This is a genomic window from Nocardia sp. NPDC049526, assembly GCF_044465765.1.
Taxonomy (GTDB): Bacteria; Actinomycetota; Actinomycetes; order Mycobacteriales; family Mycobacteriaceae; genus Nocardia.
Map to the genome: position 1 here is coordinate 1 of NZ_JBITMA010000010.1, position 112,937 is coordinate 112,937.

116 protein-coding genes (1 of these 116 running past the window's edge) are annotated in these 112,937 nt (G+C 65.4%); 64 read left to right on the forward strand and 52 right to left on the reverse strand.

Annotated features, from left to right (window positions below; genetic code table 11):
• Positions 1–457 precede the first annotated feature (457 nt).
• The 3 genes from ACIBW7_RS28930 (at position 458) to ACIBW7_RS28940 (ending at position 2,811) form a co-directional block, all read left to right on the forward strand.
• Complete coding sequence (locus tag ACIBW7_RS28930; RefSeq protein WP_397051693.1) at positions 458–580, forward strand: hypothetical protein; 123 nt, start codon at positions 458–460, stop codon at positions 578–580.
• A gap of 120 nt (positions 581–700) precedes the next feature.
• The gene (locus ACIBW7_RS28935; RefSeq protein WP_397051695.1) at positions 701–1,417 is read left to right on the forward strand and encodes an MBL fold metallo-hydrolase; all 717 of its coding nucleotides are present in this window, start codon (positions 701–703) and stop codon (positions 1,415–1,417) included.
• Between the two features lie 200 nt (positions 1,418–1,617).
• A complete protein-coding gene (locus ACIBW7_RS28940) occupies positions 1,618–2,811 on the forward strand; it encodes a DUF3558 family protein (RefSeq protein WP_397051697.1) in 1,194 nt (397 codons plus the stop codon).
• Here ACIBW7_RS28940 and ACIBW7_RS28945 read toward each other — a convergent pair.
• Positions 2,718–3,566 (reverse strand): LuxR C-terminal-related transcriptional regulator, encoded by an 849-nt coding sequence (locus ACIBW7_RS28945; RefSeq protein ID WP_397051699.1) that lies wholly within the window; start codon positions 3,564–3,566, stop codon positions 2,718–2,720. The genes ACIBW7_RS28940 and ACIBW7_RS28945 overlap by 94 nt on opposite strands.
• Before the next feature lie 191 nt (positions 3,567–3,757).
• Between ACIBW7_RS28945 and ACIBW7_RS28950 the strand changes: the two genes are divergently transcribed.
• From ACIBW7_RS28950 to ACIBW7_RS28960, 3 genes are all read left to right on the forward strand, one after another.
• On the forward strand, positions 3,758–4,348 hold the full coding sequence (locus tag ACIBW7_RS28950; protein WP_397051701.1) for a hypothetical protein: 591 nt from the start codon (positions 3,758–3,760) through the stop codon (positions 4,346–4,348).
• A gap of 15 nt (positions 4,349–4,363) precedes the next feature.
• Positions 4,364–4,888 carry a hypothetical protein gene (locus ACIBW7_RS28955; protein WP_397051703.1) on the forward strand — a complete coding sequence of 175 codons (525 nt, stop codon included), beginning with the start codon at positions 4,364–4,366 and terminating at the stop codon, positions 4,886–4,888.
• Positions 4,889–4,982: 94 nt separating this feature from the next.
• Positions 4,983–5,465 carry a hypothetical protein gene (locus ACIBW7_RS28960; protein ID WP_397051705.1) on the forward strand — a complete coding sequence of 161 codons (483 nt, stop codon included), beginning with the start codon at positions 4,983–4,985 and terminating at the stop codon, positions 5,463–5,465.
• Positions 5,466–5,562: 97 nt separating this feature from the next.
• On the opposite strand, the gene ACIBW7_RS28965 is transcribed toward ACIBW7_RS28960, so the two are convergent.
• Complete coding sequence (locus tag ACIBW7_RS28965) at positions 5,563–6,132, reverse strand: TetR/AcrR family transcriptional regulator (RefSeq protein WP_397051707.1); 570 nt, start codon at positions 6,130–6,132, stop codon at positions 5,563–5,565.
• An 85-nt stretch (positions 6,133–6,217) separates the two neighbouring features.
• Here ACIBW7_RS28965 and ACIBW7_RS28970 point away from each other — a divergent pair, with 85 nt between their 5' ends.
• On the forward strand, positions 6,218–6,748 hold the full coding sequence (locus ACIBW7_RS28970; RefSeq protein WP_397051709.1) for an anthrone oxygenase family protein: 531 nt from the start codon (positions 6,218–6,220) through the stop codon (positions 6,746–6,748).
• Positions 6,749–6,868: 120 nt separating this feature from the next.
• Here ACIBW7_RS28970 and helR read toward each other — a convergent pair whose 3' ends face one another.
• Positions 6,869–9,079 (reverse strand): RNA polymerase recycling motor ATPase HelR, encoded by a 2,211-nt coding sequence (gene helR, locus ACIBW7_RS28975; protein ID WP_397052371.1) that lies wholly within the window; start codon positions 9,077–9,079, stop codon positions 6,869–6,871.
• Positions 9,080–9,771: 692 nt separating this feature from the next.
• Positions 9,772–10,338 carry a hypothetical protein gene (locus tag ACIBW7_RS28980; RefSeq protein ID WP_397051711.1) on the reverse strand — a complete coding sequence of 189 codons (567 nt, stop codon included), beginning with the start codon at positions 10,336–10,338 and terminating at the stop codon, positions 9,772–9,774.
• A 121-nt stretch (positions 10,339–10,459) separates the two neighbouring features.
• Between ACIBW7_RS28980 and ACIBW7_RS28985 the strand changes: the two genes are divergently transcribed.
• The 4 genes from ACIBW7_RS28985 (at position 10,460) to ACIBW7_RS29000 (ending at position 12,690) form a co-directional block, all read left to right on the forward strand.
• Complete coding sequence (locus ACIBW7_RS28985) at positions 10,460–10,933, forward strand: nuclear transport factor 2 family protein (protein WP_397051713.1); 474 nt, start codon at positions 10,460–10,462, stop codon at positions 10,931–10,933.
• Positions 10,934–11,145: 212 nt separating this feature from the next.
• On the forward strand, positions 11,146–11,550 hold the full coding sequence (locus tag ACIBW7_RS28990; RefSeq protein WP_397051715.1) for a peptidase inhibitor family I36 protein: 405 nt from the start codon (positions 11,146–11,148) through the stop codon (positions 11,548–11,550).
• A 238-nt stretch (positions 11,551–11,788) separates the two neighbouring features.
• On the forward strand, positions 11,789–12,013 hold the full coding sequence (locus ACIBW7_RS28995) for a hypothetical protein (RefSeq protein ID WP_397051717.1): 225 nt from the start codon (positions 11,789–11,791) through the stop codon (positions 12,011–12,013).
• 83 nt (positions 12,014–12,096) lie between these two features.
• Positions 12,097–12,690: a YdcF family protein gene (locus tag ACIBW7_RS29000; RefSeq protein ID WP_397051719.1), complete on the forward strand. Its 594-nt coding sequence runs from the start codon at positions 12,097–12,099 to the stop codon at positions 12,688–12,690.
• Between the two features lie 138 nt (positions 12,691–12,828).
• Here ACIBW7_RS29000 and ACIBW7_RS29005 read toward each other — a convergent pair whose 3' ends face one another.
• Positions 12,829–13,758 (reverse strand): alpha/beta fold hydrolase, encoded by a 930-nt coding sequence (locus ACIBW7_RS29005; protein ID WP_397051721.1) that lies wholly within the window; start codon positions 13,756–13,758, stop codon positions 12,829–12,831.
• A gap of 176 nt (positions 13,759–13,934) precedes the next feature.
• Between ACIBW7_RS29005 and ACIBW7_RS29010 the strand changes: the two genes are divergently transcribed.
• Together ACIBW7_RS29010 and ACIBW7_RS29015 are read left to right on the forward strand one after the other, a co-directional pair.
• Complete coding sequence (locus tag ACIBW7_RS29010) at positions 13,935–14,603, forward strand: hypothetical protein (protein ID WP_397051723.1); 669 nt, start codon at positions 13,935–13,937, stop codon at positions 14,601–14,603.
• Between the two features lie 254 nt (positions 14,604–14,857).
• Positions 14,858–15,319, forward strand: coding sequence for a hypothetical protein (locus ACIBW7_RS29015; protein WP_397051725.1), 462 nt, complete (start codon positions 14,858–14,860; stop codon positions 15,317–15,319).
• 2 nt (positions 15,320–15,321) lie between these two features.
• On the opposite strand, the gene ACIBW7_RS29020 is transcribed toward ACIBW7_RS29015, so the two are convergent.
• The 3 genes from ACIBW7_RS29020 to ACIBW7_RS29030 all read right to left on the reverse strand — a co-directional run bounded on the left by ACIBW7_RS29020 (position 15,322) and on the right by ACIBW7_RS29030 (position 17,832).
• Positions 15,322–16,299 carry an alpha/beta hydrolase gene (locus ACIBW7_RS29020; protein ID WP_397051727.1) on the reverse strand — a complete coding sequence of 326 codons (978 nt, stop codon included), beginning with the start codon at positions 16,297–16,299 and terminating at the stop codon, positions 15,322–15,324.
• A 53-nt stretch (positions 16,300–16,352) separates the two neighbouring features.
• On the reverse strand, positions 16,353–16,829 hold the full coding sequence (locus ACIBW7_RS29025; RefSeq protein WP_397051729.1) for an iron chaperone: 477 nt from the start codon (positions 16,827–16,829) through the stop codon (positions 16,353–16,355).
• Positions 16,830–16,911: 82 nt separating this feature from the next.
• Entirely contained in the window at positions 16,912–17,832 is a 921-nt protein-coding gene (locus ACIBW7_RS29030) for a LysR family transcriptional regulator (RefSeq protein WP_397051731.1), read from the reverse strand.
• A 75-nt stretch (positions 17,833–17,907) separates the two neighbouring features.
• Between ACIBW7_RS29030 and ACIBW7_RS29035 the strand changes: the two genes are divergently transcribed.
• Positions 17,908–19,467 carry an MFS transporter gene (locus ACIBW7_RS29035; RefSeq protein ID WP_397051733.1) on the forward strand — a complete coding sequence of 520 codons (1,560 nt, stop codon included), beginning with the start codon at positions 17,908–17,910 and terminating at the stop codon, positions 19,465–19,467.
• A gap of 55 nt (positions 19,468–19,522) precedes the next feature.
• On the opposite strand, the gene ACIBW7_RS29040 is transcribed toward ACIBW7_RS29035, so the two are convergent.
• The 3 genes from ACIBW7_RS29040 to ACIBW7_RS29050 form a co-directional block, all read right to left on the reverse strand.
• Positions 19,523–19,858, reverse strand: a complete 336-nt coding sequence (locus ACIBW7_RS29040; RefSeq protein WP_397051735.1) for a pyridoxamine 5'-phosphate oxidase family protein — start codon at positions 19,856–19,858, stop codon at positions 19,523–19,525.
• 30 nt (positions 19,859–19,888) lie between these two features.
• The gene (locus ACIBW7_RS29045; RefSeq protein WP_397051737.1) at positions 19,889–21,136 is read right to left on the reverse strand and encodes a PucR family transcriptional regulator; all 1,248 of its coding nucleotides are present in this window, start codon (positions 21,134–21,136) and stop codon (positions 19,889–19,891) included.
• 257 nt (positions 21,137–21,393) lie between these two features.
• A complete protein-coding gene (locus ACIBW7_RS29050) occupies positions 21,394–22,023 on the reverse strand; it encodes a TetR/AcrR family transcriptional regulator (RefSeq protein WP_397051739.1) in 630 nt (209 codons plus the stop codon).
• A 150-nt stretch (positions 22,024–22,173) separates the two neighbouring features.
• Here ACIBW7_RS29050 and ACIBW7_RS29055 point away from each other — a divergent pair, with 150 nt between their 5' ends.
• Positions 22,174–23,544, forward strand: coding sequence for an ABC1 kinase family protein (locus ACIBW7_RS29055; protein ID WP_397052373.1), 1,371 nt, complete (start codon positions 22,174–22,176; stop codon positions 23,542–23,544).
• A gap of 119 nt (positions 23,545–23,663) precedes the next feature.
• Entirely contained in the window at positions 23,664–24,620 is a 957-nt protein-coding gene (locus tag ACIBW7_RS29060; protein ID WP_397051741.1) for an alpha/beta fold hydrolase, read from the forward strand.
• A 5-nt stretch (positions 24,621–24,625) separates the two neighbouring features.
• On the opposite strand, the gene ACIBW7_RS29065 is transcribed toward ACIBW7_RS29060, so the two are convergent.
• Positions 24,626–24,835, reverse strand: coding sequence for a hypothetical protein (locus ACIBW7_RS29065; RefSeq protein ID WP_397051743.1), 210 nt, complete (start codon positions 24,833–24,835; stop codon positions 24,626–24,628).
• A 93-nt stretch (positions 24,836–24,928) separates the two neighbouring features.
• On the opposite strand from ACIBW7_RS29065, the gene ACIBW7_RS29070 reads away from it, so the two are divergent.
• Positions 24,929–25,684, forward strand: a complete 756-nt coding sequence (locus ACIBW7_RS29070; protein WP_397052375.1) for an alpha/beta hydrolase — start codon at positions 24,929–24,931, stop codon at positions 25,682–25,684.
• Here the strand turns inward: ACIBW7_RS29070 and ACIBW7_RS29075 are convergent.
• From ACIBW7_RS29075 to ACIBW7_RS29085, 3 genes are read right to left on the reverse strand one after another with little or no spacing between them, the layout of a single operon-like run.
• Positions 25,673–26,740, reverse strand: coding sequence for an SMP-30/gluconolactonase/LRE family protein (locus ACIBW7_RS29075; protein ID WP_397051745.1), 1,068 nt, complete (start codon positions 26,738–26,740; stop codon positions 25,673–25,675). The genes ACIBW7_RS29070 and ACIBW7_RS29075 overlap by 12 nt on opposite strands.
• Positions 26,707–26,982, reverse strand: coding sequence for an NAD-dependent epimerase/dehydratase family protein (locus tag ACIBW7_RS29080; RefSeq protein ID WP_397051747.1), 276 nt, complete (start codon positions 26,980–26,982; stop codon positions 26,707–26,709). The genes ACIBW7_RS29075 and ACIBW7_RS29080 overlap by 34 nt, the downstream gene beginning before the upstream one ends.
• Positions 26,979–27,890 carry an EamA family transporter gene (locus ACIBW7_RS29085; RefSeq protein WP_397051749.1) on the reverse strand — a complete coding sequence of 304 codons (912 nt, stop codon included), beginning with the start codon at positions 27,888–27,890 and terminating at the stop codon, positions 26,979–26,981. The genes ACIBW7_RS29080 and ACIBW7_RS29085 overlap by 4 nt, the downstream gene beginning before the upstream one ends.
• A gap of 79 nt (positions 27,891–27,969) precedes the next feature.
• Here ACIBW7_RS29085 and ACIBW7_RS29090 point away from each other — a divergent pair, with 79 nt between their 5' ends.
• The 5 genes from ACIBW7_RS29090 to ACIBW7_RS29110 all read left to right on the forward strand — a co-directional run bounded on the left by ACIBW7_RS29090 (position 27,970) and on the right by ACIBW7_RS29110 (position 32,299).
• Positions 27,970–28,854, forward strand: coding sequence for a LysR family transcriptional regulator (locus tag ACIBW7_RS29090; RefSeq protein ID WP_397051751.1), 885 nt, complete (start codon positions 27,970–27,972; stop codon positions 28,852–28,854).
• Between the two features lie 80 nt (positions 28,855–28,934).
• Entirely contained in the window at positions 28,935–30,311 is a 1,377-nt protein-coding gene (locus ACIBW7_RS29095) for an MFS transporter (protein WP_397051753.1), read from the forward strand.
• Positions 30,301–30,720 carry a MarR family winged helix-turn-helix transcriptional regulator gene (locus ACIBW7_RS29100; protein ID WP_397051755.1) on the forward strand — a complete coding sequence of 140 codons (420 nt, stop codon included), beginning with the start codon at positions 30,301–30,303 and terminating at the stop codon, positions 30,718–30,720. Before ACIBW7_RS29095 ends, ACIBW7_RS29100 begins: the two co-directional genes overlap by 11 nt.
• Positions 30,721–30,801: 81 nt before the next feature.
• Complete coding sequence (locus tag ACIBW7_RS29105; protein ID WP_397052377.1) at positions 30,802–32,028, forward strand: cytochrome P450; 1,227 nt, start codon at positions 30,802–30,804, stop codon at positions 32,026–32,028.
• Between the two features lie 46 nt (positions 32,029–32,074).
• Positions 32,075–32,299, forward strand: a complete 225-nt coding sequence (locus ACIBW7_RS29110; RefSeq protein WP_387287899.1) for a hypothetical protein — start codon at positions 32,075–32,077, stop codon at positions 32,297–32,299.
• A gap of 66 nt (positions 32,300–32,365) precedes the next feature.
• On the opposite strand, the gene ACIBW7_RS29115 is transcribed toward ACIBW7_RS29110, so the two are convergent.
• Positions 32,366–32,839 carry a hypothetical protein gene (locus tag ACIBW7_RS29115; RefSeq protein WP_397051758.1) on the reverse strand — a complete coding sequence of 158 codons (474 nt, stop codon included), beginning with the start codon at positions 32,837–32,839 and terminating at the stop codon, positions 32,366–32,368.
• A gap of 157 nt (positions 32,840–32,996) precedes the next feature.
• Here ACIBW7_RS29115 and ACIBW7_RS29120 point away from each other — a divergent pair, with 157 nt between their 5' ends.
• Positions 32,997–33,917, forward strand: a complete 921-nt coding sequence (locus ACIBW7_RS29120; protein WP_397051760.1) for an LLM class flavin-dependent oxidoreductase — start codon at positions 32,997–32,999, stop codon at positions 33,915–33,917.
• Positions 33,918–34,150: 233 nt separating this feature from the next.
• Here ACIBW7_RS29120 and ACIBW7_RS29125 read toward each other — a convergent pair whose 3' ends face one another.
• Together ACIBW7_RS29125 and ACIBW7_RS29130 are read right to left on the reverse strand one after the other, a co-directional pair.
• Positions 34,151–36,703: an MFS transporter gene (locus ACIBW7_RS29125; protein ID WP_397051762.1), complete on the reverse strand. Its 2,553-nt coding sequence runs from the start codon at positions 36,701–36,703 to the stop codon at positions 34,151–34,153.
• Between the two features lie 234 nt (positions 36,704–36,937).
• Positions 36,938–37,822, reverse strand: a complete 885-nt coding sequence (locus tag ACIBW7_RS29130; protein ID WP_397051764.1) for a polysaccharide deacetylase family protein — start codon at positions 37,820–37,822, stop codon at positions 36,938–36,940.
• Between the two features lie 319 nt (positions 37,823–38,141).
• Here ACIBW7_RS29130 and ACIBW7_RS29135 point away from each other — a divergent pair, with 319 nt between their 5' ends.
• Entirely contained in the window at positions 38,142–39,656 is a 1,515-nt protein-coding gene (locus ACIBW7_RS29135) for a putative glycoside hydrolase (protein ID WP_397051766.1), read from the forward strand.
• A gap of 3 nt (positions 39,657–39,659) precedes the next feature.
• Here ACIBW7_RS29135 and ACIBW7_RS29140 read toward each other — a convergent pair whose 3' ends face one another.
• Positions 39,660–41,144: an alpha/beta fold hydrolase gene (locus tag ACIBW7_RS29140; RefSeq protein WP_397051768.1), complete on the reverse strand. Its 1,485-nt coding sequence runs from the start codon at positions 41,142–41,144 to the stop codon at positions 39,660–39,662.
• A gap of 135 nt (positions 41,145–41,279) precedes the next feature.
• Here ACIBW7_RS29140 and ACIBW7_RS29145 point away from each other — a divergent pair, with 135 nt between their 5' ends.
• Together ACIBW7_RS29145 and ACIBW7_RS29150 are read left to right on the forward strand one after the other, a co-directional pair.
• Positions 41,280–41,606, forward strand: coding sequence for a hypothetical protein (locus ACIBW7_RS29145; RefSeq protein ID WP_397051770.1), 327 nt, complete (start codon positions 41,280–41,282; stop codon positions 41,604–41,606).
• Positions 41,607–41,654: 48 nt separating this feature from the next.
• A complete protein-coding gene (locus ACIBW7_RS29150) occupies positions 41,655–43,073 on the forward strand; it encodes an AIM24 family protein (protein WP_397051772.1) in 1,419 nt (472 codons plus the stop codon).
• 52 nt (positions 43,074–43,125) lie between these two features.
• On the opposite strand, the gene ACIBW7_RS29155 is transcribed toward ACIBW7_RS29150, so the two are convergent.
• On the reverse strand, positions 43,126–45,150 hold the full coding sequence (locus ACIBW7_RS29155; protein ID WP_397051774.1) for a M3 family metallopeptidase: 2,025 nt from the start codon (positions 45,148–45,150) through the stop codon (positions 43,126–43,128).
• Between the two features lie 117 nt (positions 45,151–45,267).
• On the opposite strand from ACIBW7_RS29155, the gene ACIBW7_RS29160 reads away from it, so the two are divergent.
• The 5 genes from ACIBW7_RS29160 to ACIBW7_RS29180 all read left to right on the forward strand — a co-directional run bounded on the left by ACIBW7_RS29160 (position 45,268) and on the right by ACIBW7_RS29180 (position 49,191).
• Positions 45,268–46,833, forward strand: coding sequence for a bifunctional phosphatase PAP2/diacylglycerol kinase family protein (locus tag ACIBW7_RS29160; protein ID WP_397051776.1), 1,566 nt, complete (start codon positions 45,268–45,270; stop codon positions 46,831–46,833).
• Positions 46,834–46,863: 30 nt separating this feature from the next.
• On the forward strand, positions 46,864–47,730 hold the full coding sequence (locus ACIBW7_RS29165; RefSeq protein ID WP_397051778.1) for an alpha/beta fold hydrolase: 867 nt from the start codon (positions 46,864–46,866) through the stop codon (positions 47,728–47,730).
• Between the two features lie 83 nt (positions 47,731–47,813).
• A complete protein-coding gene (msrB, locus tag ACIBW7_RS29170) occupies positions 47,814–48,269 on the forward strand; it encodes a peptide-methionine (R)-S-oxide reductase MsrB (protein WP_397051780.1) in 456 nt (151 codons plus the stop codon).
• Positions 48,266–48,778, forward strand: a complete 513-nt coding sequence (msrA, locus tag ACIBW7_RS29175; protein ID WP_397051782.1) for a peptide-methionine (S)-S-oxide reductase MsrA — start codon at positions 48,266–48,268, stop codon at positions 48,776–48,778. The genes msrB and msrA overlap by 4 nt, the downstream gene beginning before the upstream one ends.
• Positions 48,779–48,867: 89 nt before the next feature.
• Positions 48,868–49,191, forward strand: coding sequence for a hypothetical protein (locus ACIBW7_RS29180; protein WP_397051784.1), 324 nt, complete (start codon positions 48,868–48,870; stop codon positions 49,189–49,191).
• Here the strand turns inward: ACIBW7_RS29180 and ACIBW7_RS29185 are convergent, their stop codons facing one another.
• The 3 genes from ACIBW7_RS29185 to ACIBW7_RS29195 all read right to left on the reverse strand — a co-directional run bounded on the left by ACIBW7_RS29185 (position 49,192) and on the right by ACIBW7_RS29195 (position 50,861).
• Entirely contained in the window at positions 49,192–49,617 is a 426-nt protein-coding gene (locus ACIBW7_RS29185) for a hypothetical protein (RefSeq protein ID WP_397051786.1), read from the reverse strand. It lies immediately after the preceding gene.
• Positions 49,618–49,699: 82 nt separating this feature from the next.
• Positions 49,700–50,257, reverse strand: a complete 558-nt coding sequence (locus tag ACIBW7_RS29190; RefSeq protein WP_397051788.1) for a hypothetical protein — start codon at positions 50,255–50,257, stop codon at positions 49,700–49,702.
• Positions 50,258–50,291: 34 nt separating this feature from the next.
• The gene (locus ACIBW7_RS29195) at positions 50,292–50,861 is read right to left on the reverse strand and encodes a TetR/AcrR family transcriptional regulator (protein WP_397051790.1); all 570 of its coding nucleotides are present in this window, start codon (positions 50,859–50,861) and stop codon (positions 50,292–50,294) included.
• A 76-nt stretch (positions 50,862–50,937) separates the two neighbouring features.
• Here ACIBW7_RS29195 and ACIBW7_RS29200 point away from each other — a divergent pair, with 76 nt between their 5' ends.
• On the forward strand, positions 50,938–51,831 hold the full coding sequence (locus ACIBW7_RS29200; protein WP_397051792.1) for an oxidoreductase: 894 nt from the start codon (positions 50,938–50,940) through the stop codon (positions 51,829–51,831).
• A 42-nt stretch (positions 51,832–51,873) separates the two neighbouring features.
• Here ACIBW7_RS29200 and ACIBW7_RS29205 read toward each other — a convergent pair whose 3' ends face one another.
• Positions 51,874–52,302 (reverse strand): DUF6636 domain-containing protein, encoded by a 429-nt coding sequence (locus ACIBW7_RS29205; protein WP_397051794.1) that lies wholly within the window; start codon positions 52,300–52,302, stop codon positions 51,874–51,876.
• A 250-nt stretch (positions 52,303–52,552) separates the two neighbouring features.
• Between ACIBW7_RS29205 and ACIBW7_RS29210 the strand changes: the two genes are divergently transcribed.
• Complete coding sequence (locus ACIBW7_RS29210) at positions 52,553–54,280, forward strand: DUF3556 domain-containing protein (RefSeq protein ID WP_397051796.1); 1,728 nt, start codon at positions 52,553–52,555, stop codon at positions 54,278–54,280.
• 27 nt (positions 54,281–54,307) lie between these two features.
• Here the strand turns inward: ACIBW7_RS29210 and ACIBW7_RS29215 are convergent, their stop codons facing one another.
• Positions 54,308–54,829 (reverse strand): hypothetical protein, encoded by a 522-nt coding sequence (locus tag ACIBW7_RS29215; RefSeq protein ID WP_397051798.1) that lies wholly within the window; start codon positions 54,827–54,829, stop codon positions 54,308–54,310.
• A gap of 141 nt (positions 54,830–54,970) precedes the next feature.
• On the opposite strand from ACIBW7_RS29215, the gene ACIBW7_RS29220 reads away from it, so the two are divergent.
• The 4 genes from ACIBW7_RS29220 (at position 54,971) to ACIBW7_RS29235 (ending at position 58,070) form a co-directional block, all read left to right on the forward strand.
• On the forward strand, positions 54,971–55,291 hold the full coding sequence (locus ACIBW7_RS29220) for a hypothetical protein (protein WP_397051800.1): 321 nt from the start codon (positions 54,971–54,973) through the stop codon (positions 55,289–55,291).
• A gap of 110 nt (positions 55,292–55,401) precedes the next feature.
• Positions 55,402–56,187, forward strand: coding sequence for an alpha/beta fold hydrolase (locus tag ACIBW7_RS29225; RefSeq protein WP_397051802.1), 786 nt, complete (start codon positions 55,402–55,404; stop codon positions 56,185–56,187).
• Positions 56,188–56,285: 98 nt separating this feature from the next.
• Entirely contained in the window at positions 56,286–56,720 is a 435-nt protein-coding gene (locus tag ACIBW7_RS29230) for a heme-binding protein (RefSeq protein WP_397051804.1), read from the forward strand.
• A 237-nt stretch (positions 56,721–56,957) separates the two neighbouring features.
• On the forward strand, positions 56,958–58,070 hold the full coding sequence (locus ACIBW7_RS29235; RefSeq protein ID WP_397051806.1) for a hypothetical protein: 1,113 nt from the start codon (positions 56,958–56,960) through the stop codon (positions 58,068–58,070).
• Here the strand turns inward: ACIBW7_RS29235 and ACIBW7_RS29240 are convergent.
• Positions 58,067–58,774 carry a 2'-5' RNA ligase family protein gene (locus ACIBW7_RS29240; RefSeq protein ID WP_397051808.1) on the reverse strand — a complete coding sequence of 236 codons (708 nt, stop codon included), beginning with the start codon at positions 58,772–58,774 and terminating at the stop codon, positions 58,067–58,069. The genes ACIBW7_RS29235 and ACIBW7_RS29240 overlap by 4 nt on opposite strands.
• Before the next feature lie 6 nt (positions 58,775–58,780).
• The gene (locus ACIBW7_RS29245; RefSeq protein WP_397051810.1) at positions 58,781–59,572 is read right to left on the reverse strand and encodes a transporter substrate-binding domain-containing protein; all 792 of its coding nucleotides are present in this window, start codon (positions 59,570–59,572) and stop codon (positions 58,781–58,783) included.
• A gap of 110 nt (positions 59,573–59,682) precedes the next feature.
• Between ACIBW7_RS29245 and ACIBW7_RS29250 the strand changes: the two genes are divergently transcribed.
• Together ACIBW7_RS29250 and ACIBW7_RS29255 are read left to right on the forward strand one after the other, a co-directional pair.
• Positions 59,683–59,964, forward strand: coding sequence for a YggT family protein (locus tag ACIBW7_RS29250; protein ID WP_327097804.1), 282 nt, complete (start codon positions 59,683–59,685; stop codon positions 59,962–59,964).
• 3 nt (positions 59,965–59,967) lie between these two features.
• The gene (locus ACIBW7_RS29255; protein WP_397051813.1) at positions 59,968–60,747 is read left to right on the forward strand and encodes an alpha/beta hydrolase family protein; all 780 of its coding nucleotides are present in this window, start codon (positions 59,968–59,970) and stop codon (positions 60,745–60,747) included.
• Here ACIBW7_RS29255 and ACIBW7_RS29260 read toward each other — a convergent pair.
• Positions 60,738–61,328, reverse strand: coding sequence for a TetR/AcrR family transcriptional regulator (locus ACIBW7_RS29260; RefSeq protein ID WP_397051815.1), 591 nt, complete (start codon positions 61,326–61,328; stop codon positions 60,738–60,740). The two genes, ACIBW7_RS29255 and ACIBW7_RS29260, sit on opposite strands and share 10 nt — an antisense overlap.
• 124 nt (positions 61,329–61,452) lie before the next feature.
• Between ACIBW7_RS29260 and ACIBW7_RS29265 the strand changes: the two genes are divergently transcribed.
• The 6 genes from ACIBW7_RS29265 to ACIBW7_RS29290 all read left to right on the forward strand — a co-directional run bounded on the left by ACIBW7_RS29265 (position 61,453) and on the right by ACIBW7_RS29290 (position 68,060).
• Positions 61,453–62,607, forward strand: a complete 1,155-nt coding sequence (locus ACIBW7_RS29265; protein WP_397051817.1) for a hypothetical protein — start codon at positions 61,453–61,455, stop codon at positions 62,605–62,607.
• A gap of 252 nt (positions 62,608–62,859) precedes the next feature.
• Positions 62,860–64,245 carry an amino acid permease gene (locus tag ACIBW7_RS29270; RefSeq protein ID WP_397052379.1) on the forward strand — a complete coding sequence of 462 codons (1,386 nt, stop codon included), beginning with the start codon at positions 62,860–62,862 and terminating at the stop codon, positions 64,243–64,245.
• Positions 64,242–65,354 carry an alpha-hydroxy acid oxidase gene (locus tag ACIBW7_RS29275; RefSeq protein WP_397051819.1) on the forward strand — a complete coding sequence of 371 codons (1,113 nt, stop codon included), beginning with the start codon at positions 64,242–64,244 and terminating at the stop codon, positions 65,352–65,354. Before ACIBW7_RS29270 ends, ACIBW7_RS29275 begins: the two co-directional genes overlap by 4 nt.
• Positions 65,351–65,695, forward strand: coding sequence for a RidA family protein (locus ACIBW7_RS29280; protein ID WP_397051821.1), 345 nt, complete (start codon positions 65,351–65,353; stop codon positions 65,693–65,695). Before ACIBW7_RS29275 ends, ACIBW7_RS29280 begins: the two co-directional genes overlap by 4 nt.
• A gap of 23 nt (positions 65,696–65,718) precedes the next feature.
• Positions 65,719–66,732, forward strand: coding sequence for a hypothetical protein (locus ACIBW7_RS29285; RefSeq protein ID WP_397051823.1), 1,014 nt, complete (start codon positions 65,719–65,721; stop codon positions 66,730–66,732).
• Positions 66,729–68,060, forward strand: coding sequence for an FAD-binding oxidoreductase (locus tag ACIBW7_RS29290; RefSeq protein WP_397051825.1), 1,332 nt, complete (start codon positions 66,729–66,731; stop codon positions 68,058–68,060). Before ACIBW7_RS29285 ends, ACIBW7_RS29290 begins: the two co-directional genes overlap by 4 nt.
• 10 nt (positions 68,061–68,070) lie before the next feature.
• On the opposite strand, the gene ACIBW7_RS29295 is transcribed toward ACIBW7_RS29290, so the two are convergent.
• On the reverse strand, positions 68,071–68,877 hold the full coding sequence (locus ACIBW7_RS29295) for an SAM-dependent methyltransferase (RefSeq protein ID WP_397051827.1): 807 nt from the start codon (positions 68,875–68,877) through the stop codon (positions 68,071–68,073).
• A 296-nt stretch (positions 68,878–69,173) separates the two neighbouring features.
• Between ACIBW7_RS29295 and ACIBW7_RS29300 the strand changes: the two genes are divergently transcribed.
• Positions 69,174–70,919, forward strand: a complete 1,746-nt coding sequence (locus ACIBW7_RS29300) for a putative bifunctional diguanylate cyclase/phosphodiesterase (RefSeq protein WP_397051829.1) — start codon at positions 69,174–69,176, stop codon at positions 70,917–70,919.
• Positions 70,920–70,924: 5 nt separating this feature from the next.
• On the opposite strand, the gene ACIBW7_RS29305 is transcribed toward ACIBW7_RS29300, so the two are convergent.
• The 5 genes from ACIBW7_RS29305 to ACIBW7_RS29325 all read right to left on the reverse strand — a co-directional run bounded on the left by ACIBW7_RS29305 (position 70,925) and on the right by ACIBW7_RS29325 (position 78,984).
• Positions 70,925–74,395 (reverse strand): protein kinase, encoded by a 3,471-nt coding sequence (locus tag ACIBW7_RS29305; protein WP_397051831.1) that lies wholly within the window; start codon positions 74,393–74,395, stop codon positions 70,925–70,927.
• Between the two features lie 184 nt (positions 74,396–74,579).
• Complete coding sequence (locus tag ACIBW7_RS29310; protein ID WP_397051833.1) at positions 74,580–75,344, reverse strand: maleylpyruvate isomerase family mycothiol-dependent enzyme; 765 nt, start codon at positions 75,342–75,344, stop codon at positions 74,580–74,582.
• Between the two features lie 4 nt (positions 75,345–75,348).
• Positions 75,349–75,804 (reverse strand): SRPBCC family protein, encoded by a 456-nt coding sequence (locus ACIBW7_RS29315; protein ID WP_397051835.1) that lies wholly within the window; start codon positions 75,802–75,804, stop codon positions 75,349–75,351.
• A 245-nt stretch (positions 75,805–76,049) separates the two neighbouring features.
• Complete coding sequence (locus ACIBW7_RS29320; protein WP_397051837.1) at positions 76,050–77,471, reverse strand: amidase; 1,422 nt, start codon at positions 77,469–77,471, stop codon at positions 76,050–76,052.
• A gap of 211 nt (positions 77,472–77,682) precedes the next feature.
• Positions 77,683–78,984, reverse strand: coding sequence for a cytochrome P450 (locus tag ACIBW7_RS29325; protein ID WP_397052381.1), 1,302 nt, complete (start codon positions 78,982–78,984; stop codon positions 77,683–77,685).
• A 151-nt stretch (positions 78,985–79,135) separates the two neighbouring features.
• Between ACIBW7_RS29325 and ACIBW7_RS29330 the strand changes: the two genes are divergently transcribed.
• The 3 genes from ACIBW7_RS29330 to ACIBW7_RS29340 all read left to right on the forward strand — a co-directional run bounded on the left by ACIBW7_RS29330 (position 79,136) and on the right by ACIBW7_RS29340 (position 82,584).
• Positions 79,136–80,428 carry a transcriptional regulator gene (locus ACIBW7_RS29330; RefSeq protein WP_397051839.1) on the forward strand — a complete coding sequence of 431 codons (1,293 nt, stop codon included), beginning with the start codon at positions 79,136–79,138 and terminating at the stop codon, positions 80,426–80,428.
• A gap of 90 nt (positions 80,429–80,518) precedes the next feature.
• Positions 80,519–82,042, forward strand: coding sequence for an aldehyde dehydrogenase (adh, locus tag ACIBW7_RS29335; protein WP_397051841.1), 1,524 nt, complete (start codon positions 80,519–80,521; stop codon positions 82,040–82,042).
• Positions 82,042–82,584, forward strand: a complete 543-nt coding sequence (locus tag ACIBW7_RS29340; RefSeq protein WP_397051843.1) for a DUF779 domain-containing protein — start codon at positions 82,042–82,044, stop codon at positions 82,582–82,584. The genes adh and ACIBW7_RS29340 overlap by 1 nt, the downstream gene beginning before the upstream one ends.
• Before the next feature lie 10 nt (positions 82,585–82,594).
• Here the strand turns inward: ACIBW7_RS29340 and ACIBW7_RS29345 are convergent, their stop codons facing one another.
• Both ACIBW7_RS29345 and ACIBW7_RS29350 read right to left on the reverse strand, forming a co-directional pair.
• Positions 82,595–82,828 (reverse strand): hypothetical protein, encoded by a 234-nt coding sequence (locus ACIBW7_RS29345; protein ID WP_397051845.1) that lies wholly within the window; start codon positions 82,826–82,828, stop codon positions 82,595–82,597.
• 80 nt (positions 82,829–82,908) lie between these two features.
• Positions 82,909–84,621, reverse strand: a complete 1,713-nt coding sequence (locus ACIBW7_RS29350) for a putative PEP-binding protein (protein ID WP_397051847.1) — start codon at positions 84,619–84,621, stop codon at positions 82,909–82,911.
• A 146-nt stretch (positions 84,622–84,767) separates the two neighbouring features.
• Here ACIBW7_RS29350 and ACIBW7_RS29355 point away from each other — a divergent pair, with 146 nt between their 5' ends.
• From ACIBW7_RS29355 to ACIBW7_RS29370, 4 genes are read left to right on the forward strand one after another with little or no spacing between them, the layout of a single operon-like run.
• On the forward strand, positions 84,768–85,535 hold the full coding sequence (locus tag ACIBW7_RS29355) for a DeoR/GlpR family DNA-binding transcription regulator (protein WP_397051849.1): 768 nt from the start codon (positions 84,768–84,770) through the stop codon (positions 85,533–85,535).
• On the forward strand, positions 85,532–86,482 hold the full coding sequence (locus tag ACIBW7_RS29360; RefSeq protein WP_397051851.1) for a 1-phosphofructokinase family hexose kinase: 951 nt from the start codon (positions 85,532–85,534) through the stop codon (positions 86,480–86,482). Before ACIBW7_RS29355 ends, ACIBW7_RS29360 begins: the two co-directional genes overlap by 4 nt.
• Positions 86,483–86,493: 11 nt before the next feature.
• The gene (locus ACIBW7_RS29365) at positions 86,494–88,728 is read left to right on the forward strand and encodes a fructose-specific PTS transporter subunit EIIC (protein WP_397051853.1); all 2,235 of its coding nucleotides are present in this window, start codon (positions 86,494–86,496) and stop codon (positions 88,726–88,728) included.
• 30 nt (positions 88,729–88,758) lie between these two features.
• Positions 88,759–89,016 (forward strand): HPr family phosphocarrier protein, encoded by a 258-nt coding sequence (locus ACIBW7_RS29370; RefSeq protein ID WP_397051855.1) that lies wholly within the window; start codon positions 88,759–88,761, stop codon positions 89,014–89,016.
• Between the two features lie 120 nt (positions 89,017–89,136).
• Here the strand turns inward: ACIBW7_RS29370 and ACIBW7_RS29375 are convergent, their stop codons facing one another.
• On the reverse strand, positions 89,137–89,832 hold the full coding sequence (locus tag ACIBW7_RS29375; protein WP_397051857.1) for a winged helix-turn-helix transcriptional regulator: 696 nt from the start codon (positions 89,830–89,832) through the stop codon (positions 89,137–89,139).
• Between the two features lie 104 nt (positions 89,833–89,936).
• Here ACIBW7_RS29375 and ACIBW7_RS29380 point away from each other — a divergent pair, with 104 nt between their 5' ends.
• Together ACIBW7_RS29380 and ACIBW7_RS29385 are read left to right on the forward strand one after the other, a co-directional pair.
• Positions 89,937–90,365, forward strand: a complete 429-nt coding sequence (locus ACIBW7_RS29380) for an organic hydroperoxide resistance protein (RefSeq protein ID WP_397051859.1) — start codon at positions 89,937–89,939, stop codon at positions 90,363–90,365.
• Positions 90,366–90,609: 244 nt separating this feature from the next.
• The gene (locus tag ACIBW7_RS29385; protein WP_397051860.1) at positions 90,610–90,822 is read left to right on the forward strand and encodes a hypothetical protein; all 213 of its coding nucleotides are present in this window, start codon (positions 90,610–90,612) and stop codon (positions 90,820–90,822) included.
• 158 nt (positions 90,823–90,980) lie between these two features.
• Here the strand turns inward: ACIBW7_RS29385 and ACIBW7_RS29390 are convergent, their stop codons facing one another.
• Positions 90,981–91,085: a VOC family protein gene (locus tag ACIBW7_RS29390; protein WP_397052383.1), complete on the reverse strand. Its 105-nt coding sequence runs from the start codon at positions 91,083–91,085 to the stop codon at positions 90,981–90,983.
• A 186-nt stretch (positions 91,086–91,271) separates the two neighbouring features.
• Here ACIBW7_RS29390 and ACIBW7_RS29395 point away from each other — a divergent pair, with 186 nt between their 5' ends.
• The 3 genes from ACIBW7_RS29395 (at position 91,272) to ACIBW7_RS29405 (ending at position 93,314) form a co-directional block, all read left to right on the forward strand.
• Positions 91,272–91,832 carry a hypothetical protein gene (locus tag ACIBW7_RS29395; protein WP_397051862.1) on the forward strand — a complete coding sequence of 187 codons (561 nt, stop codon included), beginning with the start codon at positions 91,272–91,274 and terminating at the stop codon, positions 91,830–91,832.
• Between the two features lie 63 nt (positions 91,833–91,895).
• Entirely contained in the window at positions 91,896–92,783 is an 888-nt protein-coding gene (locus tag ACIBW7_RS29400) for an aromatic prenyltransferase (RefSeq protein ID WP_397051864.1), read from the forward strand.
• Positions 92,784–92,870: 87 nt separating this feature from the next.
• Positions 92,871–93,314 carry a DUF3592 domain-containing protein gene (locus ACIBW7_RS29405; protein WP_397051866.1) on the forward strand — a complete coding sequence of 148 codons (444 nt, stop codon included), beginning with the start codon at positions 92,871–92,873 and terminating at the stop codon, positions 93,312–93,314.
• 195 nt (positions 93,315–93,509) lie between these two features.
• Here the strand turns inward: ACIBW7_RS29405 and ACIBW7_RS29410 are convergent, their stop codons facing one another.
• The 5 genes from ACIBW7_RS29410 to ACIBW7_RS29430 all read right to left on the reverse strand — a co-directional run bounded on the left by ACIBW7_RS29410 (position 93,510) and on the right by ACIBW7_RS29430 (position 98,382).
• Positions 93,510–94,031, reverse strand: a complete 522-nt coding sequence (locus ACIBW7_RS29410; protein WP_397051868.1) for a flavin reductase family protein — start codon at positions 94,029–94,031, stop codon at positions 93,510–93,512.
• Positions 94,024–94,533, reverse strand: coding sequence for an NADPH-dependent FMN reductase (locus tag ACIBW7_RS29415; RefSeq protein ID WP_397051870.1), 510 nt, complete (start codon positions 94,531–94,533; stop codon positions 94,024–94,026). The genes ACIBW7_RS29410 and ACIBW7_RS29415 overlap by 8 nt, the downstream gene beginning before the upstream one ends.
• Positions 94,534–94,556: 23 nt before the next feature.
• Positions 94,557–95,765, reverse strand: a complete 1,209-nt coding sequence (locus tag ACIBW7_RS29420; protein ID WP_397051874.1) for an SfnB family sulfur acquisition oxidoreductase — start codon at positions 95,763–95,765, stop codon at positions 94,557–94,559.
• Positions 95,765–96,880, reverse strand: a complete 1,116-nt coding sequence (gene sfnG, locus ACIBW7_RS29425) for a dimethylsulfone monooxygenase SfnG (protein WP_397051876.1) — start codon at positions 96,878–96,880, stop codon at positions 95,765–95,767. The genes ACIBW7_RS29420 and sfnG overlap by 1 nt, the downstream gene beginning before the upstream one ends.
• Before the next feature lie 128 nt (positions 96,881–97,008).
• A complete protein-coding gene (locus ACIBW7_RS29430; protein ID WP_397051878.1) occupies positions 97,009–98,382 on the reverse strand; it encodes a styrene monooxygenase/indole monooxygenase family protein in 1,374 nt (457 codons plus the stop codon).
• Positions 98,383–98,506: 124 nt separating this feature from the next.
• Here ACIBW7_RS29430 and ACIBW7_RS29435 point away from each other — a divergent pair, with 124 nt between their 5' ends.
• Positions 98,507–99,067, forward strand: a complete 561-nt coding sequence (locus tag ACIBW7_RS29435; RefSeq protein WP_397051880.1) for a GAF domain-containing protein — start codon at positions 98,507–98,509, stop codon at positions 99,065–99,067.
• On the opposite strand, the gene ACIBW7_RS29440 is transcribed toward ACIBW7_RS29435, so the two are convergent.
• Both ACIBW7_RS29440 and ACIBW7_RS29445 read right to left on the reverse strand, forming a co-directional pair.
• Positions 98,989–100,419 carry an LLM class flavin-dependent oxidoreductase gene (locus ACIBW7_RS29440; RefSeq protein ID WP_397051882.1) on the reverse strand — a complete coding sequence of 477 codons (1,431 nt, stop codon included), beginning with the start codon at positions 100,417–100,419 and terminating at the stop codon, positions 98,989–98,991. The genes ACIBW7_RS29435 and ACIBW7_RS29440 overlap by 79 nt on opposite strands.
• Entirely contained in the window at positions 100,416–101,639 is a 1,224-nt protein-coding gene (locus tag ACIBW7_RS29445; protein ID WP_397051884.1) for an acyl-CoA dehydrogenase family protein, read from the reverse strand. The genes ACIBW7_RS29440 and ACIBW7_RS29445 overlap by 4 nt, the downstream gene beginning before the upstream one ends.
• 180 nt (positions 101,640–101,819) lie before the next feature.
• Here ACIBW7_RS29445 and ACIBW7_RS29450 point away from each other — a divergent pair, with 180 nt between their 5' ends.
• On the forward strand, positions 101,820–102,962 hold the full coding sequence (locus ACIBW7_RS29450; protein WP_397052385.1) for an LLM class flavin-dependent oxidoreductase: 1,143 nt from the start codon (positions 101,820–101,822) through the stop codon (positions 102,960–102,962).
• A 399-nt stretch (positions 102,963–103,361) separates the two neighbouring features.
• Here ACIBW7_RS29450 and ACIBW7_RS29455 read toward each other — a convergent pair whose 3' ends face one another.
• Positions 103,362–104,744 carry a lipase family protein gene (locus tag ACIBW7_RS29455; protein WP_397051886.1) on the reverse strand — a complete coding sequence of 461 codons (1,383 nt, stop codon included), beginning with the start codon at positions 104,742–104,744 and terminating at the stop codon, positions 103,362–103,364.
• 43 nt (positions 104,745–104,787) lie between these two features.
• Between ACIBW7_RS29455 and ACIBW7_RS29460 the strand changes: the two genes are divergently transcribed.
• Together ACIBW7_RS29460 and ACIBW7_RS29465 are read left to right on the forward strand one after the other, a co-directional pair.
• Positions 104,788–105,495 carry a GNAT family N-acetyltransferase gene (locus tag ACIBW7_RS29460; RefSeq protein ID WP_397051888.1) on the forward strand — a complete coding sequence of 236 codons (708 nt, stop codon included), beginning with the start codon at positions 104,788–104,790 and terminating at the stop codon, positions 105,493–105,495.
• Between the two features lie 236 nt (positions 105,496–105,731).
• Positions 105,732–107,372: a GMC oxidoreductase gene (locus tag ACIBW7_RS29465; RefSeq protein ID WP_397051890.1), complete on the forward strand. Its 1,641-nt coding sequence runs from the start codon at positions 105,732–105,734 to the stop codon at positions 107,370–107,372.
• Between the two features lie 26 nt (positions 107,373–107,398).
• Here the strand turns inward: ACIBW7_RS29465 and ACIBW7_RS29470 are convergent, their stop codons facing one another.
• The 5 genes from ACIBW7_RS29470 to ACIBW7_RS29490 all read right to left on the reverse strand — a co-directional run bounded on the left by ACIBW7_RS29470 (position 107,399) and on the right by ACIBW7_RS29490 (position 110,008).
• Positions 107,399–107,719, reverse strand: coding sequence for a DUF3349 domain-containing protein (locus ACIBW7_RS29470; RefSeq protein WP_397051892.1), 321 nt, complete (start codon positions 107,717–107,719; stop codon positions 107,399–107,401).
• An 8-nt stretch (positions 107,720–107,727) separates the two neighbouring features.
• Complete coding sequence (locus tag ACIBW7_RS29475) at positions 107,728–108,036, reverse strand: DUF3349 domain-containing protein (RefSeq protein ID WP_364473271.1); 309 nt, start codon at positions 108,034–108,036, stop codon at positions 107,728–107,730.
• A gap of 4 nt (positions 108,037–108,040) precedes the next feature.
• Entirely contained in the window at positions 108,041–108,331 is a 291-nt protein-coding gene (locus ACIBW7_RS29480; RefSeq protein WP_397051895.1) for a hypothetical protein, read from the reverse strand.
• A gap of 13 nt (positions 108,332–108,344) precedes the next feature.
• Complete coding sequence (locus tag ACIBW7_RS29485; RefSeq protein WP_397051897.1) at positions 108,345–109,535, reverse strand: anion permease; 1,191 nt, start codon at positions 109,533–109,535, stop codon at positions 108,345–108,347.
• A gap of 164 nt (positions 109,536–109,699) precedes the next feature.
• Positions 109,700–110,008, reverse strand: coding sequence for a hypothetical protein (locus ACIBW7_RS29490; RefSeq protein WP_397051899.1), 309 nt, complete (start codon positions 110,006–110,008; stop codon positions 109,700–109,702).
• 58 nt (positions 110,009–110,066) lie between these two features.
• Here ACIBW7_RS29490 and ACIBW7_RS29495 point away from each other — a divergent pair, with 58 nt between their 5' ends.
• Positions 110,067–110,246: a hypothetical protein gene (locus ACIBW7_RS29495; protein WP_397051901.1), complete on the forward strand. Its 180-nt coding sequence runs from the start codon at positions 110,067–110,069 to the stop codon at positions 110,244–110,246.
• Between the two features lie 92 nt (positions 110,247–110,338).
• A complete protein-coding gene (locus ACIBW7_RS29500; protein WP_397051903.1) occupies positions 110,339–110,941 on the forward strand; it encodes a hypothetical protein in 603 nt (200 codons plus the stop codon).
• A gap of 216 nt (positions 110,942–111,157) precedes the next feature.
• Here ACIBW7_RS29500 and ACIBW7_RS29505 read toward each other — a convergent pair whose 3' ends face one another.
• Positions 111,158–112,937, reverse strand: the 3' portion of a protein-coding gene (locus ACIBW7_RS29505; RefSeq protein WP_397051905.1) for a LuxR C-terminal-related transcriptional regulator. Its footprint extends 821 nt past the window's final position; 1,780 of the gene's 2,601 nt are visible here — the last part of the coding sequence; its start codon lies off the right edge, out of view; it ends in the stop codon at positions 111,158–111,160.

Here is a 112,937-nt window from a genome sequence, read left to right on the forward strand (position 1 = left end):
GATACGACAAACTCGCCGTCCGCTTCCTGGCTACCGTCCACATCGCCGCCATCGACCTGTGGCTACGGTGACCCGACTTTCGAAACACGACCTAGGTGTTCTCCGACGACGCCGACGATCGCCGGATCCTGCGCGAGGCGACCGCCCATTCGGGCGCGGTCGTCCTGGGCCGCCGGCTCTTCGACGCGTCGACGGGCCGAAAGGCTGGAACGGCGAGATCGGCAAGCCCGCATTCGTCGTCCTGACGAGACTCACCACCGGAATCGGTGCGGCTCACCGACCTCGATTGAACATTCGTCACCACCGGTCTGTCCGACGCCGTCACCGCCGCGCGTGAACGGGCGCTGGCGGCGTCCTCGCAACGCGGGCCGGACCTCCACGTCATCCTCATGGGCGGCGGCGCCACCATCGGCTCGGCCCTCGCCGCCGGGCTGGTCGAGGTGCTGTCGCGCACCTCGTGCCCGTCGTCCTGGGCGCCGGGACGCCGCTGTTCACCGGCGCCGCGCCGCGCACGCTGGTGCAGCGAAACGTGATCTCGACATCGACGGCGACCCACCTGACCTATGACGTCGTTGTCTGATTCCCGATGAATACGCCTCTCTCATTCGAGCCGACAAGATCGGTAGTAGCCTGCGAATTCGGTGTGCGTGAGCGCGTATGGCGAGGAAAATGGCGGGGACGGCACAAGTAGGGAGGTTTCATGGAAACCCATACCGACGAGATCGCCGAAGATATCTACCGCATCTCTACCTTCATTCCCGAGGTCGGGCCGACCGGCTTCACCTTCAACCAGTTCCTCATCGATGCCGAGGAACCGTTGTTGTTCCACGCCGGCATGCGTGCGTTGTTCCCGGTGGTGTCCGCCGAAATCGCGCGGATCCTGCCGGTGGAACGGTTGCGCTGGATCACCTTCGGTCATGTGGAAGCGGACGAATGCGGAGCGATGAACCTCTTCCTCGCTGCCGCACCTGATGCGCAGGTGGCGCACGGTGAGCTCGGCTGTCTCGTCTCGATCGACGATATGGCGGATCGGCTGCCGCGTCGGTTGACCGACGGTGAGGTCATCGATCTCGGTGACCGTCGAGTACGGCATCTGGATACTCCGCACGCACCGCACAACTGGGAGGCGCGCGTGCTGTACGAGGAGACCACTGGCGTGCTGTTCTGCGGTGACCTGATGACCCAGCTGGGAAATGGCCCGGCACTGACCGATTCCGACCTCGTCGAGCAGGCGACTGTCGCCGAGGATGTGTTCCACGCCACCTCGTTGGGGCCCGCCGTGCCCGCCACCCTGAATCGGCTGGCCGAGTTGGAACCCACAACGCTGGCGATCATGCACGGTTCCAGCTTCATCGGAGACGGGGCAGCTGCGCTGCGCAATCTCGCTACTGTCTACCAGGACCGCTTGGACTCCTGATCAGCTCACGCCGCAAATGTTTCCGTGCAGCTCGGGGCATCCGGAAATGCCGATGGGCGGACGCTTGGCAAGTCCGTTGTCAGACAACAAGTTGTAGGGTTGTGTGGCCGTAGAGCTACGCCTTCCAATGCGGGGGCTCGCGGCCGACAACGCCAGAACTGAATAGCTCCACGCTGGGCGAGCACTTGGACAGGGATGTAATGAAACTCCGTACCGCGGCCGCAGCCGCCGTGCTGACATTCGTCTGTGCAGTGTGCGCGGTGACCGGCTGTGGAAAGAATGCAACCGGGAACCCAGTAGCGGCAAGCACCAGCACAAAGCCAACCGGAACAACGACTTCCACACCATCCACCACCGCGCAGCCAGCTACCACCGCGGATTCGGTCGGCAAGCACGACGAAATCGTCACCGGCCCGGACGCTGAGCCGCTGATGGCCAGGATCCGCGCCACCGATCCGTGCTCGATGTTGGACCTCGAGCCGTTGAGGTCGATGAATCTCGGAGCGAAGTCGGCGACACGTGCGGGGCCGGGCCTTGCCGGGTGCCAACTCAGGGTGGGCGATCACGTCGGCGAACCCGCCTCGACGGATGGGGTGTACCTGTTCGAGCTGTCACTCGGTGAGGTATACGGCGACGAAGACCGTGCGCAGGACAAGGCCGAAACGGTCAACGGTCGCACGATCTATCGGTCCCACCTGGCTGACGATCCTACGTTCGCCGACACGTGCTATTACTACGTGCCCGCCGGGCATACCGGCTACGCACACCGGTTGCGGTTGCGCAAGGTTCCGGCCGACGGTGCGCCGGCCAAGACGCCGTGGCCCGAAAGATGCGATGTAGAAAAGAGTTACGTCGGCAAGATCGTCGATCGGCTGGACAGCCTTACGCCCCGCGATAAGCCGGCCGACGGGAAAGTGTTGTACGGCAAGGATCCCTGCACGGCCACCGACGTGGTGAAGGCGCAGTACAGCGATTGGACCTTGAACTCGACCAGCTGGGTCGCTCCGTACTACTGCCAGCTGAATTTCAGCAAACCAGGCGCGAAATACACCCTCCAGGTCGACCTCCAGTTCCGCATGGATGCAGAGCAGAAGGCATCACCCGGACTCGACAACGGCCCCTACCAGGCAGCGGGCCTGAACGGGATCATCCTCCGATCGAACGTCTACGGTCCTGTCCCGTCGCGGTGCGCAGTCAGCCTCACATACCGGCCGAGTAGCGACGGCCGATTGAACGGTCATCTCATCAGCCTTGCGATCGCTTGGAGCGCGGTCCCGCTCGCCCAGTACGGCGATCCCGATCACCCGACCGACGGCAGCTGGCCACCGCTTCCATCCGACGCCTGCGCCAACGTCGACGATCTCAGCGCCGCCGCGGTCCGGGCCGCGGGCTGACCTGGGCGGACGAGGCCGAGACTGTGCGCTTTGCGCAGTGCCGAGATGCGGTCGCGCACACCGAGCTTGCGGTAGATGTTCTCGATGTGCTTGGACACGGTCGCTTGGGTAATCGCGAGTCTGGTGCCGATGGCGCGAGCGGTCAGCCCATCGCATAGCAGCGTCAGGACCGCGAGCTCACGCGGAGTGATCTTGTGCTCGGCGGGGTCCCCCGGTCCCGCGCGGGCGATGACCGCTGCCTCGTGGGCTTCGACGGTATCGAGCAATGATCTGGCGAGCACGGCGTATTCGAGGTCGCGATCGCTGAATCCGAGACCGCTGCGGCTCATGATGACACTGCGGATTTTGCCCGGCCCCGCGGACAACGGCAAAGCGAGCTGGCGATCTATGCCGATCGCGTCCTTACCCGCTCGATACCCCTCCCCTTTCCACCAGCGGTCGTCGGCGACCTCGTCCATGCTCAACGGTGTCATGTCCCGAGTGTGTGCGTAGTGCCGCAGCAAGGGATGAGATCGCATGTGCGCGTGGATGAGCACGTCCAGCGGTGCCTCGTACAACCAGTCCGGGGAACCGGTGAGCGCGTGACCCGTGCCGGCGTCCCAGTTCAGGTCGACCAGGACAGCCAGGTCACACGGTAGGTCAGCGGTCAACCTCTGCATCAATAGCGGCCAGACCCGCACCGGCTGTTTCTCGGTGATGATCTCCAGCGCTAGATCGTGAATCTTCTTGGCGTCCCCACCCGGCCGATCGCTCACTCCTGCATTGTGCACCAACAGATCTCGCATATCAGCCGAAAGGCCCGACCGCTATACGCAAGTCTGCGTATAGCAGCAGACGCGGCGCGGAATTACCGTTGTACTGCACGTAACCAGTTGGCCGACAGGCGCTTTCGAGGCAATCAAGGCTCGACAGCAGTGGTGTCGGGAGACTCGAACAGGGGACAATCATGATGGGACGGACCATGGTATTGATGGGGTCGGTGTCGGCGGCGCGCGAAAATGCACGTTTCCGTCGTCAGCGACTCATGATCTCGGCAGCTACGCTGCTGGCTGCTGCGGGAATCGCCGGGACTACTCTCGCTGCTGCACCCGTCGCACACGCGGACGTACCGTCGCTGTACCCGCTCTACACATGGTGGAATCCGGACCGCGGCGACAACTTCACCACCGGCAACCGCAACGACGAAAACAGCGCCACCGCCGCCGCCTACCTGCCCATCCGCAAGGAAGCATTCGTCTACGAGACCCAGCAGCCGGGAACCGTACCGCTGCACCTGTTCTGGAGCGACAGCCGCCAGGACAACTTCAGCACAGCGACACAGGTAGGCATCGATTCCGCCTACAGTGCCGGATACACCTACATCGGTATTCAGGGATATATCAACACCGGCCAGGAGCCCGGTACGAGCCCGCTGTACCAGTTCTGGAGCGAAGCGCGCCAGGACAACGTCATCGCAGTCGATCAGACCACCATCGACTCCGCGTACAGCGCAGGCTATGTACTCATCCGCGTCGAAGGCTACGCACCGCACTACTGACCTCGAGAAGATGCCATGAAAAGACATTTTGCGACAACCCTGGTGACCGCACTCGCGGCGGCAGCCGCGGCCACGATGACCACCGGATCCGCGTACGCCGGAACATCACTCTCGCTGCAACTGTGTCGCGGTAACCAGATCAGCACCTACGTGACGCCGGATCCGCTCGCCGTGGTCAACGGGCAACCCATTTCCTATGGCGACCCATGGCACGACAGTATGCCCGTCCGTGACGGAGATGTCGTGCGGCTGCGTGCAAGTGGGTCGATCAAGGTCGATTCGTGGCCGTGGGGGCCGTCTTTCGGGCCATCCGGCAGCGATTCCGAACGGCTTTCCACTTTCTGGGGCAATGCCGATTTTCCCGAATACGGCTTCTACGGATACTTCGTCGCCACCGAGCAGGCGTTCTGGATCGGCGACGATAGTGGGTGCATTACCTACCACGGCCCCGATACCTCGCTTTGGCTTGCCCAGAACGATGACAACACCACCGATAACAGCGGCCGATGGGATATCGGCATCAGCCATTACGGGCTGTGACCGGGCGGCAGTCCGTGTCGGTCGAGGTCACCAATCGACGTTATTGCCCGACCGCGCCCGAATGCGACCTCCGGTAGCGGTATAGAAAGTTCTCATGGCTCGCATCGGCGTCACCGGACATATGAACATCACGGCCGACACAGTTCCGTTCGTGTACGACGAGATCAGGAAAGTCCTTGCCAGACAAGGAGATCCCGACGATCTGGTGGGCGTCAGCTGCATTGCGCGCGGCGCTGACTCGGTATTCGCCCGGGCCGTGCTCGATGCCGGTGGGCGGCTGGAAGTAGTGCTGCCGTCGACGAATTATCGACAGCGGAAGGTGAAACCCGACCACGCGGAGCTGTTCGACGAGCTGATCGCACGCGCCGACACCGTGCGCGTCATGGACTTCGACGACGCCGGGCGGGAAGCCTACGAGGCCGCCAACGAAGCCGTGCTGTCATCCTGCGATCGGCTCGTCGCGGTTTGGGATGGCGAGGCCGGCGGTAAAGGAGGGACCGGCACGGTGGTCGAACTGGCGCGAGCCCGTGGCTTGCCGGTGGAGATCGTTTGGCCGGATGGAGCCGAGCGAGAGTGACTCGAGTCCGCCCTCTCCACCACCATCCGATGCCAGCTGATCCAACCGATGGCGGCTCGGCCGCTACGATTCCGACAACCGATTTGTCGCACCGGGCTCAGCCGAACAGACCGGCGCGCGCAGCGGTCAAAGCCACTGCCGCGGCCGCGTCGGCGGTGCCGTCGTCCACCGGCTCACGGGTGATCAGCACGCGGAAATAGATCGGCGCCACAAGAGTTTTGATCAGCTCGGCGGGGTTTGCGCCGGCGGGGAGTTCACCGCGTTCGACCGCGCGCGTCACGACCGGCAGCGCTTTGCGGATGCGGTCACGAAAGGCATGGCGGGTCGGATCAGGTGGCGCGGCGTTGGACAGCATGACAGCGAGGACAGCCCGACCGGACGGGCTGCTGATCCACGCGACCAGAGTCCGCGCCAGCGCGCGAAGATCGTGCTCGACCGAACCCGTATCGGGGATGGGAATTTCCGCTTCGACGCTGTCGGCCAGCGCATCGGCGATCAGTTCGTCCCGGTCGGCCCATCGCCGGTAGACGGTGGTCTTGTGCACACCGGCGCGCTGCGCGACGTTCTCGACGGTGAACGTGGCATACCCGTGCTCGCTCAACTCGTCGACGGTCGCGGCGAGCACGGCGGCGCGTACCTTCGGTCCGCGTCCGAGGGGTGCGGTCATTGCAACTCCTTGTTGCGATATCGGCGTACGGCAGGCATGCTGACGATATCGCAACTAGATGTTGCGATCCGAGATGGGAGTTCCGATGTTGTCGAAATCCGTCCGGGCCGCGGTGCTGCTGTTCCCCGGCCTGCTCGCCGGTGCGTTCGGCTACGGCGCGGTGAACGTGCTGTACGCGTTTCGCGAAGTGCCCCTTGATGTTCGGTTCACTTTTCACACCGCACTGATGCGCGTCAACGGCCCGGTGATGCAGTCACTGATGGGTCTCGCCGTCCTGAGCACGCTGCTCCTGGCGGTGCGGTCGAAGTCATCGTCGCGGTGGATCGCGGCGGGCGCCTCAGCGCTGACGGTCATCTCATTCCTGGTGACCCGCTTCGGAAACGTGCCGATCAACCAGCAGATCAAACGCTGGGCGGTAGGCACGCCTCCCAGCGACTACGCCGACATCCTGCGACGTTGGGAACTGTTCCATTTCACCCGAACCGGCTGCGCACTAGTCGCTTTCATACTGGTGATCATCGTCGTCGTCGGATCCACCGCGACCCACGACGACACCACCGGCCCCCGCTCAGCCGCCGACGACCCCCTGGCCGAGGTCGCCGCAACGACCCGGTGACGACACAGGCCGAGCCGTCCGTCCGCCTGCACTTCGACGACCCCGACGAGATATCTAGGCGCAGGCTGGCTCGCTGACGACAGCGGCCCCGGCATCGCGTCCGGGGCCGCACACGAATCGTCAAGCCGACCCTCGATTACCGGCCTCGGCGAGACCGCCGATTTCGGCGAGTCCGGTCAGGGCCTGCGGCAGGGAGCCCTGACGCAGGACACCGAGGCGCTGGGTGGCGCGGGTCAGGGCGACGTAGAGTTCGGCTGCGCCACGTGGCCCCTCGGCGAGGATTCGTTCCGGCTCTACGACCAAGACGGCGTCGAATTCCAGGCCCTTCGTCTCCGAGGCAGGCACCGTGCCCGGCACACCCGGTGGCCCGATCACGATGCTGGTGCCTTCGCGACCGGCCTCGTCACGTACGAATTCCGCTATGGCATTGGGCAATTCGTCCTCGGACACCTGCTTGGACCAGGGTCGGACGCCGCACGCGCGGACCGACTCCGGTGGTTGGACTCCCGGTGCGAACTCGGCGAGCACCGCGGCGGCGACGGTCATGATCTCCGCCGGGGTGCGGTAGTTCACCGACAGCGACCGATAGACCCAGCGGCCGGGCACGTACGGTTCGAACATCGTGTCCCACGATGTCGCTCCGGCCACCGACCTGCGTTGCGCGAGATCGCCTACCACCGTGAAGGATCGGCCCGGGCAGCGCCGCATCAGGACCCGCCAGTCCATTTCGGACAGCTCCTGGGCTTCGTCGACCACGACGTGGCGATAAGTCCAATCCCGGTCTGCGGCAGCGCGTTCGACGAGTTCACGGGTGTCGCGCTCGAGGAAGCGCTCGGCGAGGTCCTCGGCGTAGAGCATGTCCTGGGCGAGCAGGCCGATGTCGTCGTTCAGATCCTCGCGCTTGATGAGAGTGTCGAACACGCCTGCGGCGTACTCGGCCTCGGCCTTGCGTTCCCGCTCGACGGCGCGCGCGGCGGCCTCGTCGGCCGCCTTGTCGCGGCCCAGCAAGTCGACCAGTTCGTCGAGCAGCGGCACGTCCGACACCGTCCAGGCCGCGCCGTCGGCGCGCCACAGCGACTGGTCGGCGCCAGCCGCACGCAGGCGGTCAGCGGACGAATACAGCTGTGCCAGAAATGTTTCCGGCATCATTATCGGCCAGAGTTCGTCGAGCGCGGCGGTGAACTGGTCGTTGTCGGCGAGTTCGGCGAGCAGGTCGGTCCGAAGGTTCTCCCATGCTTCGCGGTCCTTCCTGGTCAGCCAGCCACGGCCGATCCGGCCGATCGCCCGTTCGGTGAGCACGTAGGTAACGATCTCGCTGAACACCGCGCGGGCCTCGTTGTGCGGCAGTCCGCTCGCGCGTGCCTCCTCCCTCGCCCACTCCGCGGTCTCGGTGTCGATCCGCACCGTGACGTCTTGCAGTTCGATCGGCACCGGATGCTCCGGCACCCGCTGACGATCGGCGATGGCCGCGGCGAGCACGTCCAGAATTTTCAGCGAGCCCTTGAGCCGCGCGGCATCCGGGGTGTCCTCCGCGGTGACGCGCAACCCGGGCAGCAGATCGCCAGTGGTCATGAACACGACATTCGTCTCACCCAGCGACGGCAGCACTCGGCCGATGTGGTTGAGGAACGCCGGATTCGGCCCGACCACGAGCACACCATGGCGTTCCATCCGCTCCCGCTGGGTATAGAGCAGGTATGCGACGCGGTGCAGCGCCACCACGGTCTTCCCGGTGCCCGGGCCACCCTCGATCACCAGGACACCCGGGTGATCGAGCCGGATGATCTGGTCCTGTTCGGCCTGAATCGTCGCCACGATGTCGCGCATCCCCGCACCGCGCGGCGCATTGACCGCCGCGAGCAAGGCCGCATCCCCGCGTTCGCCATTACTCGGACGGCCGAGCACCTCGTCGGTGAAATCGACAACTCGACGCCCGTGCGTGTGGAACTGGCGGCGGCGACGCATGTTCTCGGGGGTCGCGGCAGTGGCGACATAGAACGCCCGCGACGCCGGTGCCCGCCAATCGAGCAACAGCGGCTCGTACTCGTTCTCCTCGTCGAAGATGCCGATCCGGCCGATGTAGGAATGTTCGCCCGAAACGGTGTCCAACCTGCCGAAACACAGCCCGTTGTCAGCCACGTCCAGCCGCTTCGCCTCCTTGGCCAACGTGCGCACCTCGACATCCCGTTCCATGGGTGTCCCACCGGTTCCCCGCAACGCCGCGGTGTACTTTCCCTTCACTCGCGCGCGTTCGGCGTCGAGCCGGGTGTAGAGCCCGGCCACGTAGCTTCGCTCGGACTGCAATTCGTCTTCGTGCCCCTGAGTCGTCATATGTCCCTCCCTTTCTTGGCGCGACGGGCTCACGCCCACATACACCGGTGGTGCTTCCAGCAACGCCGCCAACTCGGCCGGGCCTTCATCCGGCGGGATCCACGCGCCGGTCTGTACGACGTGGAGATCAGGCGTCTGCTGCGCCGGGTCCAGGACCGGATCCGTCGCCGGCCACGGCTGGTCGCCGATGGCGTGGTCGCGGACATCCCCGCTCGACCCATACGTCGACAGCAAAACACGCAATTCGCGACTCCCATTTCCGCAGGTTCTGGCTTCGGCCAGTGATTCTGCGGCACGACCGGGGTCTTGCCGCAAGCCCCCGGGTGCGCTATAGATTGAATATGGAAGGGAGTTCCTTCCAATTCAGACCGCGCCCTCTGTGAAGGGCGTATTCCGGTTTCCTGGCCCCAGCGTTTGATTCGTGCGTCGAGCGGCTGGTCTCGGTCGGCTATCGAGGACGCGGTCGCGGCGTACGGCCAGTTACTCTGCGGCGGGCTGCGCGCGGACCGGATCGCGCGGACCGGCGACTCCGCCGGTGGTGGACTCGCGATCGCCATCCGCAACGCCACTGCCCCAGCCCGCCGGCGCAAGTGGTGTCCCCCCCCCTGGGCCGACCTGTGACTCAGCGGCACGAGCATGAACGAGGCCGACCAAGCCATCGTCCGCACCGGATGGTTCCTGGCCCGGGCGTCCTACTTCATGAGGCTCAGCAGGCCGAGTTCCGGTTCGAGTGCGCCGTCCTGGCCGAGCGCCGAAAAGTCTGCCGCTACGGCAGAGCGGTCGAGTTTCCCAGCGCGCACCGCGCGATAGCGCACGAACGACCAGAGGAAGACGTCGAGGTTGTCGAAACGGGTGCCGCCTTCGAGCACCTCCTCCTCGTGGAACCACACGGCCACTTGGCCGTTGGTGAGTACGACATACAGATTGCCGCCGCCGTCCGCACCGATCGAGTAGACATCGTCGTCGGTCAGCTCGGTCGTGTGGTCCGAATCGATGATGCCGCAGTCATTTCCGGCGAAATCGAAGCCATAGGACCAATCGAAGATGTCCAAGAACTGCGGCAGCAGGCCCGAGCGCACCCGGCGGTCGAATGCGGCCAGCGCCGCCGCGTCCGTGGGAGCCAGGCGCGTGAGAAACGGTTCCACCGGTCGGGTCTGCTCGGGAAGCTGGACGGCTTCGGTAGCCGGGAACCAACGCGCCAGATCGGTGTCGAGGTCGCGGTCGGTGTAGCCGACCAGGTCGGCGAGGGTAAGCGTCACGCACGGATTGTAGAAGTGCCCCTCCGCCCGTCGATACACGAGAGCCTGTGCGGTGCAACAGGCCAACGGTATTACGTCGGAGGTAATCGACGGGGCACATCGATGCGGGCATGGTGGCGGTATGAACGATCTCGGGACGATCACCACCCGCACCGTCGTCGAGGAGTTGCTGCGCCGAATCGGTGCGGGCGATCCGGACACCACCGCCGCGCTCTACGCCCCGGTCAGCGACTGGAAACTGAATTGGCCGGAGAACGAGCACAACCGACCCGCCACCCCATGGATTCGACACCGCGCCACCCGTGCCGACGCGGCCGAGCACTTTCGCGAGATCGCTCGCCACCACGTGCCCGAACAGGTCGGCACCGTGATCGAACGCATCCTCGTCGACGGCCCGGATGCGGTGGTGCTCGGCGAAATCCGCCAGACTGCCCGACCAACCAGCCGCGCCTACCGATCCCGATTCGCACTGCACCTCACCGTCGAAAACGGCCTCATCACCCGCCATCACGTCTACGAGGACAGCCTCGCCGTTGCCCAGGCATTCGAACCACCGGTACCCGGTCACGATCAAAGCGGCTCGAACGCAACATAATTCCGTGTTCCGGGCGTCCCGATCAGGTCATCGCCGAGCCGGCAAACACCGATGGCGCCAGTCGCAATCGACATTGCGCAGCAACGGAATAGCCTCGCGCTGGGCGCTGAGCTGCCCGATTAGTCGGTCGTTGGCCGGCCGTTGGTGAGTCCGCACAGAGTTGGTGTCAAGCCGTCGGAAGGCCGACACCGATTCTCACAGAGGAAGTCACCATGAAAATCAACCACCGCGCCAACGCCGTTCGCCGTCTGGTCCCGCTCGCCGCAGCCGTGCTGACACTCGGCACAGTCGCGGGTGGCGCGATGATCTCGGCCGCCCCGGCATCCGCGTCACCGAGCTACGACTGCCCGGGCGGAATGTTCTGCGGCTGGGACGGTGCCAATGGCACGGGCAGCATGCTCTTTCAGTACGACGCGGGCTGTTTTCTGCACGACATCGGCAACGGCGGCGTCGGCGACCGTTTGACCTCGTACTGGAACCGCACCGGCGTAACCGTCGCGGTGTACAACTGGACGGGCGAACGCTGGCAGCTGCTCGCCTCCGTCGCGGACAACGCTCGGGGCACCCTGCCATCCAGCGCGGACAACAAGGCCGACGCGGTGGAGATGTGCCGCTGAACCTCGCCGGTATGTGAGTGCGAAGTGCCCGCGGGAAACCTCGCACTCACATACCCATTTCAGAAGTGGCATCCGCACGACTTCCCATCGGCTGTATAAAGACTCGCGATCAAGGGGTACGAAGTCATCACGGAGTGTGTTGTAGCGGGATAGCATCAGTCCGATTCCCACGCTGTCGAGGGCCGCGACCGCCGGGACGCACCTGGAAACATGCGACGCCCACAGGACGGCCTCATAGATGCACGAAGATCCCGACCTTGCCCAGGCACAGGTCTTCTTGGAACTACTGACGAATCGGGCCGAGACGCTGACCCGTGAACTCGGACTCGCCCATCGCCTGCACCCGGCATCCCGCGCGGAACTAGCGGTTGAACTGCGCTCCATACACCGATTCATCGACCGGCTGCACCGCAGGTTCCCGGAAACCTGCCCTGGTCGCTATGCCGGTGAATTGCGACGTTGATTGTCGGCGAACGACGTCGGGGACGCAACAAGAGATATCGGTGAAAAGCCATGTCGCGGACCGGCTTTTCGAGGAGCTTGTGTTTGGCTGCATTCGTGCGGAAACGGACTTGGCTTTCAACGACCGGTCTCGTGCTCGTGCTGCTGTGGGGCGAGTGGGAGAACTGGCGCGCTTCCCACCGGCTCGTGGGATCGGCCACGGGCACCTCCGAGGCCATCGTGGTTCTGGGCTATCGCAACGCGGGCACACGCCCGAACATCATGAACCGGTGGCGCGTGCGAGCCGGTCTGCGGTCCATCGACCCGACCGCGGTCAGCAGTCGTCTCGTGCTCTGCGGAGGTGCATGCGCCGGTCCACAATCCGAGGCAGCCCTGATGGCCCGCTACGCCACAGAGACCTGCGGGTACCGCGGCGAGTTCGTCCTGGAAGATCAGAGCCGGACCACATGGGAAAATATCAGTTTCGCGATCCCATATCTGCAGAACAGCGACCGGATCAAGATCGTCTCGATTCCCCTCCACGCCGAGAAGGGGCGGCAATACCTCGCCCAGCAGTGCCCGGAGCTGGCGTCGCGTCTGGTGCGGGGAGCGGATTACCGGTTCGGTGAGTGGATGGCGGCAAAGCCACTACTGGCCCTCTACGGCCTGTGGAAGGAAGCTCGCGACCGTACACGGTGACCGACGTGCCGACCGGAATACCCCGAGCGCGGTAGGGTCCGGTCGCGGTTGCGCGAGGTCGCCGAACGAGTCGACACACGTGGGCATCTCGAACAGTCGCGATGTCGATGCCTTCGACCGGAAACGGGCCTTCCTCATTCAGACCGTGGTGGCAACTACGACCTCGCGCACGATCTGATCGGCAGTCGGCTCGGCTACTGCGCCTCGGGTATTCCGGATGATCCGGGCGATTTCCGTGGCGTGGGTGAAGACCAGCCCGTGATCGGCATCGAGCCAGGTTGTGGCGATGTGCGGGCGATCGCGGACCAGACGCTCGATACCGGCACGCCAGTTCCGATTGCGCCACGGTGTACGGCCTTCGCTGCCGGCGCCGGCCATCGAGGTCGACATGATCATGCTGATCGGACGGTCGATCCTGCGGTATCGGTCGAGGATTTCGGACCGAACGGCATCGATCTCGAGATTCAGGTCGAGGATGTCCTGCGCGGTGAGCAACACCTGACGCGGAGTGCCCTTGGCCTGCTCGGCCTCGTGTCGCATCGCCGGGTCGTCGAACATCGCGCGGAACTCCGGCAGGTCGGCCTCGGTGATGAACGGTTCTGGCACCGGGTTCGCGCCGTCGATGAGAACGAGCTCGGCGATGGTTTCAGGATGCTCGGAGGCATAGTGCACGGCCAGATCCGCGCCCAGTGAGTAGCCCACGAGCACTGGCGACGAGGGCAGGTCGAGGCGTCGCAGCTCCGCCATGACGGCGGCGAGATCGCTGCGGAATGCCTCGAAGGAGTAGCGGTCGGCTGCCGGGGCGAGGCCGTGGCCTCTGAGGTCGAAGGTCACCACGTCGTGGTCGCGCCGCAGTAGCTCGGCCAGTTCGTGCAGGTCGGCCTGTGTGGAGCTCAGCCCAGGGCACAGGACCAGCGGTCCTCCCTCGCCACCGCGAGACACCGGAATCGTGACACCGTCGTGGTGAATTGTGAAGTGCCGCATCGCCCCTGTCTCCTGCCGGCCGCCCGTCGCTGCCGGGTAGTGCATCGTCCCGATGGTGAGGTCTTCGGCCGCTACGTTACCCACATCGACCTGGTGGCCGTCTGTTCAGGAGATCCGCCACGACCGGGGATGGTGGGGTAGGGGAAAGTCGTTCGCGCGCATCGCCGATGCAGGCAGGCGCTGCCGGGGCCGCCTCATCGAAATCGGCCTATTGCCCCCATGGCGACAAATCTGTCGGGGCACATCGTTAACCTGCGGACATGGTCAGACCTGAGCCGGCACTGCGCCGCCTGCTGCGTGAAACAGGAAAACTGTTGCAACCGTATGGGTTTGACGGCTCCGACCCCAGGTGGATACGGGTCGAGCCGGGCGGTGTCGCCGCCGTCGGTCGCACCCGAGTTTCCCGCACGTGGACCAGCGGACAGCAGGTGCTCGGATTCGGCCTGGAGTTGAGCGCCACCCCAACGGCCTGGTGGGAATTCGCGAACTGGCGCAACACACAACTGGGCCGACCGCCCACACCGCTGGAAGAGGCGACCGGTCCCGACCTGATCAACACCCAAACCCTGCCCGACGAACTGACCGCCTTGTGGTCCTTGCGGCTCGACCCGGCACAACCCGGCCAGCACGTACTGCAAACCGATATCGATACCATCCGCACGGAACTGCCCCGGCGCGTACACGCTTACGCGCGCCGCGCATTACGGCTGGTGGAACCGGACCGGTACCTCGACGAACTGCTCACCCATCCCGACCCGCACATCGGTACCCGGGAGGCGATCGTCGTCCTGCTCGCCGATCGCGGACCGGGACCACAACTCGACGACGCATTCGACCAGCTCCGAGCTTGTTTCGCGGAGCGAGATGCCTCGGCCTACGCGGAAGATGTCGTCGCGTACGCACAAACCCGAGCCGCCCTGGTGCACTGAGGCCATGCGACGTCGGCGACTGCCAGCCATGGTTCGCCGGGACACTCCGGTGCAAGCCGGCGGCGGCAGGCCGACCCGAGAGCCCCGCCCCGTGCCAGCCCCGGACGACCTGCGGATTCCCGCTCCCGAAGCTGATCGAGTACGCGCCGGAGACCGCTAAACTGCTGATCGAGTCAGCAGTGGTTCGCGTTGCGTGTTCATCGGCGTCCAGCTCGACCGCGTGGATTGCTGTCCCGTCGTAGGGAGGTGGTGCGGTGTCTGTTCGTCGAAGCGTGCTGATAGCGGCGGTGCTGTGCGCCCTGCCGGTGCTGGGTGCGGCGCAGGTGCAGGCCTACCCACCGAGTGAGGGCAGCGGCGGTTGCCGCCAGGGCGGTCTGATGACCGGCCGGTTGGTGCCCGGCACCGGTAGCGCGGAGCAGAATATCCGGCGTACGGCCACACTGCGGGAGTGCGTCAGCTCGCTGCTTCCGGGTATCGGCTCCGGACAGTTCGATGTGATCATTCCGTGGAACGCACCCGGTACGCCCAGTTCGGCCCAGTTCGCATGGTCGGACGGCAGCATCAGCCCGGCGACCGGGTACGGCAATGGCCTGTGGTTGATTACCGACGGTCCGGCGCGTGGCCATGCGATCCAGGTGATTGTCGCCGATACGTGGAACGGCTGGTATTACAGCTTCGCCGATGTGGCCGTCACATCGGCGATCTTCCGATCCTGAATTCAGTGCGCCCTGAGCGCATCGAGAATCATCGGACGCGCCGACGCCAGCGCTTGCTGCCAATAGGGCCAAGTGTGCGTTCCGTTGATGATGTCGAAGCGCGCGGGGATGCCGAGTTCCGCCATACGATCACGCAGCATCTGGGCCGACGTCAACGTCATTGCTTCGAGGGCCATCGCATTCACCGTGTTGCCGAGTCCGTACGGCAGGTCGAGCGGTCCGGGCTGGCCATTGCCGGTAGAGACGTAGACCGGCAGCCCACGCAGCGATTCTGCCTGCTGGGTGGCATCGTTGCGGCTCCAGGCGGGGTCACCGGCCGGCCCCCACATATCGTCCACATTGAAGTTGCCCTCGTCCCACATGGCAGCGCGCATCGCTTCGTTCCAGAGCGGAAAAGTCGGGTGCACGAAGCCGGAAAATGATCCGGCGAACCTGAATTGGTCCCGATGGTGCCCGGCCAGCGTGAGTGCGGCATTGCCGCCCATAGAGGCACCGACGACCGCGTTGTTGGTCGGCGAAACGCCGAACCGCGCCAGGTAAGCGGGCAACTCCTCGGTGAGGAAGGTTTCCCATTTGTACGTCGTCTGCTGACCATTGGTACTACTGGGCCGGTACCAGTCGGTGTAGAAGCTCGAGCGACCGCCGACCGGGAACACTAAAGTGACGTTGTCGCCTGCGAATTGGCGCAGTGCGTCGGTATCGCTGATCCACTGACTGTGATCGGCGGGCGCGCGCAGACCGTCGAGCACATAGAGGGCCGCGTTCCCGCCCCGGGCCGCCCACTGCACCTGGACCTTGATCGGCCCCATACTCGACGGCACGAACAGGTCTTCGTAACCACCCGCGGGGGTGCGCAATCTCGGTGTGGCGGTAGCAACCGCCGCACCGATCGATAACAGCAGAACAGCCGCGGCCAGCACAGCGCCGGCCTTGCGCAGCCAACCCCAATGATTTCCAGACCGTGCTGCACCCACTCGCACACCTCCTACCGATCGGAAAGATCATCATAGTTTGCGCGACAATCGCTCTCGTTTCAGCTGACCGCCTTCTGCACGAGCGCGCCGAGCCGTTCCTCATCGGCGGCCGTCAACTTCGTCAGTGCGAAGGCGGTCGGCCACATGGTGCCTTCATCAAGGGTCGCGATGTCGTTGAAGCCGAACGTCGCGTACCGAGACTTGAATTTCTCGGCGGTTTGGAAGAAGCAGACGACCTTGCCGCCCATGGCATATGCGGGCATACCGTACCAGAGTTTCGGTGTAAGAGCTGGTGCGTTGGCCTTGACGATGGTATGGATCCGTTCGGCCATGATTCGATCCGGTTCCGCCATCTCGGCGATCTTGGCGACCACGTCGGCTTCCCCATCCGCCTTGGCCGCCCGTGAGCCGCGACGCGCGGCGGTTTTCAACTCCTGGGCGTGCTCCTTCATCGCGGCCCGCTCTTCTTCGGAGAATCCGACGGAGGCCCGGCTCTTCGCCGTGGTTGCCTTGGTGGACTTCTGCGCTTGGCTCATGGTCTTTTCCTCTGTGATCGTCTCGCTGGGGACGTTTCCAATGCTATGGAACCGACCCCGCGCCGGGCTTCTTCGAAACTGATCAATCGATGCGATCCGAAGATTGGCGCGCCGGGCGGAGTGCGTCGCGGATGGTGTCCCGTAGCCAGCGCTGGGCCGGGTCGGCGTCGAGGCGGGCGTGCCAGAGCAGTCGCACTTCGACTTCCGGGAGGGGTGCCGGGATGGCGAACCAGCGCAGGCCGAGGGACTGGCCGTACTGTTCGGCGAGGCGTTGCGGGACGAGTCCGATGTAGTGACTCGACGCGACAAGGAGTGCGGCGACGGCGGAAGTGGGCACGACGGCGGCGACGTGGCGTTGCAAACCCGCGGCGTCGAGTGCGTCGTCGAGTGGCCCGCGAGCACGACCGCGGCGGGAGGCCGAGACGTGGGGATGTCGGCACAGCTGCCGCAATGTCGGGCGGCGGCCCAGTGGGCTGTCGGCCCGGACGATGCCCACTATTCGTTCGCGATACAGCACAGCTGACCGGATGTCGGGAGCGACGATGTCGCCCGCGCCGATATCGAGATCGACCGAGCCATCACGCAGCGCCTCGATGCTCTCGCTCCCCTCCGCGACGAAGCGCAATGTCACGCCGGGCGCGACCGCGGCCGTCGTGTCTACTGCTACCGCCGCCAGCGTCGCGGCCACACCGTCGTTGATGCGAATTGTGAAGGTGCGCTGCAAATCTGCGACCGTGACCTCGCGATCGGCGCTGATCAGTGCCGACGCTTCGTCCAGCAGGGACCGCACCCGCGGCGCGGTACGCAACGCGAACGGTGTCGGAGCCATCCCACGACCGGCACGCACCAAAATCGGATCGCCCATCGCCCGCCGCAACCGGCCCAAAGCCCGGCTGGTCGCCGGGATGGACAGATGCAGGCGCTCGGACGCCGCCGTGACACTGCCGTCCTGGAGGAGGGCATCGAATACGCGCAGGAGGTTCAGATCGAGCTGCTCTGGCACAGTTGCATCATACGCAAGAAGTAGTTGTAAAAGTTGCGTCGCACGGAGACTACCCAGGTCCATACCGTCGTGGTCATGCAATTCAATGTCCTGAATCACGCTCCGGACCTGCCAAGGCGTCCGGCCGCGCAGCGCGGCCTGCTCGCGGTCATCTGCGCCTGCGTCGTGCTCGTCGTCGGTATGGTCGCCGCGATCAATCTCGCGGTCCCGATGCTCGCCGCCAGCGCACTGCGTCCATCCGCATCGGCGCTGGTCTGGATCGTCGACACCTATGTGATCGTCTTCGCCTGTCTGGTGATCCCCGGCGGGGCGGCGGGGGATCGCTTCGGGCGCAAGGGGATTCTGCTGTTCGGACTGGGGCTGTTCGCCATGGGCGCGCTCGTGTCGGCAGTGGCACCGAACGTGGCATTCCTGCTCGCCGGCCGGGCGGTCACGGGGGTCGGCGCTGCTGCCGTACTGCCCAATACGCTTGCCATCCTGCTGCACGCTGTTCCCGCTGAGCGCAAAAGTGCGACTATGGCGGTCTGGGCATCGATGACGGGTATCGGTGGAGTCGTCGGCAATGTCGGTGGCGGGGCGGTCCTTTCGGGCGGCTCGTGGCGTTGGCTGTTCGCCGGTGTCGTGCCGATCGCGCTGGTGCTCGCCGCTCTCGTAGGACAGATCGCGCCGGTGTCGCCGCGCCATGACCGTCGGCTCGACCCGCTGGGCGCGGTATTGCTGGTCGGTGCGTCGGTCGCGCTGCTGCTCGGAATCGTCCAGGGCCCAGAGGCGGGCTGGGACAGCGCGACCGTCATTGCCGGATTCGCCTGTGCCGCACTGTTGTTCACCGCGTGGACGATCTTCGAGCTGAAAGTCGGACACCCGCTATTGGATCCGCGGTTGTTCCGCCTCCCGGCCCTGCGCAGTGCCTGCCTCGGCATGACGGCAGTGTTCTTCGGCATGTTCGCGCTGTTCTACGTCAACGCGTCATTCCTACAGTACGGCAAGGGATTCGGCGTACTGCGGGCCGGTCTCGGGATCATCCCGATCACCGTCCCGATCATCCTCGGCGCGAAGCATGTCGGACGACTGTCACAGCGGATCGGACTCGACGCCACCACCGCGTTCGCATTCGTATTCGTCGGCGGCGGACTGCTCGGGCTGTCCACGAGCGACGTGCGGACACCCTATGTCGCATATGCCGCGTGGCTCGTCGTAATGGGAATCGGTGTGGCGCTGGCACTTCCGACATTGTCCGGTGCGATCGCCGGTGCACTGCCGCCGGAGCAGGCCGGGGTCGCAGCCGGCCTGCAGGCCACCACCCGCGAGTTCGGCAGCGCCCTCGGCGTCGCGGTCATCGGCACGGTGCTCACCGCACGATTCGTCGCCGCTCTACCGTCGGAGATCCGCGCCGACCACGATCCGCGCACCGTGGCCCAGGCACTCGCCATCTCAGACCGCACCAATGATGTTGTCGCAGCGTTCATTTCGGGTGCAGACGGCGGGTTACGGGTGATCGGCCTGCTCGTGCTCGTCGCGGGTGGGCTCGTCGTGCTGCAGTCGCTACTGTCCCGCCGTGGATCTGCTCGACAGGCGCGCGTCTCGGGAGCGAGGGATATGCAGCCGTCCCCCTCCCCCGCCGATCACATGCCGTGATTCGGGGACGGCCGAAGTCGGCATCCCGACGCGCGATATCGCCAAGGCCGTCGGCCTACAACGTTGAGTCCGTGGACCGCCCCGGGGCGAAGGCAGAGTTTCGCCGATCGCCCTCCGGGACGGAATCTTCTTGCCACAGATGCGACATCATCACCGGATGGTCGACCGCCATCAGACACACCCACGGATTCACCTCGAGGTTGGCCGCCAGAGCACTGGTGTACTGGTCGAAGTAGAAGCCGGTGCAGTCGTCGCGCAGGAAAACGGTACCGACCGGTGTGGCATTCGGCATGCTGTCGGGGCCTACCGACGCGATCGTGAAGTGCCCGGTCGAGCGTCGCCCGCGAGTCACGATTTCCCGAATCTGGTCCCAATGATCGTCGAGCCTCATCGTCGCCGACCCCACTTCGTAGACCGAAGGCTAACAGGCGGTGGGTGATGTCGAACCGAATGCGGCGCGGCCCTTGCGGGCAACGAGGGCGGAGCGGAGATACCACAGTCCGCTGGGGTCGGCGGGGTCGAAGCCGGTGAGATGGGCTATTCGGCGAAGTCGGTAGTCGACGGTGTTCGGGTGGACGCATAGTTGGCGAGCGGCGCGCGTTCGGCTCAGACCGGAATCGATGTAGGTCTGGAGGGTTTCCAACAGGTCCGGGTGTTCGTGCAGTGGGATGAGCCGGTTGGCGAGGGCATCGCGGCCCAGCCCAGGGCGGGTCAGTTGATACTGCAGCGCCAGTTCGGTGAATCTGTATACGCCGGGCTCCAATTCGAGCTGTTGCACGGTATCGAGGAGTTCGTGGGCATGGCGCGCGGCGGTGGGTACCTCGTCGGGGCGGGCGGTGACAACGGCGACGGTGAGCGGCACCTGCGTGGCCGAGGACATCCGTTGCACCAGTCCGTCGAATTCGGGATCGGTCTGCACGGTGAACGGGACGAGAATCGTTCCGCCGTCGACGGATAACAGCGACAGCGCCGTTCCTCCGAATATGGTCGCGAGTGCGGCTTGGAGGCGACGGAGCTTGCGGCGCGCGACAACCTGTCCGTCGAGCTGCGGATGGCGCTCATCCGGATGCGCCGGAATCGCGACGGCGAGCACCGAGTACTCGTCGGCGATCGGTAAGCCGCATTCCCGCGCTGCCGCGGAATCGAGATGACCGGCGAGCAACGCCGAGGTCAGGCTGTGCGCCGCGGTCTGATGCTCGGCGGCAACGGCCTTGTGCTCGATGACGTAGGCCTTGCTGACGGTGGCGGTAATCAGTTTCGACAGCTCCAGCACCGTGGCGGTGCCCGTGACGACGCCGAGTACATCCGCCGGACCCGTACGCGCGACCATCAGGTCGAGCCCCGCTTTGAAGCCCTCGTGAACGGCATGCAGAACGGTATCGACGGGGATCCCCGCACGGGTACATCCGGCGGCCGCAATCGCGAGCCGGTCGGTGCTCGTCGGGAGCGCGTGACCGTTGACGCGGTGGATCAACCACCCCAGGCAGATCCGGACCACAGCCTTCACATCGCGAACCAGCGTTTGCCCCGGCAGCGCACCGCACTGTTCGTCGGACTCCGCGAGATGTGCCATCACCTCGTGGGTCAACCTGTCGATATCGCGCGCGGACGGCGTAAGCGGCCGATCCAGCCCATTGCGTTCGGGCCGGACGAGACTCTCGATCGTCACGTATGACCTCCTTGTCACCGTAGTCACGCAGTCGCTACGAGCTGGGTGAACAACTGCCGCGCCGAGAACTTCGCTGTTACCGGCTGCTGTGTCAGAAACGTTAAACCGAGCGGTAGCTCACCTTCTACTCCTCTTTGAACAATCCGCAACGGTCGCAAATACAGTCGGCTACCAGGCATAGATGTGATTCTCGAGCGACATCGAGGAGCGCTCACCTACCAATAGATGGGGAGGCGCTCACTTTTGAAGCCGCGACGTCAGGTCGCCTTGGCCTTGATTTCGGCCTCGGCCATCGCCGTCATCATTCGCGCGGTCATCTCGATCGCCTCTTTGCGCTCCCGGCTGTCGACCTCCAGCGCCGATGCGCGGAGCACCGCGGCAAAACCGGTGTTGATCAGCACGAAGGTCATCACGTCGTACTCGTGATCGTCACCGGGGCCGAGCAACTGGATCACCAGCAGCTTGACCAGCAGCCGCAGCCGCGGCTCGAATTCGGGGATACCGCTGCTGTAGAACTGCACTCCGGCCACCAGCGCGCGCACCAACCGGGCATTGGCCACCAGTTCATCGGTGATGACTTCCAGAATGCCGGTGATCATCTCCAGCATCGGCTTGTCCGACAGCCCGAATACCCGCTCGGTAAAGCGCCTTTCGACGTTTTCGAGCAGACGCCTGAGCAGCTCTTCGACGATGACCGAGCGGTCGGCGAAGTACCGATAGACGGTGCCGATGCTCACCCCGGCCTCGGCCGCGATCCGGTTCGTCGAGGTGTTGGCGATACCGCGCTCCCCGAAAAGCTCTGCGGCGGCGTCGAGTATGTGTTCGCGGGTCGCCCTGGCGCGTTCCTGTGTCGGGCGACGGCGCTGCCCAACAGCTTTCGGCGGCATCGCACTCCTCCTGCCGAACTGTCCTGAGAAGATGAGCGTCGCTCAGTTTAACGGCGGCATCAGTTTTCATGCGACGAATTCCTGATCCGATGACGCCGCCATGGGGTGGAATGTGATGGAGCCACGAGCGCGGTCGATGGAGGTGCGATGGTGGTCGGTCGGGTACCGAAGAGTCGTCTCGCGCGGGGCGGCAAGGTGGGCCGATTGGTTGCGGGACAGGCCATCCGTGAAGTCGGCACCCGTCTGTCGATGATCGGGCGCACGGAACAGGCCCGCCAGCTGCTCGCCGAACGGTCCACGCTGCGCACCGCACAGCAACTCGTCACCGTGCTCGGCGCCATGAAGGGCGCGGCAATGAAACTCGGGCAGATGCTGTCGGTGCTCGATGTCGCTCTGCTGCCGGAATCGCATCGTGAGATGTTCCGCGACAAGCTCGCCGAGCTACGCGATCAAGCACCCGCGTTTCCGTTTCCGGCAATGCGGCAGGTGATCGAGGACGATCTCGGGCCATTGGCGCGGGCCTTCGCCGACTTCGACGAGACGGCGATCGCCGCGGCATCGATCGGCCAGGTATATCGCGCGAAGTTGCATGATGGACGCACCGTCGCGGTGAAGGTCAAATATCCGGGCGTGGACGAGGCCGTCGAGGCGGATATGCGCAATCTGGCGATGATCAGCAGACTCTGGAAATCCATTCTGCCGAGCGCGGCGGATACCGATGTACTCGACGAAATCGCCCGCAATATCGGCAGCGAGCTCGATTACGTGCGCGAAGCACAGACACAGCATCGAGTCGCCGCTCGCTACCGGGACCATCCGTTCATCACGGTCCCCGACAGTGTCGAGGAACTCTGCGGACACCACGTTTTGGTGACGGAGTTCGTCGAAGGGAAGTCGTTTTCGCAGATCCAGGACCTGCCCGCAGCCGAACGCGATGGGATCGGCGAGCTGATCTATCGCTTCTATGTCAGTTCCCTGTTTTCGGATTTCGAATTCTGCGGTGACCCGCATCCGGGCAATATCATGCTCGCCGCGGACGGTCGCGTCGGCTTCGTGGATTTCGGGCTCTACAACAATATGGATCGGGTGCACGTCGAACTCGAGCGTGCGTGTCTGCAGGCCGCCGGTGAAAATCGGGCCCAGGACCTTTATGCGGCGTGGGTGGGCCGCGGCATTATCGACCCGGATTCGGATGTGACGGCAGAGGAATGCCTGGAGTATGTGTGGGCTGCCGCGGGCTGGCATCTGACCGACGAGGAAATCACGGTCACCCCCGAACTCGCCACCGGCGCAGTGGTTCTCGCGGTCGACCCGAGGGTCGCCGAGTTTCGCGGTATGCGACAACAGTGGCTCCCGCCGGAGCATGTCTTCTCGCGGCGAGCAGACCTGTTCACCCTCGCCGTATTGGGTCAATTGGGGACCACGAACAACTGGCACCGCATCGCCAGGGAATGGCTCTACCACGAACCTCCGGCAACCGAGATCGGACGGGCGACAGCACGGTGGCGCGCCGACCGGTAACACCTTGGTGGTGATCCGGTCCACCTTTGGGGGCGCGAGCTCAGCACTCGGGGACCTGATATCGGCGGGCGATGCGGCGGACAGTTAATCAAGTCACCGCAACCGAACCGGAGCCCCCGATGTCGATCACCAGCACCATCGCCACCTCGGCGGAACGTCGTGCCACGGTCTCGACCGCGGACGGGGTGGAACTCGCGGTTCGCGAATACGGACCACGAGACGCCGACCTCACCGTCGTCCTGCTGCACGGACACTGCCTGCGCACCGCGTCGTGGAGCTACGTCCGCCACACGCTGCTGCGCCAGTACCCCGGCGCCCGGATCGTCTGCTACGACCACCGCGGCCACGGCGATTCCGCCGCGGCCTCCCGGCGGACCTACCACCTCGATCAACTCGGCAAGGACCTGCGCGACGTTCTCGACGCCGTCGCCCCCACCGGGCCGGTCGTCCTGGTCGGCCACTCGATGGGCGGCATGACGGTGCTCACCTACGTCAGCCAGAATCCGCACGAGATCGGCACGCGAATTACCGGGGTCGCACTCATCGCGACCGCCGCGAGCGGACTCGCCGACGCCGGTTTCGGCCGTCTGCTGCGCAACCCGGCCGTGTCCGCATTCCAGGCCGCCGTCCGACGCGCTCCGGTCCTCATGCACCACGCGAAGCTCATAGCCTGCAAAGCCTTCGCCCCGATCATCCGCACCGCCGAATTCGGCGATCGCAAGGTGAGCTCGCGGGTGCTCGCCCTCGCCAACGCGATGCACAACGAGACGCCGATCGTGACGATGGCGAGCTTCCTGAGTGCCTTCATGGTCTACGACCAGACCGACGCCCTCGCGGTCCTGTCGAAGATCCCGACGGTGGTGCTGTGCGGTAGCGCCGACCTGATGACGCCGCCGTCGCATTCCATCGCGATGGCCGCCGCCGTCGAATACTCGGATTTCGTCCTGGTCGACGGCGCCGGCCACTCGGTGATCCTCGAGCGGCCGACGGAGGTCGCCGAGGCCATCCGCCGCCTGATGACGCGCGCCGGGGCTACCGGCAAGGTCGCGGGCACTCACCTCACACTCGTGGCGTAGTCCGCTCAGGGCCGCGAGCCGAGTCGGACCACCGGGTATTCCGCATCGGCTTTGCGCTGATATTTCTCGTAGCGGGCTGGGCGGCGGTGATGCGATTCCTGATCGATCCGAGTCGCCGATAGGAAAATGGTTGGGCGCGACGGAATCCGGGCTGGTAGCGTGCCGGAGGCCGTGACATCGCGCGAGGAGGTGAGACCCATGAACGCTGTATCCATGTGGGTGCTCCCCTTCGGGTTCACGGCCGGGCGATGAGGTAGGTGTCGCCGGGAGTGCCTCTCTATAAGGCAATCCCGAAAGGCAACAACCAAATGCATTTCACCTCGCAGACATCGTCGAACGGTGTCATCGAACGCGACTTCACCCTGGGCGAGGTACCCGGCGTGCTCTGGTCACCCGAGTCCGGGGCGGATGGTGCACCCCTGATCCTGATGGCACACGGCGGCGGCCAGCACAAGAGGGCACCTGGAATCCTGGGCCGCGCCCACCGCTTCGTGACCGCCTGCGGTTTCCATGTCGCCGCCATCGACGCACCTGGACACGGCGACCGGCCCCGAACGGCGACCGACGAGCAGAACGTAGCCGCCTTACGACAGGCTCAGTCGGCGGGCGAGCCCATCGGCCCGATCGTCGTGAGAATCCACCTCGACCTGGCAGCGCGCGCCGTACCGGAATGGCAGGCAACCATCGACGCCCTCCGGAAACTTCCGGAGATCGGCACCGAAGCGCCGATCGGCTTCTACGGCATCATGCAGGGCACCGGGATCGGCGTGCCATTGACGGCGGTAGAACCCAGGATCGGCGCCGCGGTCTTCGGTTGCCTCGGACACGAATCCCTGACCGAGGCGGCGGCGAAGATCACCGTCCCGATCGAATTCCTGCTCCAGTGGGACGACGAGCTCGTCGACCGCCGATCCGGGCTCGCCCTGTTCGACGCCTTCGCCTCGAAGGAAAAGACGTTGCACGCCAATGCGGGCGGCCACGCCGCGGTACCCAGGTTCGAAGTCGACAGCGCGGCCCGCTTCTTCGCGCGGCATCTCGGCCCCGACGGCTCATCACCGGCCTGACGTAACAGGTATCGGCGACCGGCTTCGTGTCGGTCGCCGATACCCGGTCGCCGATTTCGTCGTACCGGTCCGGATCGGGTGCAGGCTCTGAAAAGGTCGGTCGACCGCGACGGCGTTGTATGGCGTGGTCGGTGACCGCGGTGTGGTGAGGCGAGCGTTCGGCAGGTACAGGCGATTACCGGACGCGGCAATGGTTGTCGGTGTGTCGAAGCGCGGATCGGTCAGGCGCCGCTCGACCGTGCCGGTCGCGCCCGCCGCGTCGAGCGCGATCACGGCGATCGCATTGCGCCGGTTCTGGACGACGAACAGCGTGCTGCCGTACAAGAGCAGCCCGTCACCGTCGGGCACGGTCTCGGTGCCGATGTCGATCCGGCGCGTCGTGCCCGTCGCCGGGTCGACACGGAACAGTCGGCCGGTCACCGATTGCATGATGATCAGCCCCGTGCCGTCAGGGGTGCGCACGATTCCGTTGGCATTGAAAGCTCCTGGCACATAAGCGATGTCGCCGGTCAGCGGGAGGCGCACCACGGCCTCGGGTGGCGGTAACGCACCGTCGTGCCCGACCGGTAGGTGGTACAGCACGGGCGTGCGCGAGTCGGTGAACCACGCGCCCGCGGAGGTGAGCACCGCATCGTTAACGAATGTGTCCGGCGACGTGCCGAGTCGATAGTTCGCCGACACCGCGCCGGTCCGGGTATCCACGACACGCGCATCGCCGGCGCTGCCACCGGCGACGAACAACCGACCGTGGTGGTCGAGCTGGAGCCCGAGCGACGGTGTACCCGGACCGGGGCTCAGTATGGCGCCCTCCCCGGTCATCAGACTGGTGCGGTAGATGGAGCCGTCTGCCTGCGAGCCGAGGTAAGCCACCGGCAGCGTCCCGATCGCAATACCCTCCGGCCGGAATCCGGCGGGCAGGTCGATCGCGGTGGGGAATACAGCATCGGCTGCTGTCCGGTCCGCGGGTACCAGCACCGCGACGCCGAGGCAGGCGAGCGTGGCGGCGATACCGAGAAGTCGCCTCAGTAGCCGACGGTGAAATGTTGGGTTTCGCATGGGGTTTCGAGTTCGTCGAGGACTGCCACGGCGAGGTCTTCAGCCGAGATTCGGGATGCGCCGTCGGCCGCGGTGATGAGGGTGGTGGTGCCGCGTCGGTATTTCCCGGTGCGATGTCCGGGTTCGAGGAGGGCGGGCCGCTGTTTCCGGAATACGGCGACGAGTTCATGGCCTCGGCTTGCGGCTTCGTCGACGACGCGCGAACCGACCATGCCTGTGGCTCCGACAACGGCAATCTTCACCGAGCCGACCTTTCCAGGGTCGGAACCGGAAGTTGTCCCGCGACTATGGCGGCGAGTGAGAGCCCGAACCCCACGAGCTGGATCGGGCCGAGTGTCTGGCCGAGCAGGACGGCACCGAGCACGGCGGCCACCAGCGGCGAGAGCAGGGAGAGAATCGAGACGGAGTTGACAGGCAATGCGGTGATGCCGCGGAACCACAGGACGTAGGCGATCAGACCGCCGATCAGCCCCAGCCAGAGGTAGCCGAGGACGGCGTCCGGATCGATCGCGGGAGGTGGGCCCTCGAAAACGAAGGTGACAGGTACCAGGAACAGACCGCCCGCGGTGAGTTGCCAACCGGCGAAGGCGGTGGGGCTCACCTCGGCGGGCCGTCCCCAGCGTTTGGTGAGCGTCACGCCGAGCGCCATCGTGGCCGCGCAGGCCAGACCCGCGACGATCCCGATGACGTCGAGTGTCGCATTCGGCCCGATCACCACCAGACCGACGCCGACCACCCCCATGGCACCCCAGCCGATCCGCCATGCCGATGGGCTCTCGTGCAGAACTGTCACGGCCAGGATCGCCACGATGAGCGGCTGAGCTGCCGCCAAAGTCGCGGCAACCCCGCCAGGCAGACGTTCGGCCGCGACGAACAGCAGCGGGAAGAACAGCCCGATATTCAGCACACCGAGCACCGTGGCCTTCCCCCACCAGGTCCCGCGCGGCACCGTCCGGGTGACCGCCAACGCGATCAGACCGGCGGGCAGCGCACGCAGGAGTCCCGCGAAGAGTGGATGTCCCTGCGGGAGAAGTTCGGTGGTGACGACGTAGGTGGTGCCCCACGCCAAAGGCGCGAGCCCCGTCAGGGCGGCGCGAGGCAGGTTTCCCTTCGAAGCACCGGAAACCCGCTGTGCTACTGAACTTTTCACACTCGCAGTCTCACCCGGCCACGATCAATGAGTCCAACACATGTTTGTCACCGGATCAATCTCGATTCAAGATTGATCCATGGAGCTCCAGCAGATGCGCTACGTCGTCGCGGTCGCCGAGACGAAAAGCTTCACCAGAGCCGCCGAACGATGTCTGGTAGTCCAGTCCGCCCTCAGCCACCAGATTGCGCGGCTGGAACGCGAACTCGGCGCGCGACTTTTCGAGCGCACCAGCCGCCGGGTGCGGCTGACACCGGCCGGTACGGCGTTTCTCCCCGCCGCCCGCCAGTGTCTCGACGCCGCCGAGCGCGCAGCCGCTGAGGTCGCCGCGGCAATCGGTGAGGTAAGGGGGCGGCTCGCCGTCGGCCTGATCCCGACCGTCGCCGCGGTCGATATCCCGGGTGCGCTGCGCGATTTCCGTCGGCAGTACCCGCAGGTGCGCATCGACCTGCGGGTGGGCGCGAGCGACGACCTCATCGAACAGGTCAGGGACGGCGCCATCGACGTGGCCTTCCTCGGGCTGCCGACCACGGCGCGACCCCAGGGCGTCGCCGTTCACGAACTCGCCCGTGATCGACTCGTCGCCGTGGTAGCCCCGGACCATCCCCTCGCCGCCGAAACATTGGTCGACCTGCACAGACTTTCCTCCGAGGTTTTCGTGGACCTCCCAGCCGGGACGGCCGGGCGAAGCCAATCCGACCAGGCCTTCGCAGCCGCCGGTCTCGACCGTGACGTCGCCTTCGAAGTCACCAGCGCCGACTACATCGCCCGGCTCGTCGGGCCGGGCCTCGCCGTGGCCATGCTCCCCGCCGCCTATGCGCCGCAGCTCACCGGCGTTGTCACCATCGAGGTCACCGACGCTCCGGCCCGGGTCGAGTACGTCATCTGGAGCCGCGCCGGTGGTACACCCGCGGCGAACGCCTTCCTCGCCGTCCTCGGCCTCCCGGCGCACACCGGCGACTGAAACATCAGCCGGATGTTCCACGGCTCACATCCTGGGACATGCCCTTGCATTCGGAACAGTTGTAAATACACAATCGTTGTGTGAATACAACTGTTGAAGAGTTGACGCCGCGGCGCAAGTTGGTGGTATTGGCGACGTGTTGCCTGAGTCTGCTGATCGTGTCGATGGATTCGACGATCGTGAATGTCGCAGTGCCCGCGATTCGAGCGGATCTGGATGCGCCGCTGGCTCGGCTGCAGTGGATCATCGATATCTATACGCTCACGCTCGCGAGTCTGCTGATGCTCGCGGGTGCAACTGCGGATCGGTTCGGGCGGCGGCGGGTGTTCCGGATCGGGTTGACGGTCTTCGCACTCGGCTCGCTGGCGTGCAGCCTCGCGCCGAATATCGAAACCCTCATCGGGGCAAGGTTTTTGCAGGCTATCGGCGGGTCGATGCTGAATCCGGTTGCGATGTCGATCATTACGCAGGTCTTCACCGGGAAGGTGGAACGCGCTCGCGCGGTGGGCATTTGGGGTGCGGTCGTCGGCATTTCGATGGCCTTGGGGCCGATGGTCGGCGGTGTGCTGATCGATGCGCTGGGGTGGCAGTCGGTGTTCTGGATCAATCTGCCGATTTGTGCGCTCGCGCTGGTCTTGACGACTCTATTTGTGCCGGAATCGAAGTCGGCCACGGTGCGCGGACTCGATCCGATCGGGCAGTTGCTTGCGATCGCATTTCTGTTCACAGTGGTATTCGGATTGATCGAGCGGTTGCCGGTGGTCTTCGTGGTGTCGGCGGTGGCCCTCGCGGCCTTCCTGTGGCAGGAATCGCGGCGCTCGGATCCGTTCATCGATCTGCGCTTCTTCCGCAGTGCGCCATTCACGTCGGCGACGGTGACCGCGATCTTCGCCTTCGCGGCGCTCGGCGCCTTCCTGTTCACCTGCTCGCTGTATCTGCAAGAGCTGCGCGGTTATTCGGCGGTGCACACCGGGACGCTATATCTGGCCATGGCGGTCGCGACGCTCATCTTCTCGCCCTTGTCGGGGCGCCTGGTCGGGCGCTACGGGACCAAACCCTCACTGCTGGCGGCGGGGGTCGCGATGACCATCGCCGCCGTGCTGCTCACTCGACTCGATGTGGCGACTCCGGTCTGGCACCTGCTCATCATCTTCGCGATCTTCGGAATCGGATTCGGCATGGTCAATGCACCGATTACGACGGCGGCGGTCAGCGGGATGCCACTGGATCGCGCGGGGGCCGCAGCGGCGGTCGCCTCGACCAGCAGACAGGTCGGCGTGAGCATGGGTGTCGCGCTGTGCGGCGCGCTGACCGGCGCCGGTCTGTGGTGGCTGATTGCGGTTTTCACCGCCGGAATAGCCATACTCGGCATAGTCGCGAACACCCGGTGGGCCGCGCGGTCCCGCGATCGCGTCGCCCCGATATTGGAAGAGAAGGTCCCCGCACATGCCGGATGACGTACCCACCGCCGACGATGTGTGGGGCCAGCTCACCCACCTGGTGATGGATACCCGCGACTCGTGGAAGCGCGCGGTCAGCGAACGAACCGGGTTGCCGTTCAGTCGAATTCGCATTCTGCGTCGCCTGCGTCCCGGCCCGCTCACGCTCAACCAGATCGCGCAGGCGACCGGCATGGACGCGCCCGCGACCACGGTCGCGGTCAATAATCTGGACGAACTCGGCCTCGTCGTGCGCGAGATCGATCCGACCAACCGCCGCCGCAAACAGGTCTCCATCACCACCGCCGGTCGCGCGGTGCTCGCACAGGCCATGGCCACCCCCGACCCCGCCCCGGCCGCCGTCGCCGCCCTCTCCCCCGACGACCTGCGCTCGCTGCATCAGCTCTTACGCAAGCTCGAGCACTGACTGCCGACGCATTTCACCATCTCGGAGCGCGCACTGTGCTTCAATCGTATGTAGAACGTGTTCCAGCTCTGGGAGGTGGCCATGGCCACGCCGTCGATTCCTGCCGGATTCGATTTCACCGACCCGGACCTGTGGGCGAAACGCAGACCCACCGCGGAATTCGCGGAGCTGCGCCGAACCGCGCCGGTCTGGTGGTGCGCCCAGCCCGACCGCTCCAGCGGCTTCGATGACGGCGGCTACTGGGCGGTCACGAAACTCGAACACATCAAAGAGATCTCGAAACATCCGGAGATCTTCTCCTCCACCGCGAACAGCGCGATCATCCGCTATCAGTCCACCATCACCCGCGAACAGATCGATATGCAGCGGCTGATTCTGCTCAATATGGATCCGCCGGCCCACACCAAGAATCGGCGCATCGTGTCCAAGGGCTTCACCCCGCGCGCGGTGGAGGGCCTGCGGGCGGCGCTCACCGAGCGTGCGGCCCAAATTGTGCACGAGGCCAAGAAGTCCGGCAGCGGTGATTTCGTGGAGCAGGTCGCCTGCGAATTGCCGCTGCAGGCCATTGCCGAACTGCTCGGGGTGCCGCAGCAGGATCGCAAGAAGCTGTTCCACTGGTCCAATCAGATGATCGGCGCCGATGACCCGGAATACACCACCGATGCGCCGACCGCACTGCTGGAATTGACCGGCTATGCCTGGACCATGGCCGAGGAGCGGCACGCCTGCCCGGCGGACGATATCGTGACGCAGCTGGTCAATGCCGATATCGACGGTGAGCATCTGGGTTCGGACGAGTTCGCGTTCTTCGTGGTCCTGCTCTCGGTGGCGGGCAATGAGACCACCCGCAATTCGATCACCCACGGCATGAAGGCCTTCGTCGACAACCCGGACCAATGGCAGCTCTATAAGGAGCAGCGGCCGCGTACCGCACCGGATGAGATCGTGCGCTGGGCCACCCCCGTCTCGGTATTCCAGCGCACCGCGATGCGCGATGTGGAGCTCGGCGGGCAGTTGATCCGCAAGGGCCAGCGCGTCGGATTGTTCTACAGCTCGGCCAATTTCGACGAGGACGCCTTCGAGGATCCGTTCAGGTTCGATATCCTGCGCGACCCCAATCCACACGTCGGATTCGGCGGCGCGGGCACGCACTACTGCCTCGGCGCGAACCTGGCCCGGCTGGAGATCGATCTGATGTTCAATGCCATCGCCGACACCATGCCCGAATTGAGTCAGGTCGCCGAACCCGAGCACCTGCGCTCCGGATGGCTCAATGGCATCAAACGGTGGGAAGTACGTTTCGATTGATGCACGCGACCTCGGCAAAGCCGTTGCGAGCGCGCATCATGTAACTATGGAACCTGAACCAGTGCGGGTGCGGGTGATCCTGTTGTTCGGCGATCGGGCGCAGGTGCAGACACCATGGCATCCGGCACATTCGCCCATGTGGATACCGGCTGCCGATATCGCCGAACAGGCCGGGCTGCCGCAGAACGAATTGCCAGGACGGGAGTTCTGGGCCTCCGGTGATGAGCACGGGCTGACCGGTTTTCGGCTGGTCTTCGATCCACGGCTCTGACACGCCTCCGAATCTCGCAGTGCGGCACACACATCCGCGTGCCGCGCGAGCGCCGGAACCCGTGAACTAGTTCGCCACCATGTCGTACTTCAGTAGTTCGAAGCCGGTGGGCACAGTGGCACTCATCGAGATGCGATCCCCGGACCAGGTACCGACCACTGCGGCATTGCCGTCGGCGCAATCCGCGCCTTCGGCGGTGAGCATCGGCAGCGGGTGAATGCGGTGGCGGTCGTCGCCGTGCCGGACCGTCGCCTTGTCCACATAGGTGCGTTTGTCGTGATTGAGGATGTAGCGGCCGATGAAACCGTTCTGCGGTGCGACCAGCGGTGCGACGGAGGCGGCCTTGTCGTAGAGGCTGGTCTGCTCCCCCACCTGCGGTCCGGCCCACACGACCCGCGTCGGCACCGTCAGGAGGCGCTCCACCCCCTGGACGAAATCGTCGCCGATCCAGGCACGTCTCAGGAATCGGATCTTGGGTTCCAGATACCCGATCAGCTTGTGGTCGGCGTCCAGGAAGACGGCTCTGCAGAACTGCCCCACGGGGGTGATTTCCTCTCTGGGATAATGGCTTTCGGATAATCTAGCCTGCGAGCACCGTTGCGGCTCGGCGGGTGGTTACAGTCGAGTTACCGGCATGTTCAGGTCTGGGCTCGATCACCCGCAACGGCTGCTTCGATGCGCGAGTTAGGCTCGGACGATGCGATACGCCATTTCGGTTCCGCAGCTCATTCCCGACGGATCATTCCAACCGGAAAATCTACGGGCCTACCTGGCTCGAGCCGAGGCGCTCGGCTTCGAGAGCGCATGGACGACCGAGCAACTGCTCGGATCCGCGCCCAATCTGAGTCCGATCGAGTTGTTGACCTTCGCGGCCGCATGCAATGAGCGGTTGCGCTTCGGATGCGCGGTGTTCGTGACGCCGCTGCACAATCCGGTGCACCTCGCCAAACGCATCAGCACGCTGGATCAGCTCACCCGCGGCAGGCTCGAGATCGGCATCGGGATCGGCGGACGCAACCGGATGTTCTCCGCCTTCGACGTCGACCCCGCCGACAATCTGGTGACTCGCTTCAACGAGAGCCTGCGCGTCATGAAGGCACTGTGGACCCAGCCGCGAATCGATATCGACGGCCAGTTCTGGCAGCTGACCGGCGCCACCATGGAGCCGAAACCGTTCCAGAAACCTTATCCGCCACTGTGGTTCGGCGGCAGCACACCGGCGGCATTGCGGCGGGCGGTCCGGCACGGCAACGGATTCTTCGGCGCCGGTTCGAGTACGACGGCCAAATTCGCCGAGCAGGTCCGGTACGTGCGCGAGACCCTGGCCGAAAACTCCGGCGCCCCATCGGATTTCCGCATTGCCAAACGTGTCTACATCGCGGTCGACGACGACCCTGCACGGGCCGAACAGCGCATGGCCACCGCCCTGACCGACTTCTACGGCGAATTCGGCAAAACCCTGCTGCCCGTCGCCGTACACGGCACGACCAAGGACTGCATCCAGGGCCTACGCGAGGTGGCCGACGCCGGGGCCGAAATGATCCTGATCAACCCGCTGTTCGACGAGGCCGCTCAAATGGAGCGCATAGCCGCGGAGGTCCTGCCGCACGTCGACTGAGCGGTGCGGTAACGCCGGAGCACCCCCTGGCAATGAATAGAGCAAGGGGGCCGGTCACGCGACGCGGGTTCCGGGGAGGAGAGTCATGTCCACACCGATGACGCGGATGGCGGTGGCAGTACTGATCGCTTCAACGGCGTAGACATCCGCGACAACGACTCGCACGACGCCTTCGCCTATGCGTCCATGCGTCCATGCGACTCGGATAGACGCCGGCGAATTCTGAGCTGGCGTCAGCGCGGGTCGGGCGCTTCGGCGGGCTCGTAGCCGAGGCGGACGTCGTGGGTTACTTCGCCGCCGGAGACTGTTACTCGGGTGGTGACGGGTGGGTAGCCACGGGCTATGACGGTGTAGTGGCCCTCGGGGAGGTCGGTTACCAGGTAGCGGCCGTTGGCGTCGGTGCGGGCGGTGGCGGTGAGGTCGCCGGATGCGTCCAGGACGGTGATCTGGATGTCCGGGACGGCTCGGTCACCGTCGGCCCAGGCGGATCCGGCCAGCACGGCCATCGATGCCATATCGATGTCGTGATGTAGGAGACCGCTGTCGGGGACGGTGAGGGTGGTGGCGCTGGGGCGCATATGTTCGGCGACGGCCACCAGGGTGTAGGTGCCCGAGACGACGCCATGGCAGACATACGCGCCGTCGCCCGCGGTGATGGCCGCGCCGACGACCTCGCCGTGGATATCGGTCAGTGTGACGGTGGCACCCGGCAGCGGAGTACCGCGACCGGCCGATCGGACCACACCGGACAATTCGCCGGAGCCGGTGAGGGTCAGGTCGAGCAACTGTGGGCGCTGTCCGATGGCCACGCTGACCGCCTCCGGCCGATGTCCGGTCGCCGATGCGATCAAGACGTAGTTGCCCGCGGCCGGCGCCTCGATCCGGTAGCCGCCGTCGGCATCCCCGGTCGCGCGCGAAACCTGATGTCCCCGTTGGTCGATCAGGGTCAGCACGGTGCCGGGCACCGGTCTGCCGTCCTCGCGTCCGATCCGGCCGCCGATCGATGCGCCTTCGTATTCGAGGCTCGAATGCGACTGCGGTACAACGGCGGCCACATATACCCCATTGCCGTCGTGATCCACCGTAACTCGGCTGACCGCACCCGCCAGCACCGGTTCGGGTTCGGAGAGCACCTCGGCGGCACCCTCCCAAACCTGCGCCTCGTCCCAACTGGATTCGGCCTCCAGGGTCACCGACTCCACAGCGGGGGCCGGGTTATCCTGCAGCGGAATCTCTTTCATGAACATCAGCACCAGACAGGCCAGCAGCGCCACCCCCGCCGCGGCATAGAAGACGCCATGCATCGCATCGGTGAACCCGATCAGAATGGGCACCCTCAGCTCATCCGGCAGCGCCGCGATCCCGCTGGTATTGCTCTGCATGGTGCTCAACTGCGCGGCATCGAACCCGGCGGGCAGCGCACCACCGAATGCGTCGATGATCCGGTGCGGCAACAGATTGAACAGGATGGTCAGGAATACCGCGACACCGAGGGTGCCGCCCATCTGCCGGAAGAAGGTCGCCGCCGCGGTCGACACACCCATATCCGAACGTGGACCGGCATTCTGCGCCGCGATGATCAGGGTCTGCATGCAGCAACCGAGCCCGAAGCCGATGACGCCGCCGTAGACCAGCGGCTGCCATAGCGGACTGTCGTAATGCACTTGGCCGTAGAGCGCAGCGCCGACCGCGATGATGAACGTCCCGATCACCGGCAGAATCTTGTAGCGCCCGGTCAATTTGGTGGTCAATCCGGCCAGCTGCGAGCCGAACATGATCCCCAGCACCAGCGGCAGCATCAGCAGACCCGATCTGGTCGGCGAATATCCGCGCACCACTTGGAAGTACTGCGGCACCATGACGATCGCGCCGAACATCGCGATACCGACAATGAAGCCGCCCGCGATGGTCACACTGAAGGTCGAATTCTTGAACAGCCGCAGCGGAATCAGCGCCGCGTCCTTCATCAGGGATTCGACGAGCACGAACAACAGCAGCCCGCCCGCACCGATCCCATAGCAGATGAGCGCGCGCTGCGAGCTCCACCCCCAATCCCGGCCCTGTTCGGCGACGATCAGCAGCGGCACCACACAGGTCGTCAACGCGACCGCGCCGAACCAGTCGATGCGGTGATCCTGGCGCTGATGCGGCGCATTGAGCACTTTGGCGACCACACCCAGCGCGAGCACGCCGATCGGCACATTGACCAGGAACACCCAGCGCCAACCCTCGAGACCCCAGAGCTGGTCGTAGTTCGAGAAGAAACCGCCGAGCACCGGCCCGAGCACCGTCGCGGTACCGAAGACCATCATGAAATAGCCCTGGTAGCGCACCCGCTCCCGAGCGGGCACGATATCGCCGATGATGGTGAACGCCAACGACATCAACCCACCCGCGCCCAGGCCCTGGAAGGCGCGGAATCCGGCGAGTTCGTACATCGAGGTGGCGAAGGTGCAGGCCACCGAACCGATGACGAACAGTCCGATCGCGGTGAGGTAGAACGGCTTTCGGCCGTAGATATCGGCCAGTTTGCCGTACAGCGGGGTGGTGATCGTCGCGGTGATCAGATATGCCGTGGTCGCCCAGGCCTGTTCATCGAATCCGTCCAGGCTGTTGGCGATCCGCACGATCGCGACGCTCACGATGTTCTGATCCAGCGCGGCGAGGAACATGCCGAGCAGCAGTCCCGACAGGATGGTCAGGATCTGCCGGTGCGACAGTGACGTACCCTCACCGGCATCCAGGTCCGGCGACTTTGCCGGGGCCTGGGTGGTCGAATTCGTCATAATTTGAGCCCTAGTTCTGATCGGCTATCCGTGGTGGAAGTGTCTCGAAACCTGAGTCGAGCCGGTCGAGCAGTTGGCACACTGCGCCACAAGCGATCTGCCCCCACACGCCGATCACCCGTAACTAGTTGCGCTCGCTAATATACATACGGCCGCTCAGGGCGAAACGGCCTGGTCGGATCATCCCGACATCCATACCCTCAGCGGCCGTGTTGCATGCTGGGGGCAAGGTTTTCAATAGGCGTTGAACTGGTTGCGCCAGCGCGGATTCAGTTCGTCGGCAAGGGGTTCGGGGGCCGAGATCTTGTTCGGGTTGCCGTCGGAGGTGTAGCGCTGGTCCGGATGCTGGTCGAGGCGGTCGAGCCAGTACGCGGAAGCAAAGTCGACCTCGCTCTTCCCCGACCGGATGCGCGGCACGCCAGCGGGATCGACCTGGCCGAATGGAGAGGGTGCGGGTTCGGCGCCGACCAGCAGCACGGCCTCGAAGGTATAAGAGGTGCCGTCCCAGCTTCCCGCTGTGGCGAGTAAACGATCGGTCGGGAAGATACCGAGCGGTAAGGCCATCGTGCGCACGCGATTGCCGGGGGCCGCGGCTGTGATCGCGCGCAGGTTCTCGACCAGCTCGCGCTGCACTCCGGTGCCGTCCAGGCGACCGAGGTTGGCGTGGCTCGCGGTGTGCGCGCCGATTTCGTACCCGTGCGCGGCCAGCCAGGGCAGTGCGCGCACGTCACCGGCGAACGGCTCGTTGTTGACGTAGAACGTCGCGGTGGGCCGGAAATCCGGATTGCGCGCGCCGAACTCCTCGAGAATCCCGATCGCGGTATCGGGGGCCACCTTTGCGTCCTCGGTGAACCGGAGTTGGGTGATGGTGGAGTCGTCGAAGGTGAGCACCACCGGGTGGGTGCCCGCGGGGATGTCGATCTGGCCGGAGATGTAATCGGCGACGGTCACCGGTCGATAGTTCTCGCGGTACAACCGCTCGAGTTCGGCGTGGAACTTCTCCGGAGTCTGGTCGTATTCGCCGACCGGAGTCGGTGTCACCTGGTGGTACATCAGGATGGGGACGAGTCCGAGTTCGTTGGCTCCCACCGCAATCGGATCGGGCGTCGATGTGGCCACCGGAACCTTTTCGATGGCCGCCGGGACCGGTGCCTGCGCTGCACCACATGCGGTGGCGGTTGCGAATATCAAGGCCGACAGGACAACCCGAGTTCCGATCGCCGAGCACCACGCCACCGTTCGAACGGTACGCGGTCGCACGGAATCTCGGTTGCGAATCGGCATAACCACGCCCGATGAAGCGGTCCAAGGTAGATAGTTAGGCAATAGGCACGGATGAAAGTTGGTGTGCGCGTTGGACAAATTGGTCCCGATTACCGGGCGATGGCGGCTCGCGGCAATAGCGGTTATCGGAGTTTTATCAATCCTCATCGCATCCGTGATCATCGGTGCCAATCGGTCCGAACCCGCGGGTTTGGCGCTGGCCGGATTACCGGACGGAGTCGTCGGTGCAGGCACGCTGACCGGTCTGGCATTGCGTGTGGACGCCCACGGCCACAACCCGAACGATATGCGGCTCGAACTCGACGGCAACGCGGTGAACGGCACGGTCGAAGGCGATTCCGTGGTGTACCGGCCGGGACCGCTCACCGATGGCGACCACAAGTTCACCGCCGAGATACCACGCGGGGGCATACTCGGCCTGTTCAGCGCCGGTCCGGGGGTTACCGCGACCTTCACCGTGGATACCGAGGCGCCGAAACTCGAGGTGACCCAGCCGGGTACGGCTGGATCGTATCGTCAGCCGATCACGTTGCGCGGCAAGGAATCCGGCGCAGTGCACGTCTCAGTCGGCACACAGTCGGTCACCCCCGCCACGGACGGCACCTTCGAGATCACACTGCCGCGCACACCGGTCGGCGGTGAGGTGACCGCGGTCGATGCGGCGGGAAATAGGGCGACGCAGGCGATTACGACCTCGGTCGATATGCCCCGGGTCAAGGCCGTGCATATCACGGCGTATGGATGGGCATACGAGGGTTTACGCGAGCCCATTCTGGATATGGCCCGCGAGGGGCGCATCGACACCGTTCAGCTCGATATCAAGGATGAGGACGGGGTTATCGGCTACGACTCGCAGGTGCCGCTGGCACGGCAGGCGGGTGCGGCCACCAATATCTACGATGTGCGCGCCGCACTGCGGCAATTGCACGAGATGAATCTGCGGGTGATCGGGCGAATCGTGGCATTTCGCGATCCGACCATGGCCGAATGGGCCTGGCACGGAGGACATCCGGACTGGGTCATCCAGAATCCCTCAGGTCAGCCGTATGCCAGCAAGTACGGTGCGATCGCTTTCACCAACTTCGCCGATCCCGAAATCCGCAAGTACAATATCGATCTCGCGACCGAGGCGGCCGAGCTCGGCTTCGACGGAATAATGTACGACTATGTCCGGCGGCCGGATGGTGCACTGTCGCAGATGCAGTTTCCGGGGCTGACCGTCACGCCCAGTGCATCCATCGCCGAGTTCCTGCACGAGAGCCGGGATCCGGTACGCGACAAAGGCGCGAATCTCGGTGCCGCCGTGTTCGGCATCGCAGCGACCCGGCCGGATGAGATTGCGCAGGACATTCCGGCGATCGCTCGGTATGTCGACTATGTGGCTCCGATGCTCTACCCATCGCATTGGAATGCCGGTGAATATGGCGTCGCGAACCCCAATGCCCAGCCGTACGACATTATTTTCCGATCGCTGGCCGACTTCTTCCGACAGACCGAAGGTACCGGCGCGAAAGTCATTCCGTGGCTACAGGATTTCAGCCTGGGGGTGAACTACGGCGATGCCGAGGTCGAAGCGCAGATCGATGCCGCGGCGGCTGCGGGGACGAACAGCTTCATTCTGTGGAATGCGGCGTCGCGGTACCACTCGTGGGCCGTCGCGCCCGGTTGATTCCTACAGGTCTGCGTGGCAGGTGACGTCAGCGGCGGGCAGGGCGCCGTCGGCGTAGTAGGTATTGATCGCATTGTTGACGCAGGCGCTCAGGTCGGGACGGAAGGTCATGTGGATGCGGATGTCCTGCAGTGTGACCATGCGGGATTCGGATAGGTGCTGATGTAGTCGGGCACCGTGGGTATACGGGGTTCGGGCGTCACCGGTCGCCTGCAGGATGAGGGCGGGAACCGAATTCCGCACGGTGGTGGCGGGTTCGACCGGTCGGGGCCAGAATGCGCACGGCTGGATATTGTTGGCCAGCGGACCGAATATCGGCTGCGCGGCACGGCTGGCTTCGATATTGCTCGCGTACCACGCCGGATCTGTCGGTGCCGCGGCATCACCGCAGGCGATCTGGGCCAGGACGGAGTTCTCCTCGGATCGCAAGGCCTGCAAGACGATTTGCAGACGTGGTGCCCGCGCCGCCACAGGCGGGCCGCCCACCGCATCGGCGATCTCACGCAACGTTTCGGCCAGCGCTTGGTTACGCCGGAAATCGGTCACCATGTTGTGCAAGAGAAATGGCAGCCAATGATCGTCGACCGGGAAGTCGTCGATCACGATCGGTTGCCGTGCCGCCGCGGCGAGCAGCTCCGTCAGCGATGCACGCACTTCGGTCGGAGTCGAACCGAAGTGATACGTATCATCCTGTCCCGCAGCCCAATTCGACCATTCGTCGATCGCGCGCTCGTCCGACGGACCCCAATCCTGGACGAGGCCGGTCCAATACCGATCCGGATCGATGGCGCTGTCGAACACCATCCGGTCGCTGCGTTCCGGAAACATCTGGGTGAATACCGCACCGAGGTAGGTGCCGTAGGAAACGCCGTAATAGCTGAGCTTCGGCTCACCCAGCGCCACTCGGATGACATCCATATCGCGAGCGGTATTGCGGGTGGTGAGCTGACGCGCCTTCACCGGATCATCGGCCAGACAACCCTCGGCCATATCCGCCGCCAGCGCGGTTTCCCGCGCGAAGCCCTGCGAAGTCAGACCCGCCGAATGGATCATTTCGCCCACCGGCCATCCGCAGCGCGGCGTGCGCCCGGAGTCGCCGACGCCACGTGGATCCATGCCGATCAGATCGAAACGGGCCCGCACCTGCGGGGTGAGCACGTCACCGAGCAGATCGACGGTGTCCAGACCCGATGCGCCGGGACCACCCGGATTGGCCAGCAGGACGCCATGGCGCTGATCCGGATCGGTGGCCCGGACCCGCGATATCGCGATCTTCAGCTTGCGATCGTAGGGCCGCAGATAATCGAGCGGCACCAGCACATCCGCGCATTGGGCCCCGGCCTTGTCCAAATCCTCGACACCGCAGGCGTGCCAATGCAGTCGCTGGTGATAGAACCGGTATGCCGGATCGACCTGCGCTCCGGGCACGGTGATCAGCGCCGCCCCGACCGCTACCAGCACCAACCACCGCAAAAGCCTCGCCGACAACCCACACCTCTCACCGCCAAATCCCGCAACTTCGTACCACAGCTCGCCACAGGGCACCCTTGCCACATTTGGTGGTGCCGCCGATACTCCAAGGGGGCCGCGCCACCGCCGGTTCCGCATCGAGGGGAGGAATCAATGCTTCGAAACCAATTGAATCCACTACGGACAGTGGAGGATTCGCTCGCCTACGGGCAGCCGTACGAAACTTCCGACGGCACCACGATCATCACCGTCGCCAGGACGGGCGGTCTGCTACGCACCGCTCGTCCGGTGGGTGCGTTCGTGGTCCATGACGGCGAGGTCAGCTGGACGCCCGCGGTCGATGCGACCCGGATCGCGCTGATGGGTGAATTGATCGGTCTGCTGGCCGCGGTCATCGCCACGCTCGCGGTGCTGCGCAGGCCGCCGTGGCCGGATCTATCACGGGTGGTGGCAATCGGACGGGACTCGCGACACACTTGATCCCGTGAATCGCATGCCACTCGGACATATCGACCGGGGCGGTCCGCCGTGACCGCACTCGCACGCGGGGAAAATCGCCCCGCGCCCGGCGACCGGATGATCGTGACCGTCACCTGCGCAGCGCCGGTCGATGTGTCGGCGCTACTACTCGGCGCCGACGGGCGGGTCCGCTCCGATGCCGACTTCGTCTTCTTCAATCAGCCGGCCGGCCCCGGTGTCACCTATCGGCACGGCCGCGGTGCCGGCGATATGGTCGATGTGCAGACCTCCGCACTGCCCGCCGATGTCGACAAGGTGGTGGTCACGGCCAGCCTCGACGGCAGCGGGCCGCCGACCTTCGCGGGCGCGAGTTCGCTGACAGCGACGATCGGATCCGATTCCGGAACGCTGACCTTCCCGATGACCGGACTGAGCACCGAGACAGCCGTGGTGTGCGTGGAGATCTACCGGCGCGGCGGTGCGTGGAAGGTGCGCGCGGTCGGGCAGGGCTACGACAACGGGCTGGCCGGAATCGCGACGGCGTTCGGTGTGAATATCGACGACGAACCCGAAGCAGCGCCGCCCGCTGCGGTCCCGCCGCAATACCAGGCCCAGCCGCAGGCTCCGGCGCCGCCGCAATACCCAGCCCAGCCTCAGTACCAGCCGCAGGCTCCCGTTCCGCCCGCCTATCCCCCGTCCGGCGCCGTGCCGCCGCCCCCACCGATTGCACCACAGCAAGGAGCGCTGCCGATGCAGAGCGAACTGTTCAATCCGAGCCACGCCGAGGTCAACGGCATCGGCATCCAGAAGCAGGGCGGCAAGATGATCAAGGTCGCCGTCAATGGCGAGACTATGGCGCGGGCCGGCTCGATGGTTGCCTACCAGGGCGATCTGCACTTCAAGGCGCTCGGTTCGGGCGGTATCGGCCGTGCGATCCAGCATCGGCTCACCGGCGAGGGGGTGCCGCTGATGCAGGTGTCCGGTCGCGGCGATCTTTTCCTCGCCGATGCCGCCGCCGATGTGCACACTGTCGATCTCGACGGCACCGATGGGCTCACGATCAACGGCTCGAATGTCCTCGCTTTCGACACCTCGCTGTCCTACAACATCCAAAGGGTCCAGGGCGCAGCCGGTTTCGCCAGTAACGCGGGCTTCTTCAACTGCGTGTTCACCGGGCGCGGGCGCATCGCCATCACCACCCACGGCTCGCCCGTCGTCCTCAATGTCGACCAGCCAACCTACGCCGACCCGCAGGCAGCGGTGGCCTGGTCGTCGAGCTTGTCCACCGGCATCAAGCGCAATGACTCCTTCGGCCTCGGCCGCCTCATCGGCCGCAGCACCGGCGAAGGTCTGACGCTGTCGTTCTCCGGGCGCGGCTTCGTCATCGTGCAGCCGTCGGAACTGCCGCCTGGCGGTTTCATCGGCGGCACCGGTGGTGGTCAGGAGGCCGGACAGAGTGGCGGCGTGCTCGGCGGCTTGTTCGGATAACCCGTCCCGCGCTGGAACCGGCTGGGCCACAGCCGGTTCCAGCGGCACCGGATCAGTTCAACAGACCGCGCCGGACCAGGAGCGGTTCGATTTCGGGGGCGCGACCGCGGAAGGATTCGAAGGCCTCGAGCGGGTCGACCGAGCCACCGCGCGAGAGCAGTTCGCGGCGGAAGGCCTCGCCCTTTTCCCGGATGGAGGCGTCGCCCTCGTCGAACCACTCGACGGTGTCCGCGTCCAGCACCTCGCTCCAGATGTAGGAGTAGTAGCCCGCCGCGTAGCCGCCGGAGAAGATGTGGGCGAAGTAGCCGGTCCGGTAGCGCGGCGGAATCGCGTCGATGGCCAGACCCGCCTTGCGCAGAGCTTCCTCCTCGAACGCCTCGGCATCGGTGTCGGCCAGTGCCTCGGGTACGGGGACGCGATGCCACGCCCAGTCCAGCAGTGTCGCGCCGAGGTATTCGACGGTTTTGAAGCCCGTACCGAACCGCTCGGCCTCCGCCATCCGCTCGACGAGTTCGGTGGGCATCGGTTCGCCGGTCTCGATATGCCTGGCGTAGTTGGCGAGTACCTCCGGTCGCGACATCCACATCTCGTTCACCTGGGACGGGAATTCGACGAAATCCCGCGGTACTTCGGTCCCGGAGAAGAACGGGTACATCACATCCGAGAACAACCCGTGCAGCGCGTGCCCGAACTCGTGGAAGAGCGTGCGCACGTTGTCCCAGGTGAGCAGTGCGGGTTCGCCCGCGGGCGGTTTCACGATATTGAGGTTGTTGACCACCACGGGCCGCTTCCCCAAAAGCCGTGACTGGCTGACCAATTCGTTCATCCACGCTCCGCCACGCTTCGACGGTCGCGCGAAGAAATCACCGAGGAACAGTCCGAGCGCACCGCCATCCGCGTCGAAGACCTCGAAGATCCGCACCTCCGGGTGGTATCCGACCAGATCCTCCCGCTCCTGGAAAGTGATCCCGTACACCTGCTCGGCAGCGAAGAAGACACCGTCGCGCAACACCCGCTCGAGCTCGAAATAGGGCCGCAATGCCTCCGCGTCCACCGAAAACCGTTCGGCCCGAACCTTTTCCGACCAGAACTGCCAATCCCACGAGCGCAGCTCCGGCCCGCCCATGGCCTGTGCCAACTCGGCTGCCTCACGCTCCGCATTTGCCACCGCGGGCGCGACCAACCGCCCGAGCATTTCCTCCACCGCCGCAGCGGTTTTCGCGGTCTGATCCGCAACCGCATACGCCGCATGGTCCGAATAGCCCAGCAGCGCGGCGCGTTCGGCTCGCAATGCCGCGATCCGGACGGCGAGCGCGCCGTTATCACCCAACCCGCGCCCGAGCGAGGCGGCCATCACCCGCTGCCGAACATCCCGGTCGGCCAGTTCCGCCAGCACGGGCTGATTCGAAACGTTCTGCAGCCGAAGTGCCCACGCGCCGTCGCGCCCCAACTCCCGAGCGTTCTCCGCGGCCGCTGCCACCGACGCCTGCCCCAGCCCGGCCAATTCCGTCGTCGACTCGACGACCACCGTCGCACCATTGGTCGCCGCCAAAATGTTCTGCCCGAATTCCGTTGCCGCCGTGGCGAGTTCCGCATTCAACTCACGCAACCTCGCCTGCCCGGCCGCCTCCAGCCGAGCCCCGGCCCGCACGAACCGAATATGATATTGCTCCAGCAGCCGCGCTTGCTCGGGATCCAATCCCAATTCCTCCCGGCGGCCGTAGAGCGCCTCGACCCGCGCAAAGAGCCGGGGATCCAAATAGATCGCGTCCCGATGCGCCGCCAGCTTCGGCGATACCTCGGCCTCGATCGCGTCGGTGGTCTCGCTGGAATCGGAGCTCGTGATATTGAAGAACACATTCGCGACCCGAGTCAGGACCGGACCCGAACGCTCCAAGGCCACAATGGTATTCGCGAAGCTCGGCTCCTCCTCGTTCGAGGTGATGGCGGCCACCTCTGCCAGTTGCTCGGCCATCCCTCGCTCGAACGCAGGCAAATAGTGCTCGGTACCGATCTCGGCGAACGGAGGAAGCTCATACGGCAGCGCACTTGGCTCGAAGAACGGGTTGCTCGTCATAGGTGAACCCTATGCTCCGATCACGCTCCCCTGGCAGCGAAATCACTGGCGAGCAAGATCCACAGCGCTGACGACGGCGGCACCACGCCGTCCGCCGCGATCGGTAATGTCGAGCGGGTGAGTAGCTGGGTGCGCCGAAAGTTCTACAGAGTCGGACGATTCGATCGGGCGGTCGGCAGCGCGGTCGCCGAATTACCGGCCTCCATGGTCGACAGCGGCCTGCTGCGGGTCACCAAGAGCGCCGATTTCAGCGCGCTGTGGCTGGTCTGCGCGGCGCTGCTCGCCACCCGCCAGGGCACACCGCGGCGGGCCGCGCTTCGCGGGGTCGTCTCCGTCGGGGGCGCGAGCCTGGCCGTCAACCTCGGACTCAAGACCCTCATTGCGCGGCGCCGACCGGCCGCCGAACTTTTGCCGGTATACCGGCGGCTGACGCCGGCCCCGAAATCCTCCTCCTTCCCCTCCGGGCACAGCGCCTGCGCGGCGGCATTCGCCACGGCGGTCGCGCTCGAAAGTCCGCGCACCGCACTGGCTGTCGCCCCGCTGGCGGCCACCGTCGCCTACTCGCGGGTGCACACCGGCGTGCACTGGAGCTCCGATGTGCTCGTCGGGGCGGCCGTAGGTTCCGGTATCGCATTGGCCACCCGCCGCTGGTGGCCCGTGCGTGAATCGGACGAGGCACAGGCCAGGCTGGTCCGTGAGGCGCCCGCACTGGCGGCGGGCAAGGGTCTTTTGGTGTTGGTGAATCCGGTTTCCGGCGATCCGAACTACGATCCCACCGCCGATATCATCGCGGCCCTGCCCGCCGCCACTGTCCTGCGCACCGAACCCGACCTGGATGCCGCCGAACAACTCGAGCGGGCACTCGCCGAACACGCCGGGCCGGTACTGGCGTTGGGCATCGCCGGTGGCGACGGCACCGTGGCGGCCGCGGCCGCGGTTGCGCTGCGGCACGAGTTGCCGCTGGCCGTCATCCCCACCGGGACGCTCAACCATTTCGCGCGTGATCTCGGCGTCTACGATTTGCGCGAGGTGATCGATGCGACCGGTACCGGCGAGGCGGTCGCGGTCGATATCGCGCGCGTCGAATACGGTGACGAAACCGGCTCGCACACCAGGCATTTGATCAATACCGCCAGCATCGGCGCCTATCCGGACCTGGTGCGGCTGCGCGAGCAGTGGCAGGTGCGCTGGGGCAAATGGCCCGCCTTCGCGGCCGCGCTGGTGGTCACCCTGCGCCGGGCCGAACCGATCGAGATCTATCTCGACGATCGCTGGCAGCGAGTGTGGTTCCTGTTCATCGGCAACGGCCCCTACCACCCGCACGGCGCCGTGCCCGCCTTCCGCGACCGGCTCGACGCCGGACTGCTCGACGTCCGCTGGCTGCGCGCCGATCTGCGCTGGTCGCGCACGCGCGCATTGGTGGCGCTGCTGCTGGCCGCGATCGGCCACAGCAAGGTCTACGGCGAGCGCCGCCTACCCGAACTGTATGTGCAATTGCCCAGGCCGGAGGCACTGGCCACCGATGGCGAGGTGATCGGCAAGGCCACCCGCCTGCACTTCGCGATGGCGGGCCAGCTCGCTGCCTACCGCCGCGACGAATCGAACCCCCGCTGGGCCGACCGGTTCCGCCCGCACCACCGCCGGGCGCCCTGGCTCCGCGATGCCTTCCGCACGAACCGATGAATTTTCGACGGGAGCGACGTCGCTACCGGTATGACGACACACACGCTGCAAACCGCCGGAGCCGACATCGTGTACGACGTGCACGGGCCGCTGCCCACTGATGGGGGACGCCCGCCGCTGGTCATGATCGGGCAGCCCATGGATGCCGGTGGGTTCAGCACGTTGGCCTCGTACTTTCCGGATCGCACGGTGGTCACCTACGATCCGCGCGGACTCGGACGCAGCACACGGAAGGACGGTCGGGTCGACAACACGCCGATGGTCCAGGCCGAGGATGTGCATGCCGTAATCGAGGCGCTCGGCGCGGGCCCGGTCGAGTTGTTCGGGAGCAGCGGCGGTGCGGTCACAGCGCTCGCGCTGGTAGCGGCCTATCCGAACGATGTCAGCACGGTGGTGGCCCATGAGCCGCCGCTCATTCCGGTGCTGCCCGATGCGGCCGCCGCCGAGCGCGCCCGTGCGGGAGTTCGCGACGCATACGAGGCCAAGGGCTTCGGCGCGGGCATGGCGACGTTCATCGCGATGACCTCGTGGCAAGGCGAATTCACCGACGACTACTTCGCCCAGCCCGCCGCCGACCCCGCCATGTTCGGAATGCCGAGCGAGGACGACGGTTCCCGGGACGATCCGCTGCTGTCCGACCGGTCCTGGGCGATCAGCAGCTACCACCCCGATGTCGCCGCGCTGTCCGCCGCACCGACCCGGGTCGTGATCGCCGTCGGCGAGGAGTCCGCGGGCACCTTTACCGCACGCACATCGGCGGCCGCCGCCAGGCTGCTCGGCCTTCAGGAAACCGTATTCCCGAGCCATCACGGCGGCTTCCTCGGCGGCGACTACGGGTATCCGGGCCGGCCCGAAGCCTTCGCACGCGTACTGCGCGAGGTCGTGGCCGGACAATAATGACGGAAGTGTGACGCGCTGCTCGACGGGGACTTTCCGGATCGGACCGCGGGTTGTACGTGGGGCCGATATGAGGAGGTCAGGTGGCACAGGAATACAACCGGAACCCCGCCGCGGTGGACGCGCTGTCGCCCGAGCAGTACCACGTCACCCAGCAGAACGGGACCGAGCGGGCGTTCACGGGCGAGTACTGGGACAATCACGAGCCGGGTATCTATGTGGATGTGGTCTCCGGTGAACCGTTGTTCGCCTCGGTCGACAAGTTCGACAGCGGCTCGGGATGGCCGAGTTTCACCAAGCCGATCGACAGCGAGAACGTCGTCGAAAAGCGGGATTTCAGTCATCTGATGATCCGCACCGAGGTGCGTTCGACGCACGGTGACAGCCATCTCGGGCATATGTTCACCGACGGACCGCGCGCGGCGGGTGGCCTGCGGTATTGCATCAACTCGGCGGCCCTGCGGTTCATCCACCTCGATGACCTCGAGGCGGAAGGCTACGGTCGGTATAGGACCCTGTTTACGAAGGAGGACGCGTGAGTGACACGCGAAAGGCGATTCTGGCCGGCGGATGCTTCTGGGGCATGCAGGACTTGATCCGTAAGCAGCCGGGGGTGATTTCGACGCGAGTCGGCTACTCCGGCGGGCAAAACGATCACCCCACCTATCGCAACCACCCGGGCCATGCCGAGGCCGTCGAGATCATCTACGACCCGGCGCAGACCGACTACCGGGCGCTGCTGGAGTTCTTCTTCCAGATCCACGATCCGACGACGAAGGACCGCCAGGGCAACGACATCGGTACCAGCTACCGTTCGGCGATCTTCTATCTCGACGACGAGCAGAAGCGCGTCGCGCTGGAAACCATCGTCGATGTCGACGACTCGGGCCTGTGGCCGGGCAAGGCGGTCACCGAGGTGACCGCGGCGAGTGAGTTCTGGGAGGCCGAGCCCGAGCACCAGGACTACCTGCTGCGCTACCCGGACGGCTACACCTGCCACTTCCCGCGACCGGGCTGGAAGCTGCCGAAGCGGCAGACCGCAAAGTAGGTTGTGCGCCGCAATTGATTGCGGCACAAGGTATTCGACGCGCCGGGCACCCCTTGACGCCAGCGGGTGCCCGGCGGACGATCGGCGAAATGACCGGCAGCAATCAGCGTTTCTTCGATCAGCTCGACTGGTTCGATCAGCGGCACTGTGCTCGGCTCGGCGATGAGCTGCGGTGGGCACGCGCGCAGTGCCCGGTCGTCCGCTCGGATTTCGGCGGCGGGATGCATATCGTCACGCGGTACGCGGATCTGGGCACAGTGGCAGCCCGGCTGCAACCGCAGATCGCATTGGACCGAATACTGGCCCGGCTGACCAACTTCCGGCTCGTACCGGACACAACGATTCGTCCGGCGGTCGGCATCAGCGTGGGAGCGCCCGAAGAACTCCAGCCGGAGTTCGATCGGGTCGCCTGACTAAAAGAATTGCGCGGCGGCGAATCCCGTTAGCAGGACGCAGAATCCACCGATTTCGCCGACGATCAGCGCGACCAGCACCCAGCGCATGGCGGGAGGCGGATTGTGCATCTGATTGTCGGTGTCGCGGCGGATGCCGTGGTTGATGTAGTTGGCGATCGTGATGACGAACATCAGGACCAGCACGGTGGCGGCGGTCGCGTTGACCGGTGTGGGCCAGCCGGATAGTTCGACGAAGATCGCGATCATCGCGGTCGCGAACGAATAGAGCAGGGCCGAGCGGTGGGCGATATCGACGTACGGGTGCGCCCGGCCATCGGGTGCGCCGACCATCGCCAACCACTTCCACACCCCGAGGCCGAGGGCCGTCACGAAGAGCAGGCCGGCGGCCAGCAATACCAGTGCAGTCAGCGTGCCGACGGTCATGCCCGGACACCTTTCACCGACGTTGTCATGTCAAGCGTCGAGTATGTCTGGACGGGCGACCATCTGCCACCGCTGGGAACGATTATGTACTCCCGGTGAGGGATTCGAGTTCATTGCGCAACTCCGCGACCTCGGCGGCCAGCTCGTCTCGCAGCTGTTCGCGTTCCCGGAGGCCGGCGCGCAGGTTGTCCACCGTGTCGTTCATCGCCGCCAGGTTCCGGTCGGCGCCGGCCAGCCGCCACTCGACAACCGCGCGACGGTCGATCTCCGCGCTGGCGTACATCACCCAGCCCACAACGTAATCCAGCCACTCCGGCTGTTTGGGCATGCGCTGATCCGCATCCCATCCGCGCCGCACCGACGGCTTCGACGACAGCACCCGATCGGCGCGCGGTCCCGTCAGCTGCACGAGGTCGAACTTTCCGGCACTCGTCACCACCGCGGTGAGGCGGAAACGCCCGGCGAGGTGCATCCGCAACTCCGCGGCACCCCGGCCATCGGTATCCATCGCGCCGAGCCACGGACCTTCTGCCGCATCGATGATCGATCCGAGCATCCCGAGTTGCCCGGCACTTCGACGCCCCCGCGTCACCCGCTCGCGGAGGTCATCGGGCGTTGCGGTCATCAGATCCCAGTGCATAGCGCCTCCGTATCTCGAGTGACTACGGACAGTTTCACCGCTCGGTCGCGGGTGCGAGGGCACGGCGCGCCAGGGTGAGCCATCGGAGTTGTCCGGCCGCGGATACGGCGTCGTCGGGTGCGGTGGCCAGCAGCAGGATCACATCGTCGACGGTGATATCCGGATAGAGCGAACCGTCACGGTGCGCGGCGGCGACGAGTTGTTCGACTGCGGCGCGGCCACGCTGCTGGATTTCGTGCAGTGCATCCTCGGCCAGTCCTGTGACCGCGAACCTGAGCAGTCGTTCCTGGCGCATATCGATCACGACGGCCTGCAGCAGCGCGACGATCTCGTCGATCGCCGAACCGGTGCCGTCGGTGACCCGGGCCAGTGCCGCGTCCAGCGATCGACCGATTACGGCCGCCAAGTCGGCGACGATGGCGTCGATGAGGTCCTTTTTGGTCGGGAAGTGCCGGTAGAGCGTCCCGACCGCGACGCCCGCCGCCGCGGCGATCTCGTCCATGCCGATGCCGGGGCCACGGTCGATCACGAGGTCGCGGGCGGCCGTGCGGATCGCTTCCCGATTGCGCAGCGCATCGGCGCGCCGGGTGGGGCGTTCGGTCATCGTTCTCCTTGCCCAGAACATGAACTACTGGTTCACTTTAATGGTGAACGCACCGTTCATGTTAGGAGCAACGCTGATGAACAGATGGACCGACACCGAAATTCCCGACCAGAGCGGACGCATCGCCGTGGTCACCGGGGCCAATACCGGACTCGGCTATGAGACGGCGCGGGTGCTGGCCGAACACGGCGCCATCGTCGTCCTAGCCTGCCGCGACACCGACAAGGCCAAGGATGCGGCCGATCGGATCCGCACGCCGGCGCCCGACGCAACTATCGACGTCGCCGAACTCGACCTGGGCGCGCTGACGTCGGTCCGTGAGGCGGCCGCGGCAATCCGCGATCGCTACAATCGGATCGACCTCTTGATCAATAATGCCGGAGTGACCGGCTTGACCGGTACTACGGCCGATGGCTTCGAAATCCAATGGGGCATAAATCATCTCGGCCATTTCGCATTGACCGGACTGCTACTGGACCGGATCGTCGCGGCACCGGCCGGACGCATCGTCACGGTCAGCAGCATCGGCCATCGGTTCGGCCGCATCGACGCCGACGACCCGGCCGTGCCGACCGGAAATGCCTACGCCAGATCGAAACTCGCCAATCTGCTCTTCACCTATGAACTCGACCGCCGCCTCGCGAATACGCGTGCGATAGCCGCAGCCGCGCATCCCGGTGGCGCGAGTACCGAGATCTTCCGCTACTCCCCCGCGTGCTTCCGATTGCCGAATCTCGCCATCGCCCGCCTGTTCGGCCGCACTCCCGCCATGGGCGCGCTGCCCACTCTCCGCGCCGCCACCGACCCGGACGTCAAAGGCGGCGAATATTACGGCCCCGCAGGGCTATTCGAGATTCAGGGCTATCCCGTGCGGGTCGAATCCAGCGCACGGTCGCGCGATGTCCGGCGGCAGGGGCGGCTCTGGGACGTGTCCGAGGAACTGACCGGTGTCCGCTACAGCTTCGGGTGAGGAATGGGACCGGGTGCGCGCTCCGGTCCCGTCGCCATCCGATCAACCCAGCTGATAGCCCTCCCGTGCAAGCGAGAACCAATGTCCGGTACGGGTATTCGCGCACTTCATACCGGAGGTCTGGCTCTCGCAGACCACTTCGCCGGACCGGAACGACTGACCGTAGTCGAGGATCGGCAGACTGCTGTCGCGGATCGTGTCACCGTGGCAGGTGAACCGCGCCGGATCGCCCTGGAACAGCACGATGCGGTCGCCATACGCCTGATAGCAGTTGCTCGGCTTGGCCGGCGCCGCATACGAATGGTCGCCGATCTCGCAGACCGCGCCCTTATCGGCAACCACACAGGTCATATTTCCGGACGGCGACCGAAACCCGTTCGACAGATCCGGCTGCTGCGCCCCCGCCACCCCGAAGGCCAGCATCGACCCGGAAACCGCCGCCAATGCCGCAATACCCACCCGATTCATCATCCGAACTACCCCCCAATTCACGATCCGATGCGGCAGGCCACGCCCGCCGATCGACACCGGACCACACAGAGAAGTTCGCGGATTGCTCGAGAAGCGCATCAATGGCACATGCCACCAGTTCTCCGGGCAGCGGATCTGCCGATACTGAAACCGGTTATTGACAGCAAATGGTCGAGCTGTCAACGTATCGGAGCACATCGGGGTCGTGATCGGCTTGGTGCTCCGGTGTCGGCGAATCGGAGAGTGCTTGATGGGGTTTCTCGAACCCGACCTGCCTGTGGTCGATATGGCGGAGTGGAGCAAGGGCACGCGCAGTGAGCGGATCCGGCCGATGGCGCGGCACTGGGCCGAGGTGGGATTCGGGACGCCGGTCGCGCTGCATTTGTTCTATGTCGGCAAGGTCTGTCTGTATATTTTCGGTGGCTGGCTGATCGCGTTGTCCACCGAGGGGATCGACGGATTCGCGAATGTCGATACATGGTGGTCCGAGCCGATCGTCTTCGAAAAGGTTGTGCTGTATACGCTGCTGTTCGAGGTGGTCGGGCTCGGGTGCGGGTTCGGTCCGTTGAACAACAGGTTCTTTCCGCCGATGGGGTCGATTCTGTATTGGTTGCGGCCCAAGACCATTCGGCTGCCGCCATGGCCGGGCGTCGTACCGCTGACCAAGGGAAACGGCCGTTCGCCGGTGGATATCGCGCTGTACGCGGCGCTTTTGGTGATGACCGTGGTCGCCTTGCTATCCAACGGAACCGGTGCAGTGCCGGAGTTGGATACGTCGGTCGGGCTGCTTCCGGTGTGGCAGATCGTGATGATCCTCGGCCTGCTGGTGCTGACCGGATTGCGCGACAAGGTGATATTCCTGGCGGCGCGGGGCGAGGTCTATGCCACGCTCGCGGTCACCTTCCTCTTCGCCGCCGATATGATCGTCGCCGCGAAGCTGGTCTTTGTCGTGATCTGGATGGGTGCGGCGACATCGAAGCTGAACAAGCACTTTCCGTTCGTTGTTTCCACGATGATGTCGAACAGTCCTGTGTTCCGGCGAAAGTCGCTCAAGCGCAAGTTCTTCGAGAACTTTCCCGACGACCTGCGGCCGGGTCGCCTCTCGCGCATCTTCGCTCACGGCGGCACGGCCATCGAGATGTGTATTCCGTTGGTGCTGTTCTTCTCCCACGGCGGCTGGCTGACGGCGGTCGCCGCATTCGTGATGGTGTGTTTCCATCTGGCGATCCTGACCGCCATTCCGATGGGTGTCCCGCTGGAATGGAACGTCTTCATGATCTTCGGTGTGCTCGTATTATTCGTCGCGCACGCCGATCTCGGCCTCGCCGATCTGCACCACCCGGTGCCGGTGGTGCTGCTGTTTCTGGTCATCGCGGGCATCGTGGCCGCCGGAAACCTTCTCCCGCACAAGATTTCGTTCCTACCGGGCATGCGCTACTACGCCGGTAACTGGGACACAACGATGTGGTGCATCAAACCCTCCGCCGCCGAAAAGATCGGGCGCGGCATCGTCGCGATCGCCAGCATGCCGCAGGCCCAACTGGAACGGTTCTACGGCAAGGACCGCGCCCAGATCCCGATGTTCATGGGATATGCCTTCCGCGCCATGAACACCCACGGCCGCGCCCTGTTCACCCTCGTGCACCGAGCCATGCCATCCGACCGCGAGGACGAATACACCCTCACCGACGGCGAACGCATCTGCAGCACCGCCCTCGGCTGGAATTTCGGCGACGGCCACATGCACAACGAACAACTCATCACCGCGATGCAAGAGCGCTGCCATTTCGAACCCGGTGAAGTCCGCGTAGTCATACTGGACGCCCAACCCATCCACAGACAAACCCAGTCCTATCGCCTGGTCGACGCGGCCACCGGCGAATTCGAACGCGGCACAGTAAATGTCGCCGACATGGTCACCCGCCAACCCTGGGCCGACGACGTCCCCGTCCACGTCACCCAAACCGACCGCGACTGATCGGATGGTCGCAGCGCCTGCGGATCGTCACTCGAGCTCATTGAACGGGCGCACGGCTTCTACCCCTAGTTCGACGCGAGTGGCGGCGATGAACTCGTCCTGTGCGGTCCACAACTGCTGGAACAGCTTTGGCGGAATTTCGTTCGCACCGTGGTTCGCGCGTGCTGCCGCGACTTGACGTGCGGCTGTGAGTATTTGCAGTCCGGTCGCAACTGTCTGTTCCGACTTGCACACGATCCGCAAGGCGACCCACGCGGACTCGAGTCTCTCCTTATACGGCCGCCCGGCTTCGTCGAAAAACGGCATCAGCTCGTCGGGTGCCTCAGGATGCGGAACGGCCGAGATGAGTGCGGTCGGCTCGAGCGCAAAGGCGACATACTGCCGGTATGCCGATGCGAACTCGTTGTAGGTCGACAGCCTGATATCTCGCCACTCGCGCTGGTGATCACGGTGCCATTGACGTTCTTGATTCCGGATCGTCAGCCACCCGCCGAGCACGACTCCCAGCAGCACGGCCAGTGCGGATATTGCAGGTCCCAACACGCCCACGCGTCCCTCCCACGAGCTACGACAAGCATGAAACACGGAGTGCCCCAAGGGAAAGGAACAATAACTCGTCGCGCCCTCGGGTGTCCGTATTCTGGGTTCATAGCGGCAGATCGGCCGGGGGCAAGCGAGGAGGGCCACGAAATGCGCAGTCTGGAAATGCGGTATCGCGATCTCGTTGAGGAAGTCGAGCGAGTCGACCATGCGAAGGTCAGTGCCGATCAGCTCACCGAGCTGTATCGCCGTTTGGACCAGCTCGACTGCGAACTACGAACTACGGTCGCGCATGGGTTGCGCCGCGAGCAGCTCACCCGGCTCAGCGAGGTGGCAGCGGACAAACTGAGCACGAGGGAGGCGCACGCCAAGGTTGCCCGTGACGTGGCGCAGGCGGCTGTGGCGCGACAAGCCCAGGCTGCCCAGTCCTCGATCGCAAGCAGATCGCAGGCCAGGAGCTATCGTATGTAATCCACGATTCCGCTCGGCCGTTCGGCGCACGCAGGCCCGTTGATGTAGACCTGTACCGAGGCGACATCGACGAGGAGACAGGCCATGAACGTCAATGCGGGACGCGTCCGATGAGCGGTGAGCCGCTGGTGCTGTTGCACGGTGTGGCGATGTCGGCGCGGGTCTGGGATCCGTTGATTCCGAAGCTGTCTGCCCGATACCAGGTGCTCGCGCCGACCGCGCTGGGGCATCGGGGTGGGGCGGTGGTGTCGCGGCGCCCGGTGCGGATCACCGACTTTGTCGACGAGGTCGAACGGCTGCTTGATGAAAATGGTTGGGCGACAGCACATCTGGTCGGTAATTCGCTCGGCGGGTGGACCGCCATCGAGTTGGCACGGCGGGGTCGTGCGCGTACTGTCTGCGCGCTCTCACCCGCCGGATTCTGGGATGCGGGCGGAGCCGGGCATGCCGATTCTTCCGCCACCATCGCGCGCAACGTCACCTTCGCGCGCCTGACCCGGCCGCTCGCACCGCTGACGCTACGGTCATCGCTGGTGCGGCGGTTGGCCTTGCGGGTCATCGCCGAACACGGCGATCGCCTCGGACCATCGGCAGCCGCGGGCATCGTCGCCGATCTGCTCGGCTGTACGGTCACCGATGATCTGCTGAACACCCGAGATGCGATCGCGGATTTCGAGCGACTACCTTGCCCGGTCACCGTAGCCTGGTCGCAGGCTGACCACATCTTTCCGGTGGCGGTCAACGGCGCGATCGCCCAGCAGCGCCTGCCGGGTGTCACCTTCGAGGTTCTGCCCGGTGTCGGGCACGTTCCGATGATCGACGACCCCGAGTTGGTCCTGCGCACCATCCTGACCTGCACCGCAACCGGGGCGGATGCATCCTCGGAAACCCCCTGACTCGAGCGCCGTGCGAATCGCCCACGCCCACAACCAGAATCAGCACCGCCGAGGCGCCTGCCTTTGACGGCCGAGGCTATCGTCGTTAGTTTTGTGTCGTGTCTGGTACTCCGCGCTTTCCTGGACTGAAGTCGGCCGATGCGGATTGGTTGGTGCAAACCGCGTTGGCGGTCGGTGCGGAACGAGGGTTCCCGCCGCTGGCGGTAGCAATTGTCGACCTTGCAGGCGAGGTGATCGCCCTGCGGCGAGGCGACGGCGGTATGCCCATGACCAGCCGAATCGCGGTGGCGAAGGCGCGCACCGCGCTACTTGCACTGCGGCCCTCCGGCCAGATCGAACTGCCCGGCGGGATCGTCGACAGCATCCAGCACCTCTACGGCGGCGACTTCGTCCCATGGGCTGGCGGTGTCCTGATCACCGACGGTGACTTGATCCTCGGCGCCGCAGGCGCATCCGGAGCCCACGCTCTCGAAGACGAAGCGGCCGTGCAATCAGCGGTGCAGCGGTGGCAGGACAACCGTTCCGCTGAATAACCGCGGGATGCGTACAAACCATCTCTCCGGTTCCCGGGAGATTGAAGCCACACGACCGCTACGGAACCTCTACGCTGCGACTACGGACCGACGATTACGGGTCGGCGAATCGCGATGATCGTGACCAGATGGACAGGGGTCGAGGTTAAAGTCATGCGCTTGGCGGCTCTGCGTGTGACGCAAAAGGAGTTCGCCGAGAAAATCGGGTGAACTCTGGCCGGAGAGTATGCGGCAGCGATGGATACGCTCTTGGGGCGCCTCGATGAACACCAGCGTCAGCGGTTCGAGGCGAGCATGACGGATATCCCCGGCCAGCCGACGGCTCCCCCAACCCCGCTTCGATCTCTCGACGCCGGCGGCTTCGAGACCGGCCTCGAGATTGCTGCACGAATGCAGCGACTCGGGGACCTCCACGCCGATGACGATACAGCTGCGGTTTTGGCGCTCACCATCGATGATCTGGTCGAGCGTTACGAGCTCGAAGGCCCGCGTGTTCTCGCGCCGGAGGCGGTCGCGGCGCGGCGACGAGTTGAGGAGTTGCTGCAGCAGCGGCGCCATCCGGCGCAGATCGCGCACCTCTACCGGCTTGCGGGACAGTTGTCCGGTGTCCTCGGTTATATGGCGGTCAACCGAGGGATGTTCGGCCGCGCCAAGATGTATTGCCGAGAGGCATCTGCCATCGCGACACGTACGGAGGACCACGATCTGCAAGCTTGGGTGCTCGGCACCGAGAGCTTCTGCGCCTATTACGAAGGGCGCTTCACAGAGTCGGTTGTGCTGGCGCGCGAAGGGATCCGCCTGTCGGGCCAGCGTCCTCAATCAATTCGCCTGTACTCGAATGGCCTTGCCCGTGCGCTCGGCAAGCTGGGCGACGCGGCTGGAGTCGCCGAGGCGATCGACCGCGCGACCGAGATAGCGACCGGACACAAAACCGGGCTGGGCCTGACACCGGCACTGACGTTTGCCCCATATGGCGAGGCTCGACTGATGGCAAACGCGGCGACGGCGTATCTGTCGGCTGGCGATTATGAGCAGGCCTTGCAGTTCGGTCAACATGTCGAAGATCGAGTCGACGAATCCGACTCGGTCTGGAGCCGGTCCCTGGTCCGTCTGGATGTTGCGACCGCGCTCATTCAGCGACAGCCCGTAGAGGTCGAGCAGGCCGTGCAGTTAGGGATGGAGGCGCTGGCTGCATCTAGTGACCGGCCGATCCGGTCGGTATGGCAGCGTGCGCACGAATTGGGCGACGTAATCGGGGCGGTATCGACTTCGGCGTCGAGGGACTACTTGCGGGCCCTGCACGATTGGTCTTCGTCGGCGCGATCTTTCGCCGCGCCAGCGGGTGGCTAGCGCGCGAACGGGATGATCGTGTGGTCGCGCCAGACGTACTGTCTGCCATCGCGTCGCAGTTCGACAAGGTGCACATCCTGGACCTGAACCGTCACCGGTGCGAGGCCCCGCAGCTGTTCGACTGCGTCGACGAGACCGTTGGCCGCCTGTTGTTCGTTGATGTAGGCGATTCCGAGATGTGGTCGGAATTTTGATGTTTCAGCCAATTGGCTGCTCGGACGCATCGCAGTGGTGCATTCCCTGAGTGACCGGTGGAGGTCGAGCAAAGGATCCCATGGTGCAACCGAAAATCTGATGGCACTGCGAGATCCAGCGAGAGGGCCGACGCTCAGTTCGAATGAATCGACCCCAGCAAGCCGCTGACGAGCGAGTTCGGTCAGTCGAGTGAGCTCGGCGTCGGATACCTGATCGGTGTTGCCGATGCTCAGTACGGTGAGGTGCAAACTGTTCAGCGGCACGTGGTCGAGGGTGTCGGTTCCGAGTTGAACCTGGCACTTCGAGGCCAGATCGGCCAGCGCCGGATCACTGAACGTCAGGTACCAGTAGTAGCCGCAACGGTCCGGCGCCCACCCCTTCAACGTCCAGTGGTCATGGAGTTCGGTCAGCTCGCGGAACGCCGACCAGTCGTTGCTTCGGATGATGCCGGGCTCTGATGTCGACGTCGGACGCAACGAGGGAAACGGGAGTTTCGACGTGCCGGTCACGGCCTGTCAGCCGATCCAGTCGGCAAGCAGCTGATCGCTTCTGCCGGTGCGGATTTCGGATTCGAGCCAGGTGTTGACGACGACGTTGAAGAGGGTGTCGCCCTTGGGTAAGAGGTAGGCCTTGGGGGCGGAGTCGAAGGGGGTGTCGGGGTGTAGGACCTGGAGGGTGGGGTGGGTGCGTTGGCGGTAGCGGCCCTCGACCGAGTCGGTGACGAACACGTCGGCATTGTGTTGTTCGAGCTGGTCGTAGATGGTGAGGTTATCGGGCCAGATGGTGAGTTGGGCTTCGGGAAAGTTGGTGCGGGCGAAGGCTTCGTTGGTGCCGCCGCGGTTGACGATGACGCGGACCTCGGGGCGGTTGATCTGGTCGACGGTGGCGTAGTCGGCGGCATCGGCGCGGCGAACGACGGGGGTCTTGCCGTCGATGGAGGTGGGGATGGAGAAATCGGCGACGACACGGCGGGCAGGGGTGTCGGAGATGCCGCCGACGGCGATATCGCAGCGTGCGAGGAAGTCGTCGGTCAGGGTTGACCAGGTGGTCGGAATCCATTGCGGGACAACATGCAAGGTCGCGGCCAGGTCGGTGGCGAGAGTGATGTCGACGCCGCGGTAGGTGCCGTCGTCTTCGCGCAGGGTGTAGGGCGGGTAGTCACCGGTGGTGCAGACGCGCAGCACGCCTGACTGCTGCACGGTGGCCAGATGCGAAGTCTCCTGTGCGGTCGCGACGGGCGCGGTGGCGAGCAGCCAGCTCAGGGTCGACAGGACGGCTAGCGGCAGATATCGAAGCGGTCGGCGCATCGGGACAGGCTAACCGACCTGATAGTCGGCTGAGAACCCGACGATTGGGACACTTCCCAGCCGGTGCCGACCGTTGATACTGGTAGCTGCCACCCACGAAGGAGTTCGACATGACCCTTATCGGCACCTTGCTCGGGTTAGCCCTGACGGTATTCATCCTGCTGCTACTCGCCCGGCTGGTACTCGATTGGGTAGGCGTGCTCGCCGATGGCAGGCACCCTCAGTGGGTGAATCGCGCCCGCGACCTGAGCCATTCCGCGACCGAACCGGTGATCGCCCCGGTGCGCAGGTACCTGCAGCCGGTCCGGCTGGGTGGACTCTCCATCGACCTGGCGTTCACCGTGGTCTTCATCGTCGCCCTGGTCCTGCGTCAGATCTTCTTCAGCCTGTAAGTGATGGAACCCATCGCCTACGGCCCGCACCGCGACCAGGTGGCCGACCTGTACCTGCCCGCCGCCGACGGTCCGGCACCGCTCGTGGTGGTGCTGCACGGCGGATTCTGGCGGGCGCAGTTCGACCGCGAGCATGCCCGGCCGGAGGCGCAGGCACTGGCCGCACTGGGCTACGCGGTCGCCAACCTCGAATATCGCCGGGTCGGTGCCGGCGGCGGTTGGCCGACAACCTTCGACGATGTCGCTCGGGCACTCGATGCTCTGCCCGGATTGATCGAAGATGCACGGCCGGGCCGCATCGACCAGGACCGCATCCTCTACATCGGACATTCCGCAGGCGGGCATCTGGCGTTGTGGGCGGCACTACGGCATCGGCTGTCGAACGAAAGTGCTTGGCACACAGAGGTTGCGCCGCGAGTGGCCGGTGTCGTGGCCTTGGCACCGGCGGCGAATCTGGTCGATGCCTATCACCGTGGCAATGGCCAGGGCGCGGTCGCCGAATTGCTCGGCGGCGGGCCGCGAGACTTTCCCGAGCGCTACGCCGCCACCGACCCCTCGGTGCTCGGCACCGCTGACATCCCCATCGTTGTCGTACACGGTGATCGGGACCAACGCCTGCCGATCGAAATGGCGCGCGAGTACTGCGCGAAATCCGGCGCCGAACTCGTGGAGTTGCCCGGCATCGGACATTTCGAACTCATCGATCCCGATTCCACCGCATGGCCTTTCGTCGTGCAGGCACTGCGTCGCTGCCTCGACCGACCCGGCCGGATTCACACGTGAATACCGAGCGCCCCCGCGGCCGCACCACTGAGCTGATCGGTCACCCGCGCAGCTGACCAATGCTGGAAGACCGTGAGGTCGTAGACAACTCGCTCATCGAAGATCGTGATCCACAGCAGGACCGCGTAGGTCAGATCGGGCTGGGTCGTTTTACCCTGGTGGACAAGGGCTTCCAGCACATCGGCCAGGATGTTGTGCAGCGCCGTAATGGATTCGTCTCCGGCGGCGAGCCGTTCGATGAAGCCCTTGTGGCTGCGGATATGACGGACCGCGGGGCCCCACCGCCGGGCTTGGTCGACCCAGGTGCGGCAGAACCGTTGGAAACGCTCGATCGGATCCAGCGCGGGATCGATGGCGGCGAAGGCCTCGAGGAGTTGTTCGATCGCGCGCCGATGGAATGCCTGCATGGCATCCTGCGGCGTCGCGAAATGCCGATACGCCGTCGCGACGCCGACCCCGGCCTCGGCCGCGAGTTCCGGGATCGAGAAACCGATCCGGCCCTCGTCGAGCAGGCTGCCGACCGCGTCGACCAGCACCGATCGGCTGCGCTGCGCATCGCTGCGGGTATTCACGGTTGGCACGCCTCCATCCTGCCCGCTGGTCGGCCCCGGGTGACACCGAACCCAATCGGCATGCCCGAGTAGAGAAGATCTTCTCAGTTCGCTACGCTACTAATTGAGAAGATCTCCTCATTTGGGAGGGCGGATGCGGACAGCAGCTCCGGGGGTATTGCTCGTGCTGATCATGGCTCAGCCCAATATGGCGACCGGCATGATGCCGTATTACCGCCATGCCTGGGATCTGGCCCCGCTGCTCATCACCGTCATATTCGCGGCGTACCTGTTCGCACTGACCCCGACGCTCACCTTCATCGGTACTCCACCCGCACGGCAAGCGTGGTGGTGGCGGATCGGGGTGGGCAGTGCGTGCAGTATCGGCGCGGATATCGCTATGAGCCTTGCCGATTCGGCCGGACCCGCGTGTGTGGCGCGGGTGCTCGCGGGACTGTCGGTCGGCCTGGTCACCGGTTCGCTGGCCGGACTCATTCTGGAACGAAATGGCGAACGCGGGCGCACCGCGATGGCCACCGCCACCGTGCTCGGCTCGGCCCTCGGCACCATCGCCGCGGCGTGGGTCGCGCAATACCTTCCAGCGCCGGGCGTGACCGTCTATGTCGGTCATGCGGTGTTGCTCGGTGGTGTCGCGCTCATTGTGATCACCGATCGATCACCCGGACATCGAGTCGGCGCGACGCGCGCAACGCAGCCGCAATCGAACGAGCCTCGAATAGCGGGTCATCTCAACGGAATTGCCGCGTGGGTGTCCGCGGGTCTGGTCGTCGCACTGCTGCCCAGCTACGGTGCCGAACTGCTTGGCACCACCAACCTGCCTCTGCTGGCCCTGCCGGTCAGCCTGTATCTGGTCAGCGCGTGGGTGATCCAGCGGGCGGTACCGCCGGGGAGGCTGCCCGGCGAACCGATCCTGGCCCAGCTCATCATCATTGCCGGTGTCGCCGTCGCCGCGGCAGTCGCGATCGCGCCGAGCCTGCCGCTGCTGCTGGCGGGCGCGGTGCTCGCCGGCAGCGGCCAGGGCATCGCCTACCGGACCGGGCTGCGCATCGTCAGCGCCGCCACCCCGCCCGACCAGCACGCCCGCATCGCCGCGCGCTATGCCGCCGTGGCATATCTGTGTGCGGCCGTGGCCACCATCGGATTCGGCGTCGTCGCCACCATCGGCACAATGCAGCACGCCGTCATTACCGCCGCGATCGTGCTGCTCGCCGTCGCGGCGGCCACCACGACCGTCCGCAAGTACGCATACACCCGACAGCCCGAAATACGAACCGCCACAACCGCATAATCGAAATCGACTCGGAAGATATTCGAATCTCTTTGCGCAGCGACCGGCTGCGCAATTCGGCGTGCCGAATTGTGTTCATCACCAATCGATTTCACGATTATTGCGAAACAGATACGTTACCTGAGTTCACCGGAACACAAAGGTCCACTGATTCACTGGATTACAGCCCGGACCGAAGAGTACCGGGCACTGCATACCGAATAGTGAACGGACCGTTGATATGGCCGCACCGACCCAGCTTCGCCGAGCCGCATTCCACCGACCGGATTCGCATTCCAGCGCAACACCGCGTCCGACCGAACACTCAAACGCACACTCGGCCGTTTCGATCTGGTGGCCATGGGGGTCGGCGCCATCGTCGGCGCCGGCATCTTCGTCACCACCGGCGTCGCCGCGGCAACCAAGGCGGGTCCGGCCATCATGCTTTCGTTCGTGCTGGCCGGGGCGATCTGTGTGCTCGTCGCGCTGTGTTACAGCGAACTCGCAGCGATGACACCGATTTCCGGCAGTGCCTACACCTACACCAGGGCGACGCTCGGCGAATCGACCGCATTCCTGGTCGGCTGGAATCTGCTGCTGGAATACGCGGTCGCCGCTGCCGCGGTCGCCATCGGCTGGTCCGGACTGTGCACCGCGATGCTGGATTCCCTTTTCGGCGTGACACTTCCACCTGAAATAACCTCGGGACCAGCCGACGGTGGTGTCGTCAATCTGCCCGCGCTGCTCGTCACCGCCGCAATAGTCGGCGTGCTGATATTCGATGTGAAACTAACCGCCGCCGTCGTGAAAACACTGGTGGCGGTGACGATTGCCGTATTGATCGTGGTGATCGCCATCGGCGCACCACATATCAGCACAGCCAATTGGGCACCGTTCATGCCGTTCGGCGTCAATGGCATAGCCGCGGGCGCGGCACTGGCATTCTTCGCCTATCTCGGCTTCGATATCGTGGCGACCTCCGCGGAGGAAACCCGCAATCCGGCACGGGATCTGCCGTGGGGCATCATCGGCTCGGTCGTGCTCGCCACCGGCCTGTATGTGGCGGTCAGCGCCGTACTCACCGGTGTGGCCCCATACCCAACCCTGAACAATGCGGCGCCGGTCGCGACGGCGCTCGCGGCCATCGGCGCGGGCTGGATCGGCAAGGTGATCCTGGTGGCCTCGGTGCTCGCGCTCACCAAGGGCCTATTGATGCTGTGCTACGGCCAAACTCGGTTGATCTTCGCGATGAGTCGCGACGGACTGCTACCGGGCGCGCTCTGCCGCACCAACCGCCGGGGTGCGCCGGTGCGGTTGAGTCTGGTGCTCGGCACCTGCGTCGCCGCGGTCGCGGCGCTGCTGCCGATCGGCACCGTCGCCGAGCTGGTGAATATCGGTGCGCTGTTCGCCTTCGTTGTGGTCGCCCTGGGTGTGGTGATCCTGCGCCGCACCGATCCGGATCGGCCGCGCCCGTTCCGGGTGCCGCTCATGCCGCTGGTGCCGATCGTGGCAATCGCCGGATGTGTCTGGCTCGCTACCACATTCGAGGGCCTGACCTGGGTGCGCTTCGCCATCTGGAGTGCGCTGGGCGCGGCCGTCTACTTCGGCTACGGCCGCAGTCATTCCCTTGCCCCAACCCAGGAAGGTGCCGCCGAATGACCATGCAGCTCGACAGCATGTACCCGACCAGAGTCGATTTCGGGACGCTGGACGAGATCCACCGCGCCGCACAGAACGTGCTGCCGCGCGAGGTATTCGATTTCGTGGAAGGCGGTGCGGGACAGGAGATCACACTGCGGGACAACCGTGCCGCCTTCGACGGGTGGCGGATTGTGCCGGAGCCGATGAGCGGGGTGGCGAATCCATCCACCCGCACCGAACTACTCGGCATGAAGCTCGAAACCCCTATTCTCACCGCACCATTCGGTGGTGATGCGATGTTCCACACCGACGGACATTTGGCGGTCGCGCGCGCCGCACAGCGGCACGGGACCGTTTCGATCGTGCCCGAGGCGGGCAGTTACTCCTACGAGCAGGTGAAATCCGCCGCGCCGGAGGCGGCCGACATCGCCCAGCTGCATCCGTTCGCGCACGCGCCCGCCGTCGCCGATCGCATTCGCCGCGCCGGATATTCCGCGCTCTGCGTCACGGTCGACTGCCCCATCGGCGGCTTCCGCACCCGCAATATGGGTAACCGGTTCGACCCGGATATGCGGCATTTCGCGGGCAACCTGACCGGCCGCGATGGCGCGCCCGGGGTCGCGGAGGTCTTCGGGCAGTTGCTCAAACATGGTGCGACGGCATGGAACTGGGATGATCTCACCCAGGCGGCGAAGCAATTCCGGCTGCCGTGGATCGCCAAGGGCGTGCTCACCACGGAGGCGGCCGAACGCGCCATCGCCGCAGGCGCTTGCGCGATTATCGTGTCCAATCATGGTGGTCGCCAAGTCGATCCGGCCCCTGCGAGCCTGACCGCGCTCCCCGGTATCAGGGCCGCAGTCGGCGCCGACCTGCCGATCCTGTTCGACAGCGGAATACGCACCGGCAGCGATGTTTTCCTCGCATTGGCGCTCGGCGCGACCGCGGTGGTGATCGGACGATCGGCGCTCTACGGTCTGGCCGCCGCCGGCGAGGCCGGGGTGAGCCGGGTGCTCGAACTGCTCACCGACGAACTCCGCACACTGATGACCCTGGCGGGCGCGGCAACCATCGACCGCCTCGACACCACCCGCCTCGTCCGCACCGAATACTTCGGGGCCGAATCATGAACGTGCCCTTCCCCGCCGCTCGCCGCGGCTCCGGCCTGGTCTTCACCTCTGGACTAGCCGCCATCGACCCGACGACCTCGACGCCGACCCATACCACCTTCACCGCCCAGGTCGAATCCGTCCTCGACCAACTCGACAAGGCGCTGATCGAAGCGGGCAGCTCCCGCGAACGCACCCTCAAACTCGACTGCTATCTGGCCGACCGCCAATGGTTTCCGGAATGGAATGCCGCATTCGCGGCCTTCTTCGGTACCGAAGCACCGGCCCGGACCACCACCGTCACCACGCTGCCCATCGAAGGGCTGCTCATCGAAATCCAGGCCATCGCCATCGCCGATTAGCCCGTATATCAGGAGGATCCGTCATGACCGCCGCAACGACCACCGTCGCCTTCTTCAATCAGAACCCCGCACCCGGACTCACCGTACGAGATGTCATCGAAGGTCAAACCGCCGCACAGCTGGTGGTCGCCGCCGACGATTGGGGTTGGTGGGCAACGCTGTTGAACGGCGATTCGATCGCGCCGACCAGCGGTATCCAGCACGCCGTCACCGACGGTCTGGTCCGTGCTGGATTCCTCAACCAGCGCGGGCACCGCTACCAGCTCACCCACGCCGGACACGATATCGCCAAGAACCGCGGCTTCATTCGAGTCTCGACGCGTGGCTGGGAGCCGACCTTCCGGCAGCTCGCCACCTGCGCCGATCAGTCCCACATCCCGGCCGCCACCGAACCGGGCGAGGTATCGCGCGGCTGCACCGATATCTCGCGGCGTCGCCCGGAAATCCTGCGCGGCATCGGAAAGGCCATAGCCACAGCGGGTCCCGGGTGCACCGTGGATCTGGGCTGCGCGGGCGCCGGTCGGGTGCTCGCGCTCGCGGCGCTGGCTCCCGAGGAGCGCTTCGTCGGCGTCGATATCGAGGCCGAGGTGATCGCCGCGGCCGCGGCCGAGGTCCGTGATGCCGGTCTGGCCGATCGGATCACGGTGCTGCCCGGCTCGGTGCAGCCCGAGGCGAGCGAGCCCGCATGGCTCGCCGCCATCGACCGGGACGCGGTAACCACCGCCATGTCGTTCTTCCTGCTGCACCAACTCGCCAGCGACGGTGGCGGTATCGCGGCCGTACTACGGGAGTGGATGCGCTGGTTCCCGAATCTGCGCCGGTTCGTCATCGGCGACGGCTACCTGCTGGAGGCACCGCAGTGGTCCGGGCAGCCGTGGTTCTCGCCGACCTACGAGATCTACCACACCATCACGGGCGTCCGGTTGTGGACGAAGGAGGAGTACGAGGCGGCCTTCACCGAATTGGGTTGGACCATTACGCATTCCTTCGACGACCACACCATGCTGGTCACCTCGATTCTGGAGCGCGCGGCATGACTGCGTTGACCGAACGCATCGATGCGCGTGCGGCGGTACTCGAGCTCTACACCGTCGACGAGACCGGACACACCGGACACCGCCCGCTCGGCGTCGTGCACGCGACCAGCCTCGACGACGTGCTCGCCACCGTCGAATGGGCCAGGCATACTCGCACCCCGATCATCGCCCGCGGCGCGGGCACCAGCCTCGAGGGGCATCTGCTATCCCGTGGCGACGAAGTCGTGCTGGATCTGTCCGGACTGGACGCGATCCTCGACATCTCCCCCACCGACTTCACCGCGACCGTGCAGCCCGGTGTCACCCGCACCCGACTCAATGCCGCCGCGGCCGAATTCGGCTTGCAGTTCACCGTCGATCCCGGCGCCGACGCCAGTCTCGGCGGGATGGCCGCCACCAATGCCAGCGGTACCACCAGCGTCCGCTACGGCGGGATGCGCGCGAATGTCCTTGCCATGCAGGTGGTTTTCGCCGATGACACGGTGGCCAGATTGGGGCGGCCGGTGCGCAAATCCAGCAGCGGTTACGACCTGAAGGATCTGCTCATCGGATCGGCGGGCACACTCGGTATCATCACCGAACTCACTGTGCGATTGCATCCGATTCCGGAATGGCTACGGTCGCTGCGTATTTCGTTCCCCAGTGTCGAGCGCGCGGTGGCGGCTGCGGTGCAGATGCTGGGGTCGGCGCTACCGTTGAGCCGACTCGAACTCATCGACGCCCCCAGCATGGCAGCGATCAATGCCTACCGCGGCACCCGATATCCGGTGGGGCCGACGCTGTTGATCGATATCGCGGCGACCTCGGCCGCCGCCGCGGCATCGGACCAGAACGGCATATGCGAGCTCGCTGCCGACAACGGTGCGGTGGAAACCGTTGTGGCCCAGTCCCATACCGCCCGGCACGAGCTTTGGGAGGACCGGCACACGCTGTTCTTCGCGCTCAAGGCCCGGCATCCGGGCCACCAGTTCCTGGTCACCGATACCGCGGTGCCGTACTCCCGGATCGCCGATGCCGTGGCAAAGGCCGAAGAGCTTGCCGCGCAACTGGGTCTGGACGTCGCCATCGCCGGACATATCGGTGACGGCAATGTGCACGTGGCCGTGCCCTACACCGACGACACCCTCGAGCGAGCGCGACGCTTCTCCGATCAGGTTGTCCGCCAAGCGCTCTCACTCGGCGGTACCGCATCCGGCGAACACGGCATCGGCTTGGCCAAGAAGCAGTACCTGCGCGCCGAACACGGTTCGGCGGTGGAGGTGATGGCGGCAGTCAAACGTGCGCTGGACCCGCTCGGCCTGCTCAATCCGGGCAAGATCCTCGACTGACCCGCTGCGATCAGATCTTGCGGGCCACACCACCGTAAGCACCGGATTCCTCGGGCGCGGCAGCGATCTCGTCCGGATTGTCGGGCCACCACAGGGGCAGATGTACCAGTCCGGGTTCGACCAGCGACCACCCGTCGAAGTATGCGGCGATCTCGTCCTTGGACCGCAGCACGATCTCGGTCGAGGTACGGCCGGAGAGCTTCTGCGCCTCCAGCACCTCGTCGGGCTGTCCATCGGAGGTGGCGTGGGTGATCGCGAGGAAGCTACCCGGCCCCACCGCATCTCGCAGGGTGGCAACGCAACCGAGTGGATCGGCATCGTCGGCGACGAAATGCAGCACCCCGAGCAGCAGCACCGCGACCGGCTGGTCCAAATCGATCAGCTTCGCGACCTGTGGGTCCGCCAGAATCGCATCCGGTTGGCTGATATCGGCCTGGACGACCGCCGTGCGCGGATCCTCGTCGAGGATGGCGCGACTGTGCGCGACCGCGACCGGATCGATGTCGACATAGACCACCCGCGCCGACGGATCGCGCTGCTGAGCGACCTCGTGCACATTGCCGACCGTCGGAATCCCGGACCCGATATCGAGGAACTGATTCACCCCCGCATCGACGAGGAACCGCACGCACCGCCGCAACAGATCCCGATTCGCCCGCATGGTCTCGGCGACATTCGGCGTGAATGCCTCGATCTGTCGCGCCAACTGTCGATCGATCTCGAAATTGTGCATACCGCCGACGAAATAGTCGTACACCCTGGACGCACTCGGCCGATCCAGATCGATACCCTCGGGAGCCCAGCTCGGTCTGGTCATGAAAACCTCTCGTACCGCCCATATTTCGATCGCCCCCACACCGGCGAAACCGCCGCCATCGTATACTGGACGTCCCCACCACGCGCGCCGCCGAAGGTACTGGATCTGCCGCCGCGACCCTGGAGCAGAACTCCTCCAGCAGCGACTTGTGGTCGAAATCCGATCGCGCATGTTCATCGTTGTGCGAGTATCACCGAGACCAGCGGTCACACTGCACAAGTGTGCGTCGAAGACGACTGGGAACAGCGCTGTCTCCCACCATCATCGGTCGGAGATGCGCTGTAGGATCAGGTCTCATGGGTTGGGAAGCCGGGCCCGGTTCAGGAGACGGCTCGCGCGGCGACCTGACCGGACGCTGGACTGCCGCGCTGACAGGTGGGGCGCGCGATCATGTGGTACCGATGAGTGCGGGTGAGGCACGCATGCTGCTGACGCAGCTGGCTATGGAGTTCGAAACAGCAACGCGGACAACCGAATCCGCTGATCGGGTCGCCGAGTTGGGTGCGGAGCTGGCGCGGTCGCATTTCGTCGGCGACGAGGTGCTCGGGCGCAGCATCGCGGCGCTCAGCGCGCATTTCACCGAAGCGGGCACCATCGCGGCGGATCGGCTGCCAGAACTGCTGGCAGCCTTCACAAATGGGTATATCCGCGCATTCCGGGCGTGGCTGCTGGCCGAGCAGGAGAGTGTCCGCGCCGCCGAAATCGCCGCCCGACGCGCCGTCGCCGAACAGTTGCGCGCGAGCGAGGCGCGGCTGCGATACCGCGCCCACCACGATCATCTGACCGGCCTGCCGAACCGGACGAAATTCATCGAAACGCTCGCCGCCGCCTTCGCCGATCCGAGCGCCGACTTCGGCCTCTGCTATATCGACCTCGACCATTTCAAGCTCGTCAACGACACCTTCGGGCACGCATTCGGCGACCAACTGCTCATCCAGGCCGCCACCCGCCTACGCGCCTGCGCCCAACCCGGCCAATTGGTGGCGCGCATGGGCGGCGACGAATTCGTCATCCTGGTCCCGCAATCCCAGGAACCCGTGGCCTCGGTCGCGAAGCACATGCTCGAGGCATTCACCAAACCGTTCGACATCGACGGCCACCACCTCACCGTCACCGCGAGCATCGGCGTCATGGAGAGACGCACCGAACACACCACCGCCGATGAACTCCTGCAGGCCGCCGACACCACGATGTACTGGGCAAAGGCCGCGGGTCGCGGCCGTTACGCCGTCTTCGACGCCGATCGCGGCCGCCGCGAACACACCCGCGCCGAACTCTCGGCAGCCATGCCCGCCGCCCTGCTCCGCGACGAACTCTTCCTGGACTACCAGCCCATCGTCGCCCTCACCGACCAGCGGATCGTCGCGGTGGAGGCGCTGGTGCGCTGGCGGCATCCACATCTCGGCGTACTCGCCCCGGCGCAGTTCGTGGATCTCGCCGAGGACAACGGCCATATCGGCGCATTGGGCGCGCAGGTGCTCGAACGGGCGTGTCGCGACAGCCGGGACTGGCACGACCGGTTTCCGGGCCGGACGCCGGTCGTGAGCGTCAATGTTTCCGCCGCCGAGGTCGCCGACCCGACCTGGCTGGATCGGGTTCAGGACGTCATCGCCGAGACCGGCATCCCACCGGATCGGCTACAACTCGAACTGACCGAGCGGGCGTTCATGCACACCACCGGTCGCCCGCTCCAGGCATTACGCACGTTGTCCGAGGCGGGGGTTCACATCGCCATCGACGATTTCGGCACCGGCTACTCCAATCTCGCCTACTTGGGCCAACTTCCGCTCGATGTCGTCAAACTCGCGGGACCGTTCATCCGCTGCATTCGCACCCCGGAATCCCCCGGTGCCACCGATCGGCTGGTGCTCGAATCCATTGTCGAACTCACCCACGCCCTCGGCTTCACCCTCACCGCCGAATGCGTCGAAACGCAATATCAGGCCGATCGGCTGGAATCGCTCGGCTGTGACAGTGCTCAGGGCTGGCTTTTCCATCGCCCCATGCCCGTCGAGCAGATCACCGAACTACTGACCAGGTGATGGCGTCAGATTCGTTGTGTCGCATGAGCATTGACCAATGCGAACAGGAATTCCGTTGGCACGTCCGGCCATTCGGGATGCCACCGTCCGGCGAGCTGATCTTCGTGCACGGCTGCGAGTGTGGCGACGACATGTGGTCCCCCGTCCAGCAGATAGCGGACCGATCCGAGTTCGGCACACTGGGCTGTTACCGTGGCCAGCAAGGTCTTTGCCGCATCGGTGCGACCAGCGGCGGCGAGGCAGGCGATCAACATTCGGCGTGCCTTCAGCAATTCCCTCGGCCGCTTTACGGATTCGAGCAGATCAACCCATTCCTGGGCCCATGTGCAGGCGAGTTCGGTCTTCTCCGGTACTTCCGCGGCGAGCAGCAGCCGGATCGCGGTGAATTCCTCGTACAGTACGGTGAATTCGTCGATCGCGTCGACCGGCTCGCGGCGATTTCCGTATTCGACAACGGGCAGCGGACCGAATTCCGGATGCGGCGGCAATCCGAGTCGCAGCCGCTCGTTCTCCACCTCGGCGCCCAGCCGCGGCAATGACATCGAACGCGCGACGCGCGCACCCTCGTTCAATCGGCGAATCGCGGCCGCGCGATCACCTCGCAATGCTTTGATACGGGCCCCGACGACATAGCGCGCCAATTTGAAATCGACGACACCCGCCTCGGGCCCCAGCTTGTAGCCCTCGTCGAGCAGTCGCTCCGCATCCGCGACTTCCCCACGCTCATATAGCAATTCGCCGAGCAGGGATCCCGCCAGCCGAGCGCCGTAGGAATGGCTGCCGCCGGATTGCTTGGCCACCTTCATCGCCTTGCGGAAATACTTCTCGGCACCGGCGATATCGAGTTGCAGGCTCGCGGCCAGCCCGAGAAAGCACAGGCCGTGAATGTTGTTGTAGAAGCCCTTGTTCCGGCGCATATAGGGTGCGGACCACTCCTGGATGCGCAGCGCCTCCTCGAAGTCGTAGCGATAGCCCGCGGTGAAGGTCGCGACATTCGCTCCGATCGCCACCACGTAGGGTGACAGTTCCTCGGCGCGAAGAAAGCAGGGCGCCAGCAAATCGTCGACTCCGGCCAGCGCGTCCGCTCGTACCGCGACCACCGCATGCACCACACCGGCCTCGGCCCGCAGTCGCGCGATGCCGCCTTCGTCGAGTTCACCGAGATCCAGCGTCGATTCCGCAAGGCGCAGTGCACGTTCGGCCGGCGCGGCCCGGTGCAGCAGGATATTCGCCCATGCCAGATCCAGTTGCAGCCGAGGATGGGTTTCGATGATGGTGGCGGGCAACTTGTTGACCAGACCGATGAGACTGGCGAACTGCCCGTATTCGAGCAAAGACATCCCGTCCCGCTCGACGATCTCGATGGCCCGCTGCTCGTCCCCCGCCAGCAGGGCGTGATCGACCGCCTCGCTGACATGCCGATGCTCGGCCAGCCACCGTGAAGCCACCCGGTGCAATTCGGTGATTCGTTCGGGCCGATCGCGTTCCAGCCGCTGCTGCAGGAAATCCTGGAACAGGTGGTGATATCGGAACCAATTGCCGTCATCGAGCTTGCGCAGGAACAGATCCTGGAGTTCGATATGCTCCAGCATCGCCTGCCCGTCCGGTACGCCGGTCAGCGCCGAGGCGAGTTCACCGCAGATCCGCGGCGTGATCGAGGTCGCCACCATGAAGTCGAGCGTTCCGGGTTCGAGGGTGTCCAGGACGTTCTCGACCAGGAACTCGCTGATGGCATGGTGGCGACCGGTGAGATGGCTGATCAGCTCGCCGGGATCGTCACTGCCGCGCAATGACAGTGCCGCCAATTGCAGTGCCGCGACCCAGCCTTCGGTGGATTCGGTGAGATCTTCGACATCGGCGCGATCGAGGTCCAGTCCGCCCAGCTCGACCAGAAAGGTATACGCCTCCGCGACATCGAAGCGTAATGCGGTGGGACCGATTTCGACCAGCTCGTCGCGAGCCCGCATCGAACTCATGGGCAGTCCGGTCTGACTGCGGCTGGTGATCACCAGATGCAGTGTGGGACTGCAGCCTTCGAGCAGAAAGCGCAGTGCCCGGGTGGTGGCGGGATCGGTGGCGCAGTGCCAGTCGTCGATGACGACCACGAGTTCTTCACCGCGCCGGTCGATATCGTTGATCAGCGATGTCAGCACAAAGCGTTCGGATTCGTCGCCGTGCTCCTCGAGCAGTTCACCGAGCTCGCGCGCGAGCGAAGGTCGTGCGGCGCGAATGGCTTCGATCAAATGAGAAAGGAACCAGACGACATTGTTGTCGTCGTGATCGACTGTCAGCCAGGCCACCGCAACGCCCTCGGCGGTCAGCGCCTCACACCATTGGGCGGCGAGGGTGGTTTTGCCGAATCCGGTGGGACCGTGGATGACCGCGAGCCTGCGGTTGCGACCGGCGCGCAGCAGCGCGATCAGGCGCCGGCGGTCGACCAGCGGACGGTTGGCCACCGGCGGCCGCAAGCGGGTGGCGGGCACGGGTGGGGTGATGGTCGATGACGTCGCCGAGGTGCGGCGGCGGCCGGAGGTGGGCGTCGGTGACGGCCGCTGTCCGGCGGGTTCGGCGGCGGCCAACGGGACCGGCATATCGTCGGGCGGCAGGCCGTGCCGCTCCTGGATCTCGCGCAGTTGTGCACCGAATTCTGCTGCGCTGGAGGGCCGTTCCGCACGCTCGCGGGACATCGCGCCTTCGATGGCCGCGGTCACGTCCGGTGGCAGGCCCGCCTCGCCGAGATCCGGAATCGGCTGTTTGGTGATGCGCAGGAACTGGGCCACCAACTGCTCACCGTTGCGTCGCTCGAAGACCGCGTGACCGGTGCAGGCACAGAACAGGGTCGAGGCCAGGCTGTAGATATCGGATGTCACGTCCGGGACATGGCCTTGCAGCACCTCGGGCGCGGTGAAGGCGGGCGAACCGGTAATCGTGCCCGCGGTTGTCTCGAAGCCGCCGACCAGCCGGGCGATGCCGAAATCTGCCAGCTGCGGTTCACCGTATTCGGTGAGCAGGATATTGCCGGGTTTCACATCGCGGTGCAGCAGGCCGCGTCGATGCGCGGTCTCCAGTGCGCCCGCGATTTTCACCCCGATATGTAGCGCGTCCTGCCAGCCGACCGGACCGTGCTCCTGGATGCGGGTGTCCAGTGAGCCGTGCGGGTGGTACGGCATCACGATGTAGGGCCGCCCGGTCGCGGTGGAGCCGACCTCGAAGACGCTGACGATATTGGGGTGTCCCGACAGCTTGCCCATGGCGAGCTGTTCGCGGACAAAACGTTCGAGGTTCTCCGATTCCAGATCGGCGGTGAGCACCTTGATCGCCACCATGCGCTCGAGCGCGGGCTGGGCACATCGATAGACAACGCCGAATCCGCCACGTCCGATCTCGGCGGCATCGGTGAACCCGGCGGCGGCCAGCTCTGCCGCGAACCCTGAGGTGAGGTCGCGTTGCGTGGAAAGCGGATCGATATGCGACACGACGACCCCGATTACAACTACCAGCCAGCTACTTCGAGCATATTCCCGTCGCGACGATTCCGCGCGCGCTCGGTAAGATGCCGCCGCATTTGCCTGCGGTGCAGGCGATCCTGGTCACCGAATGTCCGGACCGCCGAAACTATTCGCGCAGCGCACTCCAGGGGCTACCCGTTGGCGAACTGTGTCACGATCCGTCCTCGGTGAGCCAGAATCCGGTTCGCTCGCGCCACAGGTCGAGCAGGGCGCGGTCGCCGCTGATTTCGAGCGTGCCGAGTGCTGGGCGGTGGTAGACGAACCGCAGCAGATCGGCGACGGTACCGCGGACGATCACGGATGCTGCTTCGTCGGCGCGGCGCCAAGTGGGGACCGGGCCGGTCAGATCGACAACCCAACTGTGGTTCGGCGTATGAAATGACAGCAGCCGATCCGCCCTCAGCAAACCGGGCCGACCGTCTTGCGGTTCATAGGCTTCGGGCGAGGCGGCGACCTCCAGCCACTCTTCGAAGCCGTCTGCCACCACGTCTTCGGGCACGTCGAGTTCTGCCTTCGCCGCCGCGGCGTCCCAACCGTGCACGACCGCCTCGTGCACTGCGCGCCGCGCCCAGAAGACCGTCGTACCACCGGGTCCCGGCGTCCAGACCTTCGTCTCGGGCCCGGCGGCCGACAGGGTTTCGGCCAGCCGGGTCGCACCTTCGGCAAGCCATGGCACGACCGCGCTCGGATGGTCGGACAGGTCGTTGAACTGTGCGTCCGAGACCGGCTCCGCAGCGCGGGTGCGCACGATCGTCTCCATCCAGCGGTGGTAGCCACCGACGTGCCGTAACAACTGTCCGAGATTCCATCCCGGGCAGTCCGGCACCGGAAGCGTCGGATCGGCAATTTCGACGAGCGCTGCGAGCGTGCCGGTCTGCCTTGGGATTTCGGCACAGAGCCGGGCGAAGTTCAGCAAACGCCTACCCTTCGGCGATGGCCGCGAGTCGGTCGATAGAGGCTTGGAGTTTGTCGGACGTGGTGGCACGGGCGCGTGGGAGCCGGTTCTCGTCGGTCAATCGCGACCAGTCGTAGGTATGCGTGACCCGAGTGTGCGCCGCGTCCACCGGCTCGAGCTCCCAGCGCCACAGGTGGCCGGGTGGTTCGCTCGCCGGTTCCGCAGGCAGCCAGGCGATCCGGCGACCCTCTTCGAATTCCACGATGTGGTTCTCGCGGATATGGCCCCTGGTGGTGGTCATGGCGAAGATATCGCCGACCTCCTTGACGCGTTGGCCCGCCGGGGCTTCGGCCAGGTTGTCGTTGCCGTCCCACCGCGGCTGTTGCGCGGGATCGGCAATCAATTCGAAGATTTCATCCGCACCGGCCGCGATCTCCCGGCTGGCGGAAACAATGCGTGGCACCTCGCTGTCGTCGGTCATACCATGATCGAAGCATCCGAGCCCGACTCTCGCCAAGTGGTATGCCAGCTGTCCCATCACCGGACCGGCACCCGACGGCGCCGGTGATCCCCTTCGCCGACGGACATCAGCGGCAGTTGCCGAGGCTCATCGCGGGACCCTTCCGCTACCAGAACCTACGCGGAGCAGTATCTGCGTGCGGCACAACAACATTCGCAGGTTCTGGGAGAGCAGGCGGCCGCGGAACTGGGGACTGATCGCCGGAATCAGATCTGCGGCGTCGTGGGCTCCGCGTCGATCCGCGGGAACGGGTTCTCCGCTTCCAGCAGGTACCCGATTTCCAGTAACGTGCGCTCGTCGCCGTAGGCCGCGCTGCACATGACGCCGATCGGGACACCGCTGGACCCGATGCGCATCGGCAGCGATAGGGCGGGCGCCCCGGTCACATTGCCGATCGGGGTGTAGCCCACATATGTCCGCAGCCGCTCGATCAGCTCTTCGGATGGCACCTTCGGATCGAGATAACCCAGCTGCGGCACCACGTGGGTGACCACCGGCGAAAGGACGAGCTCGTACCGCGTGAATATCTCGGCATAGATCCGATACGCCCGGCGCAGCCGGTAGAGCGCGGCCGGAGTGCGGAGGATGCGCTCGCGGTGATAGCGGCCCAGACCGCGCGTGAGATCGTCGAGCGCATGGCGATCGAATGACCTGCCGTGCAGGATCTTGCCGCCGATGGCCGACATATCGGCAAGGAACGCCCAGTACAACAGGAAGTCGTCGGCCAGGCGCGGCGGGAAGGGGACGGCCATCGGCTCGACGTGATGTCCGAAGCGTTCGAGCAGTTCGGCCGCGAATTCGACCGCGCCGCGTGTTTCCGCGTCGGGTTCGGCGCCGGTTCCGGCGGTGGTCAGCAATCCGATACGCAGGCGGCGGTCGGCCGGGCCCTGTACTTCGCCGATCGGCACGAGATCCGGATTCCGCCAATAGCGTTCGGCGGCGGCGGTATACGCGGCGGTATCGCGCACCGTCCTGGTCAACACGCCCTCGGAGATCAGCTTTATCGGCAGATGCTTGTCCAGGACATTGTCCAGGTGCCGATACCGGCTCTGCTTCAGTGCGACGAGTCCGGCGCAGGCGGCGGGGATCCGCAACGATCCTCCGCCGTCATTGCCATGGGCGACCGGCACGACACCGGCCGCGACCATGGCGGCCGAACCGCCGGAGGATCCCCCGACCGAATACTCCGGATTCCACGGATTCCTGGTCGGCTCGGCGGCTTGGAATTCGGTCGTCGGGTTCAGACCGAACTCGGGCATCCGCGACTTGCCGAGTACCGTCACCCCCGTGCTGAGGAACTGCGCGGTATAGGCGTCGTCGCGAGCGGCCGGACGGGCCACGAATGCGGCGCTGCCCTGGTTGGTCGGCATGCCCGCGACATCGGCGTTGTCCTTGACGAACGTCGGAACGCCGTACCAGGCACCGGCACGCCCCGAGGCGTATCGCGGCCGGTCGAGACTCGAGTACGCGATGGCGTTGAGCTGCGGCTCCACCAGCGCGACGCGGTCGATCGCCGCGCGCGCCAATTCCTTCGGACTCACCGCCCCCGAGCGGACCATGGCCGCCAACGCGACGGCATCGTGGTCGGCCAGCACATCATCGGAGAATGCGTGTATTCGATCGGCCATAACACCGCCCACAGCTGCGAATCACGGGTCCGGGCGCGACAAACCCTGCCCAATGGACATTCGTCCAGCTAGAGAAATTGTACGCGCCCGGTCTCTCCGAATCAGGAGTATCGACCTCCCCGTCTCCGTGCCCGAAGGCGATTCCGCTAGTCCGTCGCAGCCCGGCGTTGGGTTCTCGCTCCACCGCGCGGCCACGACACCCCAGAGTGCGTCAGAAGACTTGCAGCGGAGGGGATTTGGGGAATGCGACGGGGAGGGCAACCACCGCGCGGTGGAACGGCCCCGGTCGCCATTCCAATTCTTCGACGGGAATGGCCAGCTTCATTTCCGGTAAGGCGTCCAGCAGTTGATCGATCGCGTCCTGTGCGATCAGGGTCGCGATCGAGCGGGCGGGGCAGGCATGCGGACCGACACTCCACGCCAGGTGGGAGCTGTTGTCGGTGTACGCGCCGGTGGTGATCGCGGGATCGTTATTGCAGCCGGTCATGCTGACGACGACCGGCTGGTGCGCGGGTAGCCACGAGCCCTCGATCAGGACCGGCTGCTTCGGGAAGGTGATGCAGTAGTTCGATAGTGGTGGATCGGTGAACAGCACCTCGTCCAACGCGTCGCGCGTGGATAGGGTGCCGCCGAGAATGCCACCACCGAACCGGTCGTCGGTCAGCATCAGTCGCAGCGTATTGACGATCAGATTCTGCGTCGGTTCCATTCCGGCGCCGTACAGGCTGAGGACCTGGTGGATCATCTCGGCGTCGTCGAGGTTTGCCGGATGGGCGAGCAGGCCGGAGACGATATCGTCGGCCGGTTGGTCGCGCTTGAGACAGACCAGTTCGAACATGGCATCGGCGACAATTTTGCCGCCCTCGACGGCCGCATCCGCACCCTCCATCATGGCCGCCATACCAGTCGCGGCACGCTGGCCGATCTCCTGCGGGCAACCGAGCATCGCGTTGATCACCGCGAAAGCCAGCGGCAATGCGTACTGCCCGACCAGATCCGCCGTACCGTCCTGACAGAAGGTATTGATCAGCGGAATGGCGATCTGCTCCACGGTGGAATGCAAAGCGAACAGGTCGACTACACCGAGGCCGGCGATGGTCGCCTCCCGGTAGCGGGTGTGCTCGAGACCGGTGGAGCGAATTGCCGCCGGACGCCATTCGAGCATCGGCCGCACCGGGCAGTCATCGGGCACGCCCCGCTGCCAGGTTCGCGAATCGGCCGGAAAATGGTCCGGATCATTGAGGATCTGCAGTGCGGTGTAGTAGCCGATCACCAGGGTCGCGGGTACACCGGGAGCCAACTCCACCGGCACCAGCGAACCGTATCTCGCGCGCATTTCGCGGTATGCGTCATGCGGGTTCGCCGCGAATTCCGCTGAGAATAACGAGATTCGGGGGCCGTCGGTATCGATCGGCGATCCGTGCGCGACCGGGAACGGGCGGGTCGTGGTGGTTGCCGACTCTGGCGTGGTCAAGAGACGTGACTCCAGTCGTTGTGCAGAAGCGATGAGCATGGTGCGCGACCGCAGGCGCATCCGTGCCGCCTGCGCAGAGCAGAGTCAGCCTACGTCGGCTGCCCGGTCGGCGCGTACCGAGCGCCCCACCGTTGGCCATACGACATGTGACCGGCATTACAGTAGGTAGGGGCGACACGAAGGACACCGATTGAGCACAGCAGCGCACGGCAACCCCTGGGTGGCCGTTCGGCCGGAGGACGACCTCGCGCAATTGGCGCGACAGGTGTCCTGTGCGCATCGCTGCTTCATCGAAGGCGACGAGCAGCCGCCGATCGATCCGGTGCGCCCGGTGGTGCTGGATTCCTGGCGGCGCAGCCGCAGCAACGGCGTCGATCCGGACCGCTTCGGCGCCGGCGTCGACCTCGATGGTCTCGAGCTGCAACGGTATCGAGCCACGCATCCGACCGCGCTGATCCGACCGGTCGTGCGCAAACTGCTGGTCGAGGACGCCGCCGAGGCCGGCCTGCTCGTCGCGATCAGCGATGCCGAGGGCCGATTGCTGTGGGTGGAGGGCGATTCGAAGGTCAAGGACCGAGCGCTGGCCATGAATTTCGTCGAGGGTGCGGACTGGAGTGAGGACCGGGTCGGCACCAATGCACCCGGCACCGCACTCGCCCTCGATCACCATGTGCAGATCTTCGGGGCCGAACACTTCAGCCGCGTGGTGCACGAATGGAGTTGTTCCGCTGCGCCCGTACATGATCCGCGCAGCGGCCGGATCATCGGCGCCATCGATATCACCGGCGGACCCCGCGTGGCGGCGCCGGAGGTGTTGTCGTTGATCCGCGCGACGGTATCGGCCGCGGAATCCGAACTGCGGCTGCTCATGCTCGACGCGCCGAAACCACTCGCGTCGACGACGGCACGCCTCGAGGTGCTCGGCCCGGCCCGGCCGACCCTGATCCGCGACGGTGAGCGCATCCGCCTATCGCAGCGCCATGCCGAAATCCTTTTGCTGCTGGCCAATTACCCGGAGGGACTGAGCGCCGACCACCTCGCCATGCTGCTCGACGAATCCGAGCTGGATCCGGTTACCGTACGCGCAGAGATGTCGCGGGTACGAAAGATGTTGGGCGCCAATGGTCTCGGCTCCCGTCCGTATCGGCTGCTGATGGATCTGGATACCGATGTCGACGAGGTTCGGCGCGCACTCGCGCACGGCGATACGTCGGCGGCGTTGCGCGCCTATCCCGGCCCGATCCTGCCCCGCTCGCTCGCACCGGGCATCGCTGAATTGCGCGTCGAATTGCGCGGACGGCTGCGCGCGGCCCTGTTGACGGCCGGTGATCGCCGCCTGCTCGCCCGCTGGACCGGTTCGGCCGACGGACGCGAGGACGTTGCGGCGTGGACCGCCTACCTCTCCTCGCTGGACCGTCAGTCCTCGCTGTATGCCCAGGTAAAGACACAATTGCGACTACTCGATCGCAAATTGGGCATCTGACCAGTCTCTTGCAACTGTCGTGCAACATGGGCGCTTCTAGTGTTCCGGATCACACCTGACGTGAAAAGTCAGCAGATCGAGGAGCATTCGATGACCGTCTTCGCCCGCCCAGGCACACCCGGCGCCGCCATGTCGTTCCAGACCCGATACGACAACTGGATCGGCGGCGAGTGGGTCGCGCCCGTCAAGGGGCAGTACTTCGAAAACCCAACTCCCGTAACGGGTCAGACGTTCTGCGAGGTCGCGCGCGGCACCGCCGAAGACATCGAACTCGCTCTCGACGCCGCACACGCCGCCGCACCCGCCTGGGGCAAGACCTCGGTCGCCGAGCGCGCCCTCGTCCTCAACAAGATCGCCGACCGCATCGAAGCGAACCTCGACGCTCTCGCCCTCGCGGAGGCCTGGGACAACGGCAAGCCGATCCGGGAAACCCTGGCCGCCGATATCCCGCTGGCCATCGACCACTTCCGTTACTTCGCCGGTGCCATTCGCGCACAAGAGGGTTCGCTGTCGCAGATCGACGCCGACACCGTCGCCTACCACTTCCACGAGCCGCTCGGCGTGGTCGGCCAGATCATTCCGTGGAACTTCCCGATCCTGATGGCCACCTGGAAGCTCGCGCCCGCGCTCGCCGCCGGTAATGCGGTCGTGCTCAAGCCCGCCGAGCAGACCCCGGCCTCGATCATGTTCCTGATCGGCCTCATCGGTGATCTGCTGCCGCCCGGTGTGGTCAACATTGTCAACGGTTTCGGCGTCGAGGCGGGTAAACCGCTGGCCTCCAGCCCGCGGATCAAGAAGATCGCCTTCACCGGTGAGACCACCACAGGTCGCCTGATCATGCAATACGCATCCCAGAACCTGATCCCGGTCACGCTGGAACTCGGTGGTAAGAGCCCGAATATCTTCTTCAGTGATGTCCTCGCGGCCAATGACGACTTCCAGGACAAGGCACTCGAGGGCTTCACCATGTTCGCGCTGAACCAGGGTGAGGTCTGCACCTGCCCGTCCCGCGCGCTCATCCAGGCCGATATCTACGACGAATTCCTGGCCGCGGCCGTGGTGCGCACCAAGGCGGTGCGGCAGGGCGATCCGCTCGATACCGAGACCATGATCGGCGCGCAGGCCAGCAATGATCAGCTCGAAAAGATCCTGTCCTACCTCGAAATCGGCAAGGGCGAGGGCGCGACATTGCTGACCGGTGGCGAGCGCGCCGACCTCGGCGGCGACCTGTCCGGCGGATACTATGTGCAGCCAACGGTTTTCGCGGGCAGCAATTCGATGCGGATCTTCCAGGAGGAGATCTTCGGACCTGTTGTTTCGGTGACCTCGTTCGCGGACTACGACGAAGCCATCAAGATCGCCAACGACACCCTGTACGGACTCGGCGCAGGGGTCTGGTCGCGCGACGGTTCGGTGGCCTACCGGGCCGGACGCGATATCCAGGCCGGTCGGGTGTGGACCAACACCTACCACCAGTACCCGGCGCACGCGGCCTTCGGCGGCTACAAGCAGTCCGGCATCGGCCGCGAGAACCACCGCATGATGCTCGACCACTATCAGCAGACGAAGAACCTGCTGGTCGGCTACGCATCGAAGGCACAAGGCTTCTTCTGATGGCCGCAGTCCCCCGGCGCGTGCGCGCCACCGCGGCGGCGATGGATCTGCTCCGTCGCCTCCGCGGGCTGCACGGCCCGTTGATGCTGCACCAGTCCGGTGGTTGCTGCGACGGATCTGCCCCGATGTGTTATCCCGCAGGCGAATTCATAGTCGGCGATCACGATGTGCTGCTCGGATTGCTGGATCTGCGATTGCGGGTAGACGAGTTGCCGGCCACTGCGCCGGAGCCGGACGATATTGCGCCGGTGTGGATCTCGGGGCCGCAGTTCGCGGCCTGGCGGCACACCCAGCTCGTTCTCGATGTCGTGCCGGGTCGCGGTTCGGGGTTCAGCCTGGAATCGCCGGAAGGATTCCGGTTCCTCAGTCGCGGACGGGTTTTCGATGAGCACGAGCTCGCGGTTCTGGCTGCGATCGAACCGGTGACGGGCGCGGGCTGGGAGCGAGGGGACCGTCCTGCGGGGTCGAGCGACCCACAGGTAGTCGCCGAGGCAGCCGATGCCTGCCCGGTTCCCGGTAGCGGAGCGCGGCCGTCGGCTTGACAGCTAACTTTTACTGCGGCCCTGCCGTTTCCGGCTCAGCTCCGGATCGCGGCTCGAGCGCCACCAGGTCGAGCACCAGATCCTGGAGCACCCTGCGCGTGGTGTGCGCCTGCGCGATCAACGGTTGGGATGATTCCGTCTCCGCTAGCTCTACCAGCTTGTTGACTACGTGGCAGACCGCAACGAGTCGGCGGATCGCTTGACGTCGCTCGGCGAGATTCATGGTGTCGGTGGCCATATTCACCAGATCGCCGCAACACCGCCGACTGTTTCGCTCGAGTTTGCTGGATCACGAAGTCGCACATCAGCAAACGCAATCGTCGGTCATCCGGCCGGGTGCAGAGCGGCGCGGGCGGCGGTGCGGGCGCTGTCCGGATCCGAGGTCGACAGGACGGCGGCTGCGGCGCGGCGGCAGTCTTCGAAGGTGACGGCGGAGAGCGCGGCACCTACGGCGGCTACCGCGACACCGGCGGCGGAGAGCGAACTGATGCCGAATCCGGTTAGGACGCAGGCAAGTAGCGGGTCGGCGGCGGCTTCACCGCAGACGCCGACGGGCTTGTGCGCAGTCGCGCCGGCGGCCGCGGTGCGGGCGACCAGTGCCAGGACGGCGGGTTGCCAGGGGTCGGTGAGTGCGGCGAGGTCGGCGGACATGCGATCGGCGGCCATGGTGTATTGAGCGAGGTCGTTGGTGCCGATCGAGAGGAAGTCGACGTGCTCCAGAATGGCCTCGGCCAGGAGGGCGGCCGCGGGGACCTCGATCATGACGCCTGGAACGAGTCCACGCGCTCGCACCTTGGCGGCGAACGATTTCGCTTCGGCCGCAGTGGAAATCATCGGTGCCATGACCCACGGTATGGGTGTGCGGTCGGTGGCGGCCTGGGCGATCGCGTCGAGTTGACGGTCCAGGATTCCGCTGTCGTGGGCGGCGATGCGGATGCCGCGCACGCCGAGCGCCGGATTCGCTTCTTCGGCGTGGTCGGCGAAACGCAGTGGCTTATCCGAACCGGCATCGAGGGTGCGGATGACCACTTTCGACCCGGCGTAGGCATCGAAGACCTCGCGATAGATGCCCGCCTGTTCGGTGATGCTCGGCTCGGATTCGCGGTCCAGGAAACATAATTCGGTGCGGAACAGGCCGATGCCCTCGGCCGGTTGTGAGCTTGTCGCGCGGGCTCCGGCCGCGTCCTGGACGTTGGCGAGAATCTCGACCCGGTGCCCGTCGGCGGTCGCGCCCGGACCGGTCCAGCCCGCCGTGCGCGATTCCTGCGTGCGGTATTCGGCCACCGCGCGCGCGGCGGTTTCCGGGTTCGGGCCGATGGCGACCTGTCCGGCCGCGCCGTCGATCAGCACGTCGACTCCGGCGGGCACATCGTCGAGTCCAGCGATCGCGACGACGCACGGGATACCGAGCTGGCGGGCGATTATCGCGGTGTGGCTGGTCGGACCGCCACGCGAAGTGGCAAGGCCGACAATGAGTTTCGGATCCAGTCCAGCGGTATCGGCCGGGGCCAGGTCATCGGCGAGCAGGATCGATGGGCGGGCGGGCGTGGGAATGCCCGGTTCGGGCACACCGGCCAGCTCGGCGACCACCCGGTCGCAGACATCGCGAAGGTCGGTGACGCGTTCGGCCATCAGCCCACCGAGTTCGGTGAACACCTCGGCGAACTGATCGGTGGCCGCGGTCGCCGCGACGGCGGCGGGACTACCCGCGGCGATCAATTTCTCGGCGGCGCCGAGCCAGCCACGATCGGCCGCCATCGCGGCATTCGCGACGAGCACCTCCGCGGCCGCACCACTCGCGCGGGTGGCGCGCTCGCGCAAGCGCCGTGCAACCACCGATGTCGCGGCAAGGAAGGCTTCGTATTGCGATGCCCGATCGGACTCGGCGACCGGTTCGGCACGAAGGTCCACGCGAATCCGCGGGGCCGGACGCACGGTTGGTGCGGCGGCGATTCCGGGCACCGCCGGGGTGCCACGCAATGTCATGGCGCTACGCGCTACCTTCGCGGTGCCCATGGCCTGCGGTGATCCGGACATTCGATTCCTCCTCCACGCCGATGTCGAGTGAGTGCGACCGATTACTCAGCTCGGCTCGATGTGATCCAGACTACTCAAATCTCTTGACAAAGCAACATAGACGGGCATAAAACAACATAAACACACATTGCCAATCGGAGGATCGGATGTACGCAGAGGAGCGCCAGCAGGCCATCGCCGCCCTGGTCGGGCAACGCGGGCGCGTATCGGTCGCCGATCTGTCCGAGCAGTACGGGGTCACCACCGAAACCGTGCGCCGAGATTTGGCGGTCCTCGATCGGATGGGGTTGATCCGCCGGGTGCACGGAGGTGCGGTGCCCGCGGCGGCGCTCACCGCGATCGAACTCGGCACCACCGAGCGCGAGCACACGCACGCCACCGAGAAGGACCGCATCGCCAAGGCGGCCCTCGACTATCTGCCACCGACCGGCGGCAGCGTGCTGTTCGATGCCGGGACCACCACCGCGCGGGTGGCCGCTGCCCTGCCCGCCGACCGGGAACTGGTCGCCGTGACGAACTCGGTGCCCATCGCGGCTCGGCTCAGCGGATTCGCCGGGGTGCGGCTGCATCTGATCGGCGGTCGGGTGCGGGGTGTCACGCAGGCCGCGGTCGGTGCGGAGGCCTTGCGGGTGCTCGGTGAGCTGCGGGTCGATGTGGCGTTCATCGGCACCAATGCACTGACCATCGGGCACGGGCTGTCCACCCCCGATCCCGACGAGGCAGCTGTGAAGCGCGCCATGATCGCCAGCGCCCACCGGGTAGTGGTGGTCGCCGATGCCACCAAGGTCGGGCGCGAGGATCTGCTCAGCTTCGGTTCGGTCGAGGAATTCGACGTGCTCGTCACCGATACCGGACTGCTGCCTTCGGTACACAACGAACTCACCGAGTACGGCATCGAGGTGGTGACGGCATGATCGTCACGCTCACCGCGAATCCCAGCATCGACCGCACCGTCAGCTTGCCGGAGCCGTTGCGGCGCGGTGCCGTACTCCGTGCCGAGACGGTGCTGTCGCAACCGGGCGGCAAGGGAGTCAACGTTTCCCGCGTGATCGCCGCCGCCGGGTGCGAGACCATTGCGGTGCTGCCCGGCAATGCCGGGGATCCGTTGCTGCGCATGCTCACCGATGCCGATATCGAACACCGGGCGGTGGCGTGCGCCACCCCGGCGCGTACCAATCTCACCGTAGCCGAACGCGATGGAACCACCACGAAGATCAATGAACCCGGATCGTCGCTGTCCGCCGAATGCCTTGCCGCGCTGACGAATAAGCTCGAGGGACTCGCCGATAAGGCGAGCTGGGTGGTGCTGTCCGGATCCCTGCCACCCGCCGTCCCGACGGATTGGTACGCGTATCTGCTGCACCGGCTGCGCGGCGTCCGGATCGCGGTCGATACCTCCGACGCTCCCCTGCTCGCACTGGCCGCCGAACTGGAATCGGCTGCGCCGCAACTACTCAAGCCGAATGCCGAGGAACTGGCCCAGCTCACCCACGGCGACCCCACCGAGCTGGAGGATCCCGTGGCCGCGGCGCGTGCGGCGAGCACACTGGTGGCTCGCGGCGTCGATGCCGTACTCGCGACGCTCGGCGCCGCCGGAGCCGTGCTGGTCACCGCGGACGGTGCGTGGCATGCCGCCGCGCCGGCCATTACCCCGCGCAGCACCGTGGGAGCAGGCGATTCCGCGCTGGCCGGATACCTGCTCGCCGATCTCGACGGGCTGGACGCGCCGGATCGGCTGCGCCGCGCCGTCGCCTACGGCAGCGCCGCCGCCGCGCTGCCGGGGACCGGGCTGCCCGGACCACACCACACCGACCCCCGCGCCGTGGCCGTCACGACGTTGGAATCCCTGCACAGTCGCTGAAGGACACTGCGATGGCCCACTCCCCTGATTCGATCATCACCACCGAGCTGATCAGCCTCGATACCGACCTCGGCACCGCCAAGGAGACGGTGATCGCGACACTCGCCCAGCGGCTCACCGACAATGGGCGGGCTACCTCCGCCGAGGCATTGCGTGATGCGGCGCTGGCGCGCGAATCACAGTCCGCGACAGGGCTTCCCGGTGGGATTGCGATTCCGCATTGCCGGAATGCAGCGGTGACCAGTGCGTCGCTCGGGTTCGCCCGGTTGGAGCCTGCGGTGGATTTCGGTGCTGCTGATGGGCCCGCGGATCTTGTGTTCCTTATTGCGGCGCCCGAAGGTGCTGGTGCGGAACATATGAAGTTGCTGTCGAGTTTGGCTCGGGCGCTTGTTCGGCCGGAGTTCGTGGGGTCGTTGCGGGGAGCTGCGAGTGCAGATGAGGTGGTTGCGCTGGTTACGGAAGTGCTCGCGCAGAAGCCTGCCATGACACCCAGAACGCCTGCGCCCGAGGCTGTTGCGAATGCCGGAGCCGCACCGAACGGGGCGCGAGCGTCCCGGACGGCTTCCGCGCAAGGACCGGGTTCAGACGGTGCGCTCACACCTGAATCCGCTGCAATCGGCATGCCCGCATCGCAGGCAATTTTGAACAGCACTCCCGCGCCGGAAGCGGCTTCGAACGGCACTACCGCGCCAAGCGCAACTACTTTGTCGGCGACCGGAGCACCACACAGCGCGACAACCCCTGTGCCCGACAGCGTTTCGGCTGAGGAGACAACCGCGGTCGCCGGGCGAACGCTCGTCGCCGTTACCGCTTGTCCGACGGGCATCGCCCACACCTACATGGCCGCCGACTCGCTCGTCGCCGCTGGTGATCGCGCTGGCGTCACGGTGCACGTCGAGACCCAGGGTTCCAGCGGCAGCACTCCGCTCAGCGCCGAAACCATCGCCGCCGCAAGCGCGGTCATCTTCGCCACCGATGTCGGAGTGCGCGGCCGGGAACGGTTCGCGGGCAAGCCGGTTATCGAGTCCGGAGTCAAGCGCGCGATCAACGAGCCCGACACGATGGTCGCCGACGCACTACGCGCCGCCCTCGACCCCACAGCGGCAACGGTCGCCGGATCCGCACGCCCCGAAGGCGATTCGGCACCAGCAGCGCTCGGCTGGGGTACTCGGCTGCGCCAGATCCTGCTCACCGGCGTCAGCTATATGATCCCGTTCGTCGCCGCGGGCGGCCTGCTGATCGCGCTCGGATTCCTGTTCGGCGGCTACGAAATCGCCGACCACGCCAAGAAGATCGTGCTCGACAACTCGCTGACCGCACTGCCCGACGGCGGCCTACCGACCTACCTCGGCGCGGTGCTGTTCCAACTGGGTTCGCTCGCATTCAGCTTCCTGGTACCGGCCCTCGCCGGATATATCGCCTTCGCCATCGCCGACCGGCCAGGTCTCGCACCAGGATTCACCGCCGGTGCCGTGGCGGTATTCGTCGGTGCCGGATTCCTCGGCGGCCTCGTCGGTGGTCTGATCGCCGGATTCGCCGCACTCTGGGTGGCGAAACTGCCTGCCCCGCATTGGGCGCGCGGACTCATGCCGGTCGTGGTCATCCCACTGTTCGCATCACTGATAGTCGGCGCGTTGATGTTCATCTTCCTCGGCAAACCGCTCGCCGCGATCACCAGCGGGCTCACCAACTGGCTCAACAGCCTCACCGGCACCTCCGCCCTGGCCCTCGGCGCCATCCTCGGCCTGATGATGTGCTTCGACCTCGGCGGCCCGGTCAACAAGGCCGCGTATTCCTTCGCCGTTGCCGGACTGTCGGTCACCGATCCCGCCTCGCTGCGCATCATGGCCGCCGTCATGGCCGCGGGCATGGTCCCGCCGCTGGCCATGGCATTGACCACTGCCCTGCGCCCCCGCCTGTTCACCACGGCCGAACGCGAAAACGGCAAGGCCGCATGGCTTCTCGGCGCCACCTTCATCTCCGAAGGTGCGATCCCCTTCGCCGCCGCCGACCCGCTGCGCGTGATCCCGTCGATGATGGCCGGTGGCGCGGTCACCGGTGCGCTGATCATGGCCACCGGAACCACCCTGAGCGCACCGCACGGTGGCATCTTCGTCTTCTTCGCCGTCGGCCACATCGTCTGGTTCCTCGCCGCCCTCGTCGCGGGCACCGCCGTCGGCGCCCTCTGCGTCACCGCCGCCAAGGAATTCATCAAGCCACGCACCCCCGCCCTCGCCACTGCCTGAAATCCCCTCTCACCCAAGGAGAATCCCCCCATGGCCAGCACGACTGTCACTGTCGCCTCCACCATCGGCCTGCACGCCCGCCCCGCCAACATCATCGCCGAAACCGTCACCGACTCCGGCGCCGAAGTCACCCTGGCCCTGGTCGGCGGCGAGCCCGTAGACGCAGGCTCAGCGCTGATGATCATGACCCTCGGTGCCGCCCACGGCACCGACGTAGTCGTCACCAGCGACGACCCCAACGCCCTCGAGCTCGTAGCCAAACTCGTAGCCACCGACCTCGACGCCTGAGCGGGCCAGCCTCTGTTCACACCGATTCCCTTGTCCCATTTGCTGCTTCGCGAACCTCCGCCTCCACCGCGACGTGGTCGAAGCGAGGTCATCGGATATGCGACAGCTCGAACAGCGCAATTACGCGTGATCGGGACGGGGCAGGTCCGCCTCGCGCGAACGCGAGGGCGGCAATCGGAAGAGTCCCTTCAGCCTGCGCAGCGCCTCGCTGTCACCCGACGCCGACGCGGCACCGCTCTCGATCGCATCGGCGAAGCTCAGCCCCTGACTGGTCACGTCCAGGAACGCATTCTCGCTGATCGTGATGGTCGCGTCAGGGTGCTGGGCAGGTCCGTGCAGAGCCTCGATTGTCCCGTCGTCGATCCGGGCGTGGAAGACCTCGTCGTCGATCCGGAACTCGTACACCGCGCGCAGACCGGCGGCGACCTCGGCATCGAAGCAGGCCCGTAGGCCGAGCACCGCCCACCCCGGATGGAACGTCTCGGACTCGCGACGTTCGCCCATCGCCCACTTCAGGCCCCATCGGGCCAGTCCCAGAATCGGCGCTCCGAGTTCCTCGCCGGCCTCGGTGAGGGCGTACGCGGGGGTACGGGCGGGCGGCGGGAGCATGACCTTGCGCGCGAGCCCCTCCCGTTCCAGGTGTTTCAGACGAGCAGCCAGCAGTCCAGTGCCGAGGCCGCGCAGACTGGCCTGGAGGTCGCCGAACCGCTTGGGCCCGGTCAGTAGTTCGCGGATCAACAGCAGCGTCCAGCGCTCGCCGACGAGGTCGAGGGTGCGCGCGGTCGCGCAGTACTGGTTGTAACTTCGCTGGTCCACTTCCTCACTCTAGACTCCACGCTTCCCGATTTTGAACTACCCATTGACTTCCTATTTTGAAAGTGCCAAGTTCATATATTAGTAGCCACTGAAGGGAGTTCATGATGACCGAGGCGCTCTACACGGCGGAGGCGCACGTCACCGGGGGAAGAAACGGCCGAGGACGTACATCCGACGGACGACTCGATCTAGACCTGCGACAGCCCAAAGAGCTGGGCGGGAACGGCGAGGGAAGCAACCCCGAACAACTCTTCGCAATCGGCTACGCCGCCTGCTTCGGCACGACGCTCGCCCTACTCGGACAGCGCGGAAACCTCGAGGCCAACGACGCGGAGATCGACTCATCGGTCTCCCTGATCCCGATCGACGGCGGCCGCTTCAAGCTCGGCGTCGAACTACAGATCTCGCTGCCGTCGCTCACCGACGATCAGGCAACCGAACTTGCCAAGACGGCCCACCAGGTCTGCCCATACTCCAACGCCACCCGCAACAACATCGACGTAGCACTGGTAGTCAACGGCACCCGGCTGTGACACCCGCCCCGGCGCGCGGCTTCATCGCTGTGACTGGTTGTCACCCGGCTCGGAGCCGGTGAACATGTCGATGAGGCCGTGCGGGGGGGTGCTGTCGAGATAGAGCGGGAGAAGTTGCGCGGCATCGGCGGGGGTGACGCCCGGGACACGGTCCCACCGGAGCGGTCGCGCTCGCCGTCTTCGACGCGATCGACGCCACCCGTGGGTCGGCACGCAGCTGTCCCGCACTCCGTCGCAGCCGGCGATGCTGCGGATCTTCGAACTCATCGGACGGCATGTTCAAGCACTCGGCGTTCCCGAAACCGCCGAGTTCACCTCGGCGTCAGCGCTGCTGAACTACATCCCCGGCGTCGGCGGCCTCAATGCAGCGAACGCCCGCACCCTGGAACACGGCACGAACCGGGCCGATTTCCGCACCACAGTGTCGGCCGCGCGGGCGAAACTCGATCCACGATGAGTACCCTTCACCCGCAATGTCGCGGGACAGCTGCGCGACCATGACGATCGCGCCCAGTTCCTCGACGGCATCGACCTCATCCTCGACGGCATCCGGTTGCTCGGGCGCCGTTCCCGGTCGAGCCAGGGGCACCTGACCGTTCCGGCTGGCATGCGTCCCTATGCGGCGCAGAATTCGTTGCCTTCAGGGGCATGCATGATCCACCACTGACCGGCGGGTCCGTTCTCGATTTCACGAACGCGGGTGGCTCCCAACGCTTCCAGACGCTCTGGTGTCGATTACCGGGTTTCCAGTTCGAAACCACCGGCGGAACCTACCGCAATAGCGGGCACACGTCGGGGACGGTGATCGGCACGCTCCGGTGAGACGCCATTGAAATCGTCGTGAAACGGCCGAGGGTAAGGATTCTCGCTGCCGCCACTGGCGACGCACTGATCAAGGAGACACACATGAAACGTTCGAGCACAACCATTTCCGCGATCCGCACGGCCGCCGTGACCTTGGCCGCCTCCGCGGTGACCAGCCTGGTCGGCGCGGCCGGGTCAGCCCATGCCGAGTTCGCCTACTACCTGATGTACAACCGAGGTATCGGCATGTGCGCGACGACGCAGGACGACCCTGCCAACGGAATCACCGGCACCGCCCGGTTCGCCCCGTGCGATCCCAACGATCGACGCCAGTGGTGGTTGCGCGCCACCAGCGGGCCGGACACCGTCGCCTTCAGCACCTACGAGGTGAACCCGAAAGGGCAGCATCGTTGCATCGAAAACGCTGCGGGCGGTTGGGGTTTGGCCTTTCTGAACATCTGCGATCAACAGAATTACAAACAAAACTTCACCGTCGAATACGTCCTCTTTCCGGACCACACCGGTACCGAGATCTACAAGGCCCAGTTCGATGACCGCAAACTGAGCGTTCCCTACGCCGCAGGCACGTCCTATGTCACCATCCGCAACGACTTCCCCAATGAAGACCCGCGCATGCAATGGGACAGGCTGCCCACTCCATGAATCCGGCCGCGAGATCATGCGAAGCGCTGCGATCAGGCGGACGTTTCCGGGACGATGAACGTCGTGAGCGCAAGGACACTCGATCAACTCCGGAAGGATCTGCAAGAGTATGCGCGCGTGGCCGAGGTTCGCTACGACCCCGCGATCGCGGATCCGGTACTGGAAACACTCGCTGACCTGTGGACCAACTCCGTCGTCGGCGTGCGCACCACCACGCATCCGGTGCGCGAGCGCGAGGTCAACGCCCGGGTGATGTACCCGGGCGAGCCGACCGAGCTCATCGAGAAGCTATGTGGCGCAGGACTTCTCACCTACACCGGACATCCGATGGAGCAGTTGCTGGCCGAGATCGCGGCCGAGGTGCCGGTCAATTCGGGTGTCGATCTCGCACTGGCCGGTGGGGTGCAGAAGATCTGGTTGGTCTTTCCCGAATTGCTCAGCGTGGAGCGGGTTCTCGGCTTCGCCGGAATTCCGGAGTCGGCACGTGCGCACGCCGACCACTTATCCCGATATGGCGGCCGAATCGGGATTCTCGCTGTAGATTTCGACGCCCACACGATGAACCTCTACTCGAACGTCTTCGAGCCCGGCCATCTCGCGCCGGCGGATATCACCGGGATCCTGGCCGAACTCGACTTCACCGCGCCGACCGACACCGAACTGGCCCTGCTCGCCCGTACCTTCAACCTCTACCGCACCTTCTCCTGGACCTCATCGCACATGGAGCGCATCTGCTTCCCGGTGCGCTGCGAACCATCGAGCTTCCCAACCCATCTCGACCCTGTCCTGGCCCGTTTCGTCGCCGAAGCACCCTTCGCCGACCCCGAGAACCGCGGCTTCGTCTTCTACGCCGCCTACGGCCCGACCAACCGCTACTACAAAGTCCAGGCCGAATACGCGGGCGTCCGCGTCGCCACCTTCCCAGGCGGAACGGAACCCCGCCCGACCTGACGGAATCTGTTGCGGGAGGACCGGTCGGCCCGATAACCACATAGACCGCACGCGCGGGCGTCGGTCACCACGTCCGGGGGGACTGCAATGGAACTGCTCTTCTACATCGTGCCCAGCCTGATCATCGCAATGATGCTGTTCTGGGCGTTTGCGGCGGTCCGCCGCACGGTCGGACTGCAGCGCGCATGGCACAGCGGGCTTACAGCGAACGCGCGCTGTCTGAATGTGTTCACGAAAACCAGTGGCGGCCAGGGGAACACGAGCGTGCACACGACAGTGCACCATGTCTACGAGTTCACCACCCGCGACGGCCGGGTGGTCCGCTTCGAGGAGCGGGGCGGACCGGCCACCAGGCTCGAGGGCGACGTCGTGACTGTGTACTACACCGAGGACAGCAAGGTGTTCGCCACCGCGGAGGAGCCCGGCCACGTGTCGAATGTGGCAGGCTTGGTCGCCTTGCTGGTCTTCATCGCGGTGATCATCTGTTTCTGTGTCGGCGTGATGGGCTACGTCCCGATGGGCAACTTGTAGGCCCGAAATTCACCAGACGACAGTGCGTGTTGCTCTGTTAACCAGGTTCGACTACGGTCCCGCGCTCGGTGGGAGCAAGCGCGGTAACCGATTCACGAAGAGACAGATTCATTTGGGGACGGTGCCGCGATCGGGATGATCGCCGGATACCTGGCGGTATTGCCGGCGAACCTCAGGAACTACAGTTCGCAGCCGTCAGCTGGCGATCTCGCTGATCTCGCGGTGCGGGTGCAGGCTGCGGAACTTGCTGCCGTGGAAGATCAGTGGTTCGGCATCGGCGCGGGCGGCGAGGCGGTTGATACGCAGGATGACAACCGTATGGTCGCCCGCGGGGATGCGGGCTTCGACCGCGCCCTCGATCCACGCCGTCGCACCATCGATGAAGATCGCGTCGGCCGCGCCGCGGTGCACATCCACATTGTGGAAGCGGTTACCGTTGCGGTTGCTCAGTGCCCGCGCCGCGGGCTCCTGATCGGTGCCGAGCAGGCTCAGGCCGAGGTGCGTGGCGGTATCCAGCTTCGGCCAGGTCGCCGAGCTGTTCTGCACGCAGAACGACACCAGCGGCGGGTCCAGCGAGACCGGAACGAAGGTGCTCACCGCCAAACCGTGTGGTGTACCTTCGATTTCGGCGCATACCGCGACGACACCACTGGGAAAGCTGGCGAAGACACGACGTAGGCCGGAGCCGTCGGACGGAAATTCGAAGAGCTCATGCATGATCGGCCGCTTTCGAGGCGAGAGCCGCGGCGACCGGGCGCCAGCGTTCGGTGTAGCGCGCGATGGCGCCGTCTTCGGAAAATGTGCTGTCCGACAGGTAGAGGCCGGGCAGCGCCGCCGTCGCGCCGAGCTCGACCAGCACCGGCTTGAGCAGCAGATCCGGGGCGAGTGCGTGTGCCGGGCCCGCGCCGAGCATGAGCGGGACCGTCACCACATCGGTCAGTCCGGTGCCGCCCTCGAACTGTTCGAGGAACAGCTTCAACAGACCGGTGTAGGTGGCCTTGAAGGTGGGACTGGCGAAGACCACCAGCTCCGAATTCGCCACTGTGCGAGCGGCGGCCGCGACCTCGGGATCACCCCAGGACAGCAGGCTCGGGCCGAAGGAGACCAGATCGATCACCTCCGGTTCCACGTCCGGACGCAACCCCGCGGCGACCAGCGTCGCCGCGGTCAGGGTACGAGAGGCTGGCTTCGGATTCCCGACGACGACCGTAACTGTCACTTCCGTATCCTCTTCTCGCTCGATCAGATCACGCCGTGCAACGGTGGCGCGGTGTCGTGCAGTAACGCCCGGCCGATGTGCTGATATTTCCACCGGACCGGGTCGTGCAACGTGTGGGTGCGGGCATTGCGCCAGAAGTGGTGCAGGTTCAGATCCGCTGCGGCACTGCGTGTTCCGCCGACCTCGAACAATGCGGCCGAGACCTCGTTGGCCGCCCGATCGGCGAGCACCTTGGCGCCGGCCACGGCAAGCGATGCGGGAGCGGCGGATTCGGCGTCACGGACCGCGGTGTCGACGGCCACACCGGCGGCGGTGAGCGTGGCCTCGGCGGACGTCACCGCTATCGACAGCTCGCCGAAACGCTGAATCAGCAGCGGATCATCAATAGCCCTGCCGACACCGGCTTCGAACCACGGCCGACTCGAGGTGCGCACGAATTCCGTTGCCGCACTGAGTGCACCGCGGGCGATGCCGGTGTCGATAGCGGCGTGCAGCAGTTGCGCGAACGCACCGTATCCGGTGGGCGCGTGCACCGCCGCCGAGCGGGCGATCAATTGATCCGGTTCGACGATGACCTCGCCGAATTCGATGGTCCCGCTTCCGGTGGTGCGCTGGCCGATGCCGTTCCAGTCGTCGATGATTCGTACGCCGGGGGTATCGGCTGGCAGATATGCGATGTACTCCCCCACCGGCAGTCCGCTGAGTCCTTCCGGATCATCGAGCCGGGTGAGCACCGCGAGCAGATCCGCGAAAAGCGAACCCGTACAGTAGAACTTGACGCCATCGATGCGGAAGCGATCGCCCACCGGCCGCACCGTCGTCGCGATATCGGCGACTGTCGCAGTGCCGCGCTCGGACTGCGCATTGGCAATCCGAGCACCCGCCAGCACCTGCCCGAAGTAACGCGCCTGCTGATCGGCAGCCCCCGCCAACCGCAACAGATTCAGGTACACGAAGTGGCTGTGTGGAATCTGCGCGATATTCGGGTCGGCGGCCGCCAGAATCCGCACCACCTCCGCCACGGCACTCGGCGGCAAATCCGCGCCCCCGAATGCCGCAGGCACGGTGATCGCGAGCAACCCACTGGCCGCGAGTCGATCCACCTCGGCGAAGGGCAGCTCGCGGCCGAGATCACGCGCCGCCGCGCCGACGGCGAACTCCGAAGCAAGCTGTGCCGCAACAGAATACGCATGTTCGGCGGATTCGATCCGGTCGGCGACGACGGCGGTCATCAGTGCCCCACAGCGGCCGGTGTGCGTGCGGCCTCCAGTTCGCGAACCAGCGGCAGCACCTTTGCGCCGAAGTATTCGACCTCCTCCTGGAAGTGCAGAAAACCGGCCAGAATCAGGTCGACGCCGAGTTCCTTGTAGGCGACGATGCGCTCGGCAACCTGTTCGGGCGTGCCGATCAGTTTGGTGCGGAATCCGTCGTTGTACTGCACGAGATCTTCGAATGTGGAATCCGCCCACATCCCCTTGCGGTCCTTCGTGGACGCACCGGCCTGTTGGACCGCGTCCCGGAAGCCTTCCACCGCAGGCTTATTCGCCTTCTCGATAATTTCGCGCAGGGTATCGTGGGCTTCCTTCTCGGTGTCGCGGGCAATGATGAAGCCGTTGAGGCCGAATTTGACCTCACGCTGCTTCGCCCGGGCGATGGCGCGCAGCTCATCCAATTGTTCGGTGACGCCGTCGAAATCCTTGCCGTTGGAGAAGTACCAGTCGGCGTAGCGACCGCCATTGCGGCGCGCCGCCGTCGAGTTCCCACCCTGGAACAGTTCGGGGTTCGGACGCTCGGGGGTGTTCAGCGGCTTGGGCTTCAGCGTGAAATCACGGATACGGTAAAAATCGCCGCCGTAGTTGACATCATCCTCTGTCCAGATCTTGCGGATCACCTCGAGGAATTCGGCGCTGCGCCGGTACCGTTCGTCGTGCTCGAGCCACGGCTCGCCGAGTGCGGTGAATTCCCCTGCAAACCAACCGGATACGACGTTGATGGCGAAGCGGCCATTGGAGAGGTGATCGGCGGTGGCGCCGAATTTGGCCAGCACGGCCGGATGCCAGAGTCCGGGATGGATCGCGGCGATAACCTTCAGCCGCTCGGTGGCACCGAGCAGCGCGAGGCTGAACGAAGTCGACTCGTGCTGGTATTCCGCACCGTAGGAGGCGGTGTAGCGGACCTGGGACAGCGCGTAATCGAAACCGTTGTTCTCCGCGGTTTGCGCCAACTTCTTGTTGTATTCGAAGTCCCAACTGGTGCGCTGTTCGATATCACTGGTGACCAGCCCCCCGCTGACATTCGGCACCCAGTAGGCGAACCGGATCTGATCGGCGATGTGCTCTGTGGTCATACTTACTCCATTGGTGTCGGGGAACCGTCTATCGCCAGGAAGGGGCGCACTATGCGCCCCTTCCACTCCAGCACCGCAAGCCCACCGGCAGGAGGGTTTGAATCTGTGCGATTGTTTGGGTGTAGCGATCAGACGTTGGCGAGGCGGTAACCGGATCGACTGAACTGGCCGGCCGGAGTGAACCGTCCGAGCAGTGCCGCCGCATCCTCGCCGGTGACCTCGGTGATGAATTCGGCGGCCGCGTCGAGCGAATCGACACCGAGGAACGGCTGCGGGCGGTGCAGCAGCCCGACGAGCGCACTCGCGAAGCGCGGATCGACCGCGGCGGCGGCGAAGAGCTGATTGCCGATATCCGCCAATTCCGGATCACCGAGGAACAATCGGGTTACCTTATTCGCCGCATCACCGCGCGCGGCCAGGAATGCCGCGTACTGCGCGCTGACCCAGTCCTCGTCGAACGGACCCTCGTGCACGGCGGCCACCGCGACCAGTCGCTGCGCCTGGATCAGCCCGCTCTGCGCCCCCTGCCCCGCGATCGGGTCATAGGCAGCCGAGGTGTCACCGAGCGAGGCCACCACATGGCCACCGGCGGTGTGCCCGACACCGGACCGGACCACCGGCCGGACCGCACCCTTGAGCCAGGAATGCGGATCCTCGGCGATCACCCGGGTTTCGAGCACCTCGGGCAGATCCCAATCAATGAAATCGCGGTACAGGTCCTGCACGATCCGATGGGCCGATTCGGCCGAATCGGCTGCGGCGAACCGGCTTTCCCATTCGCTGCCCGGCCGCGCCCAGCCGAGGAACGCCCAGCTCGGGCCGGCGTCCTTGTGCAGGTACGGCCCCCACCAGCCCTCGCCCTGTTCGGCGAAGATGGAGAAGCCGCTGTGCGCGCCGCCGGCCCGGCTGCGGTGCGCGAAAACACTTTCGTCGTGGCCGATTCCGGTTACGGTGACGGTGAGCAGCGACCGCTGCGGAGCGTCATAGGGGGTGCGCGCCTGGTCGATCGCGAACAGGTCGGACAGGCCGCCGCGGCCGGTGGCGACCAGCGTGAGATCGGCGGCCGCGGCAATGGCGTCGAGTTTGTCGGGCGTTACCTGCTCGACGACGAAACGTCCACCGCGTTCCAGGAATGTGGTCAGCCGTTCGTCGGCCTTCAAACGGGTATCGACCGCAACCCCGACATATCCGTCGAAATGACCGTCGAATTGGATCAATTCCTCGCGCTCGGGTCCTGCGATGCGGACGCTGAGCCCGGTGTGCCGGGGTGCGCGGCCGGTGTAGGTATCCAGACCGAGTGCGGTTTCGGCTTGTTGGGTCTCCCCGAATTCGAGTGCGGTACCGGTTGCCGGTACGTCGTCGCGCAACGATCGCTGATCGCGGTCGCTGTAGAGCGTGACGTCGAATCCGGCGTCGAGTAATCCTAGAGCCGCAGTGACGCCGGTTTGACCGGCGCCGATTACCGCGGCCGAACGTGTGGAGCGGGAACTCTGCGATGTCATGCCAAACATGGTCCGTCCAAGAACGCGAGGATTGCAGTGTTGCGATCATCGAGAATCAATGGGGTGACCTGGAATTCGCGATCGCGGTGCGCGCCGCCGGTCGTGGCCGTTCTAGGATCCAGCCATGTCGTTCACTGTCTCCGAACTGACCGGTGACCGGTCCGAACAGTACCGTCAGCTCGTCGCACAGGCCGAGGCACTGGTCGTGGGCGAGGCGGACCGGATCGCGAATGCCGCGAATCTGGCCGCGCTCGTCTTCCACGCGCTCACCGAAGTGAATTGGGTCGGATTCTATTTCTACGACGGACAGGAATTGGTCGTCGGACCGTTCCAGGGCAAACCGGCGTGTGTCCGCATCGCCGTCGGCAAGGGTGTCTGCGGTACCGCCGCCGATACCAGGCAAACGCAGCTGGTGCCCGACGTGTACGCATTTCCCGGCCATATCGCCTGCGATGCCGATACCCGCTCGGAGATCGTGGTTCCGCTGGTGCGCGACAATATCCTCGTGGGTGTGTTCGATCTCGACAGCCCGCAACCGAACCGCTTCGACGATGTCGATAGGAAAGGCCTGGAGTCGATCGCCCAGGCCTTCCTGAATTCGCTCGATCAAGGGACCGTGACGATGGCGCCCGGCCGCGATACGTCATCGGGCAGAGCCGTCGACAATGACCCGCCGAGGCGATAGCGCGCGCCTCGATGCTCTTGCGGCAGCCGATCTCCCTTGTCGAACAAGGCGTTTCGCAGGGTGCCCGGTGTGTACTCCGTGGCGTAGGCGCCGCGTTCGGTGAGCACCGGAACCACATGGCGCACAATATCTTCGAAACTGCCCGGGGTGATGGCATAAGCCAGGTTGAAGCCGTCCAGGTCGGTTTCGGCGACCCAGTCCTGCAGTTGGTCGGCGACAGTGCCACCGGAGCCGACGAATACCGGGCCCATACCGCCGATCCCGGCCCAGCGGCCGATATCGCGGACGGTCCATTCCCGGCCGTCGTCGTCGAATTCCTGGAAGGCGGCCACGGCGGACTGAATGGCATTGCTCTGCACTTCGCCGATGGGATCGTCCAGGTCGTAATTCGACAGATCGATGCCCATCCAGCCGGACATGAAGACCAGCCCGCCCTCGACGCTGGCGTAGGACAGGTACTCCGCGTGTTTGGCGTGCGCCGCCTCGTCTGTGGCGTCGGTGATGATCGTGGCCAGTGCGTAGATGCGGGCCGAATACCGATTCCGGCCCGCGGCCTCGAGTGCATCACGAATGCGGGAAACAGTCTGTGCCAGAATCCGTTTCGAAGGCCCGGCGACGAAGATCGCCTCCGCGTTCTCGGCGGCGAAGCGCACACCGCGCGGCGACGCGCCCGCCTGGTAGATCACCGGCGTCCGCTGCGGCGACGGCTCCGCGAGATGGATGCCGGGCACCTGATAGTGCGTACCCCGATGGCCGATGTGATGCACCTTCGCCGGGTCGACGTAGATGCCGTGCGCGGCATCGCGAACCACCGCGTCGTCCTCCCAAGAGCCCTCCCACAGCTTGTACAGGACCTCCAGGTATTCGTCGGCCTGGTTGTAGCGCTCATCGTGGTCCAGCTGGTCGTCGGCCCCGAAATTCCGTGCTGCCGAAGGCAAATAGCCGGTCACCACATTCCAGCCGATGCGCCCGTTGGTGAGGTGATCGAGCGTGGAGAGCCGACGCGCGAATGGATAAGGGTGCTCGAAGCCGGTGCCGGTGGTGATGCCGAAGCCGAGATGTTCGGTGACCGCGGCCATTGCCGAGACCAGCAGCAGCGGATCGGCCACCGGAATCTGAGCGCCCTGACGCAGCGCGGCAATATCGTTGCCGCCGTATACGTCGTAGGTGCCGAGCACGTCGGCAATGAAAATGCCGTCGAAACGTCCCTGCTCCAACAACTTTGCCAATTCTGTCCAGTAGCTCAGTTCCTTGTACCGATGCGATTGGTCGTCGGGATGTCGCCACAGACCGGGTGATTGGTGGGCGACGCAGTTCATGTCGAAGGCATTGAAGCGAATGCGGCGCGTCACTGCTGTTCTCCCGTCGCGGGCTTGCGCTCGCCCGCGCTCCACGCGAACGGCAGTTGGGTGCCGTTCAGCAGATAGTCACCGATCGCCCTGGCCTTTTGGATGGCCGGATTGTGCACCGAGATGGTGCGGGCATTGCGCCAGTGCCGGTCCAGCCGCAGCTGCTCGGAGACGACCGATGCACCGCCGACCTCGAACAGCAGTGTGGTGGCCGGCAATACGAGATCAATCACCGCGAGCTGCGCCTGTGCGGCGGCGAGTTCCGCTGCCACGATGGAGTCTTCGTCCTGCGCACCGCCCGCGAGCACCTTGTCGAGCACATCGGCGACGGCGAGCACGGAGGCCTCGGCGGCGAATGCGGCGGCGGAGAGTCGTCCGATCACCTGCTGCACCAACGGATCCTGGCGTGGCAGATCGGCGGCCGAATGGGTGTAGCCGCGGGTGCGCGCCGCCACCCATTCGCGAGCATCCCGCTCAGCTCGCTTCGCGATGCCGGCGAGCACCGACAGCTGGACCAGCTGCAGGTAAGAGGTCGCATAGGTCGGTCCCGGCGCGCCGTAGCCGGGTCCGAGAATGCGCTCGGGCTCGACAATGACGTCGGCGAATTCCGTTGTGCCGCTCGCGGTCAGCCGCTGGCCGAAGCCGTCCCAGTCGTCGTGCTGGCGGACCCCGTCGGCATTCGCGTCGACGAGTACGCCCACTCGCTCACCGTCGCGATCGGCCGCCGCGAGGATGTAGTCCGCGTAGAGCGAACCGGTGCTGTAGTACTTGGTGCCGTTGAGCAGCCACCGGTCACCGTCCTCGGTCAGCCGCGTGCGGTAGTGGTCGACCGCGCCGACGCCCGGCTCGGTGATCGCATTGCCGACGAGCGTGCCCCCGGCCGCGGCGCGCAGCCAATGCGCACGGCGCTCCCCCGGTTCGGCGAGCAACTGGTCCTCGACGAAGGAGAAGTGCACCCGCAACGCCTGCGGCAGATTCGATTCGGCAGCGGCCAATTCGATGAGCAACCGGAACAGCTGTCGCACGGTGACGCCGTAACCGCCGAATTCGACCGGCACCCGCAATGCACCGAATTTTGCCTCGCGCAGCCAGCCCACCTCCTCGAAGGGCAGCCGACGATCGATCTCGCGCTCGACCGCGCCCTGCGCGATACGGTCGAAGATCGGCCCGAAGATCGCATCCAGGTCGGAGTCTGTGGTGAATTTCGCGTCGATGGATGTCATAACCCCACGATCGCGCGGACCAACGGTCAGCTCACCAGTTATCCGCACAGCGATCAAAACACGCTGGCAGGGGGTAAGAACCACGTAGATTCCAACCGGTGACAGCTCTCAGCGGCGCTGGCAGCATCGCGGTTGTCCATGCCTGAAAACGGCATCCGAACCGGCGAGGAGCAGTTCTCGATGTCACTGTCGTTCCATTGGTTTCTGCCCACCTACGGCGATTCGCGTGGCCTGATCGCCGGTGGTCACGGCACTTCGATGTCCGGTGACCGGCCGGCATCGCTGCGCTACCTCAACCAAATCGGCGCGGCAGCCGAGGACAACGGTTTCGAGGCGGTCCTCACCCCTACCGGCGCGTGGTGCGAGGATGCCTGGCTGACCACCGCCATGCTCGTCGAAACCACCGAGACGCTGAAGTTCCTGGTGGCGTTTCGCCCCGGACTGGTCAGCCCGACGCTGGCCGCGCAGATGGCCGGGACCTATCAGCGTCACTCCCGCGGCCGCCTGCTGCTGAATGTGGTGACCGGCGGCGAACCGCACGAACAACAGGCCTACGGCGACTTCCTCGATAAAGAACAGCGCTACGCCCGCACCGCCGAATTCCTGCACGTGGTGCGCGGACTGTGGGAGTCCCGCGAACCGATCAGCTTCGAGGGCACCCACATTCAGATCCGCGACGCCCTGCTCAACAACCATCCGGACCCGATCCCACCCGTTTTCTTCGGCGGCTCCTCCGGACCCGCCGGACCCGTGGCGGCCCGCTATGCCGACACCTACCTCACCTGGGGCGAACCACCCGCCGCGGTGGGCAAGAAACTCGATTGGATCCGCGGGCTCGCCGCCGCCGAAGGCCGAGAACTCAGCTACGGCCTACGCATTCACGTCATCAGCCGCGACACCTCCGAAGCGGCCTGGGCCGTCGCCGATCGACTGCTGTCCGGCCTCGACCCCGCCGAAATCGCCCGCGTGCAAACCAGTCTCGCGCGCAGCGAGTCCGAAGGCCAGCGCCGCATGCTGGATCTGCACGGTGGCCGCACCGACCGCCTGGAGATCGCGCCGAACCTGTGGGCGGGCGTCGGTTTGGTCCGCGGCGGGGCGGGCACTGCACTCGTCGGCTCACACGAGGAAGTCGCCGACCGCCTGATCGAGTACGCCGACCTCGGCATCACCCACTTCATCCTCTCCGGCTACCCGCACGTCGAAGAGGCGTACTGGTTCGGCGAGGGTGTACTGCCCATCCTGGAGCGTCGCGGCCTGTGGACGCACCCCCATCGCATCGAATCCGCCCCGGTAGCAACGCCTTTCGCAACCGCGACACACTAGTGCCCCGTCCAGATAGATTACTTCGCCATCAGGTCCGGCTGTGCGCGAGCGCAGTCGAGATACGGTCTACCACGCCGTCCGACACCACAATTCGACTGCGCTCGACGGGGAGAACGCCAGACTCGGTTACCGCAGAAGGTAATTGGACGAGGCACTAGTCGCCCCTGGGGCGGTGCTGCCGTCGGTGATTACGGCGGCGGAGCGGTAGGCGACGCTGAGGACGAGGCCCAGTTGGGCGAAGAACTGGGCCGACCAGGACAGGTCGAATCGGTCTCGGCTGCGACCCCGGCGGGCTGGTCGGCGAACCAGCGGTCGAGGTCGGCGTCGAATACGACCGGGTGACACCACCCGATGCGCCCGGCCCGGCGGTCTCCCTGGAGTCTCACCACTGATCCGAACTCACCGGCGCGCAGGGCATTCGCTCGGGGCGGGCTCGCCGCGCAAACGTCCATCGATCCAGCCGATCTCCCCGGGAAAACCGGTGACCAGGGCGATGACGTGCTCGCCGGGTTCGGTGCGGTGCACCGCGCGGACGCCGCGCGCGCATTGGGCGCGGTAGAGATCGTCGCCGTTTTGCTGCGGGATCCAGATGTCGCTGGCGGCGTGATAGATGTAGAGCGGCGTACCCGACTTACGGTCGGTCAGGCTGAGCTGCTCGAAGATCCGATCGGCGATACCGCTGGTCAGCGGGCTACTGATATTGGCAGCGGCATCGATGGGAACGCCGACCACGCCGAGCGGGCCATTGCTGTCACCGCAGGTGTCCTTGATCGGTGAGGTCGCCAGCCACTGCGCCAGATGATTCATATAGCCGAGAATCGCCGGATGCTCCCGGCCCATCGCCAGCGCCACTACCAGTAGAATGCCGGATGCGGAGTTGCCGTTGAAGCGGCTGGCGACCATTCGATAATCGGTCACTAGCCCGCCCATGGCCGCCCCGACCACCACACCCGACAATTCCGGCGCGTACTCGTCGAGCAGCATCGCGGCCGCATACGATGCGATCGCCCCGCCGGAATACCCGGTTGTCGCGAAACGGCTGCCCGTGAACTCCGTCGGCAGCACATTGCGCACCGCGCGAATGGAATCCAGCACCACATGCCCGGCGACCTTCGGTTCGGCGTAGGCCATCCATGGACCCTCGTGATCGGGAATCAGCACCGCATAGCCGCGGCTGAGGCCCCAGGCTGTGTTCGGCGGAAACAGATCCCCCGCGTTGAACTTGCTGTGCAGCCCGTGGGCCATCGCGTAGCTCGGCGTGCAGCTGAGTCCGAGCGAGTTGATCGGCACTGCGTTCACCAACACCGGCCGATCCCCCGGACCCGTCCATGCGGCGGCGGGAATCACCAAGGTCGCGGTGCCGAAGGATGGCATGCCGGAGGCGTCCGTCGTCCGGAACTTCAGCAGGATCGCACGCTGAATCGGCACGATCGCCAGCAGCACGGAAGTCGCCGTCACATCGCGCGCCTCGACGATATCGCCGGGAGCGAGACGATCGAGCCCATCCGGCCACTCGTCGAACATCCGATCCCCCGACGGCGCGGACCGCACTGCCTGCCACAACGCCGCCAAGTCCGCGGGCAACGCACCGGGCGGCGGTGACGCGGCGGTCGGGAACGATGGGGCCGGGATGTGGGCATCGATCCACCGCTGCAGGTCGGACGGGCCGGGCGACACCGGCGCGGCCGGGCCTTCGGTCGGACCGGCATGCGCGGGGGCCGGCCCCACCAGCAGCGAACAACCCACCATGCTCGCGACGACAAAAGCTCGGAGACTCGACATCTGCCACCTCCCGAATTCGACACCGCCCGACGAAGGCCAGACTATGTCGCAGCGGAACAACATCTCGGATCTGTTCGAACTTGTCACGACTGCGCAGGCCCGACACGCTGGCCGCACCCAAATTTCCGAAAACTACTGGCACACAAGCAACCTCGAACGAACCTCGGCCCCGCCGCCACATCCGATCGCATGCCGTTCTCAAGACACGGGTCAGCCGCGTATCGTTCTTGGTGCAGTGGTCCGCGATGACCTATGCCCCGGCACTAGGAAGCTCATGGACATCGTAAGAGCGCCGCAGCCGCAATACCGGCAGGCACGCTTCGCCGACATCGAAGATATCGCGGCCATCGAGGCCGAGGTGTTCGCCGAGCCGTACCTGTATCTGATGTTGCGACAGCTGTACGACCTGCATGGATCCGACTGGCTGGTCGCCGAGCTGGACGGCAGGGTGATCGGCTATGCGCTGACGCTCCACAAGGCGGGCCGAGCCCTCCTGTTCACGTTCGCGGTGCTCGAGCAGTACCAGGGCAAAGGCTACGGTCGCGCCCTGCTCGACCACATGCTGCAGCAGTGTCGGACAGACGGGGCCGACGTGGTTTACCTGACGGTGCGCCCGGACAACCAGCCCGCGGCGGCCTTGTTCAAGCAGGCCGGGTTCGAATTCGTCGAACATGACGACCAGTATTTCGGTCCAGGTGAACCTCGAGGCATATTCGAGTACCGATTGCGGAGCCGACACCTGGACTCGTGACCCACGGAATCGGCTGTCGAGCCATTGTCCAGCGGCGCCTTCGCGGATCGCAGTCATCGATGCTGTGATCGAAATTTGCTGCGACCCAATGTCATTGATCCGTCGAAGCCGACTCGAAAGTACCGCGTCCAGGTTTGACACATCAACATCGGAATTCGCTCAAATCTCAACTAGAACCTGTTACAGTCTGCCGATTCGAGGCACTCTCCCACGCCTCACATCGGAAGGTTTCGCTCATGTACGACCGACGCCCCTCGGCCAACACCGTCGTTCGCCAAGGGATGAATCGCCGGAAATTCTTGGCGGGCACTGCAATTGCGGCCGGGGCAATGGCGCTCAGCCCGGCCGCGTGGACCGCCAAGGCGTCGGCGGCACCCATCGGCAACGGGGATCACGTGCCGAATCTGATCATCGGCAGCGGCTACGGCGGCGCGGTCGCCGCGCTGCGCTTGTGTCAGGCAGGCAAGCAGGTGGCGATGATCGAGATGGGCCAGAACTGGACCGCACCCGGTTCGGACGGAAAAGTCTTCTGCACCATGCTCGATCCGGACGAGCGCTCATATTGGTTCCGGACCAGAACCGAGCAGCCGGTCGGCTATTTCGTCGGGGCGGATATCAACCGAGACATCAGCCCGAGCGACGCAGGCGTGCTCGATTCGGAGCATTTCGCGGCGACGCGGGTGTATCAGGGCCGTGGTGTAGGCGGCGGCTCGCTTGTCAACGGCGGTATGGCACCGTTGCCGAAACAGGATTACTTCCAACAGATTCTGCCATCGGTCGACGCGACGACGATGTACTCCACCTATTTTCCGCGCGCGCAGGCCGCGCTCGGCGTCAACAATGTCGACTCGTCCTGGTTCGAATCCGCCGAATGCTACAAATACGCGCGGGTCAGTCGCGTAACCGCCAATAACGCAGGCTACACAACAACATTCGTGCCCAATGTCTACGACTTCAGCTACATGCAGAAGGAGCAGGCGAATACCGTCACTCGCTCGGCGCTGGCCGGTGAGGTGATCTATGGCAACAACTACGGAAAGCGCTCACTCGACAAGACCTATCTGGCGGTGGCCGCCGCGACCGGCAAACTGAGCATCTCCCCGCTGCACAAGGTCACCAGCGTGGCACCGGCCGCGAGCGGTTACACGGTGGTCATCACGCAGATCGACGTGCTCGGCAATACGGTGGCGACAAAGACCGTCACCGCGGACAAGGTCTTCTTCGCGGCGGGCAGCGTCGGCACCAGCAAGCTGCTCGTCACCATGAAGGCGCTGGGCAAGCTGCCCAACCTGGCCGATTCGGTCGGCGCGGGCTGGGGCAATAACGGCAATGTGATGGTCGGCCGGGCCGGACTGGATTTGACCGGCGCGCTCCAATCCGCGATTCCCTGCATGGGCATCGACAACTGGGCCGATGCGAATGGTCCGGTATTCGCCGAAATCGCCCCGTTCCCAACGAGTACCGAGAACGGCGTGAACCTCTATCTGGCGATCACCAAGAACCCCAACCGCGCCAAGTTCACCTACAACTCGTCCACCGGCGGAGTAGATCTGTCCTGGCAGGCGTCGTACACCCAACCGTCGATCGATGCGGCGAAGCGCGTCTTCGACGCCATCAATTCCAAGGCGGGCACGATCTACCGGACCGATCTGTTCGGCGTCTACAAGGTCTGGGGCGACGACTTCGTCTACCACCCGCTCGGCGGCTGCCTACTCGGACAGGCCACCGATAACTACGGCCGCCTGAATGGATACTCCGGGCTGTACGTCATCGACGGGTCGCTGATTCCTGGCAACACCGGCGTCAACCCATTCCTGACGATCACCGGCCTCGCGGAACGCAATATCGAAAAGATCATCGCCACCGACCTGGCATGACACTCGGCCGGTCCGTGCGGGGGCGGTCAGCTTTCTTCCCCGTCCGGATCGGGCCATGCGTCATCGATCGGCCAGCCCGCGGCCTGCAAATGCGCTCGGACACGGGCGATATCGGATTCGAGTGGCATCTCATTGGTCAGTTTGGTGATGAGCACGCCGACATCGACCCGATCGGCCGGTATGGCACCCTGCTCGATCAGCGCGTTCGCCACCTGCCGCACATCCGCTTCGGGGAGTCGCCGCGAGAGCAGGGCCAGCAATGGCACATAGTCCGGATCCGGCACGCCGTGCGGATATCCGGCCCGCAACCACGCGACGATTCTGGTGAGGAGATCTGATAGGGCCATAGGAGGTATCAGGCGTCGGAGGGGTGTGCCAGCGGCCACCCAACGGCTGCGAGCCGGGCCGCGACCCGATTCACATCGTCCTCGCCCGGCGTCTCGTGCGCGAGTTTGCCGATGGCGTCCTGGACCTGCCCCCGGTCGATCACGCCATCGGTATCCGCCGCGATCAACTGTTCGACAACCTCACCGACCTCGTCCTCGGTCAGCTTGCGGTGCAGCACGGCGAACAATGCGACGTAATCCTCAGGTGGGACGCCGTGCGGATACCCGGCACGCAGCCAGTTCAGAACCGATCCGAGTATGGATGCTTTGGATGTCATGAGTTCATTTCTTGGGAGGTTTGGCGCCGAACAGCTGGATGTCGAAGGTGTGGCTGATGAAATCCTTTGCGATATAAAGGATTCCGAAGACCACCGCGACGATGACAATCGCGAAGCAGAGGTACGCGACGACCTGGGCGACTTGGTTGCGCGCACCGGCACCGTCGGCGGTGGCGGGCTCCATCGACCAGAGCCGAATCCCGGTCGCGAAAATCACCGGTAACCCGGTCCCCAGCAAGACGGCGATCAGCGTCACCTCGCCCAGCGACTTGGCGATAGCGGTGAACGTATCCATGAATCCAACCTCCTCAGACCGACGCGCCGGCCTTGGCCTCGACGTTGGACGCAGGCGTGAGCCCACCCTCCCATTCGTCATTGACATTGCTGGTGTCGACCGGATCGCGCCGCGACCGCAGGTACATGTAGGCCGACATCGCGATCAGAATCGCGAAGTCGATGAGCACGCCGCCCAGGCCGCCGACCAGATCAGCGATCCACCAGCACACCGCGCCGACCAGACCCGCGAGCGGGAGCGTGAACAGCCACGCGACAACCATCCGGCCCATAACACCCCAGCGCACCTCCGCGCCCGGCTTACCGAGCCCGGTACCGAGGATCGAACCGGTCGCGGTCTGCGTCGTCGAGAGCGGAAGTCCGAACTGCGCAGACGTGAGAATAATTGCAGCCGAGGACGATTCGGCCGCGAACCCCTGCGGCGGATCGAGCTCGACCAAACCCTTGCCGAGGGTGCGGATAATGCGCCAGCCGCCGAGGTAAGTGCCCGCGGCGATCGCCACCGCACAACAAATCTTGACCCACAATGGAATCGCGTCGCTATTGGTGAACGTGCCGTGCGCGACGAGCGCCATGAAGATGACGCCCATCGTCTTCTGCGCATCATTCGTACCGTGCGCGAGCGAGACGAGCGCGGCGGATCCGATCTGCCCCCAGCGGAACCCGTCGTTCACCTTCTTCTCGACCGATCGACGCGTCAGCCGATAGACCAGAAATGTGCCGAGCCCGGCCACGAGTGCGGCAACGAACGGCGCCAGTAGCGCGGGCACCAGGATCTTGCTGATCAGACCCGTCTTCTCATTCCCGGTCCAGATCACCCCACTGGCGCCGAGCGCAGCCACCGCCGCACCGATGAGACCACCGAACAGCGCGTGCGAGGAACTCGACGGGATACCGAACAGCCAGGTGAACAGATTCCATAGAATCCCACCGACCAGACCGGCGAACACGATGTGCAGCAACTCCATATGGTGCACATTGCCGATATTCAGCAGCCCACCCGACACCGTCTTGGCCACCTCGACCGATAGGAAGGCACCGATCAGGTTGAGTACGGCCGACATACCAACCGCTACCCGCGGGCTCAGCGCACCGGTAGCGATCGAGGTCGCCATGGCATTGGCGGTATCGTGAAACCCATTGGTGAAATCGAACGCCAACGCGGTCACTATGACGATCAGAAGCACGATCAGTTCAGCGCTCACCCAGACATTTTCATGCGCGCGCATCCCGGCTGCTATAGCGGAGCGATCTGTTCACCCACTATTTAGCCGACCACAAGAAGCCGGACAGGTGCCACCGGCCTGGAGTACCCGAGCCGCCGAACCCGTGGCTGTCCTGGCCCGACGGCTACCGCAGGCGACTTCGATCAGCCGCAACCGTAGTGCGACCAAATCACCACGGCCGCAGCGAAAGTCGCCGCTACGGTGCGGTGCAGCGGAAACGGCACCTCCGCGCCCTTTTCGAGTTCGAGCCATGACGGCGTGCAGCCGCATTTCCAAGGGATGACGAGCGCCGAAGTTCCGATGGCCGGGGCCGGATCGCGTTCACCATCGGTGGGAAGGGTCGGGCGACCGTCCTGGACGAATATTGGAATACCGCCGCACTGAGAAACTAGCTGTTCGGAATTGCGTGAACCGATGAACTGGCACCCTGTAGCACGGTCGACCATGCTCACCGATGCCCGCGTATCCCCGGGAGATGCAACGAGCGTCAGAGCATCCCATGAGCCGGACGTGCACCTTCGAGTCAACCTGCGCGGAGTGATCCTGGACTTCATAGCGCGGGCCAGCGCCGCCGAGCAGTTCATCGAGGACCACAAGACCCACCACTATGTCGACGCTGTTTCGGTAATCCCGGGCGACGGGCGCGGGCTGCCGCGGCTCCCCAACGAGGAGTTATATGCCGGGCCGTAGAACCGGCTGGCCTGTGGGTCCCGGTTCGGTATGGTTGCCGGACCGACCTGATCGATTGCACGTCGGCCCCGGGGGTCAGCAAGGAGTTCGCCGTGGTTACGCCACATCAACCCGAATCGTTTCCGCCGCAAGGGAATTACCCTAATCCGCAAGGGTACCCTTATCCGCAGCAGCGTCCGGAGTATCCGCCGCCCGGATTCGGTGTACCGCCGCGGGCGGGCGCCTCGCCGCTGGACTGGATCACCGCAGGGCTGCTCGTCCTGTCCGCGATTCTGATGGGAATCTGGCGATTCACCGACGACTACCTCGATTTCGGGGACCAAATCCCGTTCCTGCTCACCGCCGCGATCGCCGTGGTGGCGGCCATTATCCTGGTGACCGGCGCCGGCGCCAAGAACGGTGCTTTCCGTGCACTCGCCGCCGTCGCCGCGGGCGCGCTGTTCGCCCCGGGTCTCTCGCTCGTGATAGGTATGGCGCAGCACTCGGAATACGCCGAGGTCAAGGATTTCGCCCTCGGCGTTCCCGCCGCGCTACTCGCCCTGGTCGCTTCGGTGACGGCGATCATCGCGTCGTCCCGGTCGTCCGCGCCGCGAACCCCGACCCCGCCGCAGTGGCAGCAACCACCTGCCCAACAACCACCCGGCCAATACCCGCAACACCAGTACCCACCGCACTCCTCCTGGCCGCCGAGGTAGTCCTTTTCCGGACGCTGATTCACTGCCCACGGCGAACTGCACTGGCCACAACGGGCCGCCGCCACTACGCCGTCGCACCTCGGCACCGCTACAGTCGCCCGCGATGTGAAAGCCCGCTTCGGGTGCGGCCGAACGGAATTGGATGCCGCTATGGCTATCGGTCACCGATACCGAACGACGCGCGACCGCGGATACTTTGCTGTGCAAGCGTGGTAGCTATCGTGTGACGTCGCCCCAGATCAGTTTGGCGAGTTGGTCGCGGTCGACGGCGTCGAGTTTGGTGCAGGCCCGGTAGATGTGGCCTTCGACGGTGCGTACCGAGACGAACAGCCGCTCGGCGATCTGGCGGTTGGACAGCCCGCGCGCGATGAGGGCGGTGATCTCGCGTTCGCGGTCGGTGATCGGCAAGGGGCGGGCAGCGGATGCGATGGCGGGAGTGGTCGCTCCATCGCACCGTGCGGCAAGGTCCAGGGCGCGGGCCGCGGCTTGGGCGCTGAGTCGGCGTTGACCTGCATGGTCATGGATCGGTACTGCTTGCGCGGCGGCGTCGGCGGCTGCCAGTAGTAGTCCGGCGCTTTCGAATTCGACACTGACTGCGGAAAGCGCGTGTGTGTCGGAGTTTTCGAAGGCGGCGGCGTGGCGGGCGTAGATCGCCACTACCGGCCCTTGCACGCGGTCGGCCAGTGCGGCCAGCCGCGAAGCGAGGGTTCGGTCGCCGAATCGGGTGGCGTGGTGCAGGGCTTCGGCTTCCAATGCGTACTGGCCCGCGGTGTGGGAGAGGGCTGCGGCCTGGCGGGCGAGTTCGACCGCGGCATGCTGACTGCCGGAGCCCGCCGCCAGCCATGCGCGGGCGATCATGCGTTGCGGTTCGTGCAGGGCCAGGTGCGGTCCGGTGTATTCTTCGGCCTCGCCGAGGACCCGTTCGGCTTGTTGGGAGTCGCCCAGCGCCGCGTAGGCGCGGGCCAGAATCAGCTGCGCAGGCAGTTTCCAGGGTAGTGAGGTTTCGGCGTTGAGTGCGGCGAGGGCTTGTTCGAATGCGGTGATCGCCTCGCGGAAGCGGCCACGGTAGGTGGCGACGACACCGCCCGCGATTTTGGCGATTGCCCAGCCGAGAAACTGTGCGGCGGAGGAGAACTCGCTGTATTCGGTGGCCCGCTGTTCGGCGAGGTCGAGTTCGCCGATGATTGTCAGTGACAGCACGTCGCCGTAGCGCACCATGACCCGGATCATGCCGTCGGTGTTTTTCTGCTGCGCCCGGCTGCGGGCCGCGATCGGTGCGAAGTCGGCGCCACGCCCCGCTACCGGCATCGCCAGGCCGAGGGCGAACGCGGCCCAGTCGACAGCTTGTTTCGGGGAGTTCACGTCGGCGAGTACAGATTCGGCGCCCTCGATGCCGACAGCGATTTTGTTCTCGTGTATCGCCATGGTCGCGTTCACGGCATCGATGATGAGACGCAGGGCGGGATGCTCGACGCGGTCGCCCAGCAGGTCCATTATTTCATGGCCGCGGTCGACATCGCCCACACACCAGAACAGCAGGCTGGCACGCGGAACACCCCATTGGACGAGTTGAAGTTGATCGAGGCGGTCGGGATCGAAGTCGGCCAGGATCTCGTCGGCTTCCTGCGGTCGGCCCTGCCACAGCAGGGCGCGGGAGAGTAGTTCGGCCGCGGGCAGCCCGCCGCCGCGCTCGCATGCGGCGCGCGCGAGGCGTTCGCCCAGCGACAGGTTGGACAGGGCGACAGCATCTTTGGCGGCGGTGATCAACAGGTCGTTGTCGATGGGCTGGGCGCTGTCGACGCACAGTTGTGCCAGTCTGATGCGGTGGGCGGCGGTACTCAGATCCTGCTCGCGCAGCCTCTCGACGATGCGACCCCGCCGCTTGCGTGCAGCGGCGGTGCCGATTCGGCGGCGCACCACGTCACCGAGCAGCGGGTGGCTGAAGCTGGCGCTGACAGACCAGCCGTCGCGGCTGGTGCGTATCAGACCGGAGATC

Coding starts and splice junctions, on each gene's coding strand:
- ACIBW7_RS28955 (WP_397051703.1), top strand. CDS start 4,364: ATGAAAAGACATTTTGCGACAACCCTGGTGACCGCACTCGCGGCGGCA.
- ACIBW7_RS29235 (WP_397051806.1), top strand. CDS start 56,958: ATGGATACGCTCTTGGGGCGCCTCGATGAACACCAGCGTCAGCGGTTC.
- ACIBW7_RS29100 (WP_397051755.1), top strand. CDS start 30,301: ATGCCGGATGACGTACCCACCGCCGACGATGTGTGGGGCCAGCTCACC.
- ACIBW7_RS29285 (WP_397051823.1), top strand. CDS start 65,719: ATGACCGCCGCAACGACCACCGTCGCCTTCTTCAATCAGAACCCCGCA.
- ACIBW7_RS29370 (WP_397051855.1), top strand. CDS start 88,759: ATGGCCAGCACGACTGTCACTGTCGCCTCCACCATCGGCCTGCACGCC.
- ACIBW7_RS29010 (WP_397051723.1), top strand. CDS start 13,935: ATGGTCAGACCTGAGCCGGCACTGCGCCGCCTGCTGCGTGAAACAGGA.
- ACIBW7_RS29075 (WP_397051745.1), bottom strand. CDS start 26,740: ATGCGAAACCCAACATTTCACCGTCGGCTACTGAGGCGACTTCTCGGT.
- ACIBW7_RS29355 (WP_397051849.1), top strand. CDS start 84,768: ATGTACGCAGAGGAGCGCCAGCAGGCCATCGCCGCCCTGGTCGGGCAA.
- ACIBW7_RS29350 (WP_397051847.1), bottom strand. CDS start 84,621: ATGTCCGGATCACCGCAGGCCATGGGCACCGCGAAGGTAGCGCGTAGC.
- ACIBW7_RS29120 (WP_397051760.1), top strand. CDS start 32,997: ATGCGATACGCCATTTCGGTTCCGCAGCTCATTCCCGACGGATCATTC.
- ACIBW7_RS29200 (WP_397051792.1), top strand. CDS start 50,938: ATGAACAGATGGACCGACACCGAAATTCCCGACCAGAGCGGACGCATC.
- ACIBW7_RS29250 (WP_327097804.1), top strand. CDS start 59,683: ATGACCCTTATCGGCACCTTGCTCGGGTTAGCCCTGACGGTATTCATC.
- ACIBW7_RS29090 (WP_397051751.1), top strand. CDS start 27,970: ATGGAGCTCCAGCAGATGCGCTACGTCGTCGCGGTCGCCGAGACGAAA.
- ACIBW7_RS29365 (WP_397051853.1), top strand. CDS start 86,494: ATGGCCCACTCCCCTGATTCGATCATCACCACCGAGCTGATCAGCCTC.
- ACIBW7_RS29295 (WP_397051827.1), bottom strand. CDS start 68,877: ATGACCAGACCGAGCTGGGCTCCCGAGGGTATCGATCTGGATCGGCCG.
- ACIBW7_RS28995 (WP_397051717.1), top strand. CDS start 11,789: ATGCACGAAGATCCCGACCTTGCCCAGGCACAGGTCTTCTTGGAACTA.
- ACIBW7_RS29185 (WP_397051786.1), bottom strand. CDS start 49,617: ATGACCGTCGGCACGCTGACTGCACTGGTATTGCTGGCCGCCGGCCTG.
- ACIBW7_RS29385 (WP_397051860.1), top strand. CDS start 90,610: ATGCTGCGGATCTTCGAACTCATCGGACGGCATGTTCAAGCACTCGGC.
- ACIBW7_RS29325 (WP_397052381.1), bottom strand. CDS start 78,984: ATGCTCATCGCTTCTGCACAACGACTGGAGTCACGTCTCTTGACCACG.
- ACIBW7_RS29165 (WP_397051778.1), top strand. CDS start 46,864: ATGACGACACACACGCTGCAAACCGCCGGAGCCGACATCGTGTACGAC.
- ACIBW7_RS29225 (WP_397051802.1), top strand. CDS start 55,402: ATGAGCGGTGAGCCGCTGGTGCTGTTGCACGGTGTGGCGATGTCGGCG.
- ACIBW7_RS29040 (WP_397051735.1), bottom strand. CDS start 19,858: ATGAGGCTCGACGATCATTGGGACCAGATTCGGGAAATCGTGACTCGC.
- ACIBW7_RS29315 (WP_397051835.1), bottom strand. CDS start 75,804: ATGACCGACGACAGCGAGGTGCCACGCATTGTTTCCGCCAGCCGGGAG.
- ACIBW7_RS29035 (WP_397051733.1), top strand. CDS start 17,908: ATGCAATTCAATGTCCTGAATCACGCTCCGGACCTGCCAAGGCGTCCG.
- ACIBW7_RS28970 (WP_397051709.1), top strand. CDS start 6,218: ATGTTGTCGAAATCCGTCCGGGCCGCGGTGCTGCTGTTCCCCGGCCTG.
- ACIBW7_RS28985 (WP_397051713.1), top strand. CDS start 10,460: ATGAACGATCTCGGGACGATCACCACCCGCACCGTCGTCGAGGAGTTG.
- ACIBW7_RS29430 (WP_397051878.1), bottom strand. CDS start 98,382: ATGACATCGCAGAGTTCCCGCTCCACACGTTCGGCCGCGGTAATCGGC.
- ACIBW7_RS29405 (WP_397051866.1), top strand. CDS start 92,871: ATGGAACTGCTCTTCTACATCGTGCCCAGCCTGATCATCGCAATGATG.
- ACIBW7_RS29320 (WP_397051837.1), bottom strand. CDS start 77,471: ATGGCCGATCGAATACACGCATTCTCCGATGATGTGCTGGCCGACCAC.
- ACIBW7_RS29025 (WP_397051729.1), bottom strand. CDS start 16,829: ATGAGCCAAGCGCAGAAGTCCACCAAGGCAACCACGGCGAAGAGCCGG.
- ACIBW7_RS29460 (WP_397051888.1), top strand. CDS start 104,788: ATGTCGCAGCGGAACAACATCTCGGATCTGTTCGAACTTGTCACGACT.
- ACIBW7_RS29450 (WP_397052385.1), top strand. CDS start 101,820: ATGTCACTGTCGTTCCATTGGTTTCTGCCCACCTACGGCGATTCGCGT.
- ACIBW7_RS29380 (WP_397051859.1), top strand. CDS start 89,937: ATGACCGAGGCGCTCTACACGGCGGAGGCGCACGTCACCGGGGGAAGA.
- ACIBW7_RS29360 (WP_397051851.1), top strand. CDS start 85,532: ATGATCGTCACGCTCACCGCGAATCCCAGCATCGACCGCACCGTCAGC.
- ACIBW7_RS29455 (WP_397051886.1), bottom strand. CDS start 104,744: ATGTCGAGTCTCCGAGCTTTTGTCGTCGCGAGCATGGTGGGTTGTTCG.
- ACIBW7_RS29220 (WP_397051800.1), top strand. CDS start 54,971: ATGCGCAGTCTGGAAATGCGGTATCGCGATCTCGTTGAGGAAGTCGAG.
- ACIBW7_RS29060 (WP_397051741.1), top strand. CDS start 23,664: ATGTCGATCACCAGCACCATCGCCACCTCGGCGGAACGTCGTGCCACG.
- ACIBW7_RS29410 (WP_397051868.1), bottom strand. CDS start 94,031: ATGCATGAGCTCTTCGAATTTCCGTCCGACGGCTCCGGCCTACGTCGT.
- ACIBW7_RS29480 (WP_397051895.1), bottom strand. CDS start 108,331: ATGGATACGTTCACCGCTATCGCCAAGTCGCTGGGCGAGGTGACGCTG.
- helR (WP_397052371.1), bottom strand. CDS start 9,079: ATGACGACTCAGGGGCACGAAGACGAATTGCAGTCCGAGCGAAGCTAC.
- ACIBW7_RS29065 (WP_397051743.1), bottom strand. CDS start 24,835: ATGGATACAGCGTTCATGGGTCTCACCTCCTCGCGCGATGTCACGGCC.
- ACIBW7_RS29145 (WP_397051770.1), top strand. CDS start 41,280: ATGCTTCGAAACCAATTGAATCCACTACGGACAGTGGAGGATTCGCTC.
- ACIBW7_RS28965 (WP_397051707.1), bottom strand. CDS start 6,132: ATGACCGCACCCCTCGGACGCGGACCGAAGGTACGCGCCGCCGTGCTC.
- ACIBW7_RS29265 (WP_397051817.1), top strand. CDS start 61,453: ATGCGGACAGCAGCTCCGGGGGTATTGCTCGTGCTGATCATGGCTCAG.
- ACIBW7_RS29155 (WP_397051774.1), bottom strand. CDS start 45,150: ATGACGAGCAACCCGTTCTTCGAGCCAAGTGCGCTGCCGTATGAGCTT.
- ACIBW7_RS29445 (WP_397051884.1), bottom strand. CDS start 101,639: ATGACATCCATCGACGCGAAATTCACCACAGACTCCGACCTGGATGCG.
- ACIBW7_RS28990 (WP_397051715.1), top strand. CDS start 11,146: ATGAAAATCAACCACCGCGCCAACGCCGTTCGCCGTCTGGTCCCGCTC.
- ACIBW7_RS29125 (WP_397051762.1), bottom strand. CDS start 36,703: ATGACGAATTCGACCACCCAGGCCCCGGCAAAGTCGCCGGACCTGGAT.
- ACIBW7_RS29300 (WP_397051829.1), top strand. CDS start 69,174: ATGGGTTGGGAAGCCGGGCCCGGTTCAGGAGACGGCTCGCGCGGCGAC.
- ACIBW7_RS28950 (WP_397051701.1), top strand. CDS start 3,758: ATGATGGGACGGACCATGGTATTGATGGGGTCGGTGTCGGCGGCGCGC.
- ACIBW7_RS29470 (WP_397051892.1), bottom strand. CDS start 107,719: ATGGCCCTATCAGATCTCCTCACCAGAATCGTCGCGTGGTTGCGGGCC.
- ACIBW7_RS29280 (WP_397051821.1), top strand. CDS start 65,351: ATGAACGTGCCCTTCCCCGCCGCTCGCCGCGGCTCCGGCCTGGTCTTC.
- ACIBW7_RS29210 (WP_397051796.1), top strand. CDS start 52,553: ATGGGGTTTCTCGAACCCGACCTGCCTGTGGTCGATATGGCGGAGTGG.
- ACIBW7_RS28940 (WP_397051697.1), top strand. CDS start 1,618: ATGAAACTCCGTACCGCGGCCGCAGCCGCCGTGCTGACATTCGTCTGT.
- ACIBW7_RS29340 (WP_397051843.1), top strand. CDS start 82,042: ATGGCCGCAGTCCCCCGGCGCGTGCGCGCCACCGCGGCGGCGATGGAT.
- ACIBW7_RS29070 (WP_397052375.1), top strand. CDS start 24,929: ATGCATTTCACCTCGCAGACATCGTCGAACGGTGTCATCGAACGCGAC.
- ACIBW7_RS29050 (WP_397051739.1), bottom strand. CDS start 22,023: ATGCCGCCGAAAGCTGTTGGGCAGCGCCGTCGCCCGACACAGGAACGC.
- ACIBW7_RS29110 (WP_387287899.1), top strand. CDS start 32,075: ATGGAACCTGAACCAGTGCGGGTGCGGGTGATCCTGTTGTTCGGCGAT.
- ACIBW7_RS29180 (WP_397051784.1), top strand. CDS start 48,868: ATGACCGGCAGCAATCAGCGTTTCTTCGATCAGCTCGACTGGTTCGAT.
- ACIBW7_RS29255 (WP_397051813.1), top strand. CDS start 59,968: ATGGAACCCATCGCCTACGGCCCGCACCGCGACCAGGTGGCCGACCTG.
- ACIBW7_RS29395 (WP_397051862.1), top strand. CDS start 91,272: ATGAAACGTTCGAGCACAACCATTTCCGCGATCCGCACGGCCGCCGTG.
- ACIBW7_RS28935 (WP_397051695.1), top strand. CDS start 701: ATGGAAACCCATACCGACGAGATCGCCGAAGATATCTACCGCATCTCT.
- ACIBW7_RS29435 (WP_397051880.1), top strand. CDS start 98,507: ATGTCGTTCACTGTCTCCGAACTGACCGGTGACCGGTCCGAACAGTAC.
- adh (WP_397051841.1), top strand. CDS start 80,519: ATGACCGTCTTCGCCCGCCCAGGCACACCCGGCGCCGCCATGTCGTTC.
- ACIBW7_RS29105 (WP_397052377.1), top strand. CDS start 30,802: ATGGCCACGCCGTCGATTCCTGCCGGATTCGATTTCACCGACCCGGAC.
- ACIBW7_RS29195 (WP_397051790.1), bottom strand. CDS start 50,861: ATGACCGAACGCCCCACCCGGCGCGCCGATGCGCTGCGCAATCGGGAA.
- ACIBW7_RS29465 (WP_397051890.1), top strand. CDS start 105,732: ATGTACGACCGACGCCCCTCGGCCAACACCGTCGTTCGCCAAGGGATG.
- ACIBW7_RS29475 (WP_364473271.1), bottom strand. CDS start 108,036: ATGACATCCAAAGCATCCATACTCGGATCGGTTCTGAACTGGCTGCGT.
- sfnG (WP_397051876.1), bottom strand. CDS start 96,880: ATGACCACAGAGCACATCGCCGATCAGATCCGGTTCGCCTACTGGGTG.
- ACIBW7_RS29275 (WP_397051819.1), top strand. CDS start 64,242: ATGACCATGCAGCTCGACAGCATGTACCCGACCAGAGTCGATTTCGGG.
- ACIBW7_RS28960 (WP_397051705.1), top strand. CDS start 4,983: ATGGCTCGCATCGGCGTCACCGGACATATGAACATCACGGCCGACACA.
- ACIBW7_RS29420 (WP_397051874.1), bottom strand. CDS start 95,765: ATGACCGCCGTCGTCGCCGACCGGATCGAATCCGCCGAACATGCGTAT.
- ACIBW7_RS29190 (WP_397051788.1), bottom strand. CDS start 50,257: ATGCACTGGGATCTGATGACCGCAACGCCCGATGACCTCCGCGAGCGG.
- ACIBW7_RS29290 (WP_397051825.1), top strand. CDS start 66,729: ATGACTGCGTTGACCGAACGCATCGATGCGCGTGCGGCGGTACTCGAG.
- ACIBW7_RS29205 (WP_397051794.1), bottom strand. CDS start 52,302: ATGATGAATCGGGTGGGTATTGCGGCATTGGCGGCGGTTTCCGGGTCG.
- ACIBW7_RS29245 (WP_397051810.1), bottom strand. CDS start 59,572: ATGCGCCGACCGCTTCGATATCTGCCGCTAGCCGTCCTGTCGACCCTG.